This is a genomic window from Vibrio sp., assembly GCF_048266485.1.
In the GTDB taxonomy this organism is placed as follows: Bacteria; Pseudomonadota; Gammaproteobacteria; order Enterobacterales; family Vibrionaceae; genus Vibrio.
Genome location: NZ_JBLWZK010000004.1, coordinates 1 through 115,343, shown reverse-complemented (window position 1 = coordinate 115,343; position 115,343 = coordinate 1). Strand labels below are relative to the sequence as shown.

The following is a 115,343-nucleotide window of genomic DNA, read 5'->3' as shown; positions in this document are numbered from 1 at the left end:
AACGGCCCGGCTTCTTGGCACTTAAGTGTTCCCGCATTTTCTCTCGCATATTACTAACGTCTTGGCGGAGTTTTTCAGCATCTCGCACTTGAGTAAGTACCTTATGTCGAATGCGGCTAAAGCTTTCTGCTAATTGAGAATCGCCATAAATCACTCTAGCTCGCACGAGTGCTTGATGCTCCCACGTCCAAGCTTGTTGTAATTGATACTCCTCAAAAGTTTCTGTTGTACAAGCCAATAAACCGGAAACGCCAGATGGACGTAAGCGAGTATCCATTTCATAGAGAATTCCTGATGGAGTTCTTACAGAGAAAATATGTACAATGCGTTGTGCCAACCTCAGGTAAAATTGGCGACCATCAATTTCTTTTTGTCCTGTGGTATAGACGTTGGTTGGACAATCATGCAAAAACACCACATCAAGATCGGAATTATACCCTAGCTCCCAACCGCCTACTTTGCCATAACCGACCACCGCAAAGCCGCGGCCTTCTCTATCCGCTAAATGACTCGGCTCACCATATTTTTCCGTCAGTTGTAGCCATGCCTGTTGCACCACCGCATCCACAATCGCTTCTGCCAAATACGTTAAGTGATCACTCACTTTCATCACAGGCAGTACACCAGCAATATCGGCAGCCGCAATTCGCAAAATACAAATCTGCTTAAATTGGCGCAGCGCTTCCATTTGCTGCTCCATATCATCTTCTGGAATGCGCGCTAGAAAATCTCGCAACTCAGAACGATATTGATGCAATTCAATCGGGTTATACAATTGCTGAGGATCGATTAACTCATCGAGCAAAATTGGATAACGACCTAACTTTTCAGAAATCATCGGGCTTGCGGTACACAAACGTACTAGCTGCTTTAACGCTCCAGGATGTTCTTCTAGTAACTCTAGATAGGTGGTTCGAGTCACGATTCGATTAAGTAAATGTAATACTCTCGCCAAACCAAACTGAGCATCTTTATGAGCAAAAACCGCCTCGAAGACTTTAGGCATTAAACGAACAAGCACTTCACGCCCGCGTGGACCTAGTGTCTTTTTAGCTAAGTCTTGCTTAAAGGGCACGATCACTTCAGCTAAAGACGTCGCATGTTCCGAGCCAACATCTTGCTGCAAAATGGTTTCTAAGACATCCGCCTCGGTGGCCATATCCCACATTTCAACAAAATGCGGTGCAACCGAATCTTCGGACTCTTCTTCCTCACCAATTAAATCAACAAAAACCTGATGAACATTCTGCATGTGTTGAAAGGTAGTTTGAATTAATGAAGACCAATCAGGCATCGACATCGCAAAGGCTAAACGCTGCTGATCAAGCTCATCATCTGGCAAGGTTTGAGTTTGCTTATCACCTATCGCTTGCAATAAGTTTTCGAGGCGACGTAGAAATAGATAAGATTCACGCAAAGTTTGCACTTCATGTGACTCAAGCAGACCAAGATCATCAATCGCGGTTAAGGTTTCCAGCAAGCCTCGCCCTTGCAAACTCGGCTCTCGTCCACCACGAATTAATTGAAAAACTTGCACGATAAATTCAATTTCACGGATACCGCCTGCGCCCAGTTTGATGTTATTGCTCAAACCGCGGCGACGCACTTCAGCGCTGATCATAGACTTCATTCGGCGCAAAGATTGGATCGCACTAAAATCAATATAACGACGGAATACAAACGGCCTAAGCATCTGACGTAGCTCTTGGTATTGTGGATACATTTCGCATCCCATCACGCGAGCTTTTACCATCGCGTAACGTTCCCAATCACGGCCTTGCTCTTGATAATAATCTTCTAGTGCGGCATAACTCATCACCAAAGGGCCACTTTCGCCAAATGGACGTAACCGCATGTCGACTCGATAACAAAAGCCATCAAAGGTAGTTTGGTCGAGTGCTTTGATCACACGCTGACCTAGGCGAGTAAAGAACTGGGCATTATCTAAGCTTCGACGCTTACCTTGAGTCTCGCCATTTTCTGGATAGGTAAAAATCAAATCAATATCGGAAGAGAAGTTCAGCTCAGCACCACCGAGTTTTCCCATACCAATAATCAGCATAGGTTGGGCTTCTCCTTGCGCGTTGCACGGCGTTCCCCACTCTTCACAACATGCTTTATATTGCCATTGATAAGCTTCAACAATCATCGCCTCTGCCAACATCGACAAATGCTGCAAGCTCGTTTCCAGAGGCCACTGTTGCAAAAAGTCACGCCAAGCAATAACCACCATTTCTTGACGACGGAATAACCGCAACTGATGTAAAAACTCGATTTCATTGCCACATTGCGATAACCGTTGCTGCAACTCCTGACGATAATTCTCAGCACGTTTGTTTACTTTAAGTAGTTGAGGCAACTGTTCGAGTAACGTCTCATCACTCATCAGCGATTCAGTAATAAAATCGCTTAGACCTAAAACCGTTTCGAGTTGCTGCTTTTCGTCTTGTGACCAATCTTCTAAGCTATTTGAATGACGCTCAAGTAATGTAGTGAATGCAGAATCAGAAAGGGCTTGTAGCGCAGCAGGCAAACTCATAGAAACTCCTTGTTTCATTAATAGACCATTATATTGGTCGTGTATCTTGTGCATGATAAAGTGCAGATAGTTTGTTTATCCCCAAGTGACTAGAATATGTGCCCTAGTCACTTAGGGATATTCTACGTTAGAAATTAATTAATAAGGAAACACCATGGCTAAGATGCATAACGGCTCCGATTTTAAACCAATGAGCCTAATGTCATTATTGCTTTCGTTTATCTCCGTCGGCATTGTCATTTATTTGCTCTTGTTTCCAGTCGATCAAGAAACCCGCCATACCTTATTAGGCATAGACACCGCCATCTGTGTTCTCTTTTTACTACAATTGACCGTTGATTGCTGTCGCTCAACGAACAAATTAAACTATTTAAAATCCCATTGGCTAGATATCGTCGCCAGTATTCCTACTATTGAAATTCTTCGTCTTGCTCGAATCTGGCATATTGTCAGAATGCTGTCTCTCTTCCGCCATAGCAACTCTTTTATCAAGCAAGTCAAACAGAACCGTAAAGAAGCAACCTTAGCAACCATCTTCACTTTATTGATTATTTTAGTCTGCAGTGGCTCTATTTTTATGTTGATGTTCGAACGTGATGCAATTGATAGCAACATCCATACTGCTGGAGATGCTTTGTGGTGGAGTTTAGTCACTATATCCACGGTAGGTTATGGGGATCACTATCCTGTCACCGCTGGAGGCAAAGTACTCGCTACCGCAATGATTATCTGTGGTGTGGGAATATTCGGTATGATTTCTGGTTTGATCACATCAATTTTAACTTCACCGGTACAAACCGAAGCAGAAGATAATAATGCGCTGCAACAATTACTTTCCCAGCAACAAATCATGTTCGATAAAATAGAACGCTTAGAGCAACAGCTTCAGCAGAAGGGTCGAGATAATTAGCTTCTCAGACTTCAAATAATCAACCAGCAGAAATAACAAAGGGATCTTTCGATCCCTTTGTTCGTTATTAGGCTTAATCAGTCATGAATTGCATCGATTAATGGTTTCGATGCCAATATGGTGCAGCTTCAATACAATGAGCACGCGTTTGCTCCATGGCATGTAGAATCGACATTTCTTGACGTCTTATCCAACGCTCTAGCTGCTCTTGATCGGATTCTTCAAGCTCAGGCAATAGTTGTTGTAACGGATCTAGTGTCAATAAATCATCGACCCCTTCCAACAAGTCTACCCAAGGCAAGCGAAACTGAGTTCGCAACTCTAAATCAAACAAGTAAGCGAACGCTAATCCAGTCAACAAATTACGTCTCAAGCGAGCCTGTTGGTCGATATAATCTTGGCGAGACAACTCACGCTCGACAGGGAAAACTTCGATTAACTCGGCCCAACTGCGATCCAGTTGCTTTATCGCGAAAGGCTTAACATCTTGCGCCATTTTATCACGCGCTTTATCGTCTAAAAATGGTTGCCAGCCTTTCGATAAAATCCAACGACTTAAATCCAACAACACTGCAGTATAACGTGCAGATTCAAATAACTTTAAAATCAAATCTGAATTAGGTAGGGCTTCTTTTTGTTCATTCAATACCGAAACCAACTGCTTTTGGCAATCCAGCTTACGCAAGGTATAACCTTTATCCTTGGTTAAATCCTCTAAATACTGTGAGGTTTTCAACCAAGATAACTCCTCTTCTAACCATTTGAATTCTTGTCGCAATAAAGCACTAGCACGGCGAGGAACAATCCCACCATAAACCGTAAATAATTGGCGAATAAAGTGAATGGCGTAATCTATTTGCTCTAACGCCTCTATCGTTTGTTGCTCGCAATAGATTTGTTCATGGTAATGCCAGTGCGACAAACCATGTTCGAGTGATTGAACAAAACATTCTTCGACGCTGAATTTAGGGTCAGTTTCAATTAAAGCGAAGTCTAACACCGGATCGGATACGTAGTTTTGTGCTAAACGATAGCCGCGTGCCGCTTTACTTAAATTACCTAAACGCATGCCACCTTGATCAGACAAAATACGCGCTAAAGCAAATAAAGATTCGGTTTGCCCAGATTTCAGTTCTAACTCTACTTCACAAATAGGAGATTGTTGCTCTCCAGCTACCACTACACCTTGATCGAAAGCCACTTCTATTTGGCTTCCATCTGGCATGCTTAATAACCATTGCTCACGCTCAAAGTTAGTCGCGAATAGTGGGACAATTTGCTCTTGTAAGACTGACACTTCTCGACCTGCGGGCCAAATATCATCAGGGTGAAGTAAAAGGTTTGGTTCATTACTGGAATGTTCAGCATTGTATTCTGGGCGCTGATGTAAGCCAGCGACGACTCGGCCTGACGTTTTAACGGTTTGAACATACACGCCATCGCTTTCACGAATCCGCAAACCAATATCATGGTCGCGTAACCAAGAATCAGCGGTATCAAAATAAATATTACCAAGCTCTTTACGGCTATGCTGAAGGATTTTGGTCTCGGCAATTTTTTGCTTTAAAATATCGGAGAAATCAGGTGAAACAAAAAACTTAAGTTCTATCTCGGTTTCCATAATGATACCTATTGTTGATTACCCAGAAAGGATATTGTGGAATTGAGTGGTGAGCAAGAGGGAAATGTATGATCAAATTACTTGGGTATAGTTATAACTCACAATAATATGATCTGCAGATTACATGATCTAAAATAGTATTAATGCTTTTCAGATTAAGTTAACATGCGCGACTTTATAGCACAGTCCAGTATTTGAGCTAAAGTTAGGCCAAATGTCCAATGGGTTATATTTTTTTGTAGGTTGAATAACCATGCCAGTAAATACGATAATGGGGTTATTTGCAAAGTCCCCTATTAAGCCTTTGCAAGAACATGTTGTTTGTGTAAATGAATGCTGTTCCTATTTAATCCCTTTCTTTGAAACTTGCGCCAAAGGCGACTGGGAAGAAGCGAATAACATTCGTGAAAACATCTCTCGCCTAGAGCGTGAAGCTGACGTATTGAAGCGCGAGATCCGTCTCAAACTTCCACGTGGCCTTTTCATGCCGGTAGATCGTACCGACATGCTTGAACTCCTCACTCAACAAGACAAGCTTGCTAACCTTGCTAAAGATATCGCGGGTCGCGTTATTGGACGCCAGTTGGAAATACCAACGCAAATGCAAGAAGCTTTCCTAGCTTATGTCTCTCGCTGCCTTGACGCTGCAGGTCAAGCACAAGAAGTTATTCATGAACTAGATGAACTACTTGAAACAGGTTTTAAAGGTCGTGAAGTAACATTAGTTGCAGAAATGATTAACCAATTAGATGAAATTGAAGATGACACTGACACGATGCAAATTGAGCTTCGTCAACAGTTAATGGCCATTGAATCTAAATACAACCCTATCGATATTGTATTCTTATACAAAATCCTTGAATGGGTTGGTGGTATTGCCGATCAAGCACAACGTGTGGGTGCTCGCTTGGAAGTCATGTTGTCTCGTTCTTAACGTTCGACACAGCTACAATAAACAAAACAGTAAAAAATAACTAATGTGGTAAGTGCTGGGTGTGACTCCCTGCGCCAAACTTACCCGAATTGTTATCTCAAAAACTAGGTATTACGATGGATATCCTCGCAAACTACGGCACTATTTTAATTTTAGTTGCAGCGTTCTTTGGTTTCCTAATGGCTGTTGGTATTGGTGCAAATGATGTTGCCAATGCAATGGGTACTTCTGTTGGCTCAAAAGCACTAACAGTAAAACAAGCAATTGTTATTGCTATGATTTTCGAGTTTGCTGGTGCTTATCTAGCTGGCGGAGAAGTAACTGACACCATCCGTAAAGGGGTAATTGAAACCTCATTCTACGTATCCCAACCTGACGTTTTAGTATACGGTATGATGTCAGCATTACTTGCTGCAGGCACATGGTTGCTTTTAGCTTCATACATGGGTTGGCCGGTATCAACCACTCACTCAATTATCGGTGCAATTATCGGTTTTGCTTGTGTTTCAGTAGGTACCGAAGGTGTCGATTGGCACTCAGTACAAGGCATCGTGGGTAGCTGGATAATCACTCCCTTTATCGCTGGTATATTTGCCTATGGCATATTTGTCAGTGCACAACGGTTGATTTTCGATACTGAAAACCCGGTCCACAATGCTAAGCGTTTTGTACCGGTTTATATGTTTATTACCACGATGGTGATTGCTTTAGTTACCATTAAGAAAGGCTTAAAACATATCGGTCTACATCTAACTCACAGCGAAGCTTGGATGTGTTCAGCACTGATTTCTGCGTTTGTGATGGTATGTGGTTACATCTATATCAGCAAAAAATTTGTCAATCAAAAAGAAGACCATAACTTTGCCGGTGTTGAGAGCATCTTTAGCGTATTAATGGTTATCACTGCGTGTGCGATGGCATTTGCTCATGGTTCAAACGATGTAGCCAATGCAATTGGTCCACTATCCGCGGTTGTATCTACTATTGATCATATGGGCGAATTAACAGAGAAAAGTGCTATTGCATGGTGGATTCTACCATTAGGCGGTATTGGTATTGTGGTGGGCCTAGCGACCATGGGTCACAAAGTAATGGCAACCGTTGGTACCGGTATTACTGAACTGACTCCTAGCCGTGGTTTTGCAGCTCAACTTGCAACCGCAACAACTGTAGTATTGGCATCGGGTACTGGCTTACCTATTTCAACCACACAAACCTTAGTTGGTGCGGTATTAGGTGTAGGTTTTGCTCGTGGTATCGCGGCATTGAACCTGGGTGTAGTACGTAATATCGTGGCATCTTGGATCATTACTCTACCAGCAGGTGCCGTACTTTCTATTGTATTCTTCTACGCAATTCAAGGCGTCTTTGCATAATACAATCCAACTATTGCTGTAAGACATTCTGTCATAGCTATGTCATATTTTTTACGGCAAGGTAAAAAGAGGGAGCGAAAGCTCCCTCTTTTGTTGCACCTCAAGCTGAAACTTCTTACTATTTGACAAGCTCATATCTACCCAATTCTGGAGATACTTAAGGTGTCTGGTTTTATCGGACTATTAAAGCAGCTAATTGCTGTTCATCTCCTTTAGATTTATATAAATTAAAAAGCTTTATTCAACTGAAAGCTTTATACCAAATTAAAAGGGACAAAATGTGAAAAAGCTTCTTTGCTTAGTATTATTGGCATGTTTTTTTACTCCAATAACATACGCACGTGACTTCTACATTTCAGACCAACTTTTTACTTATATGCATTCAGGCCCAAGTAATGACTACCGTATCATTGGTAGTGTTGATGCTGGTGAAGTGATAAAAGTATTAGGTCGCAACAACTCAACTAAATTTACCCAGATCTTAGATACCAAAGGTCGTAAAGGCTGGATTGAGAGCAAGTATGTGACTCAAGATGTCAGTATGGCGGTTCGTATGCCTAAACTTGAAAAAGAATTAGCAACGGTAAAAGAGCAATTAAGTAAAGCTCGTGAAATATCGGATACTGAAAAAGCAGGTCTAGTAAGTTCTCTAGAGATAAGCAAAAAACAAATTACCGATTTAGAAACTAACTATCGTGAAATCAACCAGCAGCTTGCGGACTCTCAAGAAGAAGTTCGCGCGTTGCGCGCAAGAATTGACACTCAAAAAGATGACTTACTACTTCGTTATTTCATGTATGGGGGTGGCGTTGCAGGTCTAGGTCTATTATTTGGTCTAATTCTGCCACACATTATTCCACGCCGTAAGAAAAATCCAGGTGGTTGGGCTTAATCCCATTTAGATATTTAACCTCAGTTACGGTTATTTAAAATATAAAAAAAGTGCGCCTCATTATCATTAGGCGCACTTTTTGTATCTATCGCTTTAATGTTGTATCAGCTCAGATTACTTAACGTCTGAATCGCCTTCCATTTGCGCGTTATCGACAATATGATTTTCGCCAATATCTTTAGGAAGTACTAGGTTAAGAATAATCGCCACAATACCGCATAAGCTGACACCTTGTAGGCTAAACTCACCAATACCGAACGCCATACCACCAATACCAAAGACCAATGTCACCGCCACAATCACTAGGTTACGGGACTTGTGTAAATCAACTTGGTTTTTAATCAAAGTATTCAGACCAACGACAGCAATCGAACCGAATAATAAGATCATAATGCCACCCATCACAGGAACAGGAATGGTTTGTAGTACTGCGCCTAACTTACCAACAAACGCCAATACCAGAGCTGTCACTGCTGCCCATGTCATGATCACAGGATTAAACGCTTTAGTGAGCATTACCGCTCCAGTCACCTCTGAGTAGGTAGTATTGGGTGGTGCACCAAACATAGCTGCTGCCATAGTTGCCACCCCATCACCAGCCATAGTTCGATGTAAGCCAGGTTTTTTCAGGTAATTTTTTCCAGTCACATTAGAAATCGCCAAAATATCACCTACATGCTCAACCGCTGGCGCAATCGCCACTGGGATCATAAATAGTATCGCATTAATATTAAACTCAGGGAAAGTAAAGTTAGGCACTGCAAGCCAAGCCGCCTGTTGAACAGGTGAAAAATCTACTACGCCGAAGAATAAGCTCACGATATAACCAGAAACAATACCACCAAGAATCGGCACTAATTTAAAAAAGCCCTTACCCATTACGCTTAAAATAATGGTCACAATCAAAGAAACAGCAGAAATCCATAATGCAGAATCATTAGCAACAATTTGAATACCACCATCACCACTTTTACCTAGCGCCATATTCACGGCCGCAGGTGCCAACCCCAGACCGATAACCATGATCACTGGGCCAACGACCACCGGTGGTAGTAACTTATGAATGAAGCCACTGCCACGCACTTTAATCACTGCGCCTAATATCACATACACAGCACCCGCAGTCATCAAACCGCCTAAAGTACTAGCAACACCCCATGCCTGGATGCCGTACATTATAGGAGCAATGAAAGCGAAAGAAGAAGCAAGAAAAATGGGAACGCTTCGCTTGGTAATCACTTGAAATATAAGAGTACCGATACCAGCACCGAATAACGCAACGCTAGGATCTAACCCAGTTAAAAGAGGAACTAAAACCAGTGCGCCAAATGCTACGAATAACATTTGAGCACCTTGTAATATCTGGAACATACGCAGCCTTCATCCTTTATAAAAAAACCGATGAATTTTAGCATTAAAAAATGCATGTTTGCTGAAACATTTTAGGTAATTCTTAACAATATCCATTAAGAAACCGTTTACCTTACGATAAAATACACGAAATCCTTATTTAAACTAACTTATGTTAGTTCCTCAATACCTACCCTTGCCATTCATACAGGGCTGGAATTTGCAGTTGTTGATTATCAAACGTCACAATCAAACTACCGGGTAAAATCAGGTCCAACTTAACCAATTTATTAATCACCCACTCCCCTTCATGCACATTATTGCCATTCACTTTAATCCAACGGCTTTGAGGTTTAGAAGAGTACATGTGGGTTTCAAAATTCATTTTTGGTAGGCGACCTCGATACTCACTTTCATGCCCCACCAAATTAATAGTATCTTGTGGCTTAGTAGGCATCGAGGTGATTTTCGTTTGAGGCTTACTTTGAGCAGGATGCTTTTCTAGTGCCGATTGAAAACGTTGAGCAAGCTCTGGTGATAAGCCAGAAAGATCAAGATCATCGACATTCCAATCTTGCTTTGAGGCATGGCTAACATTGACTTGATCCGTTTTAATGCGCTGTCCTTCTGATGGCGCATTATGTCGAGTCACGGTCGTGATCGGTTTAGTTTTTATTGGTAAAGGTTTAGCGACCAATTTGGGTAATACCACTAATCCGGTTAGTTCAGGATAAGGTAACAACTTGGCCAATGGCTCACTTTTCCCACTTGATTTTTTTTGCTCAAGCCTAGTCGCTTGTTTTTGATTTTTTGAAGTACCAGTAGCTTCAAGCTGAGACGATGTGTTCGCTGTCTGATTGAAATGCAAATAAGCCATCACTGCCAATATCACAATAATAGGTAACACAGCAAACACCCCAACCAACCACCAGCGCGTGATTTTTCTGGCATTAACGAGAGCTGGGGAAGATAAATGAGGCTGTGATATTTGCGCTTGATAAGCTTGCTCTGATTGTTGAAGTGCTTTCATTACTTCGGACATTACTTATCCTCCGTGGCTAACGGTAAGATATTATCAACCACACTCGGCGCTTTATTATTAACATAACTATCAAGCAACATCAGTGTTCTTTTGCCTGCGATACCATCAACATTAATGCCTTGCCACATTTGAAAGGCTTCCACTTTATTCTTCACACTTTGATCAAACTGACGACGCTCTTTTAGCGGTTCACCTAATACTTGAGATAATAAATCATTCAATTTAGCAACTTCCGGCCCTTGAGAGTTCAGTTTCAAAGTTTGACCAGCAAACTCACTATGCCACAATAACTGATACTCTCCGCTCCAGTGTTGTTTCAGCCATTGGGTTGGAACTTCAATTCTTTTATTTGCGAGAAGTAATTGCGCCTTGTCATCAGACAATTTATATAAAATGGCAAAATAAGAATGATATTGATCTTGTAGCGTCAGCATGGCTGGGCGATTAATGACCGCCAGATCATTTAAAGTACCAGAATCTTGGTAGCAGTATAAATTCGCACGCTCGGCTTGTTGGCAATTGGCTTCATCATTCGCCACCTTATACCCCCATAAGGCCATCAATGTTTTCATCGCAGCAATGGGGTTATAACTTTGGCGAATCAAGGGCTCAACCAACTCGGCAACATTGTCGTTTTGAGAAATGTTACTTTGATATGATAAATCATTGCTACCTTGAGCATCTAAAGGCTGAGCTAAATTGTCAGCTTGATTCACCTGTGATGAGATTGGCGCGGCAACTGGCTCAAGCTTGGCATTCTCAAATTTTTCGCTTGCCATCCAACTCGGTAACCAAAACCACGCTGCCGCCGCTAACAAACACCCCACTGACAAACTTGCGATATACGTTAACCAAGATTGAGATTGATTGGCTAATTCGGCTCTACCATTTAACGCAGGATTAGAACGGCCAATTGGACGCTGAAAACTCATTACATCTTCACACGCTTTTTCCGCGTTAGACAAAGAAATATGAGCCTCGCCACTATAATAGGCATACAGCATGCACTTATCACACACTAAGTTGATTAAACGAGGCACACCTTGAGTTTGCTTGGCTATCAACTTAACCGCTTTGGCTGTAAAAATGTCATATTGCCCACCCGCGACTTGCAAGCGAAATTGAATATATTGAGAAACTTCATCGGTAGTGAGAGGCAGTAAGTGATAACGTCCAGTTATACGTTGTGCAAGTTGGCGCAGCTCTTCGGTTTGCAGTTTATATTGCAGCTCTGGCTGACCAATCAATAACACTCTAAGTAACTTTTGACTTTCAGTCTCTAAGTTGGTCAATAAGCGTAATTGCTCCAACACATCAGCCGATAAGTGCTGAGCCTCATCAATCAACAGTAGTGTTTTGATGCCCTTACCATGGTTATCCAGTAAGTATTGGTAGATCGCTTGAGTGAGTTGCTTAAGGCTGGCTGATGCTTGATAACCAATAGAAAACTCATCACAAATCGCTTCTAACAAATCAGTACTGGTATAGGTTGGATTCAACAAGAGTCCGGTTTTAACATTCGACTCTAATACTGAAAGTAGCGCTTTAGAAACGGTGGTTTTTCCCGTACCAACTTCACCGGTGAGCAAGGCAAAACCACCGCCACCACCTAAACCCGCTTGTAAGTGATTCATAGCTTCACGGTGACGCGCACTCAGAAAAATATAACGAGAGCTAGGAACAATCGTAAACGGCAGTTCTGATAAACCAAAAAAATCCTTGTACATGTACACTCTCAAACCAGAAAAGAAAAGCTGTCGATAGCTAAAATCAGATACCCTAAAGTACACCAATCAAGGCTAAATTTATACTTACTGACCGCTTCATCGTGGCGAAGTTCTAGTTTATACCCATTCCGATAAATAAGTGGTCTAAATTAGCGTAGGGAAAAAGCTTGATAACAAGGCATAAAATTTCTGTTAGTAGTGGTTCTACATGCAAATTTTATAACGCAGTTAGCGAGTTTTTTAACAAGCTAAGATGATCAGTTATTTGTTGGAGTTGGTATTGTTGCTAAACTGCCGATCAATATGACGGTAAAAAAGGAATTAGGGTGAAAATTTATCTGGTAGGCGGTGCTGTGCGTGACCGACTTCTTGGCATTCCAAGTTACGATAGAGACTGGATGGTGGTTGGTAGCAGCCCGCAAGAAATGTTGGCACAAGGCTTTCGTGCAGTCGGGCAAGATTTCCCGGTATTTCTTCACCCTAAAACACAGGAAGAATACGCACTAGCTCGTACCGAATGTAAATCGGGGCAAGGTTATACTGGTTTTGAATGCCACTACGCGCCCGATGTAACCTTGGAAGAGGACTTAGCTCGCCGTGATCTGACAATCAATGCCATTGCACAAAGCTCAGATGGTACATTACACGATCCTTACCATGGCGAAAAAGATCTACAAGATCGAATACTACGTCATGTCTCCCCGGCTTTTAGCGAAGATCCACTGCGTGTGCTACGTGTCGCAAGGTTTGCTGCTAAATTACAACCCTTTGGCTTTACCATCGCCCCTGAAACTATGCAATTAATGCAGCAAATTGTGGATTCTGGCGAATTAAAATATTTGACGGCTGAGCGCGTATGGCAAGAATGGCAAAAATCATTGAATACCGACTCTCCACACGTGTTTCTAGAAACTTTAAAACAATGCGGTGCACTAGCCGTGATTTTACCGGAAATTGATGCGTTATTTGGCGTTCCGCAACCTGAGTGCTGGCACCCAGAAATTGATACTGGCATCCACACTTTAATGGTAGCCAAACAAGCCGCCCAATTAAGTTCAGATATTGCAGTACGCTTTGCCGCACAAGTGCATGATCTAGGTAAAGCCATCACACCTAAATCAGAATGGCCAAGTCATAAAATGCATTGTCATACTGGTCTAAAACGGATCAAACAACTTTGCCAACGCTTGACCGTTCCCAATGAGTGCCGCGATTTAGCACTATTAGTTTGCCAGCATCATTCTAATATTCACCGCACCATGGAACTCAAAGCTTCAACGGCACTCAAATTGCTTAACCAGCTTGATGCTTGGCGTAAACCACAACGCTTTGAACAAGTTTTATTATGTTGTCAGGCCGATCATCAAGGGCGCTTAGGATTAGAATCTCAACCCTATCCACAAAAAAGGCGTATGTTAAATTATTATCATGCAGCAGTGAGCATTGATGTTCAAGCTATTATCTCCCAAGGCTTTACAGGGCAAGCTATTCGAGAGGAGCTAGATAAGCAAAGAACATCTGCCATTCAGGCGGTAAAACAGCTCAAATAACCCCCTGTATTATCTATGGGAATCATCGTACAATGCGGCCAATTTTTGCACTACCACATTCATAAACGTAGTCCGGTAAGTGATTTTACCAGCAACACACTATCTAATTAGGGATACACACTTCCAATGACCATTTTTGATTCCATTATCCTAGGAATAATCGAAGGTATTACTGAGTTTTTACCTATTTCATCTACTGGACACATGATCGTTGTCGGTGATTGGTTAGGCATTGCCAATACCGATACTAACCAAGCTTTTGAAGTCATCATTCAAGTAGCTGCCATTTTGGCCGTTATCGCTAACTATAAAGAAAAATTCCACCCTAGATTCTTTGATCTTTGGGTGAAAGTCGCGGTGGCTTTCTTGCCTATCGGTATCATTGGCTTTCTAATGAGTGATGTAGTGAAAGCGTTATTTAGTGTCACGGTAGTGGGAGTAATGTTTATCGTCGGCGGGATTATTTTCATCGCGGTTGAAAAGTATTACCAAGAAGAATCCTGCCCCACCACCGATGTTAATGATGTCACGATGAAGCAAGCGATGTGGATTGGTTTCGCGCAGATATTTGCCCTAATTCCGGGTACTAGCCGTGCAGGCTCCACCATTATTGGTGCCATGCTTGTCGGATTGAATCGTAAAACCTGTGCTGAGTTTTCATTCCTACTTGGCTTACCGGTTTTAGCCGCAGCATCAGGTTATGATTTATTAAAGCACTATCAAGACTTCACTAGCGCTGATGTTACTAACCTTGCAGTTGGTTTTGTTACGGCCTTCATTGTGGCCTACTTTGTCATTAAATGGTTTATCAGTTTCTTAGCTAAGTTTACCTTTGTCGGGTTTGGTATCTACCGCATTCTATTTGGCATGTTATTACTTGGCATGGCTTGGGGTTAATCAAACTCAAATATAAGAAAATGGGCGTGATACGGTTAAGTATCACGCCCATTTTGTATCTACGGTCTGGATGAACCGCCAGTATTAACGAAAATCAAACGGAACCGCTTGCAAACTACCTTTTGGCGTAAAACCATCCCATAGCTGGCGAATAGTTCGTCCATCATTTGGTACACTCAAATCTGGGCATAATTCATATAACGGCTGCAAAACAAACTCATAATTAAAAATATCAGCTCTTGGCAAGATCGGCTTAACCGTTGAAACCACGTTTCCATACAACAGAATATCCAAATCTAGAGTTCGGTCTTGGAACTTTTGTGCCTCAACCTCGCGGCCCCACTTCAACTCAATCTCTCTAAGCTTGATTTGCAATTCAGACAAACTTAATAACGTTTCCAGTTCAAACACTAGGTTATAAAAAGCATGACTATCAAAGCCAACGGGCTGACATTGATAAACCGTGGAAGATCTTAATTCACCCAGCAAGCTAAGCTCGTCAAAGGCGGCCTTTACATGCTTTTTAGGTTCGAGATTACTGCCTACTCCAATATAACTGAGCGTCACATTTGGCCTCGTTCAATAATCACGCCTACGCCTTTCGCTTGTGGTACGGCACCAGGCTTAATTAAGTGAATTTTCACCCAAGGCACTGCAAAGGTTGTCATGATAAGTTCTGCCACTTCTTCGGCGACTCGCTCAACTAGTTGAAAGTGACCATTCTCAATATGATTTAATACCGCTTGACTCACTTGAGCGTAATCTAATGCATCATTGACATCATCACTTTTGCCTGCCGGACGGTTGTCATGAGCCATTTCAATATTGAGAACCAATTTTTGTTTAATATCTTGCTCCCAATCGTAAGCGCCAATCGTGGTAATCACTTCTAATTGCTCAATAAATACTTTGTCCAAGGCCATGCTGCTTCCTTTTAATAAATTAGATTCTTTCTTATAAAAATTAATATGATTGAATTTCTAAGATTACGACTCATCGGATACCCAAGTGAGATAAAAACACGTAATATGCGCAAAATATACTACAAACTCCCAACTTCACACTACCGTCTAGGAAGACTATGAGCATTCTGGCACTTATATTGATCATTCTCGCCTATTTACTCGGGTCAATTTCGAGTGCGGTGCTGATCTGTCGAATGTGCAAATTGCCAGACCCACGCCTTCAAGGTTCAAACAACCCTGGTGCAACCAATGTATTGCGGGTCGGGGGAAAATGGGCTGCGTTTGGTGTATTGCTGTGTGATATTTTGAAAGGAATGCTTCCGGTTTGGGGAAGTTACTACCTAGGTATAGAACCACTGATTCTTGGTTTTATTGGGGTTGCCACTTGTTTAGGGCATATCTACCCAATCTTCTTCCATTTTAAAGGTGGCAAAGGCGTAGCGACTGCGGTAGGGACTATGGCACCGATTGGGTTCGATTTAACCGGCATGGTGATGGCAACATGGCTTATTACGTTTTTCTTTAGCCGCTATTCATCGCTTGCTGCCATTGTCACATCACTGCTTGCACCATTTTATACTTGGTTAGTCAAACCGCAATACACCATTCCTGTGGCAATGCTCTCTTGCTTAATCATCTTTAGACACCACCAAAACATTAAACGCTTGATTGATGGTAGTGAGCCTAAGATCAATAAAAAGAAATTACCTTCCAAATAAAAACAGCAACCTAGGCTGCCGTTTATTCATTGTATTGTCATCGAATTTATTCAATCGGCTTTAAATGATCAATAGGCCAACGTGGTTGAGCTTGAACAGAAAGATCGGTCATCTCACCATTACGTAAACGCTGCATCCCCGCATAAGCAATCATCGCGCCATTATCAGTACAAAATTCAGTACGAGGATAATACACCGCGCCACCTACTTTTTGTGCTAGTGCTTCTAGCGAAAGCCTCAGTTGCTTGTTAGCACTTACTCCGCCTGCAATCACGATACGCTTTAGTCCGGTTTGTTCTAGTGCACGACGACACTTAATCACTAAGGTGTCACATACCGCTTCTTGGAAAGCATAAGCAATGTCTGCGCGAGTTTGATCATCGTTATCATTTGCCGCAATGGTATTAGCCGCAAAGGTTTTTAAACCAGAGAAACTAAAATCAAGTCCTGGTCGATCCGTCATTGGACGCGGAAACTTAAAGCGACCTTTAGTGCCATTTTCCGCCAAACGAGATAGCAAAGGCCCTCCCGGGTAATCTAAGCCCATCAACTTAGCAGTTTTATCAAATGCTTCACCCGCGGCGTCATCAATGGATTCGCCTAAAATGTGGTACTCACCAATCGCTTTGACTTCCACCATCATGGTGTGGCCACCAGAGACGAGCAAAGCGACAAACGGGAAATCAGGTGGATTATCTTCTAGCATTGGCGCTAACAGATGCCCTTCCATATGATGAACCGGCACCGCGGGAACATTCCACGCATAAGCAAGGCTGCGACCAATCGTTGCGCCAACTAATAATGCGCCAACCAAGCCCGGGCCAGCAGTATAAGCTACCCCATCAATATCTTTTGACGTTACACCCGCTTCTTTCAGAGCCGCTTTAATCAATGGAATGGTTTTTTTTACATGATCACGAGAGGCCAACTCCGGCACTACACCACCATAATCAGCATGTAATTTCACTTGGCTATATAATTGATGAGATAATAACCCTTGCTCTTCATCATAAATCGCAATGCCGGTTTCATCACATGAGGTTTCAATACCTAAAATTCGCATAGTTATCCCAGTACTTCTTGGTACATCGGTTGATTTTTCTAGAATTGAGCGTAATCTTACCGCCTCGGAAAAAATTTAACCAGATCTTCCCTTTATAATGCTTTACAAATGGGTAGCGATCGGATTAAAATTCCGCACCATTTTTGATCTAGCTGATTAATGTCTGGGCTAACAATTGAACAGACTCAACGATCAGCGTTAACGAATAACCCCTGAGGTGAAAGGCATATGCCAGTAGTTAAAGTACGTGATAACGAACCGTTCGACGTGGCACTACGTCGTTTCAAGCGCTCTTGCGAAAAAGCAGGTGTTCTTTCTGAAGTGCGTCGTCGTGAGCACTATGAGAAACCAACAACTGTACGTAAACGCGCTAAAGCAGCGGCTCAAAAGCGTCACGCTAAAAAGCTAGCTCGCGAAAACGCACGTCGCGTTCGCTTGTACTAATAACTTAACTTCCATAAGGACTTAAGTTATGGCTCTGATTGACCAACTTAAAGAAGAGCAAAAAATAGCGATGAAAGCCAAGGACAAAGCGCGCCTTGGCACAATCCGTTTAGCTCTATCAGCCATTAAGCAACGTGAAGTTGACGAACAGATTACTCTGGGCGACGATGACATTCTTGCGGTGTTGACTAAAATGGTTAAACAGCGTCGCGATTCTGTTACGCAATATGAAGCTGCAAATCGTCAAGATCTTGCAGATGCTGAAAAAGCTGAAATTACCGTTCTAGAGGAATTTATGCCTCAACCGCTTAGCGATGAAGAAGTAGCTGCTTTAATTGATAAAGCAATTACTGACTCTGGTGCCGCGGGCATGCAAGACATGGGGAACGTAATGGGGGTATTAAAACCTCTACTTCAAGGCCGTGCAGACATGGGTAAAGTAAGTGGCTTAGTTCGTTCTAAGTTAGCTTAATTTCTCCAGCTTAAATTAAATCAAGCCGTGCACTTCTTTGGAGTTGCACGGCTTGTTTGTATTTATAAACACGACAATCGAAAGCTCGTGACTCGTATCTCGATAGCTCTATCGAAACCCGAGAAGCGTAGCGCCCTAGACTCGTAAATCGGATTTTATTCTTTATGGCAGGACACATCCCACGTAGTTTCATTGATGACCTTCTTGCTCGAGTTGATATCGTCGATCTTGTTGATCCACGCGTCAAACTCAAGAAACAAGGTAAAAACTACAGTGCATGTTGCCCGTTTCATAATGAAAAAACACCCTCTTTTATTGTCAGCCCTGACCGTCAAACTTATCATTGCTTTGGCTGTGGTGTACACGGCAATGCTATTGATTTCATGATGGAATACGAACGGCTTGAGTTCGTAGAAGCGATTGAAGAATTAGCTGGAATACTGGGCCTTGATGTTCCTCGCGAACAACGCGGCGGTGGCAACTTCCAAAATAATGCCCCACGCGCTAACGCGGAGCAGAAACGCAATTTATACGATTTACTGGGAAGTATTAGTCAATATTATCGGTCTCAGTTAAAAGTTGCCGCCAATAAACCGGCGATTGAATACCTTAAAAATCGCGGCTTATCCGGCGAGATCGTACAAAAGTTTAGCATCGGTTATGTCCCAGATGAATGGGATAATGTGCGTAAAAACTTTGGTCAACAAAAAGCCGTACAGGATATGTTGGTTGAAGGCGGCATGCTGATTGAAAACGATAAAGGCAACCGTTACGACCGTTTTCGTGGTCGTATCATGTTCCCGATTCGAGATCGTCGTGGGCGAGTGATTGGTTTTGGTGGCCGTGTACTCGGTGATGAAAAACCGAAATATTTAAACTCACCAGAAACCCCAGTTTTCCATAAAGGTAAAGAGCTATACGGCTTATACGATGTCCTACAAAGCCATCGTGAACCTACACAAATTTTAGTGGTCGAAGGCTATATGGATGTGGTGGCCTTAGCGCAATACGGTGTGGATTACTCAGTTGCAGCACTAGGGACTTCGACGACTGGCGATCACATGCAAATGCTATTTCGCCAAACAGGTACAGTGGTCTGTTGTTACGATGGTGACCGCGCTGGCCGAGAAGCAGCCTGGCGAGCCATGGAAAACGCTCTACCGTATTTAACTGACGGTCGACAATTAAAATTTATGTTCTTACCCGATGGTGAAGATCCAGATTCTTACATTCGCGAATATGGTAAAGAACAATTTGAGCAACAGGTATTCCATGCAACATCTTTGTCAGAGTTTTTATTCTCAACCTTGATGCAACAAGTAGATACCAGTAGCAATGAAGGTAAGGCAAAATTAACCTCATTGGTAGTACCATTAATAGAAAAAGTGCCAGGTGGTACATTGCGTCTATACTTGAGGGACTTATTAGGTAAAAAGCTCGGGTTATTGGATGAACGTCAATTACAGCAATTAATCGCTAAAGATAGTCAACCTCAAACAACGCCTCAACCACATAAAGAGATAAAACGTACACCTATGCGCGTGGTTATTGCGTTACTTTTGCAAAAACCCAGCTATGCTGAATTAACACCAAACTTAGATACAATTCGCCATATAGACTTACCTGGTTTAAGTTTATTATTAAATGTACTTGATATTTGTCGAGAAAATCCCCATATCAAGTCTGCCCAGTTAATGGAACACTGGCGAGATCAACAAAATGAACCATTATTATCGCGCTTAATGAATTGGGATATCCCCCTCAATGATGATAATGAACAAGATGTATTTTTAGATACATTGGATAAAATACTAGCCCAATGTATTGAAAAACAAATTGAAACTTTGCAAGCGAAAGAAAGAAGCTCCGGCTTATCAGTCGAGGAAAAACGGGAGTTGCAAGATCTTATTCTTCAACGTCCTTAGTTCAGCAACGTCCTAAGAAAATGTTCTTAAGTGGCGAGCAATGATTAAATTTGTTATAATTGGCGGTTTGCATTTCGCATACTAATATTCTTCACTCAGACCTCAAGTTGGATATCGTCGATGGATCAAAATCCGCAGTCACAGCTAAAGTTACTTGTCGCAAAAGGTAAGGAACAAGGCTATCTGACCTACGCCGAAGTAAATGACCACCTACCTGAAGAAATCGTAGATTCAGAACAGGTAGAAGACATCATTCAAATGATTAACGACATGGGTATCCAAGTCGTTGAAACCGCACCTGATGCGGACGATCTTATGTTGAATGAGGCAGTAGCAGATGAAGACGCTGCCGAAGCTGCAGCAGCCGCACTTTCAAGTGTAGAAAGTGAAATTGGCCGAACTACTGACCCAGTGCGCATGTACATGCGTGAAATGGGTACGGTTGAACTTTTAACTCGTGAAGGTGAGATCGACATTGCTAAACGCATTGAAGATGGCATCAACCAAGTACAATGTTCAGTCGCTGAATACCCAGGCACTATTTCTTACATTCTTGAGCAATTTGATAAAGTTCAAGCTGAAGAACTTCGTTTAACTGACATTATTTCAGGTTTCGTTGATCCTGATGATGATGGTAATGCCGCACCAACTGCAACACATGTTGGCTCAGAGCTTGCTGTTACTGATGATGATTTGGATGACGATGATGAAGATTCTGATTCAGATGAGGACGAAGAAGAGGAAGATACAGGCATCGATCCTGAGCTTGCTCTAGAGCGCTTTACTGAGCTTCGTAATACTTATCAGAACCTGCAACTTGCGATCAATGAACACGGTCGTGACAGCAAAGCCATTTCTGATAGTAAACAAGAATTTCTTGATGTTTTCCGTCAATTCCGTCTGATTCCAAAACAGTTTGATTATTTAGTTAATAATCTTAAAAACTCAATGGATCGTGTACGTACTCAAGAACGTTTAATTATTCGTACTTGTGTTGAATACGGGAAAATGCCGAAAAAAGCATTTGTGCAAGCCTTTACGGGTAATGAATCATCAGATGCATGGTTAGATGAAGTTCTAGCATCTGGTAAACCTTATGCAGATAAAATAAAACAAAGCGAAGAAGAGCTGCGCCGTAGTATCTTCAAGCTAAAATCAATCGAAGAAGAAACCTCTTTGAATGTGCAAACGATCAAAGATATCAGCCGTCGCATGTCAATCGGTGAAGCAAAAGCTCGTCGTGCGAAGAAAGAAATGGTTGAAGCAAACTTACGTTTAGTTATTTCGATTGCGAAAAAATACACTAACCGTGGCCTACAATTCTTGGATCTTATTCAAGAAGGTAACATTGGCCTAATGAAAGCGGTTGATAAGTTCGAATACCGTCGTGGTTATAAGTTTTCGACTTATGCAACATGGTGGATTCGTCAGGCGATCACTCGTTCAATTGCTGACCAAGCCCGTACGATTCGTATTCCGGTACACATGATCGAAACCATTAACAAATTGAACCGTATCTCTCGTCAGATGCTTCAAGAAATGGGTCGTGAACCTTTACCAGAAGAATTGGCTGAACGTATGCAAATGCCTGAAGACAAAATTCGCAAAGTACTAAAAATTGCTAAAGAGCCAATTTCAATGGAAACTCCTATTGGTGATGATGAAGATTCTCACCTAGGTGATTTCATTGAAGATACTACGCTTGAGCTACCTTTAGATTCAGCTACCTCGACTAGCTTGAAGTTTGCAACTAAAGATGTGTTAGCGGGTCTAACACCTCGTGAGGCAAAAGTACTTCGTATGCGTTTCGGTATCGATATGAATACTGACCACACATTGGAAGAAGTGGGTAAACAATTCGACGTAACTCGTGAACGTATTCGTCAGATTGAAGCGAAAGCATTACGTAAACTTCGCCACCCGAGCCGCTCAGAAACACTACGTAGTTTCTTGGACGAATAAGCCAAATCGGATACATTTCTGATTAAAAAGGTGAGTTCTATACTCACCTTTTTAATATCTGAAATAAGAAACAGGTTTAAGTGGATAAAAACTAAACACAATCTAGGCTTACACATCTAGACACTAAGAACTCATTCCCCTATAATCGTGCAACAATTTGGCCCCATAGCTCAGTTGGTTAGAGCGCACGACTCATAATCGTTAGGTCCACAGTTCAAGTCTGTGTGGGGCCACCATTTCAAAGAAGACGCTCAAGGGCGTCTTTTTTATTCTCTAAGGTGAGAATAAAGCCCCCTTTGGCTTATACTGAACGGTTTGATCGGTACATGTTCATACGGTAGTCATGCTAAACCCAATGAAAACTCGCATCCACTCAATCCCTCGCTTTGGTATTTCCCGCTACTTGTGGGCAGCATCATTGTAACCGTTTTCTTTTCAGTTTCACTCGCCTGCTGACTACTTGTTCATTCGTATCATGATTTTGATAATACGAGAGAAAGAACAAAGTTTTCTACGAAGTAAATCAATTTGTTATAGCTTTAAATATTTACGGTCGTGAACGAGATTTCGCTTATAAACTCACCTTTGCTGATCAAAAAATTAAGTTAGCCAAATTAGCAAGCTTTAATAAAAATCCGTTTAGAAAGTGAATGATGGATGGGGTCATGTGGTTGGCGATCATGTCTCAGTTAGTATTGCCGATATTTTACGTGAACATTCTCACCCAAAAAGCTTAGTGACACGACTCGGTGGTGAAGAGTTCGCCATCATCTTCTCACCTAATATTAAATTTAGATCAGCAATTAGTCATACTACAAACGAAAATGCGTCAATGATAGGTTGATAACGAGGTAAGTGGCAATATCGTAGATCAGCCAATTCGATAAAATAGTAAAAATTTCGGACATGATGAGATTTACTTTTATTCAATATACACGCCCAATAGCCAGTAAATAAGAAACATTCACAAAAAATGTTTTTATAATCAAACTAAAAAATAGAAATTAGAGGCAATCTTATTACCTCTAAAAAATTAATGACAAAAAACCGAGAAAAACCTTATCAAGAAAAATAATTAAAATTAGTTAGAACTTAAACTATAATAACTATTTTTTTCTGACGATAAAGTACCTTTTTCACAATAAACCATCATTGCTTTACCGTTACTCCTTAATCCCTTCTCTATATTTTCATTATCTTGAATAATTATAGAAACAACATCATTCCTGTTAATTAAATCGACTATTTCATCATGATAAAAAATTATCAACAGATGAATAATAAAACTTATAAAAACAAATAAGGCAAGATTATGTTTTGACTTATCTATAATTCCAACATCAGAACTTTTCGCTAATTTAATGTCATCCTTTGATAAGCTAGTTGCGATTTCAATCTTATACCCAACTTTAGGTAAAGTTTCTATATGCACTATCGCCCTTAACACAGTATTATTTATTTGCTTTCTTAATCTTGATATACATTGGTTAAGACTATTTTCATCAACTAAAACCCCCCTATCCCCCCAAATATTTTTAATTAATAATTTTCTCATGACAAATTCATTTTTATATTCCAAAAGAGTGCATAAAGCCATACATTCATTATAACCTAATGCTATAACCTCACCATCCGACAATGATATTGAAAACTTTTCAGGCAAAAACATACTACCATCTATAAATTCATATCGATGCATACTAAACGATGCTTCATAGGTAGTGCATTTATAAACTTCCATTTTAACCCCTTAATACTCTAATATAATCAATTATAAATCAAAAAATAAAACCACAATGAAATCTATAACTTAACATCCCTTGAAACAAATACTCCCGAAGAAAAATAACTATCAGTTCATATTACTATTTACAACATATTTTTAATATTAACATGTCGTTATTTCATATTTATTTAGATGAAAATTAATGAATTATTCTATTTCATAATTAATTATTCTGTTTCACTTTGTGAAAACATTAAAGATAAGCTCTAATTTGATTTGTTGAGCTTACATTTTAAATACCAAAAATAGAGCTCAATTAAAATGAGAATAAAAATTTAAATAAACAGTTATTCTCATAAATCATAAACAGAACGGAGTTTTAAAAATGAACAAAAACAAAAAGAACATTGCTTTAAAGGCAGGGTTACCTCTTACTGCAATGAGTATTTTTAGTATTTTCCTATCAGCACCTGCAATGTCAGACAACACAACAAATGTTTATTTTAAAGGTGAAATTGTTGAATCAGCATGTGGTTTATCCCCAAATAGCATGGATCAAACTATCCAACTAGGACAACACCCTACTCACATATTTAAAGCGAATGGTGATCGCTCTACTCCCGTTCAATTCAATATAAAACTAACCGATTGTGATACAACGGTATCTCAAACAGCTGATTTTACTTTCTTATCGAATCCAGATTCGAGTGGTAAACTCTTCGGCGTAGAAGGTGGTGCTGCTGGTGTCGGTGTGCGTATTCTGCATAATGGCCAACCAATTGATAATGGCGATGTGGCCGCATCAAATGTTTTGATTGATGGTACAAACATGGCTTCATTTTCTGCAGCTTATGAAGCCAACGTAGATCCAGCAGCAACCCCAGTCACAGCTGGTAATGCTGAATCTTGGGCTTTATTGCGCGTTAGCTATCAATAATAAAAACAAGCCCTAGTTTATCTAGGGCTCTATTTTTATTGCTCAATTTTGGAGTTTAATAATGCGTTTTCATTTATTCAATGCATTTTTGATTTATATATCTCTTATTTCATGCTCAACCAATGCAACTGAATTTAATAGTTACTTTATAAAATCTGAAAATGAAGTTGATCTCAGTAACTTTGAAAAAGGAAACCATATTAAGGATGGAAACTATCTTCTTGATCTGTACTTTAATCAAGATTATCTAGATACTGAAAATTTAACTATTATTTCAAATCAACTTTGTATCGATAAGAAAACATTAAAGTCACTCCCATTAAATGAAAAAGGATTAACAATATACAAAAAAACATTATCAACAATCAATGACAATCAGTGCTTTAGACTGATCAATATAGAATATACTACTATTGATATCAATTTGGGGAAAGGACGCGTTGATATTTCGATGCCTCAAGAGTATTTAGCTGAAAATTATAAAAATGGCTTTGTTGAACCAAAACAATGGAATGATGGAATATCAGGAATCTTTCTTGATTATCATATGAATTACTTCTCAACAAAACAAAATTCAGATGCAAGTTGGGACAATAATTTAACCACCTATGGAATGTTCGGTGCTAATACTGGCCCTGTAAGGTTACGTGCTCAATATCAAAAAACCGATGATACTAGTGGAGAATTTACATCTTATTATGGGTATATTCCAATAAGAAACATCCAATCCAAATTCACTTTTGGTAATACTCAATTCGCCTCAAGTGTATATGATTCTTTTAACATGATAGGTGTGAACTTACAAAATGATGACAAAATGTTGCCATCCTATTTACGCGGATACTCTCCAACGATATCAGGCACGGTAGACAGTAATGCGGTAATTACTATCACTCAACAAGGAAGAGTGCTTAAAGTTGTCAATGTGAATGCAGGCCCTTACATCATTAATAATCTTTCACAAACCAGTCAAGGCGATATTAATGTGGAAGTTAAGCAGGCAAATGGAAAAACTCAAAATTATCAATTAAATGGGGCAGATGTTCAATATCTTACTCGCTCAGGAAAAATACGTTATTCCTTTTCTGCGGGGGTTCCTAATTCAAAAAATTATGAATATACGCCAGGTTTTTTATCAGTAGAATCCGCTTATGGTTTGAATAATACGCTTTCATTATTTTCTGGCACTCTACTTTCAAATAAGTATCAATCCTACACCTTAGGAAGTGGGGTTAATATTAATCAATTTGGTGCCTTATCCTTTGATGTCTCTCTCGCTCAAGCAGAGCTTGAAAGGGAAGGAAAAGTGACGGGGACATCTTATGGCTTTAGTTATAACACAACATTAACTGATTGGGGATTAGGTCTTCGCGTTGCTGGTTATCGATTTTCTGAAAAACAATTCTATGAATTTGATGAATATTTACATACCTATGATGATTATACTATCGCTAATATATATGCCTCAAATAACAATAAGAAAGATGAAAAATATATTACGTTAACTCAAAGCATCAAGGATATTAGTTTATTTTTATCTTATAACTCTAGGAATTATTGGGATAATCGTCGTTACTCAGAACGATATGATATTACAGCATCAAAACCTTTTATTATTAGTGGATTAACCTTTTATGTTAATGCAAATATTTATCATTCCGTCAATTCATATGCCAATTATAATAATGAAAATGGACTCACGTCTTCTTTATCAAATGATAATGAAAATGGTTGGGGAATTGGAATATCAATCCCATTAGGTAATGGGGATACCGTTTCGATGCAAACAAAAGTAAGTGATCATAAATATTCACAAAATATGGCCTATGCAGGAAAGGATGAAAGTCGTAATGCTAATTACCGACTATCATTTGATGAATATGAGGGCCAGTCTATTGGTGCCAGTGGTTCGTATAATCGAGATTTTTCTTATGTTTCCACTTCGGTAGGAGGAAGTTACCAAACAGATGATTATCGACAAGTGAATGCCAGCGCATCTGGAACCTTATTATTGACTAACCATGGTCTTGCTTACAGTAATTTAAATGCAGGAGATACTCGTTTATTAATCGATACTAAAGTTCCTGATGTTGCAATTCAAGGAACGGGAAAACAGTCATCAAATTCATTTGGTCTAGCTGTCGTGAATGGTGTCACTCCTTACCAAAAAAGTTGGAATACTATTGATTACAAATCTTTACCCGACAATGTGGAAGTTTTAGATTCAATAAAAAGTACCGTTCTTACAGAAGGTGCTATTGGTTTTCAAACCATACGAGCACGTCAAGGAGAAAGTTTCTTAGCCCAGCTTAGTAGTTCACAATTGATTCCGTTTGGTGCTTCCATCTTTGATGTCAATACAAATGAAGAAATAGGGATAGTAGGTTCAGATCAAACGGTTTATTTGTCAGGTGTAAATAATACTTCATTTTTGAAAGTTAGCTGGGGTAATAATGATTATTGCCACATCTCGATAAATGAAGAGCAACTCAATAATAACAATATTCGTCAATTAGAATGCATCTAATTAACTTAGAGGTTAAAGGTTATATGAAAACTTTATCAATCATAACTATTATATGGTGCTTTTTTATTCAGAATGCTCAAGCAGCATTAGCATTAGATCGCACAAGAATAATCTTTCCGGAGAAAAGTAAATTAGAAACGATCAGAGTGAAAAACCCTTCGAATTTACCTTATTTATCTCAAGCTTGGATAACGAATGATGAAGGAACTCAAATAATGGAACCATTTATGGTTGTTCCCCCTCTAATTCGTATTGAAAGTCAAGATTATGCACTTTTGAGAATTGAAAAAACAGGCATGACTCAAAGCCTACCTTTGGATCGTGAAAGTTTATTTTACTTCCATGTTCGTGAAGTTCCCCCAAAGGATCAAAATAAAGAACAAACAAACAAAAAGCTAGTCGGTGATACAGGGGGATCGATTCAATTTGCAATAGAATCGGTTATTAAAATGTTTTATAGACCTGACCAATTAAGCAGCATTGCTAATATTGATTTAGCTATATCAAAAGGCACAAAAATAACAAAAAAAGACAATCAAGTTTGGATTGAAAATAATTCACCTTTTTATGCTACTTATTTTTCAATCACAGATAATCATAAAAAAAAGATAAAAGGTCTTGATTCCATGATGCTAAAGCCATATAGCCGAAAAAAAATCTCATTGCTCATTAAAGGAAATTATTATATTACCCATATAAATGATTATGGCGCTTTAATAACTAATCTCTATCAGTGTGATAATGAGATGTGTCAATTTTCCGAAAAGATGAAGCAGGAGTAACTTTTCATGACGCGTTATATCCTATGGATTTTTGCTCTAATTCTGACATTAGGCATCAATACCCAAACCTGGGCTCTGGCTTGTTATAGCACTGATGCTGGTGGGTCATTTGGGGGAAGTGGTCCTGGTGGGGTCAGTCATTTTTATATCGACCCTTCAGCATCTGTACCAGAAAGTGCTCCAAACGACCAAGTTATTTGGAGAGGTACAACCCAAACAGTCACCATTACTTGTTATAAAGACGCTACACATTATCCACGTGAAAGAAAAATGGTTGAACAAGTCTATTTTTGGCCGGGTAAAACGGGAGATACGGGTGTACCTGATATATCTGGTATCAAGGTAGGATTTCGCTATAACGGCATAGATATCTATGGTTCCAAAACACCGGTAGAAAGTTTTATAGTTGACAAATGTGCTACAGGTGAAACGAATTCCGCGTGTGAAGTCAGAACAAAAGTAACTAAAACCATTACTTATCAACCCATTATTGTCACGGGACCAGGTACATTCGAAGGCTATTCATCTCCTTTAAATATATTTCAAGTCGATGGCGTTAAAGGTTATAACGGAAAATATTCGAACTATAATGCAGTTATAGAAAATATGGATGTTTTAAAACCGTCTAAGTGCGAAGTGGAATTAAAACTTCAAAATAACAATGTTGACTTTGGCTTACTTAATGAGAATGATATTAGAAATACAGTGACTCAACCAGTGTCTATTGTTGTAACGAATATTAAATATGGACCAGATTGTCGAGCAGTACAGTTACGTGGTTATTTCAATAATATAAGAGATGCAAATAACAACATTTATATTCCTGCATTTGACCCTAGTGGTAATAAACTAGAAGGCCTTGCTATTAAACTCCACACCGAAAATGGTACTCCTGTAAAATTAAATGAACCTATTGATCCTGGCTATGAAATAGAAAAAGTCGGTTATGATCGTTACAATGCTACTTTATATGCACTTGATTCAGATAATATAGACAAAGGAAAATTTGAAGCCATGGTCATTTATTCAGTATCCTACTTATAGAGATATAATAATGTTAATTAAAACTATCTTTTTAATATTGATATTCATTGGGAATATTTTCATTTTTCAAAATAGTTATGCATCTGAGATATCCACTCCAAGCCCATCATATTTAAATGATCTTTATTTTATAGCTGGGGGGGGGAAAGCAGAGTTTCAGGATTCTGATTTTTCAGAAAATGATAATATAACTCTCCTAAGATATGGGATCGGTTATAATTTCCCATGGTTTAGTACTGAAACAGCTTATCGAGGGTATTCTAATGGAGAAGATTTCACTATCCAAGGATTAGATATCCTTGCGCAAAAAACACTATTTGAATGGAGTGATTTCAAAATATCAGCAGGAATTGGAGCATACATTTATAAAAGCAAACTGGATAATCCTATCTATGACAGCCAAAGCTCCCATAATGATATTAGCCCTTTACTTAGCGTTGGCGGCTATTATCGATTAAATGAATATATTGATATCGGTTTAAACTATGATCATACTTTCAATATTGAATTTACTAGTCCGAAATACGACAGACCAACAAATGATGCTCTAAAACAATTTACATTATCTCTTATCGTAAGACCTTGGGGAGCTAAATCAGATAATGTAACTACCATTGAAATGGAAGAGTCGAATCCAAATATTATAACTATTTTTAATGAACAGTACGACAGTGAAACTTATGCCTATGACTCTTATCAATTAACCCCATCTAATCGAATATCATTGGATAATGCTATTGAACGTACAAGATCATTTGAACATTACGTAATAATAGTAACAGGTAGTGCCGATACTCATGAAAAATATCGTTCTTATAATGAAAAATTAGCCGATAAGCGTGCTAGAACCGCTATCAATTATTTGCAAAAGAATGGAATCCCTTCAGAACGTATCCATTTAAAAACCGATCTTTATCTATTATCACCTGAAGAAAAAGAAAGACCAAAAGCAAGAAAGGTCATTGTCGAAATTAAAAATATAGAATAGATGAAATAGTTTTATCTTTAAATAAAAAACGATGTCATTATTAGGCATCGTTTTTATATTTATTCAACTATTTTAGTGCGCTACGCTTGTTTTTTCATTAACGACTCGCGATATTGAACGATATCATCAATAGTTAATACTGGCATGTTATGTAGTTTGCCGAATGCCACGATCTCTTCTGCGCGCGCCATAGTGCCATCAGGGTTCGTTACTTCACACAATACTCCCGCAGGATTCAAGCCAGCAAGCTGCATCAAATCCGTCGTGCCTTCCGTATGACCTCGACGAGTAAATACCCCGCCAGTACGAGCGCGTAGAGGGAAAACGTGACCAGGGCGAGCTAAATCATCTGGCTTAGCATCGGCAAAAATGGCCGTTTTAATAGTGGTAACACGATCTGCTGCTGATACACCAGTCGTCACACCTTGCTTGGCTTCGATTGAAACCGTAAATGCCGTCTGATTCTGGCTATTGTTATTAATGACCATTGGCGGTAAATCAAGTTGATTAGCTTGTTCATCGGTTAAGCATAAGCACACAATACCGCTACACTCGCGAATCATTAGCGCCATTTGAGCATCGGTTAGTGTTTCAGCAGAATAAATAAGATCGCCTTCATTTTCACGATCCTCATCATCAAGTACGAGTACACCTTGCCCTTGTTGCAAGGCAACTAAAGCGACTTCAACACGCTCAATAGGATTTCCAAACTCGACCAATAACGAAGGTTGGTTCTGATTCATGGTAATATCTCCTGTGGATACCAGAATCAGGGCTCTTTAAGAAGGGGTCAGTAAGACAAATAGCAAAATCTACGCATTACCAACGTCAAAGCCACTAAACCACCTTAGAAATTAAGGTAGTTCAGTGTCATTTATCCTCTCCCATCCAGACTATAACTGTCGGCTCTGGCATCTCACCAGATCTGCTGACCCTACTTCAAAACGATAATGAATAGGCGCTCGCGGGCTGATAACATCAAGTGCTATTTACCGCCGGTGGGGAATTTCGCCCCGCCCTGAGAATAAGTTAAAAATTGTGCCACTTAGTGTGGTGGATACATACTATTACAGCGACAAGATAAAATCTATTTCCTGTTAGAGATAAATTCTAATACTAATCAAATTAATTAGGTGTTCAGAAATTACGCAGGAAAAAATTTTGAGAACAAGGCATAAATTTTTGATAACTAGTTGCTCTACAATCAACTTCTTTATAAACGAAAGGGATAACGTAGTTATCGAGGCTTTGCACAAGTAAGAATGATCAGATAATTAGTGCGATAAATATAAGCAGTAGCCAAGATCAAAAAAGCCTCAGACTAAGCTGAGGCTTTCACGATAACGTTTTTGTTAGGAACGAATTAAGCAGCAGCTTTAATTGACTCAACAGGTGCAGCAACTTTCTTTTCACCGATAGGAAGAATAGTGCGACCAAATTCTAAATTGATGACTGTGGCAACCGCTAGGTAAACCGCACTTGAACCACAGAAAATACCAACGACACCAGCAATATGGCCGATAGTTGCATTACCAGTAAAATCACCTGCCGCAAGCAAGAAAAATAGTAGAGTCAAGCTACCAAATATCACTTGTTTCGCTACTGGGTAACGAGCCAATGTTGCGATAAACATCAAGCCAGTGAAGATACCCCAGATGAGTAGGTAAGAGGCTAGAAAATACGTTGGTGTTACTTCTCCTAGCCCCATGCCAGGCATTAAAATTAGACCGACAAGTGATAACCAAAACATACCGTAAGAAGTGAAAGCTGTGGTACCAAATGTATTACCATTTTTATATTCCATAATACCAGCGATAACTTGTGCAATACCGCCATAAAAAATACCCATAGCAAGAATTACACTAGTTAATGGAAATAAACCTACATTATGTAGATTTAAAAGAATCGTAGTCATACCAAACGCCATTAAGCCTAACGGTGCTGGATTTGCTGGTTTTGTAGTAGTCGCGGTTGACATAGAATTACCTGATTAAAATATGAACGAAATTTTAAAAGCGGCGTATTATTGTCGATGATCGAAATTTTGTAAAACACTTTGTAGTATAAGTCACAAAAAACTCATTTAAAGTCATGAGAAATCTTAATATACCCTAGTGACTTCAAGATGCAGAATTCAGAGCTATCATCCACTCCTTTAAGCAAGGAAGATTGGCGAAAGAATGTAAGCACCTTTCAAACCAATCTGATGTGGCGTTAAATTGAATAGAGATAGAATAACTATGATCATATTCTGACTGAATAAAATAGGAACATAGTTATTATGATTTTACTATTTTTTCAGTAACTTTCGATTCAACAGTACCCGTATTCTGCTCTATTGCTACCTCTACTTCAGAGACATTAGTCTCTTTTGGTTGTGGTTTTTCTTTTAATACAATCACAGGTCGAGTTATAAATAAGCTATTCGGGTACAAAATCGAATCACCATCAAGGCTACGTAACTGAACATTCATAAAGCCCATTTCGGTGATCTCACCTTCCAAAAAATTAGCACCATCAACAACTCTCACCCAGCGCCCCACTCGACAATCATTCTGGGTAAACAAAATTAAAAAGCTGGTTAAGTTACTCAATAATGACCAACCAGCAAAGAGTGCCACCCCCAATAAAGCAAACATGGATGAACCAACGACTAATAAACCTTTTAATTCAATCCCCCATAACATCAATAACAAACAGATTAGAATGATAGAAGTAATAGTATTGAGCAATAGCCTAGCGCGTTGCTTACGGTGAGGACTAATACCACTTTTCATACTACGTAAGAAAATTTTACTCGGAATACGGCGAAGCATTGGATAAAACACTAAAACCAAAACCGTAATAAACCATTTGTAATAGTCTTGAGTAAACACCAACCATTCTTGAGATATTGTAGACATTAATCATTCGCCTCTATTTGCTGTTCACGAGTGATGGCTTTCTTTTGATAGCGATTGGCTAGAACTGCGCAATAAAATATTTGTAATGGGTGATAAATCATTATCGGCAACAATATCATCCCTAATCTAGGATCAGCACTAAAAATCACTTTCGCCATTGGCACGCCAGCTGCCAAGGTTTTTTTGCTACCACAAAACACCGCTGCCACTTCATCAGCATGATCAAAGCCCAGCCAACGAGTGCTTTTAACCATCAAGTTCACGACAAAAAACAATACCAGCCCACAAATTACAACCGACATAATGACATACTCAATAGAAAAACTATGCCAAACCCCCTCTGCTATGGAATCACTAAATGCATTAAAAATAATCAATAAGATAACGAATTTATCTAACTTACCAATAATACTTTTATACTTTTCAAAACTTGCTAGCAAAAAAGGTCTCAATAGTTGACCAAGCACCATAGGCAATAATAGCATCGTCGAAATAGAAGTAACTGAATCCATAACATCAATTTTAGCGCCCTCTAACCCCATAAAGACTTGAACCAAAAGTGGGGTAATTAAGATCCCAAGAATACTAGAAAGTGATGCGTTAAATATCGCTCCCGGCATATTGCCTCGACCAATCGCGGTCATAGCGACCGATGAAGATATCGTGCTCGGTAATACAAATAGAAAGCAAAAACCAAATGCCAATGCGCTAGGCATCACAGCCAATAATCCTTGACCAAACACTAGCCAAAGTAAAGGATAGAGAATAAACGTCGCCGATTGAATAAATAGATGCAGCCTCCAATTACTCATCCCCGCTTTTAACGATTGTGGAGAAAGGCCAATACCATGCAAAAAGAAAACGATCGCAATACCGAAAGCGGTCACCTGATCTAAATGCAAACTACCTTGGCTACGCCCAACATCAGGAATAATCGTAGCGAGTAACATGCAGATGACCATCGCGATTAAAAACCATTCTTTTTTTAATACTGCGACTAGATTTAAACGCATATGATTAATATCTCTTAATAAATAAAATTGGATAAAAACTTTGGAACTTCATTAGTATCGTATAAACTAACATGACGTACACACCATATATTATGAGATGCAGCCCAAAGAATACAAAGCGTTGTATTTTAAGCAAAGCCTTGTTTGACATAGAATATTAACTAATATTAATAAAATCACGATATTTTTATTAATAACTGTCATCGCATTATATTGAGCGAGCAGATAAAGGAAAAATAATGACATTAGATCATCTAGCTCTGGGCATACTTATTTTCGTCGTACTGGTGCTGTTTTACGGCATCATTGTTATTCACGATATCCCCTATGAAATTGCCAAAAAGCGCAATCATCCCCATCAAGATGCCATTCATGTTTCTGGCTGGGTAAGTCTATTTACTTTACATGTACTTTGGCCATTCTTGTGGATCTGGGCGACCTTATGGCGTGAAGATCGAGGTTGGGGCTTTAATAAACTACAAGCCGAACAAGATGATATGCACCATAAAGTGGATGAATTGAATAAGCAAATCTCTCAACTACAAAAACAAATGGCTGAATTATCACCTCAAGCAAAACCAACTGAGCACACACAAGAAAGCGCCAAAGGAGAATCAAACTAATGGAAACAATATTGATTCTAACCTATACCGCTTTTTGTATTGCGATATTTAAAATCTTCCGTATCCCACTCAATAAGTGGACGGTTCCAACTGCGGTTTTAGGTGGCGTAGTTTTACTTGGCTCTATCTTCTTAGCGATGAACTACTTCCAGCCATTCACTCAGTTGGGTGGCCAAATCTATAGCACGACACCAATGGTTTCTAATGTCCGCGCCCGTGTGGTTTCCGTCGACGTTGTACCAAACAAACTCGTAAAACAAGGCGATGTATTAGTCCGTTTGGACGATACCCCATTTAAAGCTGCGGTTGTACAAAAAAAAGCAGCACTGGCTGCCGCGAAACAAAATGTATTAGTTCTAGAAGCTGATTACAAACAAGCTGCCGCCACTAGTGTGCAAGCCTTGGCAGAAAGAGATCGCTCACAACGTGAAGCAGCGCGTTACCAAAAAGGTTACAAACGTGGCGCATTTACTTTGCAACAAGTGGATGACAAAAAACAAATCGCGAAAGGCGCAGAAGCCGCTTACCAAGCAGCCCTTTCTAATGAAAATGCCGCTAAAGCCGCGTTCGAATCACAAATTGATGGGGTTAATACCTCAGTTGCAGAAGCACAAGCAGCATTAGATAAAGCTCAATTTAATCTAGACCAAACAATCATTCGTGCACCAACGGATGGTTATGTTTCTCAACTAGCATTAAAGCCTGGTGTTATGGCAGTTCCACTCCCATTTAAACCAATTTTAACTTTCGTGAGTACTCAAGATCATTACTTCGTGGGTGCCTTCCGCCAAAACTCAACACTAAATATTAAAGCTGGTGATGAAGCAGATATGATATTTAGAGCGCTCCCTGGTAAGTCTTTCAAAGCAGAAGTGGAAGAAGTACTTCCTGCAATTGCTGAGAGTCAATTCCAAGCTGGTGGTGAACTATTAGGAACCAATGCTCTGCAAACTCAAGGCCGTATCATGGTAAAACTGAAACTGATTGATGATGTCGACCAGTATAACTTACCTATGGGAGCCAATGTTGAAATTGCAGTCTACTCAGGCAAGTTAGAACACGTTGCTATTATTCGTAAAATCCTAATTCGAATGAAAAGCTGGCAAAACTACGTGTACTTCGACCACTAATATCGATGCACTCACAGTAATACTTCAGGTACACAAAGCCCCAAATTGAACTGAGCCCCAATCGTTGGACAACCAACATTTGGGGCTTTTTGTTATCTAACATAAGACTTTCTATTCAATATCATGCTATTTAAGAATAACCTCAGCCACTGGACCAGAAAGACCAGCACCAATAATCACAACCGATGTTTTTTGTATTGTGTTCATTCTCAATCTCTATCTAAATTCAATTTTAATCAGCTTTAAGATGTATGACGCAGCCTCATAACGCTGTGCATCCCAAAATAGTTCAATAATATACAGATCGATTGAAGGCCTCATCGCAGCACGAACGCAGCGCAAAATACTGAGAATTTCCATCGGTGAGCAGCAATCTAGAAATTAACTCATCCACCACACATCAGCACCTTCTGGCAAGGCTTGTTGCTTATCGATCATATTGTCTGGGAAGAAATCAAACAGAGTTACCAAACCGTAATGGTTGCCGGTGGTGGTAAAGAGCGATGCCCTACTGAGTCAGCCGTTTTTGATACCCTTTTTGCAACCAGTTTAAAAAACGACTCTCCGAAAACCACTCCTCGCCCTTATGATAAAGACAGAGATGGCCTAGTCATTGGTGAAGACGCTGGTACTTTAGTGCTTGAAGACGATGAGCATGCCGTTGCTCGTGGCGATTTAGATTCTATTCGTGGAGACGGCCGTGAAATGGATTGCCAATACATCATGAGTAACGATTTCACATTTGGTGATATTAATACTTTAATTATTTTTAAAAAATACGCTTAAATAAAAGCGGCGCTTGTCAGATAAACCAGCGCCGCTTTCTCTTCATTTAGCAATAACTAGAACTTATAACCAATGCCAACCATGTAAACCCAAGGGTCGATATCAACATCGACGTTTAACTTGCCAACACCATTAAGCTCAACATTAGCTTCGGTATCAATATCGATATATCGAACCTGAGCATTCAAGGTGATATTATCGGTAATAAAATAATCCATCCCTACTTGGCCAGCCCAGCCCCAAGAGTTATCTAAATCTAAGTTACTGAACCCTTTATCTTTAGCGCTATCATCAACCGATTCATCAAAAAATATTGTATAGTTTACACCAACCCCGACATAAGGTTGAAATTTCGATTGAGTATCCATCGGGTAATACAATACGCTTAAAGTTGGTGGTAAGTGTTTCACATTGCCCAATCCACCGTTCAAAGAGTCAAGCCCTGCCGGTGAACCGCCTAATGTAACATCATGGCTAAATGGGGTTGCAGCCAACAACTCAAGTGCCCAGTGATCTCTCATCATATAAGCAAAATTCAATCCAAGCTGAGTATTATTATCCACTGAAACGTCACCACCTAAATTGGTTCCTCCAGCTTTAATACCTGAATTACTTTCATCCGGTGCGACTAATACCGCGCCAGCCCGGACTAAAAAGTCACCTTGTTGTAGAGCAGCATGAGCAGACACTGAAGTAAAACCTGCCGTAATAAGAGCTAAAACTATCAAAGACTTTTTCATTATTTCACCTATATTGTTTTTATTATGATTCCTCAATATTCAACAATAAAAACAAATGGAAGTACCACTTTTGAGTTACATCAATTTTACTTATGATTTCCCCGTATAAATTGACAGGACGTGATCACACCATCATTTTACCTAGTGAAATAACCGTAGGTAAAAATGGAACCTATGTTTAGACTATAAGATTTACACTGATATCAGCAGAAAGTAGGAATAAGCAATGTACAAAATCGGAGAACTGGCTAAATTATGCAGTATCAATAACGACACACTACGCTTTTATGAAAAATCAGGCTTATTAAGCCCATCTGCTCGCTCTGAATCTGGCTACCGCCTATATAACGAGCAAGATAAGCAAGCACTACAATTTATTATTAGAGCTAAAAAGGTAGGATTTAACCTTGCAGATATTAAAGAGTTACTTGAAATCGAAGTCGATAAAGCCAGTAACTCTTGCTTTGATGTCAAACAAGTGGTTGATGCTAAACTTGCGGATGTGGAGCAAAAATTGGCGGAACTACAACATTTTCAACGCTCATTAAAAACCTTATCGTCCGCTTGCTGTGGCGGAAAAGGTAGCGCAGAGGAATGTACCATCTTACAAGCCTTGGAAACCAATACGGAGAAAGTGAAAGTCGAAAAACATCACCACTCCGAAAGCTGTCAGAAACATTAACTGGCAATATTAATAGTGAGCTGTAATTTCAATGGCAAAGAAGACAAGCGAGTTTCAATGCCATGTCTGGCTTGTTCAATATCATCACGTGAGATCAGTTCACTAGAATCATCAACATGAAGATCCACATCGACCCACAATTCATGGCCAACCTTCACTACACCCGCTAATTCAATTTCTTGTTGAGAATCTTCATTCGTCACTATAATGCTTTGATCAACGGTTTGGTAAATCTCTTTACTTGGTGCCATCAAAAAGATTTCTCTTAATGCAGATCGCAACATCTCAAACGGTACTTTAATAAAATAAAATGACATCAGTAGCATCATCATTGGGTCTGCATATACCGCGTATTTTGCCAACGGTGTTAACGTCATCAACCAAGCCACCACAAACCCCGCGGTGACAGCAACACTCAATAATGTATCCATTTGCCATTGCTTCACTTCAGCATCAATCAAACCAGAGAAATGCTTGTTTCGTAATGAGATCATGCACCACCAAGCCAGACCACAACCAATAACATTGATAACACCAAAGGCGGTTGCAATCGAAACATCAACAGCACGGCCTCCAGTAAACATGGCGCCAATCGCTGAATATAATGAATAACTGACGATTAATAAGATCACTGCTCCTTTGACCGCGATAACCGCAGGTTCGAATAGCGCGCGACCAAAAGGAAATTGAGCATCGGATGGTTTTTTAATATAACGAGCGGCAACGAGCGACAATAATGTTAACAGTAGGCTAACAAGGGAATACACCCCATCAAACATGATGACTAATGAGCCAACAAGTAAGCCAACAATCAAGCCTCCCCCTGCAAACATAGATGCAAAAACAGCCGAGAAAGCTAAAACACGATTTTCGTTAAACCTTGAATGAACAGACATATTAATACCTTTAGATAACTAAAGATATTTTGGCGAAATGGAGGAGCTTTACAATAAAGATTTATAAAAACTAAAAATGGAAATGTATCAATAAAAATTAACTTAATATTATTCAATAACTAACCTCTAAAATTAACTGTCAAATTAAATGACACTGGCTGACCTAGCAAAGTAAAGAAGACTAAAAATACTTTAGAAGTCGAATAGATAATCACTCACTTTATCGACTAACCAATCAATGGCAGGACTATCAGCGCCTTCAGCAACACTGAACATACAAAAATCTTCTTGGGTTAACCCATAAGTGTGGCGAATCACCGAAAGGCGCTGTTCACGCAAGTGATGACGAATCAATGGCTCAGGAAGTACTCCCCATGCTGATTCAGTCAATATGGTATTAAGCATGTATTCAAAACTAGAGAAACCAATATAGCGACGAGAAAAAGGCTCTAAACTGGCATTATCTTGCTCATTCAAGTAAGCCATGACTGCTTGCATAGACTTACGTAATTCTTCATCTGTCACTCGTTGAATTTTGCTTAATGGGTGGGTTGAGCTGCACACCGACATCATGCGAATTTTACCCAGAGGCTGACGAACAATACGAGCATCATCGATATGTTCGTAATCCACTCCAAATGCAAAATCCACTTGTTGTGTGGCGACTAAATTGGCCAAGTCGCCACTAGAAGCCAGAATGATATTAAACGAAGTACTAGGAAACTGCTTACTAAGCGAATGGGCAAACTCCTGCCATAACATATCCGGCAAGGCGTCATCACGAGCTATCCATATTTCAGCGGCAAACTCTTTAGAAACTTGAGAACAAATGCGACGAACACGTGAAGTGGTAATAAGAATACTTTCAAAATCCTTATAAACCGCCTTACCAATCTCAGACAAGGTTAAGTTATTGCCAGTGCGGATAAACAACTTAACATTTAGATCCGTTTCAAGTGCTTTAATTGCCATACTAAGTTTGGTGCGATTGCATTCTAGCTGTCGGGCCGCTTCAGAAACGGAACCGGTATTAGCAACGGTGCAGAATGCTTCTATTTGTGACAAGTTCATAGCTGACTCACCTAATGAAAGTCTCAGAATAATAAACAATTTTTGAAAGATTGCCTAATATAGGTGATATAAAAATGGCTGTGTCCAAACCGGAACACAGCCATTTAGTCACAACCAATATTTAATTGCTAGAATCGTATGTAAACCATTAATTTAAAATGAAATTACTCAACCGTCACTGCCTTGGCTAGGTTCCTAGGCTGATCGACATCGGTGCCTTTAATCAAAGCAACATGATAAGAAAGCAACTGCATTGGAATGGTGTAGTAGATTGGCGCGGTGATCTCGCTGACATGTGGAAGATTAATGATCTTCATGCTTTCGTCTGCTTCAAACCCTGCACCTGCATCCGCAAACACATACAGTAAACCACCACGAGCACGGACCTCTTCGATGTTTGATTTAAGCTTTTCAAGTAGATCATTATTTGGCGCAACAACTACCACTGGCATATCGGCATCAATTAACGCTAGAGGACCATGTTTTAGCTCGCCCGCAGCATAAGCTTCTGCATGAATATAAGAGATTTCCTTAAGCTTTAAAGAAGCTTCTAGTGCAATGGGATAATACTCACCACGGCCTAAGAATAGCGTGTGATGTTTATCGGCAAAACCTTCGGCTAAGGCTTCAATCTCTTTATCGTAAGCGAGTGCTTTCTCAATTTGAGAAGGCAGTAGATGCAAAGCTTCCACAATTTCCGCTTCTTTTGCACTATCGATACGTTGCTGCTGTTTACCCATTGCAGTAACTAGCATTAATAACGCTGCTAGCTGAGTAGTAAAAGCTTTAGTTGAAGCTACGCCAATTTCAGTACCAGCACGTGTCATAAAAGCAAAGTCCGACTCGCGAACAAGAGATGAGCCGGCGACATTACAAATGGTCATCGCTGACATGTAGCCTTTTTCTTTAGCTAAGCGTAATGCGGCTAAGGTGTCTGCTGTCTCGCCCGATTGAGATAGGGTAATCAACAGGCTATTTGGACGAGTAACAAATTTTCGGTAGCGGAATTCTGATGCAATTTCCACATCACAACTGACGCCAGCCAAAGACTCAAACCAATAACGTGCTGTCATACCAGCATTATAAGACGTACCACAAGCGATGATTTGCACATGTTCAACTTTAGATAGGATCTCGGCAGCATTCACACCGATGCTTTCCGTCACCACAGTATCTTTGGTGAGTCGAGCTTCCATAGTGTTAATTAATGCGGTTGGCTGCTCAAAGATTTCTTTCTGCATAAAGTGGCGATATTGACCTTTATCACCTGCATCATGCTCTGCGCTTGATTCAGAAACCGTACGCTCTACTCGTTCACCATTCTCAGAAAAAACGGTCACATCCCGACGAGTCACTTCAGCAACATCCCCCTCTTCAAGGTACATAAAACGACGAGTGACATTTAATAGAGCCAATTGATCCGAAGCGATAAAGTTTTCACCCAATCCTAAGCCAATCACAATCGGGCTACCTGAACGTGCAACAACTACACGGCTTGGATCTTTACGATCAAATACGACCGTACCGTAAGCACCATCAAGCTGCTTAACCGCTTTTTGCAATGCTTCGATTAATGTTTCAGAAGTACGACGTTCCCATTCAACTAAATGAGCGATCACTTCAGTATCCGTTTGAGACTCAAACACATAACCACGTTCACGCAAGGTTTCACGCAATGCTTGATGATTTTCAATAATGCCGTTGTGTACCACCGAAATATCATTAGAAACGTGTGGATGAGCATTAATTTCCGAAGGTTCACCATGAGTTGCCCAACGAGTATGAGCAATACCAGTACCACCAAACACATCGGCAGCTTCAATTGCATCGGCTAATTCTTGTACTTTGCCTAAGCGGCGCACGCGCGTCATGTTTGAATCAGCATTGACCACTGCGACGCCCGCTGAATCATAGCCGCGATATTCCAAACGACGTAAACCTTCAACAAGAATTTCAGCTATATCACGCTGCGCAACAGCACCAACGATTCCACACATATTGTTATCCTTTTTTATTCCTTTACCAACAGCAAGCAAAAGGTGGTAAAGCGTAATTTAATAAATTGATTAATTTTAAGTGTTAAGTTTTTTGATATTAGGCAATCAGCACTTGCACGTTATATTTCTGTATTTGTGCTTGTTGTTCGTCAGTGATGCCATTATCAGTTACCAACACATCGACTTTGTCCCATGCCAGTTCTAAATTTGGAATTTTTCTACCAATCTTGTCAGATTCCACCATCACTACCACACGGCGTGCTACTTCGGACATCACCTGACTTAAACCTAAAAGTTCATTAAATGTGGTGGTTCCTCGATCTAAGTCGATGCCATCTGCACCAATAAATAACTGATCAAAATCATAAGAGCGAAGCACTTGTTCTGCGACTTGACCTTGGAATGATTCCGAATGGGTATCCCAAGTTCCACCTGTCATTAGTAATGTGGGTTCACTTTCTAGTGCATTTAATGCATTAGCAACATTCAGTGAGTTGGTCATCACAACTAAACCACGCTTGTAATTAAGTTGTTCAATCAAAGCACCAGTAGTGCTACCGCTATCAATAATGATTCTATGGTGATCTTTAATAAGCGATGCTGCGGCTTTCGCCAACTCAACCTTTCGCTTCGAAACTTCTTCCGAAAATGCTTCATTGATAATTTCTTTAGGTAAAGAGATTGCCCCTCCGTAACGGCGCAATAGCAAACCACTAGCTTCTAATGCTGACAAGTCTTTTCTTATAGTGACTTCAGAGATATTGAATTGCTTATTCAATGCTTCAACACTAACCTCACCCAATTCATTTACTTGTTGAACAATAAGATGACGTCGCTGTTGAGTATTTCGTTTTGACATAAAATAAAACCAACAAAGTTTCGAAACGAAACACATTAAACACAATCGAAACTTAATTGTCTATTTTTTTCACTATAAAAAATAAATGTTTTTCGAAGAAACCTTGCTCTAAGACAAGTAAGTATCGTGATCTTCCCCACAAAGACTGGTAAAATTATTACCCTTATTTAAGAAACAAAATTACAACGCAGCCCCTCGCAGACTGCAAAATGAAATGGTGGCTGCAACGAAAATGAAGTGTGGCCATGCGAGAATGGGAATAATGACTACAATGTAGCTCATGCAATAAAAACTCAGCAAAGAATTTCTGTTTTAATGCACTCAACCAATCAAGTTGCTTGCGATTAAAACGTGTAAAAATTGAAAAATGTAATATTACTTACCGGAGAGTATCTACTCATGAAAAAGACCAAAATCGTATGTACGATTGGCCCGAAAACTGAATCTATTGAGAAACTAACTGAGCTAGCAAACGCTGGCATGAACGTAATGCGTTTGAACTTTTCACACGGTGATTTCGAAGAGCACGGCAACCGTATTGCTAACCTTCGCCAAGTAATGAAGAACACAGGTAAGCAACTTGCGATCCTTTTAGATACTAAAGGTCCTGAAATCCGCACTATCAAGCTAGAAAACGGCAACGATGTTACTCTAGTTGCTGGTCAAGATTTCACATTCACAACCGATACTTCTGTTGTGGGTAACAAAAACACTGTAGCGGTAACTTACCCTGGTTTCGCTCAAGACCTTAACGCTGGTGATACTATCCTAGTAGACGATGGTCTTATTGAAATGGAAGTTGTTTCAACGACTGATACAGAAGTGAAATGTAAAGTGTTAAACAACGGTGACCTAGGCGAAAACAAGGGTGTTAACCTTCCCGGTGTTTCAGTAAAACTTCCAGCACTAGCTGAAAAAGATAAATCTGACCTTAAATTTGGTTGTGAACAAGGCGTTGATTTCGTTGCTGCTTCTTTCATCCGTAAAGCAGACGATGTAAAAGAAATCCGTGAATTGCTATGTGCAAACGGCGGCGAAAACATCCAAATCATCTCTAAAATCGAAAACCAAGAAGGTGTGGATAACTTCGATGAGATTTTAGAAGCGTCTGACGGCATCATGGTGGCTCGTGGTGACCTAGGTGTTGAGATCCCAGTTGAAGAAGTAATCTTCGCTCAGAAAATGATGATCGAGAAATGTAACCGTGCACGTAAAGTGGTTATTACTGCAACTCAAATGCTTGATTCTATGATCAAAAACCCACGTCCAACTCGTGCAGAAGCGGGTGATGTGGCAAACGCAATCATGGATGGCACTGATGCAGTAATGCTTTCTGGTGAGTCTGCGAAAGGTAAATACCCTGTTGAAGCGGTAACTATCATGGCGCAAATCTGTGCTCGTACTGATAAAGCTCTAAAAGCAGAACTCGGTTCTCGTTTAGACAGCCCTCGCCTACGTATCACAGAAGCAGTATGTAAATCAGCAGTAGAAACTGCCGAGAAACTTGCCGCTCCAGTTATCGTTGTGGCAACTGAAGCTGGCAAATCTGCTCGTTCAGTTCGCAAATACTTCCCGACAGCGAAAATCATTGCCGTTACAACTAACACTAAGACTGCAGCACAGCTTTGCTTGTCTAAAGGTGTAACGCCAATCGTTGTTGAGTCTATCAATAATACTGAAGACTTCTATCGTCAAGGTATAGCTCTAGCGCTAGAAACAGGCTATGGCAAGAAAGGCGATGTAACCGTTATGGTTTCTGGTGCTCTAGTACCATCTGGTACAACTAACACATCTTCTGTTCACGTTCTTTAATTAAAACGAACGGATAGAAATACCAAAAGGAGGCCAATTGGCCTCCTTTTTTATACTTTCCTTACACCAACAAAACACAATCCACTTTTAGTTGTACAACTCACTGCACTATCTTCCCTATCACCTTCTTCCCTATATTAGATACTACCTTTACTGCACCATTACCAACCAAAAAATTCCTGATGATGAGTGTTCAGCAACACCACCAACAATAAGAAATATAAAGCACTAATATTGATAGCAAGTACTAACAAACTAGCAATTGTTATTCTAACAACCACGACATTAGACATAAGCTACTCACCGAAATTGGTAAATATTCATTCAATAAGTTTAGTGAAGTTTTACCGATTTATTAGACTAACGTCTTAGATCTTTTCTTCATATACCCAAGTAACTTCAAGCTGCGAGTTTCAGCAAGAATAAAACAAGCTTTAGGCAAGGCAAATTGAGTATAAAAAATTGGAGCATAAAAAAACGCAACCTGTCGGCTGCGTTATCTGTTATTACGTTATGATCTATAAAGTAACTGATGTTATGCTTTTAAAGCACGCTCTCCCCGAGCAATACCCACCACCCCACTACGCGCAACTTCAATGACATCGGTCATTTCAGATACCGCTTTGATGAAGGCATCTAATTTCGCACTATCGCCAGCTAATTGAATGGTAAACAACGACGCTGTGACATCGACAATCTGCCCACGGAATACATCAGATAAACGATGCACTTCAGCGCGAGAAAAACCACTGGCTTTCACTTTAACTAACATTAACTCACGCTCAACATAGTCATACTCTGTAACCTCTTGTACTTTCAACACATCGACAAGTTTATGTAAGTTTTTTTCAATTTGCTCAAGCTGCAGCGCATCGGTAGCGGTGGTGATATTAATACGTGATAAAGTTTCATCATCCGTCGGAGAAACGGTTAATGACTCAATGTTATAACCTCGCTGTGAAAACAAGCCAACAACACGTGATAAAGAACCCGGTTGGTTTTCTAATAATAATGAAATGATATGTCTCATATTAGGTTCTCTCCGTCTTGCTTAACCACATTTTATCCATCGCTTCACCTTTAATTTGCATTGGATAAACATGCTCAGTTTCATCAACATTAATATCAACAAACACGAGACGATCTTTCATATCCAAGGCTTTTTGTAGGCCAGCTTCTAGCTCTTCAGGTTTATTAATACGAATTCCAACGTGACCATAAGCTTCAGCAATGGCTGCAAAATCAGGCACAGAATCCATATAAGAATGAGAATGGCGACCTTGATAAATCATATCTTGCCACTGCTTCACCATGCCTAAGAAACGGTTATTCAAGTTAATGATCTTAACTGGGATAGCATATTGCATACAGGTCGATAGTTCTTGGATATTCATCTGAATACTACCATCACCAGTAATACACACCACTTCCTCTTTTGGCATAGCAAACTTAACGCCCATTGCCGCTGGTAAACCAAAGCCCATGGTGCCTAAACCGCCAGAGTTAATCCAACGACGTGGTTTATCAAATGGATAATATAATGCAGCAAACATTTGGTGCTGCCCTACATCAGAAGCGACATAAGCCTCACCTTTAGTGAGCTTGTAAAGCGTTTCAACTACCTGCTGAGGTTTAATGCGATCCGAATTATGATCAAACGCTAAACACTTACGATTACGCCAACTTTGTAGTTCTTGCCACCAAGTTTCAAGCGCTTCGCTATCTTGCTCTACACCTTGATCTTCAAGCAGCTTTAACATGCTATTTAACACTTCATCGGCAGAACCAACGATAGGTAAATCCGCTTGAATAGTCTTAGAAATCGAAGATGGATCGATATCAATATGCATGATCTTGGCATTAGGGCAGTATTTTTCGACATTGTTGGTAGTACGATCATCAAAACGTACCCCGACACCAAAAATAAGATCAGCATTATGCATAGCCATATTGGCTTCATAAGTGCCGTGCATGCCTAACATACCAAGGGAATTATGATGAGTTGCAGGGAAAGCACCAAGACCCATTAATGTGCTGACTACTGGCAAGTTAAGCGCTTCAACCAGCTTAATTAATTGCTCGCTAGCTTCTGCAATAATCGCTCCACCACCGACATAAAGCACTGGTTTCTTCGCTGCCAATAAGGCTTTCAATCCTTTCTTAATTTGCCCTTTATGACCCGAAGTTGTCGGATTATAAGTACGCATTTTAATTTCATCAGGGTAGTGATAAGGAAATTTTTCTAATGGATTTAATACGTTTTTCGGCAGATCAACGACCACAGGACCAGGGCGGCCAGTAGACGCAAGGTAAAACGCTTTTTTAATAGTTTCAGGAATATCTTCTGCTTTGGTGACTAGAAAGCTATGTTTAACCACAGGGCGGGAGATCCCCACCATATCACATTCTTGGAAAGCATCATTACCAATTAGACTACTTGGTACCTGACCCGATAGAACAACCATTGGTGCAGAGTCCATATAGGCAGTTGCAATACCAGTAATCGCGTTGGTAGCGCCAGGGCCTGAAGTCACGAGAACAACACCAACTTTACCAGTTCCACGTGCATAGCCATCAGCCATGTGAACCGCGGCTTGTTCATGGCGAACCAGCACGTGTTCAATATCACTCTTTTCATGTAGAGCGTCGTAAATATCCAGAACTGAACCGCCTGGATAACCGAAGATGTGCTCTACACCTTCATCTATTAGGGAGCGGACGATCATATCCGCACCAGATAACATTTCCATGTTGCCTCCTGTTAACTGAATCTCACTATCCTTAATTAAAGCGTGATGATTCAGTGCTACATAGTTAGGGCTTATTTTTAGCCTAAGAAACTTCAGGCTGCTTATACTTTAGATTTCAATAAAAGTACTACAACCTTGCTATGTACCTATTTGCATTGTCATAACAAGCAACTAGGGTGCATAAGTTCTAAATTACATTCGAACTTGATCACTTTACCGCCATTAACAGAAACTTGTCTATTACTCTAAAATTATTTAAATCATAAAAACTAACAAACAACCTACATAATTAGTGATAAAGACTGCATATATAATATCAATCAAAATATACCAACCAATAACCCGATAAAATTCAGTAGATAATAAATCTAACAATGAGAGGTTAATCTCATTTTGGGTTCTTAAGTGGCAGGGATAGACATAAAAAAACGCAGCCTCTAATCAAATAAAGACTGCGCTTTCTAGAAGAGTTTATCGCAACAAGCTTGCAGCAAGTGTTTCGCCACAAATTAACATCAGTTGATCTCTCATCCAGATGTGACCTTTATCTTTCTCACTCGATTCATGCCAACTTAAGTAACCCGCCACTTTATTATCGGCGTATGGGTAAGCCATGACTTTATAGTTTGCGCGGTTAGGCATTGAATCAACCAACCAACGAGGAACGACTGTTACTAATTCAGATTGACCAACTACGTACAAGATATTACTTAAACTTGTACCATGATAAGACGCTTGGAATGCAAAATCACCAGTATAAACTCGCTCATAGAAACTACGCACACCGTTTACTTTCGATAGCGTTGCATGTTTTTCTGTCATGAACTCGGCTTGGCTAATTTGAGAGCCAATACGTGGGTGATTTGCAGCAGTCACCACGACTAACTCGTCACTAAAGATTTCAGTACTTGAGTAACCCGGCTGCTCAAAACGCGCATAATCAATCACGAAATCCACTTCTTGGTAACGAAGCTTTTCAGGTAAGTGACGATCAAAATCAGCATCAAGACTTAATTGAATGCTTGGCGATTTTTCAGCAATACCACGCATGATTCTTGGTGCAAAACGTAAATCTAAAGGGCTACAAACCGCTAATTTAAATACTTGTTCTGATGTTTCAGGAACAAAAATAGAGTTCGGCAATTCATTACGTATTAATTGTAATGCTTGACGAAGCGGGCCAAACAATTGACGAGCGCGTTGAGTCGGTTGAATACCACGACCATGACGTATGAACAATTCATCATTAAACATTACTTTCAAACGAGCAACCGCATTACTTACTGCAGGTTGTGACATACCTAAATACTGCGCCGCACGAGTAATATTTTGCTCTTGCATTACTGCATCAAAAACGGTCAATAAATTAAGATCTATGCCACGTAAAGTGGCTTCTGTTCTAAAGTTAAGGGCAATATTTTTTGGTTCAGTAGAAAGCGTCATGTTGTGTTGCACCTCTTTTAGTTGTAGGTCAATCACACATAACGACCGTGATTATCAACTACAAAAAGATATCGAATAATGATTGTATTTGCCCCGCCAATATGTCGGGTTGCATTTACTATTCACCAAGCCAATATCAGAAGCAACTGTATTGATATTAAATTATTTTTATTTACAAAAAATCACTGAAAACACCAATATTTCAAAAGGTTAAACAAAATATATAAATTAATCTAAAAACCATTTAGCGACTAAATTGATGATGTAAAAGTTGTTTACTCATTAATCAAAGCATAATGCGGAAAATCGACTTGATCCCATAAGTGACTCCACAAGGGGGCGATATTTTCCCATTCACCTTGCACGACCCAACCGGCAATTGATTCAGCAACATTGGGATAAATTACTCGCTCCGCTGGCTCCTCATCCAACCAAGTTCTCACGATACTAGGATCAAGCCATTGCATTGAACTGGCTAAACCTAAAGATTCAAGTGTCGCCACATTACTCATTTGTTCAAATTGCCCATCTAATGGTTTTAACAATAGCTTTTTACCCAGCGTTAACGCTTCTGAAGGCAACTCAAAACCGCCATTGGCAATTACGCCATGACAAGCATGTAAATCTCTTTGGAAGTTTTGGTATGACAAAGGCATAAAGGTCAGGTGATCTTGTTGGCTCACTTCTTTAACTTCTGGGTGATAACAGATGAAATGGCGATTGGAGAAGCGCAGCAAAAGGTCACTAATAGCGGGTAGAGCCTCGAAAGGTAAATAAACCAGAATGAAGTCATGCTTCTGGTTATCAATTTGCGTTGATGTATGAACTATCGGCGGCAAAATAGGTTGCTGAAAATGATACCAATGCAAACCTAAATGATGTTGAGTTGGAGCAAAATGTTGTATCAAGGTTTGATCAAGCCAACTCGCGCCCTTCTTTGGCACCGAATAGCGAAAGGCATTTTGATGACTAATCCCAATACTCGGCACATTTTGCTTTTTGGCCGCCCACGCAGTAATCGGTTCAAAATCATTGAGCACCACATCATAACCCTCCAAGTCCATATCGGAGACTTCTTTCCATAACTGACTAGGGTTGGTATTCAAAGCGGTTTTCATATGGCTGACTTTTCCCTTTTCAGTAGTAAATGTCAGTCCTCGTCGAGTTTGATACCCCCCAAAATCTTCCATCGAGAAATAGCCTTTGTCATCTCGCCCTGAAAATAAGAAATCAACCGAAACATCCGATTGTTTAGATAAAGCTGACGCCATTGCCCGTGCTCGAGCGATATGACCATTTCCGGTACCTTGCACACCATATAAGATCTTCATTGTTTTTATCCACCAGCCAACATATTAATTGCCGCAAGAGCACAACTGATTCCCAAAGCCGCGCCTAATACAATATCCGTCAAAAAATGCACCCCTAACAAAATGCGAGAAAATCCTATCAAACCAGCCCAAATAAAAGGCAACAAACCAAATTCTGGATAGTAGTTTTGTAATAGTACTGCCATTAAGAAAGCGGCAGCCGTGTGACCGGAAGGCAAGCTGTATTGATCTGACGGAGTAATAAAAGACGTTAACAAATCAGATATTTGTGCTGGCCTGCGACGTTTAAAACCATTTTTTGCTAACCAATAGATCGGCAGTTCTAATAAAAATGCTAATAATCCTGCCAGTAAAAAGTATTGACCCGATCTTGGTTCAAACCACCAAGTTAATAGCCCCATGACTGCATATAAATGCCCATCACCAGTATGAGAGATTGCTTTGCTAATACGAGCAACTGGCAAATTAAAACGGTGTTGTAAGCAAAATAAAGAAAATGCTAAATCAAAGCGTGCTATCGGCTGTATAGTTTTCATCATATGCTCCTTGTTCAATGCTTAATCAGCACTACACCGTCTAAGTTAAGGGAGATAAATGACAAAAAAGTGACGATATTTTGTTCTTATGATGAAAACGTATTGCGGCATATAAATTGGCAAATGAGAGACCATTAAGTTATTTGGATATTTTTTCATCCAAAAGGTTGACGTATCCCCCTTGAGTGCGGTACTAATTGAATCAGTTTTTACGTGGTCGCAGACATTGCTAAGGTAACAAGCATGACTCAACAATTTTCAACTCTACTGAACCTCCTCCTCATCGTGACTCAATCGCGCGGGTAGGCAGTGGACGAAAAACCACATACGATTTCAAACAAGCCCGCATCCAGATGCGGGCTTTTTTATTCACAAATACTCAACGAATAAACCGCATTGGATAGCAAAGCATTAATCACAAGGAAGGTAACATGAACGATCAAGTCATTATATTCGACACCACACTACGCGATGGCGAACAAGCACTTTCAGCGAGCCTAACCGTAAAAGAGAAACTACAGATCGCTTATGCCCTAGAACGTTTAGGCGTTGATGTTATCGAAGCTGGCTTTCCAGTCTCTTCACCCGGTGATTTTGAATCCGTTCAAACCATCGCGAAACAAATCAAAAACAGCCGTATTTGTGCTCTATCCCGCGCCGTAGAAAAAGACATTGATGTTGCCGCAGAAGCATTAAAAGTAGCGGAAGCCTTCCGTATTCATACCTTTATCTCCACTTCCACTATCCACGTACAAGATAAACTTCGCCGCAGTTATGATGACGTCGTAGAAATGGGCGTTAATGCCGTTAAACGTGCACGTAAATATACCGATGATGTGGAATTTTCTTGTGAAGATGCTGGCCGTACACCAATTGATAACCTATGCCGCATTGTTGAAGCAGCTATCGATGCAGGTGCAACTACCGTCAATATTCCAGACACCGTTGGTTATACCCTACCGAGTGAGTTTGGTGGCATCATCGAAACGCTATTTAATCGCGTACCAAACATTGATAAAGCGGTCATTTCAGTACACTGCCATGATGACCTAGGTATGTCGGTTGCCACTTCCATGGCCGCAGTACAAGCTGGTGCTCGCCAAGTAGAGGGCACGATTAATGGTATTGGTGAACGAGCTGGTAACTGTGCATTAGAAGAAATCGCCATGATCATCCGCACTCGCGCGGAATTGCTAGGTGTTCATACTGGTCTTAAATACGACGAAATTCACCGCACCAGTAAACTTGTCAGCCAATTGTGTAACATGCCTATTCAATCGAACAAAGCGATTGTTGGTACTAACGCGTTTAGTCACTCATCGGGTATTCACCAAGACGGCATGTTGAAGAATAAGAATACCTACGAAATCATGACACCAGAGACTATTGGCCTTAAAAATCAAGCCTTAAATCTAACCAGCCGATCAGGTCGCGCAGCGGTTAAGAGTCATATGGAAACCATGGGTTACAGTGATGATGACTACAACCTAAACACTTTATATGAAGACTTTTTGAAGCTAGCTGACCGAAAAGGCCAAGTATTTGATTATGATTTAGAGTCATTAATGCACTTTGCTAACTTGCGTGAAGAAGATGATTTCTTTAAGTTAAATTACCTAAGCGTGCAATCAGGTAGCGTAATGGCAACCACCAGTATTAAATTGCAATGTGGCGAAGAAGAAAAATGCGAAGCGGCGGTCGGTAATGGCCCAGTAGATGCGCTTTATCAATGCATCTACAAACTAACTGGTTATGAAATCGTATTAGATAAATTCGACCTGACCGCCAAAGGTGAAGGTGAAGATGGCCTAGGTCAAGCAGATATCATCGCCAATTACAAAGGACGTAAATATCACGGCACCGGGCTTGCAACTGATATCGTTGAGGCTTCAGGCCAAGCGCTATTACATGTTATTAATAGCATTCAGCGTGCTGACAAAATTGCAGAGATCAAGCAATCAAAAAGAATTGAAACGGTTTAACAAAATATAAGTTTAATCAGACGAGAAACCAGATAAGTCGCTGGGTAATACATTATTCAGCGAACAATAAAATTAAGTATTACATATTTAAAGGAAAAGAGAACCATGGCAGGTACATATAAAATTGCTGTTTTACCCGGAGATGGCATTGGTCCAGAGGTCATGCAACAAGCGCAAAAAGTGCTAGATGCAATTGAAAAAAAGCATGATATTTCATTTGAGCGCCAAGAATTTGATGTCGGCGGGATTGCGATTGATAACCATGGCACGCCTCTACCAAAAGCAACCATCAAAGGCTGTGAAGATGCCGATGCCGTATTATTTGGCTCGGTAGGTGGCCCTAAATGGGAACATCTTCCACCAAATGAACAACCTGAACGTGGTGCTTTACTTCCGCTACGTAAGCACTTCCAACTTTTCTGTAACCTGCGCCCTGCGCAAATTCATACTGGTTTAGAAAACTTCTCACCATTGCGTGCTGATATTTCAGATCGCGGATTTGATATCGTGGTGGTTCGAGAATTAACAGGTGGTATTTACTTCGGTCAACCGAAAGGTCGTGAAGGTGAAGGTCCACAAGAAAAAGCCTTTGATACTGAGGTTTATCATCGTTATGAAATTGAGCGCATTGCCAAAATTGCTTTTGAATCAGCACGTCTACGTGACAAAAAAGTCTGCTCAGTAGATAAAGCAAACGTCCTACAAAGCTCAATTTTATGGCGTGAAGTGGTTGAGGAAACCGCTAAAGGCTACCCTGATGTCGAGCTATCGCACATCTACATCGATAACGCCACTATGCAGTTGATCAAAGATCCATCTCAGTTTGACGTGATGCTTTGCTCAAATATTTTCGGCGATATTATTTCTGATGAATGCGCCATGATCACTGGCTCAATGGGCATGTTGCCATCCGCTAGCTTAAATGAAAGCAAGTTTGGTCTGTATGAACCTGCCGGTGGTAGTGCGCCAGATATTGCGGGTAAGAATATCGCTAACCCAGTAGCACAAATTCTATCAGCAGCACTAATGCTTCGTTACAGTTTAAATGAAGAGCAAGCAGCCCAAGATATCGAACAAGCAGTATCAAAAGCACTAGCAGCCGGAGAGCTGACTGCCGATCTTGCTGATAAAAACCCCGCCCTTTCGACTTCAGAAATGGGTGACAAGATTGCGCAATACATTCAGTCATTATAATTAATTTGAGCAGGTAGCTAGCAATGTCAAACTCAACATCAAAAACATTATATGAAAAAGTCTATGATGCTCACGTAGTCGTAGCCGCTCAAGGTGAAAACCCGATTTTATATATCGACCGTCATTTGGTACACGAAGTGACTTCACCTCAAGCGTTTGATGGCTTACGCGAAAAAGGCCGCAAGGTACGCCAAGTCAGCAAAACCTTTGCCACGATGGATCACAACGTTTCAACTACCACCAAAGATATTAATGCCTCTGGTGAAATGGCGCGCATTCAAATGCAAACCTTGATGAAAAACTGCTTAGATTTCGGCGTCACGCTGTACGATCTAAACCATAAATATCAAGGTATCGTGCATGTAATGGGGCCTGAGCTTGGCATTACATTGCCGGGCATGACGATTGTTTGTGGTGATTCCCATACTGCCACTCATGGCGCATTTGGTTCATTAGCTTTCGGTATTGGTACTTCCGAAGTGGAACACGTACTTGCGACTCAAACGCTAAAACAAGCCAAAGCTAAGACCATGAAAATCGAAGTCAAAGGCAAAGTTGCCGAAGGCATTACCGCCAAAGACATCGTATTAGCAATCATCGGAAAAACAACCGCTGCTGGTGGAACCGGTTACGTCGTAGAATTTTGTGGTGAAGCCATTACCGACCTTTCAATGGAAGGCCGAATGACGGTTTGTAACATGGCAATTGAACTAGGCGCAAAAGCAGGTCTAATTGCACCAGATCAAACGACCTTCGATTACATCAAAGAGAAAAAGTTTGCTCCGAAAGGCGCCGATTTTGATGCAGCAGTAGAGTACTGGAAGACTCTAAAATCAGATGATGATGCTCAATTTGATGCAGTGGTCACTCTAGAAGCTTCAGAAATCAAACCACAAGTCACTTGGGGGACCAACCCAGGTCAAGTCATGTCAGTTGATGGTATTATTCCTAACCCTCAAGATTTCACGGATCCAGTCGAAAAAGCATCGGCGCAAAAAGCTCTGGCTTACATGGGGTTAGAAGCGGGTAAAAAACTGTCTGACTACACGGTAGACAAAGTGTTTGTTGGTTCTTGTACTAACTCACGTATTGAAGATATGCGCGCTGCGGCAGCCGTTGCTAAAGGCCGTAAAGTAGCCGCCAATGTTCAAGCGCTGATCGTTCCAGGTTCAGAGCAAGTTAAAGCTCAAGCAGAACAAGAAGGCTTAGATAAGATCTTTATTGAAGCAGGTTTTGAATGGCGTTTACCGGGCTGCTCGATGTGTCTTGCAATGAATAATGATCGCCTAGGTCCACAAGAGCGCTGCGCGTCTACCAGTAACCGTAATTTTGAAGGTCGCCAAGGACGAGATGGTCGTACCCATCTCGTTAGCCCAGCAATGGCAGCAGCGGCAGCGATTGCCGGTCACTTTGTCGATATCCGTTCACTAGAACAAGCATAAGGAGCACGCTATGTCTCAAGCCTCTAAACAGACAGGTTTTCAACAACATACTGGCCTAGTCGTGCCACTTGATATTGCTAATATTGATACTGATGCAATTATTCCTAAACAGTTTCTACAAAAAGTCACTCGTTTAGGCTTTGGTCAGCATTTATTCCATGACTGGCGCTTTTTAGATGATGCAGGCAAACAGCCTAATCCTGAGTTTGTAATGAACGCACCTCGCTATCAAGGTGCAAGTATTTTACTGGCCCGTGAAAACTTTGGCTGTGGTTCATCTCGTGAACATGCTCCTTGGGCACTTGCCGACTACGGCATTCAAGTGATGATCGCACCTAGTTTTGCTGATATTTTCTACGGCAACTCCATCAACAACCAAATGGTTCCGGTACGTTTAACTGAGAGTGAAGTCGATGAGTTATTCGAATTTGTTCATAACCACGAAGGCGCACAAATCACGGTAGATCTAGAAGCGATGACAGTGTCGGCTAACGGTAAGCAATATAGTTTTGAGATTGATAAATTCCGTCGCCATTGTTTACTTAATGGCTTAGATAATATCGGCTTAACGCTACAACATGCTGATAAAATCACTGAATTTGAAAATAGCATTCCTAACTTTTTAAAGTAGTCAGTTTTTGCCTAGTCTTCCTTTGAACTAGATAAAAACGCAAGCAAACTAGCCCAAATACTCAATAAGTATTTGGGCTTAATTATATTAAAACCTAATGTGAAATTTCCGAGTATCTCTACAGGTCTCTTTCTTTATTGATAATAATGACGAGATTGAAAAATGAATATTAAATACGTTTGGTTAATACTGCTAGCCAGTTTGAGTTTCTTTTCCCATGCAGCTCCCAAAGCCGAACTTTGGCCTTATTGGAATAAAAGCAATGCAGCTAGCTCACAAGTCATTAATCATAATGAATGGCAACGGGTATTAGATAATAATCTTATTCAACAAGGATCGAATACTTTGTTTGACTACGAACATATTAACTTAACCGATCGCCAAGCTTTGCTTCATTACCTCAATATGCTAACCAAGCTCGATCCGCGCCAATTTAATAAAAATGAGCAATTTGCTTATTGGATTAACTTATACAATGCAGCAACCGTTCAGCTTGTTTTAGACAACTACCCAATCGCTTCGATAACTAAACTCGGCGGCTTATTTTCGTTTGGCCCGTGGGATCAAGATATCCTCACCATTAATGGTCAAAAGTTAAGTTTAAATGATATCGAGCATCGAATCTTACGCCCAGTTTGGCAAGATAAACGCATCCACTACGCGGTCAATTGCGCCAGTTTAGGTTGCCCTAATTTATCAGCTAAAGCCTTCACTGCAGACAATACTCAGAGCTTACTCAAACAAGCTGAGTTAAACTTCATCAGCAGCTCGAAGGGTGTCAACATAACGGATGGTAAGCTTGAACTTTCTTCTATTTATGATTGGTATGCTGTAGATTTTGGCGGTGAGCAAGGCGTGTTGAAGTACTTATCTCGTTTTAAGCCAGAAATACAACAGACCAACAAAAAGCCCAGCTATCAATATAACTGGGCTCTCAATAAAAAGTAAGATTGGAACTGGACTGTATTAAAAGCCTTTATTCTTCTTGACTAAATCATAGGCAGATTGAATTTCTTGTGCTTTTTGTTTAGCTACTTCCATCATCTCTGGTGGTAAGCCTTTAGCAACTAACTTATCAGGGTGGTGCTCATTCATTAATTTACGGTGAGCACGCTTGATTGTCTTAGCATCAGCAGATTTATCTACCCCTAATAACTCATAGGCATCATCCAATTGCGAGGCGGTTGGTCCTTGTTGCCACTGGCCACCTGATTGCTGACCTTGATGTTGATAACCACCAAAGCCGCCACCTTGTTGAAAACGAAATGCGGCTTCTTGCATACGTAAACGCTGTTGCAAATATTGCGCGGTAAAGCCAAGTTCTGATGCCACAATTTGTAGGACATTTATCTCACTTGGATGCAGAGAGCCATCAGCAAAGGCGGCAGATATTTGTAATTCTAAAAAGAACTGTAACAAATCACGTCGACGTCCCGCAGAAAAGCGCACTTTACGTAATGTCTCTTCCAATGGAAAGTTCGATTCTTTTCCTTGGCGGAATGCTTCTTGGGCAATTTTTTTCTGCTCGCCAGTAAGGTTCATGCGATCCATCATCACAGAAGCTAATTGAATTTCTTCTTTGGTCACTTGACCTTTGGCTTTCGCGACATGCCCCATGACGGCATAAGCAGCTTGGAAAAATTCAGTTTGTCTTTCCGCTTGAGAAGGGCCAGATCCAAACGCTGATTGGAATCCTTGTTGGCGACGACGTGCCTTATCAAATTGATGACCAATTAAGCAACCAATGATTGCACCAGGAATATTCCCGATCATTGAGCCAAACAAAATACCTAGTAATTTACCTAACATATGTTGATTCCAAATCCCAAACTATGAATTTTTATTGTTAACTATTGTCTGTATAGTGTCGATTCTTGCAAGATTCTTATATGATATACCCAAGTAACTTCAAGATGCGAGTTTCGGCAAGAATAAAACAAGCTTTAGGCAAGGCAAATTGAATATGATCATAGTCATTCTATCTCTGTTCTATTTAACGCAGTATAAAGCTTGTTTTAACTTGCCCTTCGGGAGCTTCATCCAAGACTTTATGCAGTGTCAGATTGATTTGAAAGGTGTTTACATTCCTTCACCAATCTTTCTTGCCTAAAGGCTTGGATGATAGATCTGAATTCTGCATATTGAAGTCACTTGGGTATATAAAAATCTGTGTATATTTCGTCTTATTTCTGTAAATAACCTTTGTGTATACATGAGTATTATCAAAAACGACATTCACAACTAAATTTCACAGGACAACTTTATTTCATGCTACCAATTTCTCGCACTTTTCTTACCACTCTCATAAGTGCAGCCTTCCTACCAACTGCTTTCGCTGATGAAAGTAGTAGTGACAGTTTGCCCGAAACCGTTCCAGTAGATCAATGTATCGCACCAGAAGAAAACTCTGCAGATCCAGCTCAAGAAACTGTCAATATCGAAGCCGATAGTATTTATGCTGAAGGAAAAAATAAAGCAGTATATCAAGGCGATGTTATTGTTACCCAAGGCCATAAAAAAATCACTGCTGATAAAGTGACACTCAATCAAAGCGAAAGTTCTGTTGTTGCTGATGGTCATGTGACGATGAATGATGGGCAAATTAAATCTACATCCCATAAAGCCAAATCTGATTTTAAAGGCGAACGCATTGAGCTGCATGACACCAAGTATCAATTACTTTGCCAACCAGCTCGTGGTGAAGCCACCTACATATTAAAAGATGGCCAAAGTATCTACACCATGAAAGATGGCTCATTAACGACTTGTCCTGAAGGTAATAAATCATGGCGTGTTAAAGCCAGCAATATTGATATCGATAACGAAGAAGAAGAAGCCACCTTTTACAATACTCGCTTTGAGATCTTAGATTTCCCTGTCTTTTACTGGCCATACATTACCGTACCAATTGGTGACACACGTAAAACCGGTTTCCTTTATCCGTCGGGTGGTTATGATTCAAAAAATGGCTTAGAAATTAATGTTCCAATCTACTTCAACATTGCCCCACAATATGATTTGACCACTACCGTCAATTACATGCAAAAACGTGGGGTGCAGTTTGATAATGAATTTAGATACCTAACAGATGGGTTTGGTGCCGGTTCAATCGATTTTGAATATTTACACCATGATGATTTATACAGTGATAAAGGCTCTCGTTGGGGGCTAAACTTCTCTCACAATGGTATTTACAATCGTCATTGGAAGTTTTCCGTTGATTACTCTCGCGTGAGTGATAATGATTACTTTTCCGACCTTGATTCCAATATTGGTAACCGTGAAGATGGTCAATTATTGCAAGCTGGCGAAGTGTCATACCGTACCGACTATTCAGATACCACATTAAAAGTGCGTGACTTCCAAGTACTATCAAGCTCACAACCTTATCGCTTAATGCCACAACTACAATATGAGTACCATCGACCAGATGTACTGCCACATATTGATCTGGAGTGGAATAGCCATATTAGTCGCTTTGAGACCGATGACGATGACTTACCAGATGCCACTCGTATCCATTTAGAACCTGGCGTAGTGGTACCTTTCTATGCACCGTGGGGGAAATTAACTTCTGAAGCGAAATTGATGTATACCTATTATGATCAGGATTTAAAAAATGGAAGTTCCGCTAGTTCTGACTTAAAAGAAAACGCCAGTCGTACCGTGCCTGAATACCGCATGACAGGCACGCTATTTTTAGATAACAGTCAAAAATGGCTTGGGGGCTACACGCAAACACTTGAACCTCGATTGCAGTATTTGTACATACCTGAAGTTGATCAAGACGATATCTATCAAGGTTATGATACAACTCTTATGCAATTGGATTATTACGGTTTATTCCGTGATATGAAATACAGCAGTGTCGATTACATCGCCCCAGCCAACCAGCTTAGTTATGGTGCAACTTCTCGTTTCTACGATGAAAATTATAAAGAACGCTTCAATATCTCTTTAGGGCAAATCTATTACATCAATCCTGAAAATGGTGAAGCCAATTTATCTGCTTGGGCATTAGAAAATGAATGGAACATCAACGATAAATGGTTATTTAAAGGTGGTGTTCAGTACGATGGCGATGTATCTGAGTTACAACTGGCGAACAGCACTCTTGAGTACAAACTGCCATTTGGTGGCCACACTCAACTAAGTTATCGCTACATTGCTAAAAGTTATATTGAAGACAACGCTGGAAGTATTGGTAGTCAAAATAATATCGGAAAATACACTCGTGATGGCATCTCGCAAGCGGGCATTGTTAATAGCTTTACCGTCGCGAAACGTTGGAGCGTGCAGGCTAACTACTACCATGATCTAACTGAAGACTACATGTTAGAGAGTTTAGTCGGCGTCACTTATAACGATGATTGCTGGTTCTTAGGTTTGACATACTCTCGTCACCAAATGTCACCAGGAAATGTTTACCTTGATACGGTGTATCCTGAGCCTGGACCTGAATACGAATCAAAAGTTAGCTTAAACATTGGCATTAAAGGCTTAGGCCAAAGTGCTGGGGTAACCTACAGCGACGGTGGCAACTCACTTGGTTATGGTCGACCATTTAGCCTTGCTGACTAATGAACCGATAAGCCTGTCATGATAGTATGACAAGCTTACTCATTTACTGTACTTAATTTGTTGTACTTATTGGATATCAAAAATGAAGACATGGATTCCCACATTACTTGGAATAATGAGTCTGTTTACGGCCTCAACAGTACTGTCTGCCCCTCAACCTCTCAACCATGTGGTGGCAATAGTTAACAATGGTGTTATTTTACAAACGGATGTAGACACTGCGATAAAAACAGTACGAGCCAACGCACAAGATAAAAGCCAATCACTTCCTGATAGTGACACTCTACATGAACAGGTCCTTGAAAAATTAGTTTTAGATGAAATTCAATTACAAGAAGCTAAACGTATGGGCATTCAAATTGATGACCAACGTCTAGATCAAGCGATTGAGGGTATTGCTAAAGATAACAATCAGAGCTTGGAACAATTAAGAGCTTCGCTACAACAACAAGGCATCACTTACCCAGTATTTCGTGAGCAAATTCGTAAAGAAATAGCCATCAGTGAAGCTCGTAATGCTCAAGTTCGTCGTCGAGTGAATATTTCACCCTCTGAAGTTGATACTCTGGCATCGATGATGGCTGAACAAACCACACAACGTGTTGAATATAAAGTTTCTCAAATTCAGCTGCGCTTTGGTGATGATAAAGAAGCAACAGAACAACAAGCTAATGAATTAATTGAACGATTAAATCAAGGTGAAGACTTTTCGACTCTCGCCTATACCTATTCGAAAGGCCCAAAAGCTCTACAAGGTGGTGATTGGGGATGGATGCGTAAAGAAGAAATGCCGACCATCTTTGCCGATGAAATTACGACTCAAGGTAAAGGCGCAATCATTGGCCCATTCCGCAGTGGTGTTGGCTTTCACATTATGAAAATTGACGATGTAAAAGGCTTAAAAACGGTAGCAGTTACTGAAGTTAATGCTCAGCACATATTGATTAAACCCTCAATTATTTTAAGCGATGAAGGTGCAAAAAAAGAACTTAACCACCTGATTGATGAAATCCAATCTGGCAAGAGTACTTTTGGCGAATTGGCTCAACAATATAGCCAAGATACGGGTTCCGCGGTAGCTGATGGCATTTTAGGTTACCAAACACCAGATACTTACGTGCCTGAGTTTAAACATCAAGTCGAGACTTTACCAGTCAATCAGATCAGTGAGCCATTCAAAACGGTTCATGGTTGGCATATCGTAAAAGTACTTGACCGTCGCACTGTCGATCGCACGGAGTCAGCAATGAAAAACCGCGCTTATCAAATTTTATTCAAACGTAAATTCAATGAAGAAGCTGGCGCATGGCTACAAGAAATTCGCGCCAGCGCTTATGTTGAAATATTAGATCAACAAGATGGACAAGATAACCAATGATCATTCAACAAATGATAAATATTCGTCGTCTTGTGATCACTGCTGGTGAGCCAGCGGGTATTGGTCCCGATCTGGTCTTAGCATTATCTCAATATGATTGGCCACATCAATTAGTGATTTGCGCAGACAAACAAATGCTCATTGAGCGTGCCGAACAACTTGGCGTTGAAGTAGAACTCCTCGATTACGACTCTACACTACCCGCTCAAGTGCAAAAAAAAGGCCAATTATACGTTGAACATATTGCGGTTTCTCAACCGGTTGTATCAGGTCAACTCAATGAAGCTAATGGTCACTATGTCCTACAAACGTTAGAGCGTGCTTGCCAAGGTAGTATGACGGGTGAGTTTGATGCCATTGTAACCGGCCCCGTTCATAAAGGTGTAATCAATCGTGCTGGCGTTGCATTTAGCGGCCATACCGAATTCTTTGCCGAACGCTCTAACACACCATTAGTAGTGATGATGTTGGCGACCGAAGGATTACGAGTGGCGCTTGTAACTACCCATATTCCCTTAGCTTATGTTAGCCAGGAGGTGACCTCTGAACGCCTTGAAAGTATCATTCGAATTTTACATACCGATTTAGTCAATAAATTTGGTATTGAACAACCAAGCATCTATGTATGTGGACTTAATCCTCATGCAGGTGAAGATGGTTGTTTAGGGCATGAAGAAATTGAAACCATTACGCCTACATTAGAAAAAATGCGCCTACAAGATGGAATGAATTTAGTTGGCCCACTACCAGCAGATACCATCTTCAATCAAAAATATTTAGAAAAAGCCGATACTGTATTGGCAATGTACCATGATCAAGGATTACCCGTGCTAAAATACAAAGGCTTCGGTAATTCAGTCAATATTACATTGGGGTTACCTTTTATTCGTACCTCGGTTGATCATGGTACTGCACTGGATCTAGCTGGCACAGGGAATGCCGATATAGGCAGTTTTTTAACTGCAATCACCCATGCTTTACAACTGGTAGAAAGCTCAAAACAGCCAGAATCAAAGCAACAAGAGAGTAATCAATGAGTAATGATGTCCATCTAGGTCATAAAGCCCGTAAACGCTTTGGCCAAAACTTTTTAAATGATCCCTATATTATTGATGGTATTGTTTCTGCAATAAACCCACTGCCAGGACAAAACCTGGTTGAAATCGGCCCTGGCTTAGGTGCAATCACTGAACCGGTTGGTCGTGAAGTTGATAAATTAACGGTTATCGAACTTGACCGAGATCTGGCTGAGCGCTTAAGAAATCATCCAGAGTTATCTAGCAAATTAACCATTCATGAAGGCGATGCCATGCGCTTTGACTTCAATGAATTAGTGAAGCCAAATAATAAGCTGCGTATTTTCGGTAACTTGCCTTACAACATCTCAACCCCATTGATGTTCCACTTGTTTGAATTTCATAAAGACATTCAAGACATGCACTTTATGTTGCAAAAAGAAGTGGTTAACCGTCTGGCGGCAGGTCCAGGTTCAAAAGCTTACGGTCGTTTAACCGTGATGGCTCAGTACTTTTGTAAAGTCATGCCGGTGCTTGAAGTCCCACCAACTGCATTTATACCGCCACCGAAAGTGGATTCAGCGGTCGTACGATTGATGCCTTATGAAGTATTACCTCACCCAGCCACTAGCTTGAAATGGTTAGATCGCGTATGTCGCGAAGGTTTTAATCAACGCCGTAAAACAGTTAGAAACTGCTTTAAGAACTTAGTGTCAGCGGAAGAGTTAGAGCAACTTGATATAAACCCAAGTGTGCGTCCTGAGAACTTGACTTTAGTGCAGTTTGTTTCTCTAGCAAACCACCTTGATGCCAAAGATAAGTAACTGACTATACCCAAATGACCTGAGTATAAGCTTCAATTTTCACTAAATAATAAGAGCACAATAAAGTGCTCTTATTATTTAAAGCTCTAAGGATAGGAGACATTTGTGATTCAACAACAATCACCAAGCATTACTTGCCAAGTTCATACTCGTTATGTAGAAGAACAGTCTCAACCTGAAAAAAATCGCTATATCTTTGCTTATACCATTACCATTCGTAATCTCAGCCAGAAGCCTGTTCAACTAATCAGCCGGCGTTGGTTAATTACCGATGCTAACGGCAAACAGTTAACCATTGAAGGCGATGGTGTGGTCGGTGAGCAACCCGTGATTGAGCCGATGCAAGAGTATACTTATACCAGTGGTACCGCTTTAGAAACCCCACTCGGCGTAATGCAAGGGCATTATGTAATGCTCGATGAACAAAGTGAGCAATTTCTTGCTGAAGTCTCGCCATTTCGCATGGCTATTCCAAATATTTTAAATTAAGCGAGGTTTTGTGGCGACTTACATAGTTGGTGATATCCAAGGCTGCTTTGATGAATTACAAGCTCTATTAGAACAAGTCAATTTCAACTCACAAGTCGATCAACTATGGTTGGCTGGTGACTTAGTCGCTCGCGGTCCCAAGTCACTAGAAACATTACGCTTTGTCAAAAGCTTAGGCGATTCCGCAAAGTGCATCCTCGGCAACCATGACCTGCACCTACTGGCAGTGCATTTAGGTTACTTCAATGCTAAGCCTAAAGATAAAACATTCCCAATACTGCAAGCAACCGATCGCCAAGAATTAATCGACTGGCTACGCCAACAACCGTTAATGGCAGAACATGAAGACTTTGTCATGTGTCATGCAGGAGTAGCGCCTAGTTGGGATCTCGCAACGGCTAGACAATCGAGCCAAGAAATCAGTGACATTTTACAAAGCGATGATTGGGCTTGGTTAATCAAAAACATGTACGCCAATCAACCGACTCAATGGGATGATAATCTACAAGACATTGAGCGATATCGTTTTATTATCAATGCTTTCACTCGAATGCGCTTTTGCAATCCGCAAGGACAATTAGAGATGGAGTGCAAACTTCCTCCGGCGAAAGTCGACAATAGTAGTCTAGTACCTTGGTTTAAAGTCAGCGAACGTATTCCATTAAATAAAACCGTCATTTTTGGCCATTGGGCAGCGCTAATGGGCTGTCATGATGATGAAGCAAATGTGATAGGACTAGATACTGGTTGCGTGTGGGGAGAACATTTGTCTATGTTGCGCTGGGAAGATAAACAAATGTTTACTCAAGCCAGTCTACAATAATGCCCCCATTTATCGCGACTTACTGATCAAATTTAGCGCCAGAGCAATCAGTTTATGTAGATGTGGGATTTCTTCCATTAACTGAATACTCAACCACTCATCACCACGAAGGCCAGAGCATAGCCGACGAGCTTTTCATCCGATCATCAAATCTTTTCTAAACACTCAAAGCGCATGTTGTAGGCATTCTTATCATCTTTAAGATATTCTTCTTGTTCAACAATTTTCCAATTATCTCCCCAATCTGGAAATTGAGTATCACCATCAATATCCGCATCGATAAAGGTTAAGTAAAGACAATCGGCTTGAGGCAAACAGAAAGCATAGATAGTGCCGCCACCGATAATCATCAATTCATCAGCATCACCAGCGACTTGTTTGGCTTGCTCAACACTAGTTACAGTAGTAACACCTTCAATAAAGAGCGAAGCATCTCTTGAAATCACAATATTTAAACGTCCCGGCAGTGGTCGTCCAATCGATTCATAGGTCTTACGCCCCATTACGATTGGCTTTCCCATCGTGCAGCGTTTAAACCAAGCAAAGTCGGCGGGTAAGTGCCATGGCATTTGATTATCTTTACCGATAATACGATTATTTGCCATCGCAACAATCATGCTAATCTTCACATTTCGTCCTTTTTAAACAATGGATCGTCTTCGATAAAATAACAAACCTGGCATTGCAAGGCCAATTGCTAATCCAGCAATGATAAACATGGCTTGTAAAAAGTTATCGATCAAAATACTAAATAATTGTACATCATAGCCATTTTGGTTTATTTCAACTAGAGCGATCATCGCTTTAAATGCATAAACTCCCGGTACCATCGGAATCATAGCGGCAACAGTAAAGACTTTTGGGTGCGCTAAAAAACGATGTGACCAATGAACTCCAACCATACTTACTATCGTTGCTGCAAAAAATGTTGCCCATTCAATAGGTATATTATACGTCATCAGTACAAATCGAATTCCATGCCCAATCGCTCCTCCCAAAGCACAATATTTTAGAGCTCTAACCGGAACATTAAATACCAAAGCAAACCCCACGGCAGGAATCGCGGCAAGAGACATATCAGTAAGTAAAGCAATCAAAAAATCCATTATCTCACCCATACCCATGTCCCCGTTACTGTCATTGCAGCCACGATTCCTAAGCAGGTAGCAAAGGTCAATAAACTTGCCATGAAAAATCGAGCAATTCCCATGTTGATATAACCTTTCAACATATCCGCCACGGAATTAATCAAAGGAAAACCAGGCACTAGCATCAGAACTGAAGATGCCATGGCAGTAAATGGAGCATTACCTAATTGATGGATAACTGCTTGAGAAGAAATGACTGTGGTCACAAATGCCGTCACTGCAAAATTAACGAGTGGATTAAAATTACGATGACCCACTTCTTGCCGAACAAACATTCCACAACAGGATGCGATAAAGGTAATCGCACATATCATTACATCCCCACCCGCTAAACGAGCGAATGCAGCACAAGATAAGCCAATCATAAGTAGGACCAGCCAACGGTTATACCTAACGGGCTTAATTTGTTCGAGTTTATGGAGCGCTAATCGGTAATCAATAATTTTACGCTCTAGCATAATACAGATTTGCTGAACTTCTGTAACCACCTTCATATTGATGCCACGATCAGGACAACGGCGAGCAGTAGTAATACAATGTTCATTCATAACAGTGGTTACTACTAATGAACTTGCTGACATTGACACCTCAACATCCGTCATTCCACTTGCAAGGCCTAACCTACGAGTTAAGTCTCCGACTAAAGTGCTTTCAGCGCCATGTGCAAGCAGCATTTGGCCTGCTTGAATAATCATCCGAGTAATTATTCGTTGTTTTTCATCCATCATTATATTCTCATCAATCCATTGATAATTAGCCTGTGCTGAAAATAAGAATTTTCAGCTTATCTACATGCTTAAATTGTGCACTAAAACGCTCCTCAATAGCATGATTTAGGATAAAAAAAAGCTGTGATCCTTAAAGAATCACAGCTTATATATCTATCGATTATACAAATTAGTCACGAACGTAGATAACATGGCCATCATCTTCGTCATCATCCCAATCATCGTCATCCCACTCTTCGGTAATGACATCTTTACCGCTCATGGCATCTTTATGGTAATCATCCCACTTAAAGTCGACTTTCTCTTCTTCTTCAACCACTTGTTCTTCTTTAGGCAGTGTTTCCATAAACTCAGCTAATTGAAAAGCGAGTTCTTTGGTACCTAATTGATTAGAAGCAGAGATCTTAGCGTAATGGCCATCCCAACCCAATGCATCGATGATTTGTTGGATCTTTTCATCCACTTCCTCTTCTGGCAGAAGATCGACTTTGTTAAAGATCAACCAACGAGGTTTAGCTGCAACCTTTTCACTGTATTGCTCAAGCTCATCAATGATCGTCAGTGCATTTTCAATTGGATCTGAACCATCAATCGGCAGTAGATCAATCATATGCAATAGCACACGACAGCGCTCTAAGTGTTTTAGGAATCGAACACCAAGACCGGCACCATCCGCGGCACCTTCAATTAAACCAGGAATATCAGCAATCACAAAGCTACGTTCAGAGCCTGCTCTAACCACACCTAAACTCGGAATCAAGGTCGTAAATGGATAATCCGCCACTTTAGGCTTCGCCGCAGACACAGCACGAATGAAGGTGGATTTACCCGCATTTGGCAAACCCAGCATACCAACATCAGCAAGCAACAATAGCTCTAGACGCAACTCACGCACTTCACCTTTAGTGCCCATGGTCTTTTGACGCGGTGCACGGTTAACCGAAGATTTAAAACGTTGGTTACCTAAACCATGCCAACCGCCTTTCGCGATCATGATTTTTTGGCCATGTTCGGTTACTTCTGCTACCACTTCATTGGTATGGATATCAATTGCGCGAGTTCCAACTGGTACTTTGATAGTTTTATCTGCACCACGTTTACCCGTACAGTTACCACCACTACCATTTTTACCGCGTTCCGCTTTATGGAAACGTTCAAAACGGTAATCAACTAGTGTATTGAGGTTTTCGTCGGCTTGCATGTAAACATCACCGCCATCACCACCATCACCGCCGTCAGGACCGCCTTTTTCAACAAATTTTTCACGCCAGAAACTAACAACGCCATTACCGCCATCGCCAGCTTCTACTTTTATGGTTGATTCATCAACGAACTTCATTTGCTACTCCACCTGCATTATTGGCAAGTTATTATGAGTGTAGACCACAGACTGTAAATCCCAACTCTAGGGTCTAGGGTCTAGGGTCTAGGGTCTATGGTCTAGGGTCTAGGGTCTAGGGTCTAGGGTCTATTATATAACTTTGCTATAAATAAAAAACCCCGCCATAAAGGCAGGGCTTTGAATTCAATAGTAAACAGAAACTTATGCAGTTTCGATGCTTACAAACTTACGGTTCTTAGGACCTTTAACTTCAAATTTAACTTTACCTTCAGATAAAGCAAATAGAGTATGGTCTTTACCGATACCAACATTCGTTCCAGCGTGGAATTTAGTACCACGTTGACGAACAATGATGTTACCAGCTAGAACAGATTCACCACCAAAACGCTTAACACCTAGGCGTTTGCTTTCTGAGTCGCGACCGTTATTAGTAGAACCACCAGCTTTTTTATGTGCCATGTTAGCTTCTCCTTAGTTAAATTAAGCGCTGATGCCAGTAATTTTGACTTCAGTGAACCACTGACGGTGGCCCATTTGCTTACGAGAATGCTTACGACGACGGAACTTAACGATTTTTACTTTATCGCCACGACCGTGCTTAACTACTTCCGCAGTTACTTTACCGCCAGCAACCAGAGGTGCACCAATAGTGATTTCTTCACCATTAGCAACCATAAGAACTGAATCAAACTCAACGTTTGCGCCAGTTTCTACGTCCAATTTTTCTAAACGAAGAGTTTGACCTTCGCTTACACGGTGTTGTTTACCACCAGATTGGAAAACAGCGTACATATTTTACTCCGCTTTTTCCGCACAGCATCATGTTAGTTATTTTAAACATATCAGGTGTGCGCTTAAACTTGTCATCAATAGGGCGCAGATTCTACTTGAGAGCTTGGCCTTTGACAAGATAAATATTAAAAAAAATGGCGAAAAGATCATCGCCTGATTAAAGTGCGCTAATGATGCCGTTTACACTCGTGTTTATCAATGTTTTTTAGTGTAGAATCCATGATTATTTTTTAAATTTAGGCCTAGCACGCCCTATTCTCAGCTGGAAGAACAATGGATTTTAAAGCTATCCAGGCACTCACTGCCGACGACATGATAAAAGTGAATGAAACCATTCATGCACAATTGAATTCAGAAGTTAGCCTTATTAATCAACTCGGTTTCTACATTGTTAGTGGTGGAGGCAAACGCCTGCGCCCTCTTTTAGCGTTACTATCAGCCAAGGCTTTAGGTTATCAAGGGCAAGAACATATCACTGCTGCTGCGTTTGTAGAATTTATCCACACCGCCACATTACTACATGATGATGTAGTCGATGAATCGGATATGCGTCGTGGTAAAGAAACCGCTAATGCTGCCTTTGGTAATGCCGCTAGCGTTCTGGTCGGTGACTACATTTATACTCGCTCTTTCCAAATGATGACTAGCCTAGGATCTTTAAAGATCCTCAAGTTAATGAGTGATGCGGTAAACGTGATTGCCGAGGGTGAAGTTCAACAATTAATGAATTGCAACGATCCGAACACTACCGAAGAAAGCTACATGCAAGTGATCTATTCGAAAACAGCACGTCTATTTGAAGCCGCAACTCAAATTGGGGCTTTGTTAGTTGATGCGCCACAAGAAACCGAAGTCGCATTACAAAATTACGGTAAGTTCTTAGGCACCGCTTTCCAGTTAATTGATGATGTGATGGATTACACATCTGATGGTAAAGAAATGGGTAAAAACGTTGGCGATGATCTTGCAGAAGGCAAGCCTACCTTACCTCTACTGTATGCAATGCAAAACGGTACACCAGAACAAGCTTCTATGATCCGCGATGCAATTGAACGCTCGAATGGCATGGAAAAACTAGACGCTATTATGGCAGCTATGCATGAAACGGGTTCACTCGAATACACAACACAACGTGCAGAAGAAGAAGCCGATAAAGCCATTGCAGAACTGGCGATTATTCCAGAGTCAGACTACAAACAAGCTCTTGTTACTCTTGCGCACATGGCGGTTAGAAGGACAAAATAGATTTCCGAAGCTCGAACGCAAAGCTTCTCGTTCGCTTCGCTACTCGTTTATCGAAAATAAAAAAAGCTCGTCTCTTTTTCAAGAAACGAGCTTTCGAGAAAGGAGATTCGCCTACTTACTTCGCGAACTCTTCACCTAGAGCAATATCTGATTTCAATGTATCTAGCATGCTATCAAACGCTTGTTGTTCAAATGCACTTAGCTCACCAAAGCTTAGAATTTCTTCTACACCTTCTTTACCTAAACGAATAGGTTGCGCGAAGAAACGTGCATGCTCACCATCACCTTCGACGTAAGCACATTCTACAATGCCTTGCTCGCCGTTCAGTGCTTTCACTAAAGACACACCAAAACGGTAAGCTGCTTGTCCCATAGAAAGCGTTGCAGAACCACCGCCCGCTTTAGCTTCTACGACTTCTGTACCTGCGTTTTGAATACGCTTAGTTAAAGAAGCTAGCTCATCATCAGAGAATTTCACACCTTTTACTTGAGAAAGTAGAGGTAGGATCGTCACACCAGAATGACCACCGATAACCGGAACTTCTAAACCATCAAGTGAAACACCTTTCAATTCAGAAACAAAAGTTTCAGAACGAATCACATCGAGTGTAGTAATACCAAATAAGCGGTTCTTATTGTAAACACCCGCTTTTTTCAATACTTCAGCGGCAATTGGCACTGTTGTATTAACTGGGTTAGTAATAATACCAACACACGCAGTTGGGCAAGTATTAGCAATTTTTTCAGCGAGAGATTTAATAATCCCAGCATTGACATTGAAAAGATCCGAGCGATCCATACCTGGTTTACGAGCAACACCAGCAGAAATTAGTACCACGTCGGCACCTTCTAATGCTGGTGTTGGATCTTCACCAGCATAACCTTTGATCGAAACAGGTGTTGGGATGTGACTTAAATCAGCTGCAACCCCTGGTGTCACCGGAGCGATATCGTATAAAGCAAGATCTGATCCTGCAGGAAGTCCGTTTTTCAGCAATAAAGCAAGTGCTTGACCAATACCACCAGCAGCACCAATTACAGCTACTTTCATGAGCCTTTCTCCTTCGAAAATTTGATTATTTTTTACATTATTTAGGTCTGAGTTTAAGGAGTTGGAACGACACTCCCTAGAAATTTATAGGGCCTAATCTTAATACCTTCGAAAGTACAATAACTCGATTATAATTACAATTATTCAACATCAGCTTTGCGATATTGAACTCATCCCTTATAAAATCATATATAAATTCAATAACTAAAATTAAAAGCTAAAGCTCAATCCACCTAATTTTAACAATCCTGACGAGTAAAAAGTTAACATAATGGTCACAACCTTTTTTTAGCGAAAATTTGACCTAATCGTTTGGTGATCATTGACCATCTATGCGAAAATATTGAAATTATATGTACCACTAAAAGAACCCATTATGCGAAATAGTGACAAACAAGATAACTTAGTCCGCTCTTTTAAAGCTCTACTAAAAGAAGAATGTTTTGGCTCCCAAGGCGAAATTGTTGATGCACTGCGAGAAGAAGGCTTTGTCAATATCAACCAGTCAAAAGTCTCTCGAATGCTAACTAAGTTTGGTGCAGTAAGAACGCGTAATGCGAAAATGGAAATGGTGTATTGCTTACCGGCAGAGTTAGGGGTTCCTACCGCTTCAAGCTCTTTACGTGAACTCGTGCTTGATGTTGGTCATAACGATGCGTTGGTAGTGATTCATACCGGTCCGGGAGCGGCTCAGTTAATAGCTCGTTTGCTTGACTCTCTTGGCAAATCAGAAGGAATTCTTGGTGTTGTTGCAGGTGATGATACAATTTTCATTACGCCAACCTTAAACATTAGCACTAAGCAATTATTTGATTCTGTGTGCGAATTATTTGAATATGCAGGTTAAAATATAAAACCGTCCTCTCCCCCTAGGCGTTCTTTTGACTCTTTTCCCCACATGTCGTGAACGCCTTCTCATTTTTTATATAATCTTCAATAATTATCTATCTTTATAACCCCCACTCCCAGTATTTTTATTAACAATAAATCAACCTCTCACCTATTGTTGATATACAATGGCAAGGATCGCCATTTCTCATTTTATTGGCATAAAGGAATAAGCCATGACAACCTCCGCATCATACTTTCATTATTTTTTGTCTCGTGAGATCTATAAGATCTTACTGGTTTTCCTCTTGGTTGTTTCAACCACAACGGTAAAAGCAGAAAATAATAAAAGCTATATCACAATTGCTACTGGCGCGGTAACAGGAGTTTATTACCCTGCAGGTAGTTCTATCTGCAAGTTAATCAACAAAGGTCGTTTACAGCATAATATTCGCTGTTCAATCGAACCTTCCGCCGGCTCTGTCGATAATATTGATCAAGTGAGATTAGGTAAAAATGATTTAGGAATCACTCAATCAGATTGGCAGTACTTTGCTTACCAAGGTAGTAACGAATTTACCCCTAAAGCACCTTATTCCAACATGCGTGCCCTTTTCTCTTTACACAATGAACCTTTTAATCTCATCGTTCGCAAAGATTCAAACATTCAAAATGTCGCGGATTTAGCAAGTAAACGAGTCAATATAGGTAATAAAGGATCTGGCGATCGAGCGACTATGGATAGAATTATGCAACAATTTGGTTGGTCACCGAAAAGCTTCTCGCGGGCAACAGAATTTACCGGAGCGAGCCGAGCTCAAGCATTATGCGATAACCAAATTGATGCTTTTGTTTCAATTTTAGGTAATCCTAATGCCTCGATAAAAGAAGCGACTACTTCCTGTCAAGCCAAGCTCATTCCCGTAACAGGCCCTAAAATTGATAAATTAGTCGATGATGTACCTTATTACGCAGAGACTAGCATTCCTGCAAATCTCTATCCGAACAATGACAAAGACATCAAAACTTTCGGCACTCTATCCGTTGTGTTTACCGATAAACGCATGTCTGATGAACTTGCTTATAACATCACCAAGGCAGTATTTGAGAACCTTAATACTTTTAAGCGTTTGCACCCGGCTTTTGCAATGTTAAAGAAAGAAAATATGATTAAAGATGGAATCTCCGCGCCACTGCATCCGGGCGCGATTCGTTATTATAAAGAAGTCGGATTACTACCTTAGCGAATAAGCTAAATCGTTAGCAGACTCGATTCTGCTCAACACCTTGTTGGTATTTTTCAATATTGTCCATCAAGATATTACACAGCGCTTGAATAGAAGAATGACTCCCCCACGCAACATGTGGAGTGAGGAGTAAGTTTGGTAAGTCCATATTGGCGATTAGAGGGTTCGACTCATCAGCAGGCTCTTGAGTAAACACATCACACCCAGCACCGGCAATTTGTTTCGTTTTTAATGCTTCCACCAAATCTGACTCATTCACTAGTCCACCGCGACTAGCATTAATTAAAATTGCGCTCGGTTTCATCGCCGTTAGTTCTGGCATCGCAATTAAGTTTTGCGTGTCATCAGTAAGTGGGCAATGCAAAGTCAACACATCCGCCGTTTCAATCACTTTTTCAAACGCCATATAGCCGGGACGAGCAGGTTTCACCCCTTTACGTTCCGCAAACACCACCTTCATACCAATCGCTTTGGCTAACACGCCAACGGCTTGCCCTAAACTACCACTGCCAATAATCCCGATAGTTGAATCGGCCACATCAGTAATAGGATGAGTAAAGAAACAAAACTGCTTTTGTTTTTGCCATTCGCCAGCCGCGATATCTTGGTGATAACCGATTAAATTACGCTTTAGCGCAAACATCATCGCCACCACATGCTCTGGCACAGAGCGCGTTCCATATCCCTGAACATTGGTAACCACAATCTTATGTTCACGACAGTAATCTACATCAACGTTATTCGTTCCTGTCGCTGCGACCGCAATTAACTTGAGTTTCGGGGCTTGAGCCAAAATTTCTGCAGTTAATTGTACTTTATTGGTAATCACAATATCGGCAGGTTGAATTCTCTCAACCACCTTCTCCGCTGGCGTTAAGTCAAACTGTTGCCATTGATGTTCAAAAGTCAGGTTAGGCACTGAAATGTGTTCTGGAATGGTCGCATGATCTAAAAAAACAACCGTTGGTTTACTAGGTAAATGAGTGAGAGGGATAGGCATGTAACATCCTTTTCGATTAGTTCACGTTCACTATGACGATACCAAAGTTTTATAATCTGGCAACTCAGCTTCAGCGCTAAAGTGTTGCAAAATTTGCGCTTTTACATCGGGATAAAAATCACATTCAACAAACGCCGTTGCTAGTTGATTATCTTTCGGATGATAAAAACTTAACTCAGTAGAATGCAAGTGCAACCGCTCGGAGTACTCTAACGCCTCTGGAGTCGCATAGAATTCATCACCAACAATCGGATGACCAAGCGCCATCATATGCACTCGTAGTTGGTGTGAACGTCCTGTGATCGGTAGTAAACGAACGATGGTCGTCTGCTCTTCTCGCACCACTACTTGATAACGCGTTACAGAAGGTTTGCCATCTTGGTGACACACTTTCTGTCGAGGACGATTTGGCCAATCACAAATCAACGGTAAATCGATTTCACCTTGGTCGAGCTCAACACTTCCCCATACTCGCGCATAATAAATTTTATGGGTGAGGCGATATTGGAATTGCTTCTTAATATGACGTTCTGCTTCTTTAGTTAAAGCAAATAGCATCAACCCAGAGGTCGCCATATCCAGACGATGCACCACTTCAATATTTGGATACATCTCACGTAAACGACTCCAAATACTATCGTAATGCTCAGCCAAGCGCCCCGGCACCGATAACAACCCCGCAGGCTTATTAGCCACCAAAATATGTTCATCTTGGTAGACGATATCCGTCCAAGGATCGGTAGGTGGAAGATATTCAAGTAGGGCCATAGAAAAACAAGTTCCTAGTTTAGAGTTCCTAGTCCCTAGGTTAGGTTCCACAAACTAGGGTTAGACAAGGAGTTAAATAAACATTTCTCGGCAGCTCGTTGCTCGTAACTCGAAAAGATAACATCGAGCTACGAGAAACGAATTTTCCGAGTGACGTATTACTGATGAGCAACGACGATCAAACGCAAAGAATCAAGCTGTAACTGCGCGGTTTCGATGTAACCAGACAGTGTTTCGATTTGCGTTTCAATGGTGCTAATTTCTTCATCACGTATGTTTGGATTGACGGCTTTAAGCGCCAATAAACGTTCTAATTCAGAGTTAAGCTTTTGCTGCATCTCAGATTTCGCGGTTTGGCGTACGTCATCCAGTTTTGGTAATACCGCTTGCTCCGCATTTTCAATTAACGAGTGAATCTGATCTTGCACTGAACTCGCCACTTTACTCGCCATATGACGGTTAATCGGACTAAGTTGGCGGTTAAATGTGTCAAACGGTACTTGTTCTGAAAGTTCGTTACCTTTGGCATCCATCAATAAACGAATTGGGGTTTTGGGTAAGAATTGGTTAATGCCACTACGCTTTGGTGCTTGAGCATCCACTAAATACACTAGCTCCAAGAACATAGTGCCGACGGGTAATGCTTTGTTTTTCAAAAGAGAAACCGCATTAGTACCCACATTTTCGCTAAGCAAGAGATCAATACCACCTTGGATCATTGGATGCTCCCAACTCATAAAGTGCATATCTTCACGAGAAAGCGCAGTATCGCGATCAAAAGTAATGGTCGCACCTTCATAAGGTAACCCAGGGTAGCTTGGCACCATCATGTGTTCTGATGGTGTCACCACGAGGGCATTTTCACCTTTGTCATCTTGGTTTAAACCTATGGTATCAAACAGGCCAAGCGCAAAGGTCACAAGGTTAGTATCATTATCACCAGATTTAATAGTTTTAGTAATTTGTTGCGCTTTTTCACCACCGTTCGAGTGAATTTCTAGCAAACGGTCACGACCTTGCTCTAATTTCGATTTCAGTTGTTTATTGAGCGCTGCCGATTGCTCGACTAAATGCTCTAACTCACTCATATCGCCCGAAGCTAGCATGGCAATTAAATTGGCAGAATATTCATCATACACTGCGCGACCTGTCGGACAGGTTTCTGCAAATGCATTCAAACCTTGGTGATACCAATGAGCCAAAATTGATTGCGCTGAATTTTCTAAATGAGGAACGAAAATTTCGATATCACGAGTTTGACCAATACGATCTAAACGGCCGATACGTTGTTCTAATAGGTCAGGGTTGAATGGCAAGTCGAACATCACCAACTGGTTGGCAAACTGGAAATTACGTCCTTCAGAACCAATTTCAGAACAGATCAGTACCTGCGCTCCACCTTCTTCTTGAGCAAAGTAAGCGGCGGCTTTATCACGCTCCAGAATCGACATACCTTCATGGAATACCGTCGCTCGGATACCTTCACGCTCACGCAAAGCTTGCTCTAGTTGCAAGGCAGTAGAAGATCGTGATGCGATCACTAAGATCTTTTCAGAGCGTTTTTCTAATACTTTATCGATAAGCCAAGTCACGCGAGGATCGAACGTCCACCATGAGGTTTTATCGCCTTCAAGATCTTGTAAAATCTCTTCTGGGTACAAGTTTTTCAACGCTTGAGTTTGTTCAGGAAGTTCGCCATCCATCATATTGGAAACACGCATTGCTCGAGTGTATTGCTCAGGCATTGGCATTGCTAACATGTGTACGTGGCGCTCAGGAAAACCTTGGATCGCGGCACGAGTATTACGGAACAAGATGCGCCCAGTACCATGACGATCCATTAAGTTATCAATCAATTCTTGGCGAGCTAAGGTTTTCTGATCAATATCAAATTCAGCTTGTGAGCCACAACCATCTAAAATTCTAAATAGCGGCTCAGCATCTTGCTCTGATAACAACTCAGTGATGCTATTTTTTTGATCGTTAGTCAGCGGCTGACCAGATTCTAAACTGGCGACTGCTTCGGCTACCGGTGCGTATTGCTGCTCTTCTTTCACAAAAGTTGGGTAGTCAAAAAAGCGGTCTGAATCAAGCAAGCGCAGTCGAGCAAAGTGGCTTTCATGACCTAGTTGCTCAGGAGTTGCAGTAAGCAGAAGAACGCCTGCGATTTTTGCTGCTAAGCCTTCGACCATTTGATATTCACGGCTTGGTGCGTCAACACTCCACTCTAGGTGATGCGCTTCATCGACGACTAATAAATCCCAATCAGCGGCTAAGGCTTGATTGAAACGTTTTTCATTCTTTTTCAAGAAATCGAGTGAACATAGAACATATTGTTGAGTATCAAATGGATTCAAAGCATCGGCTTGCGACTCTAGGCAACGTTCTTCATCGAATACCGAAAAATGCAGATTAAAGCGACGCATCATTTCGACTAACCATTGATGCTGTAGCGTTTCCGGCACCACAATCAAAATTCGCTCAGAACGACCAGTTAATACTTGCTGGTGAATGATCATGCCCGCTTCAATGGTTTTACCTAGGCCAACTTCATCGGCCAGTAGGACGCGAGGCGCATGACGACGGCCCACTTCATGAGCAATATAAAGCTGATGCGGAATAAGGCCAGCGCGCATGCCACAAAGGCCACGCATTGGACTTTTATACTGCTGATATTGATTGGTTAATGCGTTGTAGCGTAGGACAAAGTTATCCATACGATCTATTTGTCCTGCAAACAATTTATCTTGCGGCTTATTAAAGCGAATTTGGTGGTTTAAGAAAATCTCACGTAATACAACATCGCTTTCTTGGTTATCTTGGCGAGTACCGATATAGCTGATCACATCATCTTGTACTTCGATATGCTCAACTTTTAAAGTCCACCCTTCTTGGCTTTCAATAACATCACCGACATTAAACACCACTCGAGTGATCGGCGCATCATTACGGGCATACAAACGGTTTTCTTCTGATGCAGCAAACATCAAGGTTACAGTACGAGCATCAAGCCCAACCACTGTCCCTAATCCTAAATCGCTTTCTGTATCACTAATCCAACGCTGACCTAACGCAAATGCCATGTAATCGACTACCTTATGAATCTAACTTTATTGAAATCTATTTTATACCCAAGTCACTTGCGTATCATGTTTTTTGACGAAATATTCTTCCCTCAAATCCCATTTAAATACGCTTTCCCGACAAGGAAAAAGCCGCACATCTTACTTGATGAGACTAGATATATCATCCTGATTTGAAGTTAATTTTCGCCTTGACATAAAAGTGTCAATATTTGAGAGGTAAATTAGAGCTGAAAGTAAAAATCTTTCATATACTCAACATAAGTATTCAGATAGTTTTGTATTAAAAAGCTATCGTTGCTTATACCAATCAAATTAATTAGATGATCAGAGATGACGCAGGAAAAAGCCTTGAGAACAAGGCATAAATTTTCGATAAGTAGTTGCTCTACAATCAAAATTGGTAACGCAGTTATCGAGGCTTTTCACAAGTAAGAATGATTAGATAATTAATGAGATTGGTATTATTAATGAAAAGGGTTTGATCGTTATGTAGCTGCACGCTACCGACACTCTCGATAGCGAAAATAGAAACAAGATGTTATCTATATACTGTAGCTGCCTCTAGCAATCAAACATTGCTAGCCTTCCGCACCGCGGAACAAGGAGACGCTATGGGCTCGACCGACAGAACGCTAACTAGCGCAATATCATCAACACACGATAAATCATCACGCAAAATCTTTGTCCTTGATACCAATATCCTACTCCATGAACCTCACGCCATATACTCATTCCAAGAACATGATGTCGTCATTCCAATGACGGTGTTAGAAGAACTTGATCGCATCAAAGACAGCAAACGTGATGTTGCCCGAGATGCCCGAGTCGCCATTCGAGCCTTAGAAGCCATTTTTCACGATGCGACACCCGATGAAATATCCCAAGGCATTCCTTTTGCTAAAGATAATCAAGCTACTGGCACCATTTCGATTCTAGCTGATTTCGACATACAAGATAGTGATAAAGCCTTTGCTGATAAAGCAGGCGATAACCGAATTTTAAATGGCGTGATTGCCCTGCAAAACCGTCGCGCACCACGAGAAGTCGTATTAATCACCAAAGATATCAATATGCGCTTACGAGCTAAAGGGGCGGGTGTTCTGTATGTTGAAGATTACCGAACTGACCAATTAATTGATGATGTGCAGTTCCTAACCAAGGGTTTTAATGAATACCAAGGCAGCTTTTGGGATAACTTTAAACAAGTAGAAAGCCACAACGTCGGTAACAAAACTTTTCATACCGTTGATCGAGAAGGCTTAGAGCCCACCTTTATTAATCAATATATCATCGATGAAGATACCGATTTTGCTGGTCGTGTTGAAGAACTGTATCCGACAAATGCCAAAATTAAAGATCTTAGCCGAGAACGTTTGATGCACCGACACGCTTGGGATATTTATCCAAAAAATGTCTATCAAGGGATGGCAATGGATGCCTTACTTGATCCTGAAATTGATTTGGTGATTTTAACGGGCGCAGCAGGTAGTGGTAAGACTATGCTAGCCATGGCCGCAGCGTTAGAAATGACCATTGAAAAGAAAATGTTCGATAAAATCATCGTCACTCGTAATACGCCAGATATCGGTGAAGCCATTGGTTTCTTACCCGGTACAGAAGAAGAAAAAATGATGCCTTGGCTGGCGGCGATCACCGATACGCTTGAAGCTCTGCATAAAAACGATCACTGCACTGAAGGCTCATTAAAATACATTTGTGATAAAGCCAATATTCAATTCAAATCCATCAACTTTATGCGTGGCCGATCAATTCAAAATGCTTTTGTATTGCTTGATGAGTGTCAAAATCTGACTGCTTCGCAAATCAAAACCATCATTACTCGTTGTGGTGAAGGCACCAAAATTGTTTGTTCGGGTAACTTGGCGCAAATCGACTCTACTTACCTAACGCCTGTAACTTCAGGATTAACTTACATGGTTGAACGCTTTAAAAACTTCGAAGGTAGTGCCAACATTCACTTAAATGGTGTGGTTCGTAGCCGTTTAGCGGAATTCGCCGAAGAAAACTTATAATTATTCCCATCATCCTAGCTTGAATATGAAAAATCCCTACTTAGATTTAACCATTGTTTAAGTAGGGATTATTTTTGGTTTTTTAGGTTGAATAAATGAGTGGTAAAAATAATAGAAAAGTAAATAAAACGTTATAGAATACCCAACCTCTTTGCCTTGTCCGATACTTGAATGGAATCTTATACAATCGCTGTAAGGCTAAATTCTTTTATACTTTGAGGTTTTTTATGTCTAATGATATCCATAATATACTAAAAGGGTTTGGGCAATTTCTATTACTCGCTTTGCTTGTTACTTTACCTGTTGTCACTCTTAGCTATGACCTGATTTATCTCAAGCAAGGGATAGGTGAAACCTCACTCACTGAGTACTTTCAAGAGTTAATCTTACTACTTAGTGCATTATCTTTTGCTTATACCGCTTATCAAGAGCCTTCTATTCGGCATTTTTGTACTTTAGTGGCTGGTTTTTTCGGTTGTATGTTTATCCGTGAATTAGATGGCTTATTGGATTTAGTATTTCATGGCTTTTGGATAATACCTGTGCTTATCCTCACGGCTGCCTGTGTGATATACGCTTCAAGAAATATCAAACAAACCATACACACTTTCTCCCATTTCACCCAAAGCAGCCATTTCTTCTCATTATGTATAGGAATGGCATTGCTACTGGTATTTTCGCGCTTATTTGGTATGGGTCATTTTTGGCTAGGTATTCTTGGGCCTGAATATGATCGAACAATCAAACGTGTCGTAGAAGAAGGAATAGAAGTGCTAGGTTATACTATCATTTTTTATTCATCATTAGGCTACCTACAAAGTTTTTTAACCTGGCGAAAATATAGTCTCAAAGATGAAAACTATTCCGAATTTATCAATAAACGAAATCAATTTTTACTGAACGACTAACTAACATTACTTGCGGATAGTAAAAAACTTTAACCTTATTTTTCATATAAATATACAGCCTTTGATACTGACAATATCAAGGGCTGTTTTAATTTCCACTCGCTTTGAGAAACGCCCTTAAATGAGCGTTCGTACTTTCTTGGGTTAAATGTGATATTCGGTCGCATACGGTCACCTTGCCTTGCTCCATAAAGGCAAAATGACTGCCTATCGATTTAGCATCTGACAAATGATGTGTCACCATCAATACAGTGATATTGCGATCTTTGGCTAGGTTTGACACCAACGACAACATTTCTTGACGTAAAATCGGGTCTAACGCTGAAAAAGGTTCGTCCAACAACCAAATAGAATGAGGTTGTACAAAACACCTTGCCAGTGCGACGCGTTGCCGCTGTCCGCCCGATAACTGCTCTGGCAAGCGATCTAATAGTTCAACAATACCAACTTGCTGGGCGGCTTCACCGACTTGTTGTTTTTGTTGGTTCGTTAATTTCAAACCGGGATGTAAACCAAGACCAATATTTTGTCTTACCGTTAAATGGCTAAATAAATTATGCTCTTGAAACAGCATTGCCAATGGTCTTTGGTGAGGCTGCAAACCAATCACAGATAACCCATCGACGTTAATCTTCCCTTGTTTAGGCTCAATAAAACCGGCGATTAAACTGAGTAATGTGGATTTGCCAGAGCCACTAGGTCCCATCAAAGCCATAGTCGAACCACGCTCTACCTGTAAGTCAAAATGAAAGGTTTCACTTTGATAATCATAAATGACTTGCTGGATATCAATGGCACAATCAGACATGGTCATTCTTCTTCATAATTAACGACTACTCCGTTTAAAAATGACATCAATCAAGCTAAAACAAATGACACTAAACACCAATAAGCACAGCGAGACCATCGCCGCTGCAGGCATTTGATAACTTCCTAATAATTGAAATAAATACAAAGGCAACGTAATGAAAGATTGATTACCAAATAGTGCCACGGCGCTTAAATCGCCCATAGAAAACATAAAGCTAATCGAAAAGGCATGAGCAATGGGTTTATTTAGCGCTTTCCACTCAACCATTTTGAAACGATTCCAACCTGTCATACCTAAGCTTTGACATAAAAATTGATATTGTTGCGAAATTTGTAACATCGGTTGCGACAACGTTTTGATGATATACGGTAATGCCATTAGCCCATTCACTAAAATCACCATCACAAAAGCGAGGCTGAATACGTCAACTTGTTTACGCAGCAATAAAAATAGCCCGGTGCTAATCACTATTCCCGGCGTCACCAAAATAATCGTGCCCATTAACTCTAAACGGCTAGCCCATTGACCATGCCCTTTCAAGTGCCAAGCACGACTGGTAAATAAAATGGTCATCCCCATGACTAAAGCAAGTGAACTGGCCAATGTTGCAACTTTAAGAGAAGCCATTAAAGCCTGCCAAAACTTAGCATCTTGCAGCACAATTAATGATTGAGGATTCAAGCCTTGCCATATCACCATCAATAAAGGCGGTAGCACAAGCAGCATTGCCGCTAGGATCCAAATGCTATCCCAAACTTTCGCTAAACGAGAATCGGGCCACACTAGTAACACTTGTTGGCTAGACTGAGTCGAAGCTGGCAAGGTCTTAACTAAACGCAATAATAGTAAACTTAACCCACCACATAACATCATTTGCCATAACGCGAGAATCGCGCCAGCTTGTAGGTCAAAATCAAACTTAATTGCTTGATAGATAGCCAGTTCAATCGTGGTCGACTTAGGCCCACCACCTAATACCATAACCGTCGAAAAGCTAGTAAAGCACAGCATAAACACTAAGCCAGCGACATGTGGAAGTTGCTGCCTCATACGGGGCCATTCGACTTGGCAAAACTTCTGCCATCCATTCATTCCCAAGTGAGCGCACAATTTATGTTGCTCATTAGGTATCGATTCTAAAGCATGTAATAACAAGCGGCAGGCATAAGGTAAGTTAAAAAAGACATGGGCGACTAAAATACCACTTAAGCCGTAAATCGAAAAAGGTAAGCGGGCATCAAAAGCTTTTAATATGCTAGCGACCAAGCCACTGTTACCTAAAATCGCTAAAATACCGAATACGCCAACCAACACTGGCAATACCAATGTCGAAGCAAACAGTTTCAATAACAGCGACTTGCCTATAAATTCTCGTCGAGATAACGCATGAGCAACCGGAATCGCTAAGCCAACACTCAACAAAGTCGAAAAGAATGCCTGATAGAAACTAAAGAAGGTGATATGTCGATAATAAGGATCGGATAAAATCCAACTAATATTTAACGTTGGGGCATGCAGAACCAACGCTCCTATTGTTGCGCAGACAAACGCAGCTATCGCCAACGCAACCGCAATACCTAACTTAGGAACCGAAACATTAATCACGCTGGCGTCCTATTAGAGCCTTAAAAACGAAAAGAGTTGTCATTGCTTTATTGCGACAAAGCCATCTGCCACTCACGAGTCCAACCTTTCAACTGCTTAGCAACGGTTTCGGGCTCTAACGACAACATTTTGCTTGGCACCGTTAATTGCTCATAACCTTTTGGCAACTTAACATCGGTCACTGGGTACATCCAATTACCGGTTGCCATCACGGATTGGAAATCATCGGTTAAGATAAAATGCATAAACTCATCGGCTAATTTAGAGTGCTTGGTACTCGCCACCTTGGCTGCCAATTCTATTTGTGTATATTGGCCTTCAGTAAAATTAGCCGCAGCGTATTGGTCATCATTTTCAGCAATGATGTGATAAGCCGGAGAGGTACTATAAGACAACACCATATCGCTCTCCCCTTTTAAGAACATAGGGTAAGAGTCTGACCACCCCTTACTCACCGTAACCGTTTTATCGGCAATTTTTTTCCATGCTTGCACCGCATCATCACCATAAACCGCTTTCACCCACAGCAATAAACCTTGGCCAGTAATCGATGTGCGTGGATCTTGATAAATAATATTAAAATCATCACGCTCGACTAATTCTTTTAAGCTTTTGGGTGGGTTGGTCATTTTCGTTTTGTTGTACACAAAGGCAAAGTAGCCGTAATCAAAAGGCACAAAATAAGAATTATTCCAACCACCGGGAATAGTGACTTGAGAAGTATCAACATCATGCTTGGCAAGTAGTCCCGTTTGCTGGGCCTGCGCCATAATGTTGTTATTTAATCCTAGAACCACATCTGCTTTGGTATTGTTACCTTCTAAACGAATACGACTTAACACTGAACCGCCATCATCCAAAGCAACAAAATTCAATTTACAGCCACATTGGCTTTCAAAAGCTTGTTTGATTTTCGGACCAGGCCCCCAATCGGAAGTAAAAGAATCGTAAGTATAAACGGTTAAGGTAGGCTTTTGCTCCGCTAGCGCTGAAGTAGAAAAGGTTGCAGCACAAGAGAAAGCAAGAAAAGTAAGCGCTTTAGGTGTGAAGTTCACTAGATTAATCCTTATTTAGTGAGCGGCACAGGGAAAAGAAGGAAAAACCCACTCAATTCCTACGCCAGCATTATCTGGTTCAGGTCACGGGTGTTATCTCAGCTAAATCACATGATTCAGCACCCCGATGAGTTGTATAAATTGTAAGATCTTACGTAACGGTAAACGAGTCGTTATATTAGCTTAATATCAACACTGTTAGCTAGAGCGTTGATCGTAGCCCCAACGAGGTACTAAACCTTGTTCAACACCTAAATGATCGAGAATTCTCGCCACCATAAAATCAATTAAATCTTCAATCGTTTTAGGTTGATGATAAAAGCCTGGGGCCGCGGGCATTATGGTGACGCCCATTTGCGATAGCTTGTGCATATTCTCTAAATGCAACGTCGAAAATGGTGTTTCTCGTACCACCAGCAATAACTGGCCGCGTTCTTTCATTACCACATCAGCAGCACGTTCAATTAAATTATCCGACATTCCGTGAGCAATCGAAGCCACACTACCAGCAGAACATGGACACACTACCATTTTTTTCGGCGCAGCCGATCCTGAAGCGACGGGTGAAAACCAATCTTCTTTACCACATACAATTAACTTATCACTGCGACATTTAAGGTGTTCAATCAAAGCTTTTTGCGCCGCTTCTGGGCCACTTGGTAACTTTAAATCATGCTCGGTTGCCATCACGACACGGGCCGCTGATGAGATCAACAAATAAACGGTATAGTCCGCCGCCAGCAAACACTCTAATAGACGCAGTCCATAAGGCGCACCAGAGGCACCAGTGAAAGCAAGAGTGATTTTCTTTTCCATCAATTGAGACATGTTCACTTCCTCAACAGAGAATGAGTTTGGTGAGCAAAAGGATTATAGTGATCTTTTTATCACCAATGATCTTTTTACTTACTATGATCGTTTTACTATTTTTGCTGTAAAGCTTGTAATAACTTGGCGTGGATCCCTTCAAAGCCACCGTTACTCATCACTAAGATCTGATCGCCAGTCTGCGCTTGAGCCACAATATGTTCCACAAAGCTGTCAATATTGTCATCAACGTAACTTGGTTGAGAACACTGTTGCGCCACTTCTTCTACTGACCATTGAATGTTGCTTGGCTGATATAAGCAAACTTGATCGGCATGCTTAAAAGCGGCGGCTAAAGTTTGTTTATGTACGCCCATTTTCATCGTGCTAGAACGAGGCTCAAACACCGCGATAATTTTACTATCACCGACTTTATTACGTAAACCTTCTAACGTAAGCTCAATCGCAGTTGGGTGATGAGCAAAATCGTCATAGACCTTAATGCCCTTTACTTCACCTTTTAACTCTAAACGACGCTTAGTATTGATGAATTTACCCAATGCTTCACAAGCTAGATCTGGCGTAACTCCCACATGACGCGCCGCGGCAATCGCCATCAACGCATTATTCACATTATGGTCACCGACTAAATCCCACACCACATCACCATGATGTTGGCCATCTAAATACACTTGGAAATGGCTGCCATCTTTTTTCACTTTTTCAGCTTTCCAATGGCCATCGTCGCCGATGTATTCTAGTTCACTCCAGCAACCACGCTTAATCACCTCTTTCAAACCATCATCATTGCTTGGCGTTAGAATACGACCATTGCCCGGCACGGTGCGAACTAAATGGTGAAATTGACGCTTAATCGCTTCCAAATCGTCAAAGATGTCTGCATGATCGAACTCTAAATTGTTCATCACTAATGTACGTGGGTGGTAATGCACAAACTTTGAACGCTTATCGAAAAAAGCACTGTCATATTCGTCGGCTTCGACCACAAAAAACATACTTTCGCCTAAACGTGCCGACACACCGAAGTTACCCAATACGCCTCCGACTAAGAAGCCCGGTGCATAACCGCAATCTTCTAAAATCCAAGACAACATACTCGATGTGGTGGTTTTTCCATGAGTACCAGAAACAGCAAGAACCCAACGATCATGTAATAAAAATTCTTGTAACCATTGTGGACCTGAGGTGTATTTCAAATTGTTATTTAACACATATTCAACACAAGGATTACCACGGCTCATTGCATTACCTATCACAACCAGATCCGGCGCGGGCTCAAGCTGAGAAGGGTCAAAGCCTTCTATAATATCAATGCCTTGAGATTCGAGTAATGTGCTCATCGGTGGATAAACATTAGCATCACAACCTGTCACTTTATGTCCGAGTTGGCGCGCTAAAACTGCCGCTCCCCCCATAAATGTGCCACAAATACCGAGAATATGAATATGCATAACAATGGTTCCAATCCAACTATTAGGATCTAAAAAAATGAATGTACAATAATTCTGAATAGTACCGTAAACACACAGAAAAGTATGGTTAGAATTGAAAGGATATAAACTGAAATAAGAATTAAACATTTTCTGCTGTTGGCATAGTTACTTCATTACCATAAAAAAGTTTATCCTTTTACAATGAGTTAGCCCCGAACACACCCGTAGCTTAACGACACAAAAGGATTAAACATGTCGACCATGCGTACACTTGGTGAATTTATTGTCGAAAACCAACACCACTTCCCTCATGCCAGTGGAGACTTATCTTCTCTACTCGGTTCTATTAAATTGGCAGCTAAAATAGTCAATAGGGAAATCAATAAAGCCGGACTAGTTGATATTACTGGCTCGGTGGGCGCAGAGAATGTTCAAGGAGAAGAACAACAAAAACTTGATTTGTACGCTAATGACAAATTTAAAGCGGCATTAGAAGCTCGCGATCAAGTCTGTGGCGTAGCCAGTGAAGAAGAAGATGAGGCAGTTGCCTTTAATAAAGATCTTAATAAAAATGCCAAATACGTAGTGTTAATGGATCCACTTGATGGTTCATCTAACATTGATGTGAATGTTTCAGTTGGCACCATCTTCTCAATTTATCGCCGCGTTTCTCCAATTGGCACTCCACCAACCGAAGAAGATTTCCTACAACCGGGTCATAAGCAAGTGGCGGCTGGTTATATTATTTACGGCTCTTCTACTATGTTGGTTTACACGACTGGCAATGGCGTGCATGGCTTCACTTACGACCCATCACTTGGCGTATTTTGCCTATCTCACGAACAGATGACGATCCCACAATCTGGCACCATCTATTCAATTAATGAAGGTAACTACATTCGTTTCCCAACTGGCATCAAAAAATACATCAAGTATTGCCAAGAAAATGTGCCAGAAGATAATCGTCCTTATACTTCTCGTTACATTGGCTCTTTAGTCGCTGACTTTCACCGCAACTTATTAAAAGGTGGGGTCTACCTCTACCCAAGTACTGAAAGCCATCCAAATGGTAAGTTACGATTATTGTACGAGTGCAACCCGATTGCTTTTCTAATGGAGCAAGCTGGCGGAAAAGCAACCGATGGTAAAAACCGTATCATGGATTTAAAGCCAACTGAGCTACATCAACGAGTTCCTTTTGTCGTTGGCTCACCATTAATGGTCGATAAAGTAGAAAGCTTTTTAGAGCAATATCCTGAATAGCTCATTGCCTCGACTAACAATAAAGATAGGAGGAGCTTATTCCTCCTATCTTTTTCTCTTGTTATTAATCTTTTCTCTTACTGCTTCTTGTTGCTTCTCTTTTTTATTGTCGCTTCGTTAGAATTTCCTTCGCATATTTCACGTAAGCCCTTTACAACCCCTTAACAAGTCACGTTATAATCAAAGCCGTTAATTTCAAATCTAATTGATGCAAAATAAAGAAAGGAAGCCCAATGAGCTTGAATAATGTACCTGCTGGTAAATCACTACCAGACGACTTATATGTAGTGATCGAAATCCCTGCTAATGCAGACCCAATTAAATATGAAGTCGATAAAGACAGTGGCGCAGTATTTGTTGACCGCTTTATGTCGGCACCGATGTTCTACCCATGTAACTATGGTTATGTGAATAACACCCTCTCTTTAGATGGCGATCCCGTTGATGTTTTAGTTCCAACGCCATTTCCATTAATGCCAGGTTCCGTAATTCGTTGCCGTCCGGTTGGCGTATTAAAAATGACAGATGAGTCTGGTGAAGATGCCAAAGTGATTGCGGTACCTCACAGCAAACTATCTAAAGAATACGAGCACATTCAAGACATCAACGATGTTCCTGAGTTGCTTAAATCTCAAATTACCCATTTCTTTGAGCGCTACAAAGATCTTGAAGAAGGCAAATGGGTAAAAGTTGATGGCTGGGAAGATGTCGCAGCAGCACGTAAAGAAATTCTAGAATCTTACGAGCGCGCTCAGAAATAATGACTCTCGCTTCAAACCTAACACAATGAAAAAAGAGCCATTATCGGCTCTTTTTTATTCCAATTATTTAAAGATTACGCTCAAGACTAAAACGACTCTCGAAATTGACACCAATCTCCAGACGGTATGCCTTTCGTCAATAAGCGTTTGTTTTGATATAAATATATCCACGCTTGCCCATGTGGCGTAGTGACTAGCTCTCGGTCATATTCATTAGGGTAGTCTTCCAATATATCCAGTCGCTTCATGGTATCATCATCAACTAAATACACTTCAGCCACTAAAGCCTGCTCACCTTTTATCGCCGCAGGATAAGGCCCTAAATCAAACAGCTGAAACTGCGCTTCCGTTACTACATTGCCTAAAAATTGGCTATTTGTTAATAAGTGATGATTCGACTCTCCTTGGCGTAACGTGCCATAAACTAAAACACAGTGTGACATGATTTTTCCTTTTTATTCATCACTATAAAATCTATTCACCATCAATTTACACTAAACTGATAGAGGAAATCGACGGCACTATCGACTCCCGTCACCGCTTCAACATAGAAATCGGTAAGCAATTCATAACGCACGGTAAACTCACCTAATGCATTAAATATTCCGACGCCATACTTCACCTGTAGACCTGGTGCAATATAACCACTTACCGTAACCTGAGAATCATCCCCCGAGCCCGTGGTTCCCAGTTGTAAGTCTTGCACTCCAAAGGCTTCACCAAGCTCACCAACTAACTGACCACTTTTAGCCAAACTTAAACCGATTAATGCAGTCGTCATGGTACTGCCACTTGAACCATCTTCTATTCCTTGGCCGCGTAATAAATATGATAAAGCATTAGTTCGCGACATCGCTGGCTCAGAAAATACTTTAACTTCTGGCGCATCAGCAGGGCCATTCACTTTAATCCCGGCAATCACATCATCTTGAGTATTGTCTGGATTTCGGATCGCTTTAATTGCCACATAAGGTTGATCCGCCGGACCATTCATTAAAATTTTCCCCTCTTTAATGATCAAGTCTTGGCCAAAGGATTGGTAATAACCTTCTTCAATTCTTACTTCACCTAAAATAAATGGGCCTTTATCTTTCTGAGAAACTTTCAAACTTCCTACTAAATAACCTTTTAAACCAAATGCCGACAAACTGACATCATCACCAATATTGATAGTAATATCGCTCTCTATCGCCATTGATAGGCCATTATTCTCTTCTACCGGATTCAGATCTTCATCCAAAATGATTTCATCTTTCGATAAACCTACCGCACTTTCTGGTAGTTCTTCGACTAAAATTCTCCCCCAAGGAATATCAATATTACCGGTGATTTTTGCTAGTGTAGGCGTAATCGCAATGGTGAGGTCTGGTTTTACTTTTAAAGATACCATAGGTGGAGCTTCAACTTTCAGTTCATCACCAAAGGCGCGTAAATTGGCATACCAGTTATTACGCTGCGCCCAATTGGCATGTCCTTGTAGCTGTAAATCACCATCATCGGTTTCTAATGCACTATTTAAGGTCGCCGAATAACCATTAAATTGAGTTTTGACTTCTCCTTGATGAATATCAACCGGGAACAATGGGCCTTCTACTTGAAAATCGTCAATACCAAAATTGCCCAACACTTTAGGATTGAGAATAGGGCCATTAAAATCGAGCTTGGAATTCACATTAGCATTAAGCCGATTTTGCTCACCGAGAAAAGGACGTAAAAAACCAAGATGAATCCCCTCGATAGTATTATCACCATCAATCGACATTTGTTGATCTTGAACATTGGGAATAGTGGCTTGACCTTTGACTTGGCCATTATTAGTTAACGCCAATAACCAACTCATATCGAGCTTATTTTGTTGTAAATTAGCAGATAATTGAATCTTATCCCAAGGAATCGTAAGTGGGGTATCCAATTTCTGAACGACATTACCTTGAGGAATATCAACATCTAACTTCGCCTGCGGTGCTTTATTGTTTGCCCATTTCAGCCAAGCGTTAACATTTAACTCACCATTAATCTCTGTATCTTCAGGAAGGAAAACGGCCAACTCATCAAAAGAAAATTGTTGAATTGACAACGTCACCTCGCCATCGTTACCGACAGAAAGGTCTTTATCTAAACAAATTTTCGAAGGTAGATGTTGCCAACAATGCGCTTGCACACTCACACGTTGAGATGACAATTGATAGCTGATCTCAACGGGATGATCAATCTGCCAGATGGGGTTGGTTTGTTGGTTGGTTTTTGATTCCATTAAGGTAATTTGTGCCGACGCTAATTGCCCTTGCCATGCTTCACTTGGCTTAGTTTGTTGTGGCTTATTTTTTATTCCTCCCTTAACCGCGAGGCTGGTTGAAAATAAATCCGTCATCATATCAAGATCGAGTTGATGCTCTTGCTCATTACCTTTAAAAGCTAAAGTCAGATCTTTGAGTTGATGTTCTTGATATAAACCACCTTGAGCATTCAAGCGAATATCCCCACTTGGTGATGGCAAAGGTGAAACTTGCCCTTTAACTAGCAGCGATTTTAATGTGGCTTCACCTTGCTTCCAATCGATATCGCTGATCGATAAGTCGGTCAAGATTTGCGGCGACTTTTGTTCGCCACGCAACTGAATATTGCCCATCGCTTGGCCTTTTAGCTCTGGAATGGTAGTTTCCAGTTTGGGCATATGAAGCGCTATATTCATATCCCACTGCTGCTCAACCCTACCTTTAATTCTGACACTATTTTTTGCGTGAGAAAGTTTTAATCCGCGAGTTCTAACAATGTATAGGCCTTTGCCATTAAGATCACTGGCATTTAACTGACCTTTTAAAGACAGTGGATAACCACGTAACTTGCCATCTATCGCCAAGCTTGGAAACTGTACTTTCCAACCTCCTTGTGTCGTTAAGTTTCCGGTATTAATTAAGCTGCCGTTGAGGATACCTTCCGCTTGTGGCCATTGCATTCCGGGCTGAATATCACTCAAACCTAAGGTTGCTTTCCAATTTAATGGCGCTTGCCAATTAACCATCGCCTGACCGGTAACATTGCCACCAAGCGTCGCAATATTTAGTTTATGTAATTCAATCTGATCAAGATCGCCCTTTGCATCAAATTCGATATCTGAGGCCGGAATATCCTTACCTGAAACTTGCGAGTTTAAGTCAAATTGATAGCCCTCTAATGAACCACTACCATCTAAATGTTCAATATTAACGTTATAATCAGCTTGTCCTTTAACTGGCCACTGTGCTTTCGCATCTTTAATAGATAAGCTAAATGGTAACGTGGCTTTCAGCGGTTTAAAGTGAGCCTTGATTTTCGCTTCCACTCCCCCCGAAAGTTCACTCGATACATTAAGATTCGCGACACTCCCTTTGGCATCTAAGGTGATCGTCTGGCCTGAATACTCCGCCATTTTGACTAGACCTTTCGCTTGCAGCGTTAACGGGTAATCTCCAGACATGGTTAGCTTGGCATTTGAATCTAAATCGGCCTGTGGCATATCAAGCTTAAGATCTCGGATATCAAGTTGGCTCCCCGTCAGTGAGCCTTTGAAACCTAGATGATTCACTTTAATCGGTGAATCTTGTAGAAAAATAAAGTCATCAACATTAAATTGTTCGACTTGCAAATTGATAGGCAATGCAACTTTAGGTAGAAGAATATCGGGCCGCTGTGCTAATGGGGTTTTATCGACCGACTCAGGCGTTTTGTCAGCCTCATCGGGTGCTAAAATTAAACGAATGGTTTTCCAATTAGTTGGACGCAATCTCAGTGTACGCCCTTGCATATAAAGCCCGGTAGAAAAGTGCTTCCAAGAGGCTTTATAGCCCAAAATATTCAAATCAATATCATTAAGAGTGAGGTGCGTTAGTGACACTGGAATAGGGATGAAAATGGCTGGCATTAATGAGCTACTATCCTCTGGCTCAGTACTTTCAGAAGCAGGCGCATCCGACATTGAAAACTTCAGGCCATCGACCGCGATAGTATCAATACACACTGAGTGCTCAAATAAACAATCAATTGAGGTGGAGAAATCAAAGCGCTTTAATTCCGTCGCAACGCCTAACGTTTCATCGTTATATTGAACATCGTGCAAAGTGAAAGTAGGTAATAAGCTACCTTCGGTGGAGCCCACCTTTAGCTCTGGCACTAATTTTTGCGCTACCCACAAACCACTGTTTAAACCAACATTGGTAAACAACAATAGCGCAACTAATAGCAAAGCAACCAAAACCGTCGTTGGGATCAATAAAATAATGCCAAGTAGCCATTTAAGTAATCGCTTCATTACAACTCAGGACCTAAGGTAAAGTGGATACGGAATTCATCACCATCATCGGCATCTAACCCATAAGCAAAATCTAGACGTACTGGCCCCACAGGAGAAGCCCAGCGCACTCCAAGGCCAACACCTCGTTTCCATTCTGGGGTATCGGTCCAAGCATCACCAACATCTAAAAATGCCGCGCCCCACCAATTGCCGGTTACTCGATATTGATATTCCAAACTAGACGTTGCCATATAAGCACCACCTTCTAGCTCATTGCTACTATTTCTTGGTGAGACTTCTTCATAACCATAGCCACGCAGTGAGTTCACCCCACCGACAAAAAAGCGTAATGATGGTGGTACTTCCGACCAGTTATCAGCAAAAGCGCCTCCTGCGCCTAAGCTAGTCAGAAAGCGATGATTACGACCAATCCCGCGAATCCATCCTGTATGACCTACCACGCGGATAATTCTCGTATCGGATAGTAGTGACGGATCGCCATATTCAAAACTAATACTTTGTTTATCGCCCCACATTGGCATAGTATGACCACGCGTTCTTACTCTGGAGAAGGAAACGCCTGGTAACACAAATAAAGAGTGGCCAAATTCGGATGCTTGCACATAATCTTCATATAATAAACGTAAATAAATGGTTCGATGCCAACCATTATCGTAGAGCCAATGGCGTTCAAACGATAGGTTTTGTTCTTGGCTATTGGTGTCATTATCATCCTCATCTTTAAAGCCGTACTGTACGAGATAATAATCAAGTAGCACATCTTCCAGTGGAATCTTATAGTTAGCAGTAAAGGTTTTTTCAGGTCCCGATAACATCACACTAGCACCGACACTATGACCATATTTATTGAGCCAAGGTTTTTTCCATGAAAGCTTGCCACGTGGACCAACATCGGTGGAATAACCTAAACCAGTTTCTATTTGGTTACGTGTTTGCGGTGAGACTCGAACCTTCATTGGTAATGATTTACCTTCATTTACGCTTTCAATATCTGGCTCCACCGAAATGTTAGCAAACCACTCAGAACTCGATAAGTTTTGGTTAAGCTCACCGACTAAAACCGATTGATATGGTTGACCATTGTCATACGGTACTAACGATTGAACTCGCTTTTTTTCGATTTGACTGCCAGTAATAATGGTTTGGCCAAACACGTAACGTTGACCACTTTGATAACGAAGGTGCACAAAAGCTTGATTTCGACTTGGTGAGACTTGTAAGCGAGTATCAATAAATTGGCCATCAAAATAGCCTTTTTGTAATGCGAGATTACGCAAAGCACTTTTTAACCCTTCATAATTACCGTGATTCAGTACTTGTCCTAAATTTAATTTTGATCGGTCTATTAAACGCATAAAGTCCATATCGGTGGCTGCATCGCCTTCAATTACAATATCACTTTCATAAATGATGGTAGGAATACCCGCATCAACTATCACGATTAATTCGTTATCCGCGTCAGGATCATCCGTATCACTTTCAATTTGAAATTGAATCGTGGGATTGTAATAACCGAGAGCTTTAAGGGCATCGATAATATTTTGCTTAACTCGCGACTGAAAACGCAATGAGGTGGAATACTCACTTTCTTTAATCGCTGATAAATATGAAGAGACATTATCTTTTAACTCACCATCTAAACCGTCAATGGTGAGTTCAGTTTCCGCATAACTCGGTGCTGATGAAAAAATCAGCAAACAGGTCAACAATGAAGCGAGGTGACTATTTTTCATAAGTGAATATTTGTACTCATTGTCAAAACTGCTGTAGTTTGTCATTTCAAAATATTCATAGATTTGAAATGACTACAGAGATTTATCGGTCTATGGTTTGGGACTTATTATAGTATGCAGCTTAAACTACCAGACTTTCCCTGTTCTCAAAAGCCAGATAAGGATTATATATGTCGAATAAAGATAAATTAGTGACTCAAGAAACGGCATTAGCTGGCCGTGATGAAAAAATGCTCATCACAGAGTTACATTATATTAATCAAACAGATTTAACTGCCGACAAACCAACAGGCAGTAAAGAAATATTATTAGGACTCGGATGCTTCTGGGGAGCAGAGCGTGTTTTCTGGCAGCTTGATGGCGTGATCAGCACATCGGTTGGTTATAGTGGTGGTTATACCCCGAACCCCACTTATCAAGAAGTATGTAGCGGAGAAACCGGACATGCAGAGGTAGTACGAGTGATTTTCGATCCTAATCAATTGACTCTACAAGAGTTACTGAGGATCTTTTGGGAGAAACATGACCCAACCCAAGGTATGCGTCAAGGTAATGATATTGGCACTCAATATCGCTCAGCGATTTATACCGAAGACCAAAACGATCTCGCGATGGCAGAACAAAGTAAAGCGACTTACCAACAAGCAATTGGTGAATCTTTAAGTAAAAATATCACCACTGAATTGGCGGTAATGAGTGACTACTACCTCGCGGAGACTTACCACCAACAATATTTAGCAAAAAATCCACAAGGCTACTGTGGCATCGGTGGCACTGGAGTGTGCTTCCCATCGAATCTAGCTTAAACACTTCGCGTAAGAGAGACTGCATAAACAGGCTTAACGTTCTAAGCCTGTTTTCTTATATCCCGATTTAAGACTCCATCGATAATTGATGAATCGCCAAGTTGACCTCTTTCATAATCTTCAGTTGTTTCTTATTCGACACATCCGGCAAGAGCACTTTACCTTGGTCGAAATAAAATTCCCCCACCCCTTTGATTCCAAAGTGTCCTTTAAATACCACTTTTACAAAACGAGCAATTTGAAGTGGGCGATAACGATTAAAAATTGGCTGCATGTTCATTAGTCTATCCAGATTATTGTTATTTGCGATAACGTCTTAACAGGCTCAGAGAGCATTTCAATAGCGCTGAAGTGCCACATATTGATGTGCTATTACTATTTATAATTGTTCATAAATATATAGTGCCTAAAACTCAATAAGGCCACATTGATACAGTAAAATTGCTGCAAATTCGTGACAAAGAGCAAATGCAAATTTTGCAGTATTTGCTTATAGTCAAAAAAGTGATGCAAAATTAGAGCCAGACAACATTTCACACTTTTCAAGTCTATTTATGCGCTATTATATGAGGACTTCCTCACTTTTTAAGTATCTAACTAGGTAGACAACTATGATAAGAAAACTATCCATTGCCCTCTTTTTGAGCATGCTTTCACTTACTGCAAGTGCAAATAATATTCAAATTGGTCGCAGTGTACCGGCAGTAGCAGTAGAAAAAGGCGGTGAGATTTTCATGCAAAATGATGATTTCAACTACTTACCCTGGAATACTGAATTACTACTCGGCAAGGTTCGTGTTATTCAAGCGATAGCAGGAAGAAGTGGGGCGAAAGCCATGAATGCACCTCTAATGGAAGCAATTACACATGCAAAGTTTCCAGAAGATAAGTACCAAACCACCACGATTATTAACCAAGATGATGCAATTTGGGGCACTGGATCATTTGTAAAATCATCAGCAGAAGATGGCAAGAAAGATTTTTCTTGGTCTTCAATGGTATTAGATCAAGAAGGGGTAGTGGCAAAACAATGGCAACTAACGCCAGAGTCTTCAACTATTATTGTTCAAGACAAAACTGGTCGAGTTCTTTTCAATCAAGATGGCGAACTGACTGAGCAACAAATTAACCAAGTTCTACAACTTATCAAGCAAAACCTATAAGTGATACATATTGTAATAATATAACATTCTCTTGCCAGATACATAATTGTTATAGTATAACAGTTATCTATCTGGTGAGAATGTGAGCCATAACGCTTACTCTCACACTCCATATTTATTCAGTGAGATCTCGACAATGCATAAAAATATTCTTATTCCTTCTATCTTATCTGCAAGTCTATTCGGCCTATCTAGTGCTGCTGTCGCGGACTCTCAACATGAATTTAGTCAACATCAAGCCCATGTTCATGGAATTGTCACCTTCAACATGGTGCAAGATGACAATGATTTTCTAATCGAAATTGAATCTCCAGGGCAAGACATCTTAGGTTTTGAGCATGCGCCAAGCAGCCAAGCAGAAAAGCAAGCCTATCAACAAGCGGTTGCCTTACTTAAACAACCTAACCAGTTATTCACTTTAGCTGCTGCGGCTAATTGCCAGCCTGTTGATTTCTTAGTCAAAGACAACATAGGTCAAGATGAACACGATCATGATAACCATGCAGAGCATCATGATGAGCATGATCACGACCACGACCACGACCACGACCACGACCACGACCACAAGCATGGCGCATTTACCCTGCAATACCAGTACCAATGTGAAAATATTCCTCAGTTATCTCAAATTGATACTCAATGGTTTAGTCACTTCCCAGCAAGCCAAACCATTGAAGTTAATCTATTAACTGACAGTGCTCAAAAACACATTGAACTCAAGCAACCACAGCAAACCATTACATGGTAAAATAGTGGCTCAAAAAATTAACGTTGCGCGATTAGTCTCAGGATTAATCGCGTTGTTATTTGATTAAAAGACAAGCTGAAAAGAGACCAAGATGACGATACCTCTTGCGATAGAACTTAAACAGGTCAGCTTTACTTGGCCGAAACAATCCACACCTACCCTAGTGATAGATCAATTGGCAATTAAGCCTCAGCAACATGTATTTATTCAAGGGCCCAGCGGTTGTGGAAAATCGACCTTGTTAAGCTTATTAACCGGAATAATGACTCCGCAATCAGGTCAAGTTCGTATTCTCGATAAGCAACTCAATCTGTTATCGCAAGCAGAACGAGACAAATTTCGCGCTCGACATATTGGCTACATCTTTCAGCAATTTAATCTACTGCCTTACCTATCAGTACTAGAAAATGTCTTACTGCCTTGCCGCTTTTCTCGCGATCGTAAAGCCAAAGCTGAACAACAAAGTTCCTCTTTAGAGCAACAAGCAAAGCAATTACTCTCTCGGTTACATTTACCTGTATCGTGTTTTGAACAACCGATCAATGAACTGAGTATTGGCCAACAACAACGAGTCGCCGCCGCCCGAGCATTAATCGGTCAACCCGAAATCATCATTGCCGATGAACCAACTTCTGCTCTAGATCAAGATAATCGCCAAGCTTTTATTGAGCTATTAATTGAAGAGGCTAATCAATCAGGTGCCACGGTGATTTTTGTTAGCCATGATTCTAGTTTGCGTCGTTACTTTGAGGTCTATGTTGACTTACCAACCATTAACCAAATCAGCCTAGTGAACCCACAACAAGAGGCAAACGAATGAGTGCGATTATCTCTCTTGCTTGGAAGAGCTTACTCAACCGTAAAACTACCGCCATACTCACCATCATTACGGTAGCTATTTCAGTAGTATTGTTACTAGGTGTAGAAAAAATCCGTACCCAAGCGAAAAGCAGCTTTGCTAACACCATATCAAGTACCGATCTCATTGTTGGGGCTCGCTCAGGTGAAGTAAATTTATTGCTTTATTCAGTATTTCGCATTGGTAATGCTACCAATAATATCGGCTGGCAAAGCTATCAAGATATCGCAACTCTGCCACAAGTTAAGTGGGCAATTCCGATTTCTCTGGGGGATTCACACCGCGGCTTTCGCGTAATGGGGACCAATCAGGACTACTTTAAATTCTACCGATACGGAAGTAAGCAACCACTCACTTTCTCTCAAGGGGAAGTTTTTCATAGCTTATTTGAAACCGTAATTGGCTCGGATGTAGCCAAGAAACTCAACTACCAAATCGGTGATGACATTATTATAGCGCATGGCATCAGTGATAAGTCTTTTACTCGCCACAAAAACTTACCTTTCACCATTACTGGTATTTTAGCACCAACTGGAACTCCCGTAGATAAAACCGTACATGTTTCATTAAGTGCGATTGAAGCCATTCATGTTGGTTGGGAGTCCGGTGCACATCTTGGCCAAACACCAAATAAAAAAGTATTAGAACAGCAAACCTTTGAGCCTAAAGAGATCACTGCCTTCATGCTAGGCCTGAACTCGAAAATTCAAACCTTTATGCTGCAAAGACAAATCAATAATTACAACAAAGAACCTTTAAGTGCCATTTTACCCGGTATCGCATTAAGTGAATTATGGGGCATGATGTCGGTAGCAGAGCAAGCCTTAATAGTAATCTCTGGGTTTGTGGTCATTGCCGGGCTACTAGGTATGTTGACGAGTTTACTGACCGGACTACAAGAACGTCGCCGCGAAATGGCGATTTTACGTGCTATGGGAGCGCAACCTAAGCATATCTTCTTCTTACTGATGAGTGAAGCAAGTTTATTAACCTTATTTGGTATCACGGTTGGAACAGGAATACTCTACCTTGTGTTAGCCGCTTGCGCCCCCATCATAGAGCATCAATATGGCGTCAAAATTGCGTTAACCGCTTTATCCCAACATGACCTTATGTTACTACTACTGGTACAAATTTCAGGAGTCGTGATCGGACTATTCCCATCACTTAAGGCATATCGTCATTCGGTCGCAGATGGAATGACCATAAAGGTATAAAAATGCAAACTATCGCCATTCAACCTTTTCAATCAAACCATCTCATCAATAGATTCTTATGGCTAAGTATACTATTGGTGTGTCTTTTCGTGCCTCTCACAGCTCATGCAACACAAAAACAAGAACCATTGAAACTTGACTGGATAGACTTAGTTCCAGTCAATGAACAAAAGAACTTTGATAAACTCGGCATGCCAGATCCCAGCAATCATACTGGCGGTAAGGCAAAACAAAACCCAATTGGTAATACTCGCCCTGAACTCAATAACAGTTATGTCAAAATTCCTGGCTTTGTTATCCCGCTAGAAGGCGATGAAAATACTATTACCGAGTTTTTATTAGTGCCATATTTTGGGGCTTGTATCCACGTACCACCACCACCGCCAAACCAGATTATTTATGTCAAATTTCCAAAAGGTGCACCAGTTCAACAATTATGGGATGTGGTGTACGTAGTAGGTAAATTAGAAACTCAAGTGCTGGATCATGAACTGGCTCAGACAGGTTATACCTTACAAGGTGATGCCATCGAAGAATATGACGATATGTAGCCAGCCCAAATAACTAAGTAAATAACGACAAGGAAGCTCAACGGCTCCCTTTTTGCTTCTACTATCGGTTAACTCGGTTAACTCGGTTAAGCAATTATCGCTCTATCTCGTAACTGATGTAGACAAATCTCCACCAGCTCATCTAACGGTTTATCGCCTGCTGGCAAATCAATTTCAGGATGTTGTGGTGCTTGATACTCAGAATCAATACCAGTGAAATTTGGGATCTCACCAGCTCTCGCTTTCTTGTATAAACCTTTCGGATCGCGCTTTTCACACACGTCTAAAGGCGCATTAACGAACACCTCAATAAACTCACCATCGGGAAGTAAATTACGCACCATTTGGCGTTCAGAGCGATGTGGAGAAATAAATGCCGACAGTACAATCAAACCGGCATCAGCCATCAATTTGGCTAACTCACCAATACGACGAATATTTTCTCGACGATCTTGAGATGAAAACCCTAAATCACTGCATAAACCATGACGCACATTATCACCATCCAACAAATAGGTGTGATATCCCAAGCTAGCCAGTTGAGACTCTAATGCCCCAGCGACCGTCGATTTTCCCGCACCCGATAAACCAGTAAACCAAAGCACCACTGGCTTTTGATTTTTTAATTCAGAGCGCGTTTGCTTGGTCACCTGATGCTGGTGCCAAATGACATTTTCGTCTTTATTCAAAATGGTCATTAATAGATTCCATGTTACTTAGCCTAGCCTTACGATCATATCGAAGAGTTAGCGTTAAAAAGGAAAAAAATAAGGAATTAGCGTCAATGTCACGATCGAATAAACAATCGATATTGGCACTCCTATCTTAATAAAATCGTTAATATGGTAATTACCGACACTGTAAACTAGTAGGTTAGTTTGGTAACCATAAGGCGAAATAAAGCTGGCGCTCGCCCCAAACAACACCGCCATGATGAATGGCATAGGATCGACGCCATAACCTATTGCCATGCTATAACCAATAGGAAAAGCTAACGCGGCTGCGGCATTATTAGTAATCAACTCTGTTAAAATAAGCGTCAATAAATAAGTGGCAATAACCGCGCCCATTGGCCCTCCGCCATTAAACAAATAAATGAACAAATCACCCATTTGTTTAGACAGGCCTGAAGACATCATTAACTGCGCCAAACACAACGCAGCCCCCACGATCACCACAATATCGATAGGAAAACGACGCCTGAGTTCACTAATGCCTACTACCCCGAGTACTAACATCACTACAATGTAACCAGCTAATCCTTTGATAATAGGAATCGCTCCTACCAGTGATAACCCTATAACCGCAGCAAAACCAAATAAAGCAATCGCTGATTTAGTTCGATCTAGCTTAGCACTCGAATCAAGATCGTTAATCAACACAAACTCTTTGCCATGATCTTGACGTGCAGAGTGAAAGCCTTTTCCTGGAACCAAGACTAAAGTATCGCCAGCGGCCAGTTTTACATTGCCTAAGCCACCTTCTAAACGCTCGTGACCGCGACGAATCGCCACGACTACTGCATCAAAACGATCACGGAATTGGCTCGACTTTAAAGTCTTATTGCAAATCGAAGCCGACTGGCTCACCACGACTTCAATGAAGCTTTGTCCATTCAGGTGGTGCTGGCCAAATAAGGTAATGCCGGGGATCTCTTGTAATGTGGCAACGCTTTCAACATCACCACAAAACAACAGACGATCATTTTCAAGCAATACCAGATCTGGTGTCACCGATGCGATAGTCACCCCATCGCGGATCACTTCAGCTAAAAATAACTTACGTAACGCTCTCAAGTGATTTTGGGCAATGCTTTTACCAATTAAAGGCGATCCGGTTTCCACTCGAGCTTCTAAAAAGTAAGGAAGATCATCTTGCTCATACACATCGCTATGTGGCAATAAATAACTCAATGGAATCAGTACTAAAACCCCAATCATTAAAATTGCTAAACCAATGCAGGTTGGAGCAAAAAAGCTAAGGCTCGGCAATCCTGCATCCACAACAAAGCTATTAATAATTAAATTCGTTGAAGTACCAATTAAAGTTAAAGTACCACCAAGAATAGCGGCGTAAGATAATGGAATTAATAATCGTGATGGGGCGTGAGAGTTATTGCGCTTAATCGCACCAATCAAGGACACCACTACCGCAGTATTATTGGTAAAAGAAGAAAGAAAAGCGGTCGAAAAGCCAAGTTTCGCCACTACACTGCCCAATCGACCTGATGAAATATGGAGACTAATCCAACTGATCAAACGGGTTTTCTCTAAAGCACATGACGCTAAGATCAACAGTACTAACGTCAATAAGGATGAATTCGTAAAGTTCTTTACGATGCCATCCAAATCTACCGCGCCTGTCATAAAGGCGACTAACGCGGCAGTAGCGAAAATAAAGCTCGGCTTAATCTTGGTGAAGATTAAACTACCAATAATGGCAATTAACAGCAGTAACACCAACCATTTATCCCATATGGTAAACTCCACCATAATCTTGCCTTACTTCTTTTGATCGTTAAGAGAAGACGAATCAAAAAGCTGACCAATATCTTTCGCTCCCCAATGAGGGAAATGCTTGCGGATCAGTGCATTGAGCTCAACTTCAAAACTTGATGAAGTAGGCGTCGTGATTTGCTGTTCAATTAAACACTCACGTACCATACCTGCACCGACAGTAACGTTGGTTAAGCGATCGATAATGATAAAACCACCGGTATCCGCACACTCCGTGTATTTATCTAAAGCGACGGTTTCAGTTAATGAAATCTCACATAAACCAATACCATTTAATGGTAATTCCGTCGCATCAAACTCTTCCAATTTATTGATATCGTACTGATGCTTAATCGATTCCAGTTGCCCTACCGTTTGTTTACCAGCCACTTTAATATCGTATTGACGACCCGCAGCGAAAGGCTGATCAGTCATCCATACCACATCGGCTAAAAACTGATTAGTGGCTTTGATAGTCGCCCCTGTTGGCACTAATAAGTCACCGCGGCTAATATCAATTTCATCTTCTAAAGTAACGGTTACCGCTTGGCCTGCTCGAGCAGAGTCTAAATCACCATCAAAGGTGACAATGCGAGCAACTTTAGAACTTTTACCAGAAGGTAAAGCGGTCACACTATCGCCAACAGTAATTGTTCCATTGGCAATGGTGCCAGCAAAACCACGGAAATCGAGATTAGGGCGATTAACATATTGCACCGGTAAGCGGAACTCACCTTGAGTATGCTCTTGGCTTAAATCAATATCTTCTAAGATTTTCAGTAGTGGTTGACCTTGATACCAAGCAAGGTTCTGGGTCTGGTCGACAACGTTATCGCCTTCCAATGCTGAAATCGGGATCAGTTTAATATTGATATCTGGATTGAGATTTTTAGAGAACTCTAAGTATTCTTCACGAATATCGTTAAAACGTTGTTCAGAGTATTCCACCAAATCCATTTTATTCACCGCAACAACAAAGTGGCGAATCCCTAATAAACTAGAAATAAATGAATGGCGACGAGTTTGATCTAATACCCCTTTACGGGCATCAATCAAGATCACGGCAACATCACAAGTCGAAGCACCAGTGGCCATATTACGGGTGTATTGCTCATGCCCCGGAGTATCGGCAATGATGAATTTACGTTTCTTGGTTGAGAAATAACGGTACGCGACATCAATAGTAATGCCTTGTTCACGTTCGGCTTGCAACCCATCGACCAATAATGCTAAGTCAGGTCTCTCACCGGTGGTACCAACACGTTGGCTATCGCTATTCACTGCGGCTAATTGATCTTCATAAATCTGCTTTGAATCGTGGAGAAGGCGACCAATTAAAGTACTTTTGCCATCATCAACAGAGCCACAGGTTAAAAAACGCATCAATGATTTATATTGATGCTGGGTGAGATAACCTTCGATGCCCAATTCAGCCAGTTCGGCTTCAACAACTGCGTTCATAATAAAATCCTTTTGATAACTTAATGGGCTTAGAAGTAGCCTTGGCGTTTTTTTAGCTCCATCGATCCTGACTGATCATGGTCGATCGCGCGCCCCTGACGTTCACTGGATGTCGCCACCAACATTTCTTGAATGATCTCTGGCAAAGTTGCCGCCTCCGATTCGATCGCGCCAGTTAATGGGTAGCAACCTAAAGTACGGAAACGCACACTCTTATGCTCAACCTTTTCACCTTCTTCGAATTGAAAACGCTCATCATCGACCATAATCAGCATACCGTCACGATTAACTACAGGTCTTACGGCTGAAAGGTACAGAGGAACAATCTCAATATTTTCTAAGTAGATGTATTGCCAAATATCCAATTCCGTCCAATTTGAAAGTGGGAAAACACGAATACTTTCGCCTTTATTCACCTGGCCGTTATAAGTATGCCAAAGCTCTGGGCGCTGGTTTTTCGGGTCCCAAGTATGGTGTTTATCGCGGAATGAGTAGACACGCTCTTTAGCACGAGACTTTTCTTCATCACGACGAGCACCGCCAAATGCTGCATCAAAGCCATATTTATTTAGTGCTTGCTTCAAGCCTTGAGTTTTCATGATATCGGTATGTTTCGATGAACCGTGAACAAAGGGATTACACCCCATCGATAACCCTTCAGGATTCTTATGTACCAATAAATCAAAGCCATATTTCTTAGCAGTGCGATCACGAAATTCAATCATTTCTTTGAATTTCCAATCCGTATCCACATGCAAAAGAGGGAAAGGGATTTTGCCTGGATAAAAAGCTTTACGTGCTAGATGCAGCATAACCGCTGAATCTTTACCGATTGAATACATCATTACAGGATTATCAAACTCGGCAGCCACTTCACGGATAATATGAATACTCTCCGCTTCAAGTTGCTGTAAATGGGTTAAACGTTCTTGTTCCATGATTCATGTCCTTGCGCTAAATGCGTTTAATATTCAACGATGTGGCTCCTAACTAGAGCTAAATCGCAATCGGCTGAGTTGAATTTTGTTGTTTATCTTGAGAGGAAAACCAAGAGAGCTTTGATGACAGACTCACCACTTCACCAATCACAATTAAAGATGGTGACTGGGCATGTTCAGCGAGGCTCGCTAACTCGGATAAGGTTCCAATAAGCACTTTTTGTTTAGCTTGAGTACCACGTTCAATGATGGCAATTGGGGTATTGATTTCTCGACCATGTTCAATTAATTGCTGCTGGATATGAGAAGACTTCATCAATCCCATATAGATCACGAGAGTTTGACGGCCACGAGCAAGCGTTGACCATTCAATCTGATCATCTTCAGATTTTAAATGACCAGTGATAAACATGGCAGATTGGGCGTAGTCACGATGTGTCAACGGGATCCCAGCATAAGCAGTCGCACCAGCCGCTGCGGTAATACCAGGAATAACTTCAAAACCAATACCTTCATCAGCTAACACTTCCAATTCCTCACCACCACGACCAAATATGAATGGATCGCCACCTTTAATGCGAGCAACCTTGTAGCCTTGTTGAGCAAAGTCAACCAATAGCTGATTGGTTTTATGCTGAGGCACACTGTGGTGTCCCGCTTTCTTACCGACACAAACTAAAATGGTATCATTAGGAATAAGAGCCATAATCTCATCGGAAACCAAGTAGTCATACAGCACCACATCTGCTTGTTGCAGGTAAGATAAAGCTTTCAAAGTTAAAAGTTCAGCATCACCAGGTCCTGCACCAATAAGCACAACTTGACCAGACTTCAATTGACTGTGACTAAAACTTAGCAAGCTCTTTGCTTGGCTAGCTTGGTTTGCTGCTGCACTGCTTCCCTTCCTATTTGGGAATAAAGTAATCGTATCCATACTACTAGCTCTTCTCGACTGAATGCTTATTAGGCAATCATTATGACGATCAGATGTTATTACCTGAAATGCTAAAATTTCATTTTTTATTCGAATAACTGCTAAGGGAATATAAAAGCTACTTATAAATGAAAACAAATAGACGACCAAGACAGGTGGGATATAGCTTGACTGGACGATTAAGTCGATTATCTTAGTTTGTCTTACTGACCAACTAAGCCAAAGAGAAGTGTTTTTATGCAATGGATTTGTAAATCTTTCGACCAACTTACCACTCACGAACTCTACCAATTACTAAAACTGCGTGTGGATGTGTTTGTGGTTGAACAAACATGCCCTTATCCAGAGCTCGATGGCAAAGATCAGCTTAAAGGTGTTTATCAACTATTAGGCTATCAAGATAATCAATTAATTGCTTGCGCTCGTTTGCTTAAAAAAGGCATAAGCTTTGATAACGCAAGTATTGGAAGAGTAGCGACTGACATAAACCACAGAGGTAACGGTTTAGGACATCAACTGATTCAAACCGCAATTGAGTATAGTGTTCAACTATGGGGAAATATTGATATTACCATTGGCGCACAAGCTCATCTTGAGCACTATTATGCTAAACATGGATTCAAGAAGGTTTCAGAGGAATATCTAGAAGATGATATTCCTCATATTGATATGACAAGAAGCGCATAGTAATACTGAAATTATTCCATACTGCGTGCAAAGCCACCACTGGATAAGCGGAAAAACATCACTGAGCCATCTTCTTTTTCTATTCTAAGAATATCTAAATCGCCACGATTTGTGAGTTTAAAGCGAACTAATTGGCCATATTGAATATGGCTCAACGGTTGGTCCTTACCTTGAATTTCAACCAGCTGATTCAAATCTGATAGTGGTAAATCATTGTTGCGGAAGATCTGCGAAAGTGTATCTCCTTTCTGTACGATATAGTCATTCCAAGGCTCAGGCCCAGCATTATTACTCACCTTACGCTCAGTCTGATCTTCTTCATCCGCTTCAGGCCCACTTAATTGTACACGCTTTTCGCTTTTCTCAACTTTTGGCTTAGGTTTAGTTGCTGCCGTTTCTTCACCGTTAATCACCAAAGGCACCGTCATACGTAACGGCTTATCTGGTTTGACGCTAACCTCATCAGTTTGAAGTTCTGAAGATTTTTCACTAGGAAGTAGCAGCAAGACAATGACGAGTGGAATAAGTACCATCAAAATACGCTGATGCAATTTAGGCAAAGAATGCCAAGCATCAATAACTCTAATCACAAGCTCTGATTGGATAAACTTATCCCTTATGACTTGTGTACGACTTTGGTTATTTTTTTTACGTTGGTTCACGTGGCATCATCCTAATATTATTTGCGTCAAGGATATTCAATAAACTAATCGTTTTGTCAGTATATTACAAAATTTTCTACAGCTGTAACTGTTAAGCTCATATTACTAACAAAGTTTCATCTATTGATCAGAACTGATATTCTTAGTGCTTCATTTAAGCAAACAAGAGATTCGCATGTCTGACGTTAAACTAGAAACTATTGAACAAAAAGCAAGTTACGGTATTGGTCTTCAAATGGGTCAACAACTTGCAGGAAGTGGCCTAGAAGGTCTAAATGTTGCCGCTATCGCTAAAGGTATCGCAACATCATTAACAGGTGACATGCCTGAAATCGAAGTTGATGATATTAACAATGCACTTCGTGAGCTTCATACCCGCGCAGAAGCTTTACGTGCTGAAGCAGCAAAAGCGGCAGCAGCAGATGGCGAAGTATTCTTAAAAGATAATGCTCTACGTCCTGAAGTAACGGTTCTAGAGTCTGGTCTTCAATACGAAGTGATCACTGAAGGTACTGGTGAAATCCCAACATCAGACAAGCAAGTACGCGTACACTACCACGGTCAATTAACTGACGGTACAGTATTTGATAGCTCGGTATCTCGCGGTCAACCTGCTGAATTCCCAGTAACTGGCGTTATCGCTGGTTGGGTTGAAGCACTACAGCTTATGCCTGTTGGTTCAAAATGGAAACTGTACATCCCACAAGATCTTGCTTACGGTGAGCGTGGCGCAGGTGCAGCAATTCCTCCTTTTGCGGCTCTAGTATTTGAAGTTGAGCTTCTTGCTATCCTATAACAATCGTTTATAGGTTGTTAATAAGTATAAAAGCAGCGATCGCTGCTTTTTTTATACATAAAAAACAGTTATAACTATGTCCTACATTAATATATGGAATTCAGTTATGAAAAAACTCACCCTTACCCTTATCTCTGCCAGCCTTGTCATCTCATCACCAAGCTATGCATTATTTGGACTAAGCGAAGAAAATACAGATGTTGTGACTAAACTTGCTTCTCAAGCTCAAAGTAGTAGCGAATTAGTTAACTCACTAAAAAATCAATTAGGAGTATCTACCGAGCAAGCTGCCGGCGGAGCGGGAGCTCTATTAGCAATGGCTTCAAATGAATTATCTGGCAGCACTGGAGAAGAGTTCTCAGGATTATCATCTAATCTTAGTGGTATTTTAGATAGTGCTAAATCAGCGAGTAACACATTAGATAGTATGGCCGCGGTTAAAAGTGTTTTTGAAAAATTAGGCCTAGATAGCTCAATGGTAGAACAATATGTCCCAATCGTACTGAATTATTTAGGTGACGAAGGCGCAAGCAGTGGATTATTAAGCTCATTAACTAGCCTTTGGAAATAACTGCTTTTATATAGATTAAAACTTTAATTGTTCACTCTATATTTTAGACATAAAAAAACGCCGAGTAATAATACTCGGCGTTTTTTATTTATTTAACTGTGCTTATTCAGCAGCTTCTTCAGCTGCTGCTTCTGGACGGTCAACAAGCTCAATGTATGCCATTGGCGCTTTATCACCGCTACGGAAGCCAGCTTTTAGGATACGAGTGTAACCGCCTTGACGGGCAGCAAAACGTGGACCTAATTCATTAAATAATTTTGCTACAACTTCGTTATCACGAGTGCGAGCAAATGCTAGACGACGGTTAGCAACGCTGTCAGTCTTAGCTAGTGTAATCAAAGGCTCAACTACGCGGCGAAGCTCTTTTGCCTTAGGCAAAGTTGTCTTGATAACTTCATGACGAACTAGAGAGCTAGCCATGTTGCTAAACATCGCTTTACGATGGCTGCTGTTGCGGTTGAGTTGACGACCACTCTTACGATGGCGCATGACCTAATCCTTCTAACTAATATCAATTAATCTTCAGCAATCGACGCTGGTGGCCAGTTTTCTAAGCGCATACCTAGAGACAGACCGCGCGACGCTAGAACATCTTTAATCTCTGTTAAAGACTTCTTACCAAGGTTTGGCGTTTTAAGAAGCTCAACCTCGGTACGCTGTACAAGATCACCGATGTAGTGAATCGCTTCTGCTTTCAAGCAGTTAGCAGAGCGAACTGTTAGTTCAAGATCGTCTACAGGACGCAGTAGAATAGGATCGAACTCCGGCTTCTCTTCTTTCTCTTCTGGAACACGTACATCACGAAGATCTACGAATGCATCCAATTGTTCAGCTAAAATAGTAGCTGCACGACGGATAGCTTCCTCAGGTTCTAAAGTGCCATTTGTTTCCATATCGATAACAAGCTTGTCTAAATCAGTACGTTGTTCTACACGTGCTGCTTCTACAACGTAGGCGATTTTATCAACCGGGCTATATGTAGCATCAACAAGTAAACGACCGATTGGACGCTCATCTTCTTCAGTATGGATACGAGCTGAAGACGGAACATAACCACGACCACGTTGAACTTTAATACGCATAGCGATTTCAGATTTGTCATCCGTTAGGTGACAAATAACGTGTTCTGGGTTAGCGATCTCTACATCACCATCATGGATGATGTCACCTGCAACAACAGGGCCCGAGCCTGATTTTTTTAGTGTAATAAACACTTCATCTTTGCCTTCGGCAACGCTCACAGCAAGACCTTTCAGGTTAAGAAGGATCTCAAGGATATCTTCTTGAACGCCTTCTTTGGTGCTGTACTCGTGTAGAACGCCTTCAATCTCAACTTCTGTTACAGCACAACCTGGCATAGAAGATAAAAGAATACGGCGAAGTGCATTACCTAAAGTGTGGCCAAAACCACGCTCTAAAGGCTCAAGAGTTACTTTTGCATGTGTCGTGCTGATTTGTTCGATGTCAACAAGACGTGGCTTAAGAAATTCTGTTACAGAACCCTGCATTGTGTCCTCTCTTTTGTTTAAACCTTACTTAGAGTAAAGTTCGACGATCAAGTGTTCGTTGATGTCAGCAGATAGATCAGAACGCTCTGGGATACGTTTGAAAGTACCTTCCATCTTGCTAGCATCTACTTCAATCCAAGTTGGTTTTTCGCGTTGTTCAGCAACTTCTAGAGCAGCTTTAATACGTGATTGCTGTTTAGCTTTCTCACGAATAGAAACAACGTCGTTAGCCGTAACTTTGAATGAAGGAACGTTAACTACTTTGCCGTTTACTAGGATAGCTTTATGGCTAACTAGCTGACGTGATTCAGCGCGAGTAGCACCGAAACCCATGCGGTATACGACATTATCTAAACGACCTTCAAGAAGTTGAAGCAGGTTTTCACCTGTATTGCCTTTAAGGCGTGCAGCTTCTTTGTAGTAGTTGCGGAATTGTTTTTCTAGAACGCCATACATACGACGAACTTTTTGCTTCTCACGAAGCTGAACGCCAAACTCAGATAAACGACCGCGACGAGCGCCGTGTACACCTGGTGCGTTATCAATTTTACACTTGGTATCGATCGCGCGGACACCTGACTTAAGGAATAAGTCAGTACCTTCACGACGACTAAGCTTCAGCTTAGGGCCCAAATATCTTGCCATGATCTTTCTCCAATATTCCTAGAAACGAATTAAACGCGACGTTTCTTAGGTGGACGACAACCGTTATGAGGGATCGGAGTTGCATCAACGATGTTAGTGATGCGGTAACCCAATGCGTTTAAAGCACGGATAGTAGACTCACGACCAGGACCTGGGCCCTTAACCATAACTTCCAAGTTCTTTAGGCCATATTCTTTGGCCATTTCACCTGCGCGTTCAGCAGCAACCTGTGCAGCAAACGGCGTAGATTTACGAGAACCACGGAAACCTGAACCACCTGCAGTAGCCCAAGAAAGAGCATTACCTTGACGGTCAGTGATGGTCACGATTGTGTTGTTAAAAGAAGCATGGATGTGCGCTACGCCATCTGCTACTTGCTTGCGAACGCGTTTACGCGTGCGTGTTGGTTGTTTTGCCATTGTACTCTCTACCTTATCCGATTATTTTTTGATCGGCTTGCGCGGACCCTTACGAGTGCGTGCGTTGGTTTTAGTACGCTGTCCACGTAGTGGTAGACTGCGACGATGACGAAGACCGCGGTAACAGCCAAGGTCCATAAGACGCTTGATGTTCATCGATACTTCACGACGTAGATCACCTTCTACAGTGTATTTAGCTACACCATCACGCAGTTGATCAATCTGCTCTTCAGTTAGTTCACTGATCTTAACATCTTCAGCAATACTCAGTTCAGCTAAAATAGCTTGAGAACGAGTTTTACCGATGCCGTAGATCGCAGTTAATGCGATAACAGCGTGTTTATGATCAGGAATGTTAATGCCTGCTATACGGGCCACTATTCACTCCTAGTACTTATATAAAGAATTATCCGCTGCAAAGCCCGTCGAGGATACGCAGCGGCATACTACTTCTTTTGCACGCAAAAGGTAGGCCGAGGAATATACTCGGCCTGCCCTCATATTTCAAGTAAAAATTTCTGCTAATTAGCCTTGGCGTTGTTTATGCTTTGGCTCACTGCAAATTACACGCACAACACCGTTGCGCTTGATAACTTTACAGTTACGGCAGATTTTTTTAACGGAAGCACGAACTTTCATTGCTAAACTCCGTAATGAAATCTGAACTATACCTACTGTTATTAGCGGTTATAGTTTTTCAGATTCGCTTTTTTCAACACAGAATCATACTGCTGAGACATCAGATGAGTCTGTACCTGTGCCATAAAGTCCATGATTACTACCACTACGATAAGTAGTGAAGTACCACCGAAATAGAACTTAACGTTCCATGCGGTCATCATAAACTGTGGGACTAGACAAATAAAGGTAATATATAAAGCACCAACTAATGTTAAACGAGTCATTACTTTATCTATATATCTTGCTGTCTGCTCACCTGGGCGGATGCCGGGTACGAATGCACCGGACTTCTTCAAATTATCTGCTGTTTCACGAGGGTTAAATACCATCGCTGTATAAAAGAAACAAAAGAAAATAATTGCTGTCGCATAAAGTATTATATACAACGGTTGACCTGGACTTAGTGCCAAAGACACATCCGTTAACCAACCAAATGTTTTACTTTCACCATTTTGGCCAAGCCATTGAGCTAGAGTACCTGGAAACAGGATAATACTTGAAGCAAATATAGCAGGGATTACACCCGCCATGTTTATCTTCAATGGTAAATGCGTACTTTGTGCTGCAAACACTTTACGACCTTGTTGACGCTTCGCATAGTTAACGACAATACGACGTTGACCACGTTCCATGAAAACAACGAAATAAATAACAGCGAACGCAACCACAGCGATTAACAATAGAAGAAGCACGTTCAATTCACCTTGACGCGCTTGCTCAATTGTATGTCCGATTGCAGCTGGCAACCCAGCAACAATACCCGTGAAAATAATCAACGAAATACCGTTACCAATTCCACGCTCAGTAATTTGTTCACCTAACCACATTAAGAACATGGTGCCGGTTACTAAACTGATGGTAGCAATGATTGTGAACATGGTTTGATCGATAACGACCAGATTTTGGACCATATTCGGCAGACCAGTTGCAATACCAATTGCTTGGAAAGTTGCTAGTACAAGCGTGCCATAGCGTGTGTATCGGCTTATCTTACGACGGCCTGCTTCACCCTCTTTCTTGAGTTCCGCTAACGCTGGATGAACTACAGTTAGCAATTGGACAACAATCGAGGCCGAAATATACGGCATGATGCCCAATGCTAATATAGATGCACGCGAAAGAGCACCACCAGAGAACATGTTAAACATTTCAATGATGGTACCTTTTTGCTGTTCGAACAAATCGGCAAGTACAGCCGCATCAATACCAGGAATCGGCACAAAAGAGCCAGCTCGGAATACCAAAAGCGCGAGGATTACGAATAATAAACGCGATTTTAATTCACCAGTACCCTGTTTAGCAGTACTGAAATCTTGTCCTGGTTTTTTAGCCATCTGTACCTATCCTTCGAAGATTAAGCTTCGATTTTACCGCCAGCAGCTTCGATAGCAGCTACAGCACCTTTAGTCACACGTAGACCTTTAACAGTTACTGGCTTGCTGATTTCACCAGAAAGAACAACTTTAACAAACTCGATGTTCTTAGTGATTACGTTAGCAGCTTTTAAGCTGTCAAGATCAATAACGTCAGCCGTTACTTTCGCTAGCTCAGCTAGACGAACTTCAGCAGTCACTAGGCTCTTACGAGAAGTGAAACCGAATTTTGGTAGACGTTGTTTCAAAGGCATTTGACCACCTTCAAAACCTGGACGAACACTGCCGCCAGAACGTGATTTTTGACCTTTGTGACCGCGGCCACCAGTTTTACCTAGTCCAGAACCGATACCACGACCTAAACGCTTCTTAGAAGGTTTAGAACCCGCAGCCGGTGATAGAGTATTCAAACGCATTCTGATTACTCCCCAACTTTAACCATGTATTGAACTTTGTTGATCATGCCGCGTACGCAAGCAGTATCTTCAAGTTCAACAGTGTGGTTGATTCGACGAAGGCCTAGTCCACGCAAAGTAGCTTTGTGCTTTGGTAGGCGACCAATTGAGCTTTTAGTTTGAGTTACTTTAATAGTTGCCATGTGTTCTTACTCCGAAATAGATTCAACAGTTAGACCACGTTTAGCAGCAACCATTTCTGGTGACTTCATGCCGCTCAAACCATCGATCGTTGCACGAACGATGTTGATAGGGTTCGTAGAACCGTACGCTTTCGCAAGTACGTTATGAACACCTACAACTTCAAGTACTGCACGCATTGCACCACCGGCAATGATACCTGTACCTTCAGAAGCTGGTTGCATGTAAACTTTAGAGCCTGTGTGGCGACCTTTCACCGAATGGTGAAGAGTGCCTTCGTTAAGAGCGATAGTAACCATGTTACGACGCGCTTTTTCCATTGCTTTTTGAATCGCAGCTGGTACTTCACGAGCTTTGCCGTAACCGAAACCAACGCGACCATTACCATCACCAACGACAGTTAGTGCAGTAAAGCTAAAGATTCGACCACCTTTAACCGTTTTAGCAACACGGTTAACAGCGATTAGCTTTTCATTCAAATCTGAAGCTTGTTGTTCTTGTTTAGCCATCTTCCAACCCTACCTTAGAATTTCAGACCAGCTTCACGTGCAGAATCTGCAAGTGCCGCCACTCGACCGTGGTATTGGAAACCAGAACGATCGAAAGCCACATCTGAGATGCCTTTTTCGATAGCGCGCTCAGCAATAGCTTTACCTACAGCTTTAGCAGCGTCAACGTTACCAGTATTCTTAACTTGCTCACGGATCGCCTTTTCTACAGTAGAAGCAGAAGCGATAACCACAGAGCCGTTTGGTGCGATAACCTGAGCGTACACATGACGTGGAGTACGGTGTACTACTAGGCGGTTTGCACCTAGCTCAGCAATCTTACGACGTGCACGTGTAGCACGACGGATGCGAGATGCTTTCTTATCCATAGTGTTACCTTACTTCTTCTTAGCTTCTTTAGTACGCACATTTTCATCTGCGTAACGAACACCTTTGCCTTTATAA

General features: G+C 40.9%; 108 protein-coding genes, 1 tRNA gene, 3 pseudogenes and 2 riboswitches (1 of these 114 running past the window's edge). Of the genes and pseudogenes, 50 read left to right on the top strand and 62 right to left on the bottom strand.

The window, feature by feature from the left end:
* Window positions 1-2,539: the 5' portion of a bifunctional [glutamate--ammonia ligase]-adenylyl-L-tyrosine phosphorylase/[glutamate--ammonia-ligase] adenylyltransferase gene (glnE, locus tag ACN0T8_RS07690; protein WP_417880044.1), read on the bottom strand. 320 nt of this gene lie to the left of the window's left edge; the window shows 2,539 of its 2,859 coding nt (coding positions 1-2,539); it begins with the start codon at window positions 2,537-2,539; its stop codon lies off the left edge, out of view.
* Window positions 2,540-2,693: 154 nt separating this feature from the next.
* Between glnE and ACN0T8_RS07685 the strand changes: the two genes are divergently transcribed.
* Entirely contained in the window at window positions 2,694-3,449 is a 756-nt protein-coding gene (locus tag ACN0T8_RS07685) for an ion transporter (RefSeq protein WP_417880043.1), read from the top strand.
* Between the two features lie 97 nt (window positions 3,450-3,546).
* Here ACN0T8_RS07685 and ACN0T8_RS07680 read toward each other — a convergent pair whose 3' ends face one another.
* A complete protein-coding gene (locus ACN0T8_RS07680; RefSeq protein ID WP_417880042.1) occupies window positions 3,547-5,070 on the bottom strand; it encodes a CYTH domain-containing protein in 1,524 nt (507 codons plus the stop codon).
* 253 nt (window positions 5,071-5,323) lie between these two features.
* On the opposite strand from ACN0T8_RS07680, the gene ACN0T8_RS07675 reads away from it, so the two are divergent.
* The 3 genes from ACN0T8_RS07675 to ACN0T8_RS07665 all read left to right on the top strand — a co-directional run bounded on the left by ACN0T8_RS07675 (window position 5,324) and on the right by ACN0T8_RS07665 (window position 8,272).
* Window positions 5,324-6,004: a TIGR00153 family protein gene (locus ACN0T8_RS07675; RefSeq protein ID WP_417880041.1), complete on the top strand. Its 681-nt coding sequence runs from the start codon at window positions 5,324-5,326 to the stop codon at window positions 6,002-6,004.
* A 116-nt stretch (window positions 6,005-6,120) separates the two neighbouring features.
* The gene (locus ACN0T8_RS07670) at window positions 6,121-7,380 is read left to right on the top strand and encodes an inorganic phosphate transporter (RefSeq protein WP_417880040.1); all 1,260 of its coding nucleotides are present in this window, start codon (window positions 6,121-6,123) and stop codon (window positions 7,378-7,380) included.
* Between the two features lie 280 nt (window positions 7,381-7,660).
* Window positions 7,661-8,272, top strand: coding sequence for a TIGR04211 family SH3 domain-containing protein (locus ACN0T8_RS07665; protein ID WP_417880039.1), 612 nt, complete (start codon window positions 7,661-7,663; stop codon window positions 8,270-8,272).
* 114 nt (window positions 8,273-8,386) lie between these two features.
* Here the strand turns inward: ACN0T8_RS07665 and ACN0T8_RS07660 are convergent, their stop codons facing one another.
* The 3 genes from ACN0T8_RS07660 to ACN0T8_RS07650 all read right to left on the bottom strand — a co-directional run bounded on the left by ACN0T8_RS07660 (window position 8,387) and on the right by ACN0T8_RS07650 (window position 12,391).
* Window positions 8,387-9,643 carry a uracil-xanthine permease family protein gene (locus ACN0T8_RS07660; protein ID WP_417880038.1) on the bottom strand — a complete coding sequence of 419 codons (1,257 nt, stop codon included), beginning with the start codon at window positions 9,641-9,643 and terminating at the stop codon, window positions 8,387-8,389.
* Window positions 9,644-9,812: 169 nt separating this feature from the next.
* On the bottom strand, window positions 9,813-10,664 hold the full coding sequence (locus ACN0T8_RS07655) for a general secretion pathway protein GspB (RefSeq protein WP_417880037.1): 852 nt from the start codon (window positions 10,662-10,664) through the stop codon (window positions 9,813-9,815).
* The gene (locus ACN0T8_RS07650) at window positions 10,664-12,391 is read right to left on the bottom strand and encodes an AAA family ATPase (protein WP_417880036.1); all 1,728 of its coding nucleotides are present in this window, start codon (window positions 12,389-12,391) and stop codon (window positions 10,664-10,666) included. Before ACN0T8_RS07650 ends, ACN0T8_RS07655 begins: the two co-directional genes overlap by 1 nt.
* Window positions 12,392-12,717: 326 nt before the next feature.
* Between ACN0T8_RS07650 and ACN0T8_RS07645 the strand changes: the two genes are divergently transcribed.
* Entirely contained in the window at window positions 12,718-13,941 is a 1,224-nt protein-coding gene (locus ACN0T8_RS07645; RefSeq protein WP_417880035.1) for a multifunctional CCA addition/repair protein, read from the top strand.
* Window positions 13,942-14,067: 126 nt separating this feature from the next.
* Window positions 14,068-14,838, top strand: coding sequence for an undecaprenyl-diphosphate phosphatase (locus ACN0T8_RS07640; RefSeq protein ID WP_417880034.1), 771 nt, complete (start codon window positions 14,068-14,070; stop codon window positions 14,836-14,838).
* A gap of 84 nt (window positions 14,839-14,922) precedes the next feature.
* Here the strand turns inward: ACN0T8_RS07640 and folK are convergent, their stop codons facing one another.
* Window positions 14,923-15,405 carry a 2-amino-4-hydroxy-6-hydroxymethyldihydropteridine diphosphokinase gene (gene folK / locus ACN0T8_RS07635; protein WP_417880033.1) on the bottom strand — a complete coding sequence of 161 codons (483 nt, stop codon included), beginning with the start codon at window positions 15,403-15,405 and terminating at the stop codon, window positions 14,923-14,925.
* Window positions 15,402-15,761 carry a dihydroneopterin aldolase gene (gene folB, locus ACN0T8_RS07630; protein WP_027697810.1) on the bottom strand — a complete coding sequence of 120 codons (360 nt, stop codon included), beginning with the start codon at window positions 15,759-15,761 and terminating at the stop codon, window positions 15,402-15,404. The genes folK and folB overlap by 4 nt, the downstream gene beginning before the upstream one ends.
* A gap of 158 nt (window positions 15,762-15,919) precedes the next feature.
* On the opposite strand from folB, the gene plsY reads away from it, so the two are divergent.
* A complete protein-coding gene (plsY, locus tag ACN0T8_RS07625) occupies window positions 15,920-16,522 on the top strand; it encodes a glycerol-3-phosphate 1-O-acyltransferase PlsY (protein WP_417880032.1) in 603 nt (200 codons plus the stop codon).
* Window positions 16,523-16,568: 46 nt separating this feature from the next.
* Here the strand turns inward: plsY and tsaD are convergent, their stop codons facing one another.
* Window positions 16,569-17,585 carry a tRNA (adenosine(37)-N6)-threonylcarbamoyltransferase complex transferase subunit TsaD gene (gene tsaD / locus ACN0T8_RS07620; protein ID WP_417880031.1) on the bottom strand — a complete coding sequence of 339 codons (1,017 nt, stop codon included), beginning with the start codon at window positions 17,583-17,585 and terminating at the stop codon, window positions 16,569-16,571.
* Window positions 17,586-17,813: 228 nt separating this feature from the next.
* Between tsaD and rpsU the strand changes: the two genes are divergently transcribed.
* From rpsU to ACN0T8_RS07590, 6 genes are all read left to right on the top strand, one after another.
* On the top strand, window positions 17,814-18,029 hold the full coding sequence (rpsU, locus tag ACN0T8_RS07615) for a 30S ribosomal protein S21 (RefSeq protein WP_017024921.1): 216 nt from the start codon (window positions 17,814-17,816) through the stop codon (window positions 18,027-18,029).
* 28 nt (window positions 18,030-18,057) lie between these two features.
* Window positions 18,058-18,501: a GatB/YqeY domain-containing protein gene (locus ACN0T8_RS07610; RefSeq protein ID WP_417880030.1), complete on the top strand. Its 444-nt coding sequence runs from the start codon at window positions 18,058-18,060 to the stop codon at window positions 18,499-18,501.
* Between the two features lie 164 nt (window positions 18,502-18,665).
* A complete protein-coding gene (dnaG, locus tag ACN0T8_RS07605; RefSeq protein ID WP_417880029.1) occupies window positions 18,666-20,426 on the top strand; it encodes a DNA primase in 1,761 nt (586 codons plus the stop codon).
* A gap of 120 nt (window positions 20,427-20,546) precedes the next feature.
* A complete protein-coding gene (gene rpoD, locus ACN0T8_RS07600) occupies window positions 20,547-22,388 on the top strand; it encodes an RNA polymerase sigma factor RpoD (RefSeq protein ID WP_417880028.1) in 1,842 nt (613 codons plus the stop codon).
* Between the two features lie 159 nt (window positions 22,389-22,547).
* Window positions 22,548-22,624, top strand: a tRNA-Ile gene (locus ACN0T8_RS07595).
* Between the two features lie 410 nt (window positions 22,625-23,034).
* Complete coding sequence (locus tag ACN0T8_RS07590) at window positions 23,035-23,232, top strand: diguanylate cyclase (RefSeq protein WP_417880026.1); 198 nt, start codon at window positions 23,035-23,037, stop codon at window positions 23,230-23,232.
* Window positions 23,233-23,469: 237 nt separating this feature from the next.
* On the opposite strand, the gene ACN0T8_RS07585 is transcribed toward ACN0T8_RS07590, so the two are convergent.
* The gene (locus tag ACN0T8_RS07585; protein ID WP_417880025.1) at window positions 23,470-24,129 is read right to left on the bottom strand and encodes a winged helix-turn-helix domain-containing protein; all 660 of its coding nucleotides are present in this window, start codon (window positions 24,127-24,129) and stop codon (window positions 23,470-23,472) included.
* A gap of 424 nt (window positions 24,130-24,553) precedes the next feature.
* On the opposite strand from ACN0T8_RS07585, the gene ACN0T8_RS07580 reads away from it, so the two are divergent.
* The 5 genes from ACN0T8_RS07580 to ACN0T8_RS07560 all read left to right on the top strand — a co-directional run bounded on the left by ACN0T8_RS07580 (window position 24,554) and on the right by ACN0T8_RS07560 (window position 30,392).
* On the top strand, window positions 24,554-25,051 hold the full coding sequence (locus ACN0T8_RS07580; protein ID WP_417880135.1) for a fimbrial protein: 498 nt from the start codon (window positions 24,554-24,556) through the stop codon (window positions 25,049-25,051).
* Between the two features lie 61 nt (window positions 25,052-25,112).
* Window positions 25,113-27,578 carry a fimbria/pilus outer membrane usher protein gene (locus ACN0T8_RS07575; RefSeq protein ID WP_417880024.1) on the top strand — a complete coding sequence of 822 codons (2,466 nt, stop codon included), beginning with the start codon at window positions 25,113-25,115 and terminating at the stop codon, window positions 27,576-27,578.
* A 23-nt stretch (window positions 27,579-27,601) separates the two neighbouring features.
* Window positions 27,602-28,360: a molecular chaperone gene (locus tag ACN0T8_RS07570; RefSeq protein WP_417880023.1), complete on the top strand. Its 759-nt coding sequence runs from the start codon at window positions 27,602-27,604 to the stop codon at window positions 28,358-28,360.
* A 6-nt stretch (window positions 28,361-28,366) separates the two neighbouring features.
* The gene (locus tag ACN0T8_RS07565; protein ID WP_417880022.1) at window positions 28,367-29,404 is read left to right on the top strand and encodes a fimbrial protein; all 1,038 of its coding nucleotides are present in this window, start codon (window positions 28,367-28,369) and stop codon (window positions 29,402-29,404) included.
* A 10-nt stretch (window positions 29,405-29,414) separates the two neighbouring features.
* Window positions 29,415-30,392, top strand: a complete 978-nt coding sequence (locus ACN0T8_RS07560; RefSeq protein ID WP_417880021.1) for an OmpA family protein — start codon at window positions 29,415-29,417, stop codon at window positions 30,390-30,392.
* A gap of 80 nt (window positions 30,393-30,472) precedes the next feature.
* Here ACN0T8_RS07560 and ribB read toward each other — a convergent pair whose 3' ends face one another.
* From ribB to ACN0T8_RS07540, 4 genes are all read right to left on the bottom strand, one after another.
* Window positions 30,473-31,135: a 3,4-dihydroxy-2-butanone-4-phosphate synthase gene (gene ribB, locus ACN0T8_RS07555; RefSeq protein WP_417880020.1), complete on the bottom strand. Its 663-nt coding sequence runs from the start codon at window positions 31,133-31,135 to the stop codon at window positions 30,473-30,475.
* A gap of 129 nt (window positions 31,136-31,264) precedes the next feature.
* Window positions 31,265-31,422, bottom strand: a riboswitch (FMN riboswitch).
* A gap of 333 nt (window positions 31,423-31,755) precedes the next feature.
* Complete coding sequence (locus ACN0T8_RS07550; protein ID WP_417880019.1) at window positions 31,756-32,370, bottom strand: acetate uptake transporter; 615 nt, start codon at window positions 32,368-32,370, stop codon at window positions 31,756-31,758.
* 301 nt (window positions 32,371-32,671) lie between these two features.
* On the bottom strand, window positions 32,672-33,295 hold the full coding sequence (locus tag ACN0T8_RS07545) for a mechanosensitive ion channel domain-containing protein (protein WP_417880018.1): 624 nt from the start codon (window positions 33,293-33,295) through the stop codon (window positions 32,672-32,674).
* Window positions 33,295-34,257, bottom strand: coding sequence for a bile acid:sodium symporter family protein (locus ACN0T8_RS07540; RefSeq protein WP_417880134.1), 963 nt, complete (start codon window positions 34,255-34,257; stop codon window positions 33,295-33,297). The genes ACN0T8_RS07545 and ACN0T8_RS07540 overlap by 1 nt, the downstream gene beginning before the upstream one ends.
* Before the next feature lie 290 nt (window positions 34,258-34,547).
* On the opposite strand from ACN0T8_RS07540, the gene ACN0T8_RS07535 reads away from it, so the two are divergent.
* Window positions 34,548-34,931, top strand: coding sequence for a DUF3302 domain-containing protein (locus tag ACN0T8_RS07535; RefSeq protein ID WP_417880017.1), 384 nt, complete (start codon window positions 34,548-34,550; stop codon window positions 34,929-34,931).
* On the top strand, window positions 34,931-36,061 hold the full coding sequence (locus ACN0T8_RS07530) for an HlyD family secretion protein (protein ID WP_417880016.1): 1,131 nt from the start codon (window positions 34,931-34,933) through the stop codon (window positions 36,059-36,061). The genes ACN0T8_RS07535 and ACN0T8_RS07530 overlap by 1 nt, the downstream gene beginning before the upstream one ends.
* Window positions 36,062-36,283: 222 nt before the next feature.
* Here ACN0T8_RS07530 and ACN0T8_RS07525 read toward each other — a convergent pair.
* A pseudogene (locus ACN0T8_RS07525) lies at window positions 36,284-36,511 on the bottom strand (SAM-dependent methyltransferase); the annotation flags it as partial.
* Between ACN0T8_RS07525 and ACN0T8_RS07520 the strand changes: the two are divergent.
* Window positions 36,506-36,847, top strand: a pseudogene (locus ACN0T8_RS07520) (beta-ketoacyl synthase N-terminal-like domain-containing protein); the annotation flags it as partial. The pseudogenes ACN0T8_RS07525 and ACN0T8_RS07520 sit on opposite strands and share 6 nt — an antisense overlap.
* Window positions 36,848-36,903: 56 nt before the next feature.
* On the opposite strand, the gene ACN0T8_RS07515 reads toward ACN0T8_RS07520, so the two are convergent.
* Window positions 36,904-37,587, bottom strand: a complete 684-nt coding sequence (locus ACN0T8_RS07515) for an OmpW/AlkL family protein (protein ID WP_417880015.1) — start codon at window positions 37,585-37,587, stop codon at window positions 36,904-36,906.
* Window positions 37,588-37,813: 226 nt separating this feature from the next.
* Here ACN0T8_RS07515 and zntR point away from each other — a divergent pair, with 226 nt between their 5' ends.
* Window positions 37,814-38,269, top strand: a complete 456-nt coding sequence (gene zntR, locus ACN0T8_RS07510; RefSeq protein ID WP_417880014.1) for a Zn(2+)-responsive transcriptional regulator — start codon at window positions 37,814-37,816, stop codon at window positions 38,267-38,269.
* Here zntR and ACN0T8_RS07505 read toward each other — a convergent pair.
* The 4 genes from ACN0T8_RS07505 to ACN0T8_RS07490 all read right to left on the bottom strand — a co-directional run bounded on the left by ACN0T8_RS07505 (window position 38,266) and on the right by ACN0T8_RS07490 (window position 43,092).
* Window positions 38,266-39,165 (bottom strand): cation diffusion facilitator family transporter, encoded by a 900-nt coding sequence (locus tag ACN0T8_RS07505; protein WP_417880013.1) that lies wholly within the window; start codon window positions 39,163-39,165, stop codon window positions 38,266-38,268. The two genes, zntR and ACN0T8_RS07505, sit on opposite strands and share 4 nt — an antisense overlap.
* Before the next feature lie 192 nt (window positions 39,166-39,357).
* A complete protein-coding gene (locus ACN0T8_RS07500; RefSeq protein ID WP_417880012.1) occupies window positions 39,358-40,236 on the bottom strand; it encodes a LysR family transcriptional regulator in 879 nt (292 codons plus the stop codon).
* 164 nt (window positions 40,237-40,400) lie between these two features.
* On the bottom strand, window positions 40,401-42,233 hold the full coding sequence (gene glmS, locus ACN0T8_RS07495) for a glutamine--fructose-6-phosphate transaminase (isomerizing) (RefSeq protein WP_417880011.1): 1,833 nt from the start codon (window positions 42,231-42,233) through the stop codon (window positions 40,401-40,403).
* Window positions 42,234-42,330: 97 nt separating this feature from the next.
* The gene (locus ACN0T8_RS07490; RefSeq protein ID WP_417880010.1) at window positions 42,331-43,092 is read right to left on the bottom strand and encodes a DeoR/GlpR family DNA-binding transcription regulator; all 762 of its coding nucleotides are present in this window, start codon (window positions 43,090-43,092) and stop codon (window positions 42,331-42,333) included.
* 399 nt (window positions 43,093-43,491) lie between these two features.
* On the opposite strand from ACN0T8_RS07490, the gene pykF reads away from it, so the two are divergent.
* Entirely contained in the window at window positions 43,492-44,904 is a 1,413-nt protein-coding gene (pykF, locus tag ACN0T8_RS07485) for a pyruvate kinase PykF (RefSeq protein WP_417880009.1), read from the top strand.
* Window positions 44,905-45,439: 535 nt separating this feature from the next.
* Here pykF and ilvN read toward each other — a convergent pair.
* From ilvN to ACN0T8_RS07460, 5 genes are all read right to left on the bottom strand, one after another.
* The gene (ilvN, locus tag ACN0T8_RS07480) at window positions 45,440-45,934 is read right to left on the bottom strand and encodes an acetolactate synthase small subunit (RefSeq protein WP_089122190.1); all 495 of its coding nucleotides are present in this window, start codon (window positions 45,932-45,934) and stop codon (window positions 45,440-45,442) included.
* 1 nt (window position 45,935) lies between these two features.
* Complete coding sequence (locus ACN0T8_RS07475; protein WP_417880008.1) at window positions 45,936-47,654, bottom strand: acetolactate synthase 3 large subunit; 1,719 nt, start codon at window positions 47,652-47,654, stop codon at window positions 45,936-45,938.
* A gap of 471 nt (window positions 47,655-48,125) precedes the next feature.
* Window positions 48,126-49,097, bottom strand: a complete 972-nt coding sequence (leuO, locus tag ACN0T8_RS07470) for a transcriptional regulator LeuO (RefSeq protein WP_417880007.1) — start codon at window positions 49,095-49,097, stop codon at window positions 48,126-48,128.
* A gap of 275 nt (window positions 49,098-49,372) precedes the next feature.
* Complete coding sequence (locus tag ACN0T8_RS07465; RefSeq protein WP_417880006.1) at window positions 49,373-50,428, bottom strand: MJ1255/VC2487 family glycosyltransferase; 1,056 nt, start codon at window positions 50,426-50,428, stop codon at window positions 49,373-49,375.
* 5 nt (window positions 50,429-50,433) lie between these two features.
* Window positions 50,434-50,964 carry a phosphatase PAP2 family protein gene (locus ACN0T8_RS07460; RefSeq protein ID WP_417880005.1) on the bottom strand — a complete coding sequence of 177 codons (531 nt, stop codon included), beginning with the start codon at window positions 50,962-50,964 and terminating at the stop codon, window positions 50,434-50,436.
* A gap of 431 nt (window positions 50,965-51,395) precedes the next feature.
* Here ACN0T8_RS07460 and leuA point away from each other — a divergent pair, with 431 nt between their 5' ends.
* The 5 genes from leuA (at window position 51,396) to ACN0T8_RS07435 (ending at window position 57,161) form a co-directional block, all read left to right on the top strand.
* The gene (gene leuA, locus ACN0T8_RS07455; RefSeq protein ID WP_417880004.1) at window positions 51,396-52,946 is read left to right on the top strand and encodes a 2-isopropylmalate synthase; all 1,551 of its coding nucleotides are present in this window, start codon (window positions 51,396-51,398) and stop codon (window positions 52,944-52,946) included.
* A 105-nt stretch (window positions 52,947-53,051) separates the two neighbouring features.
* A complete protein-coding gene (gene leuB / locus ACN0T8_RS07450) occupies window positions 53,052-54,140 on the top strand; it encodes a 3-isopropylmalate dehydrogenase (protein WP_417880003.1) in 1,089 nt (362 codons plus the stop codon).
* A 23-nt stretch (window positions 54,141-54,163) separates the two neighbouring features.
* The gene (leuC, locus tag ACN0T8_RS07445; protein WP_417880002.1) at window positions 54,164-55,582 is read left to right on the top strand and encodes a 3-isopropylmalate dehydratase large subunit; all 1,419 of its coding nucleotides are present in this window, start codon (window positions 54,164-54,166) and stop codon (window positions 55,580-55,582) included.
* 10 nt (window positions 55,583-55,592) lie between these two features.
* Window positions 55,593-56,213: a 3-isopropylmalate dehydratase small subunit gene (gene leuD, locus ACN0T8_RS07440; protein WP_417880001.1), complete on the top strand. Its 621-nt coding sequence runs from the start codon at window positions 55,593-55,595 to the stop codon at window positions 56,211-56,213.
* 168 nt (window positions 56,214-56,381) lie between these two features.
* Window positions 56,382-57,161: a DUF547 domain-containing protein gene (locus tag ACN0T8_RS07435; protein ID WP_417880133.1), complete on the top strand. Its 780-nt coding sequence runs from the start codon at window positions 56,382-56,384 to the stop codon at window positions 57,159-57,161.
* Between the two features lie 18 nt (window positions 57,162-57,179).
* On the opposite strand, the gene djlA is transcribed toward ACN0T8_RS07435, so the two are convergent.
* A complete protein-coding gene (djlA, locus tag ACN0T8_RS07430; protein WP_417880000.1) occupies window positions 57,180-58,022 on the bottom strand; it encodes a co-chaperone DjlA in 843 nt (280 codons plus the stop codon).
* Between the two features lie 459 nt (window positions 58,023-58,481).
* Here djlA and lptD point away from each other — a divergent pair, with 459 nt between their 5' ends.
* The 6 genes from lptD to ACN0T8_RS07400 all read left to right on the top strand — a co-directional run bounded on the left by lptD (window position 58,482) and on the right by ACN0T8_RS07400 (window position 65,324).
* Window positions 58,482-60,794: an LPS assembly protein LptD gene (lptD, locus tag ACN0T8_RS07425; protein WP_417879999.1), complete on the top strand. Its 2,313-nt coding sequence runs from the start codon at window positions 58,482-58,484 to the stop codon at window positions 60,792-60,794.
* 82 nt (window positions 60,795-60,876) lie between these two features.
* Window positions 60,877-62,172, top strand: a complete 1,296-nt coding sequence (surA, locus tag ACN0T8_RS07420) for a peptidylprolyl isomerase SurA (protein ID WP_417879998.1) — start codon at window positions 60,877-60,879, stop codon at window positions 62,170-62,172.
* 14 nt (window positions 62,173-62,186) lie between these two features.
* Entirely contained in the window at window positions 62,187-63,209 is a 1,023-nt protein-coding gene (gene pdxA / locus ACN0T8_RS07415; RefSeq protein WP_417880132.1) for a 4-hydroxythreonine-4-phosphate dehydrogenase PdxA, read from the top strand.
* Window positions 63,206-64,012 (top strand): 16S rRNA (adenine(1518)-N(6)/adenine(1519)-N(6))-dimethyltransferase RsmA, encoded by an 807-nt coding sequence (rsmA, locus tag ACN0T8_RS07410; protein WP_417879997.1) that lies wholly within the window; start codon window positions 63,206-63,208, stop codon window positions 64,010-64,012. The genes pdxA and rsmA overlap by 4 nt, the downstream gene beginning before the upstream one ends.
* A 108-nt stretch (window positions 64,013-64,120) precedes the next feature.
* Window positions 64,121-64,501: a Co2+/Mg2+ efflux protein ApaG gene (gene apaG, locus ACN0T8_RS07405; RefSeq protein ID WP_417880131.1), complete on the top strand. Its 381-nt coding sequence runs from the start codon at window positions 64,121-64,123 to the stop codon at window positions 64,499-64,501.
* Window positions 64,502-64,511: 10 nt separating this feature from the next.
* The gene (locus ACN0T8_RS07400; protein WP_417879996.1) at window positions 64,512-65,324 is read left to right on the top strand and encodes a symmetrical bis(5'-nucleosyl)-tetraphosphatase; all 813 of its coding nucleotides are present in this window, start codon (window positions 64,512-64,514) and stop codon (window positions 65,322-65,324) included.
* Window positions 65,325-65,470: 146 nt separating this feature from the next.
* On the opposite strand, the gene folA is transcribed toward ACN0T8_RS07400, so the two are convergent.
* The 6 genes from folA to rplU form a co-directional block, all read right to left on the bottom strand.
* Entirely contained in the window at window positions 65,471-65,953 is a 483-nt protein-coding gene (gene folA, locus ACN0T8_RS07395) for a type 3 dihydrofolate reductase (protein ID WP_417879995.1), read from the bottom strand.
* 12 nt (window positions 65,954-65,965) lie between these two features.
* The gene (locus tag ACN0T8_RS07390) at window positions 65,966-66,448 is read right to left on the bottom strand and encodes a threonine/serine exporter family protein (RefSeq protein WP_417879994.1); all 483 of its coding nucleotides are present in this window, start codon (window positions 66,446-66,448) and stop codon (window positions 65,966-65,968) included.
* Complete coding sequence (locus ACN0T8_RS07385; RefSeq protein WP_417880130.1) at window positions 66,430-67,197, bottom strand: threonine/serine ThrE exporter family protein; 768 nt, start codon at window positions 67,195-67,197, stop codon at window positions 66,430-66,432. The genes ACN0T8_RS07390 and ACN0T8_RS07385 overlap by 19 nt, the downstream gene beginning before the upstream one ends.
* Window positions 67,198-67,369: 172 nt before the next feature.
* The gene (gene cgtA, locus ACN0T8_RS07380) at window positions 67,370-68,539 is read right to left on the bottom strand and encodes an Obg family GTPase CgtA (RefSeq protein ID WP_417879993.1); all 1,170 of its coding nucleotides are present in this window, start codon (window positions 68,537-68,539) and stop codon (window positions 67,370-67,372) included.
* Window positions 68,540-68,743: 204 nt separating this feature from the next.
* On the bottom strand, window positions 68,744-69,001 hold the full coding sequence (gene rpmA, locus ACN0T8_RS07375; protein ID WP_017026335.1) for a 50S ribosomal protein L27: 258 nt from the start codon (window positions 68,999-69,001) through the stop codon (window positions 68,744-68,746).
* A 21-nt stretch (window positions 69,002-69,022) separates the two neighbouring features.
* Entirely contained in the window at window positions 69,023-69,334 is a 312-nt protein-coding gene (gene rplU / locus ACN0T8_RS07370; protein WP_089122172.1) for a 50S ribosomal protein L21, read from the bottom strand.
* Window positions 69,335-69,607: 273 nt separating this feature from the next.
* Between rplU and ispB the strand changes: the two genes are divergently transcribed.
* Window positions 69,608-70,579, top strand: coding sequence for an octaprenyl diphosphate synthase (gene ispB / locus ACN0T8_RS07365; protein ID WP_417879992.1), 972 nt, complete (start codon window positions 69,608-69,610; stop codon window positions 70,577-70,579).
* 115 nt (window positions 70,580-70,694) lie between these two features.
* Here ispB and mdh read toward each other — a convergent pair whose 3' ends face one another.
* Entirely contained in the window at window positions 70,695-71,630 is a 936-nt protein-coding gene (mdh, locus tag ACN0T8_RS07360; RefSeq protein WP_417879991.1) for a malate dehydrogenase, read from the bottom strand.
* Between the two features lie 376 nt (window positions 71,631-72,006).
* On the opposite strand from mdh, the gene argR reads away from it, so the two are divergent.
* Both argR and ACN0T8_RS07350 read left to right on the top strand, forming a co-directional pair.
* The gene (gene argR / locus ACN0T8_RS07355; RefSeq protein WP_144387537.1) at window positions 72,007-72,477 is read left to right on the top strand and encodes a transcriptional regulator ArgR; all 471 of its coding nucleotides are present in this window, start codon (window positions 72,007-72,009) and stop codon (window positions 72,475-72,477) included.
* 217 nt (window positions 72,478-72,694) lie between these two features.
* Entirely contained in the window at window positions 72,695-73,702 is a 1,008-nt protein-coding gene (locus ACN0T8_RS07350; RefSeq protein ID WP_417879990.1) for a TAXI family TRAP transporter solute-binding subunit, read from the top strand.
* 16 nt (window positions 73,703-73,718) lie between these two features.
* On the opposite strand, the gene ACN0T8_RS07345 is transcribed toward ACN0T8_RS07350, so the two are convergent.
* The 3 genes from ACN0T8_RS07345 to rapA form a co-directional block, all read right to left on the bottom strand.
* Window positions 73,719-74,705 (bottom strand): D-2-hydroxyacid dehydrogenase, encoded by a 987-nt coding sequence (locus tag ACN0T8_RS07345; RefSeq protein WP_417879989.1) that lies wholly within the window; start codon window positions 74,703-74,705, stop codon window positions 73,719-73,721.
* 30 nt (window positions 74,706-74,735) lie between these two features.
* Complete coding sequence (gene rluA, locus ACN0T8_RS07340) at window positions 74,736-75,473, bottom strand: bifunctional tRNA pseudouridine(32) synthase/23S rRNA pseudouridine(746) synthase RluA (RefSeq protein ID WP_417879988.1); 738 nt, start codon at window positions 75,471-75,473, stop codon at window positions 74,736-74,738.
* A gap of 158 nt (window positions 75,474-75,631) precedes the next feature.
* The gene (gene rapA / locus ACN0T8_RS07335) at window positions 75,632-78,556 is read right to left on the bottom strand and encodes an RNA polymerase-associated protein RapA (protein ID WP_417879987.1); all 2,925 of its coding nucleotides are present in this window, start codon (window positions 78,554-78,556) and stop codon (window positions 75,632-75,634) included.
* A gap of 614 nt (window positions 78,557-79,170) precedes the next feature.
* Here rapA and ACN0T8_RS07330 point away from each other — a divergent pair.
* Both ACN0T8_RS07330 and ACN0T8_RS07325 read left to right on the top strand, forming a co-directional pair.
* Window positions 79,171-80,592 (top strand): PhoH family protein, encoded by a 1,422-nt coding sequence (locus tag ACN0T8_RS07330; RefSeq protein WP_417879986.1) that lies wholly within the window; start codon window positions 79,171-79,173, stop codon window positions 80,590-80,592.
* Window positions 80,593-80,819: 227 nt separating this feature from the next.
* Entirely contained in the window at window positions 80,820-81,500 is a 681-nt protein-coding gene (locus ACN0T8_RS07325) for a hypothetical protein (protein ID WP_417879985.1), read from the top strand.
* A gap of 88 nt (window positions 81,501-81,588) precedes the next feature.
* Here ACN0T8_RS07325 and thiQ read toward each other — a convergent pair whose 3' ends face one another.
* The 5 genes from thiQ to mpl all read right to left on the bottom strand — a co-directional run bounded on the left by thiQ (window position 81,589) and on the right by mpl (window position 87,250).
* Window positions 81,589-82,314, bottom strand: a complete 726-nt coding sequence (gene thiQ / locus ACN0T8_RS07320; protein WP_417879984.1) for a thiamine ABC transporter ATP-binding protein — start codon at window positions 82,312-82,314, stop codon at window positions 81,589-81,591.
* A 12-nt stretch (window positions 82,315-82,326) separates the two neighbouring features.
* The gene (gene thiP, locus ACN0T8_RS07315; RefSeq protein WP_417879983.1) at window positions 82,327-83,916 is read right to left on the bottom strand and encodes a thiamine/thiamine pyrophosphate ABC transporter permease ThiP; all 1,590 of its coding nucleotides are present in this window, start codon (window positions 83,914-83,916) and stop codon (window positions 82,327-82,329) included.
* Between the two features lie 47 nt (window positions 83,917-83,963).
* Window positions 83,964-84,971, bottom strand: a complete 1,008-nt coding sequence (thiB, locus tag ACN0T8_RS07310) for a thiamine ABC transporter substrate binding subunit (RefSeq protein WP_417879982.1) — start codon at window positions 84,969-84,971, stop codon at window positions 83,964-83,966.
* Window positions 84,972-85,010: 39 nt separating this feature from the next.
* Window positions 85,011-85,108, bottom strand: a riboswitch (TPP riboswitch).
* A gap of 61 nt (window positions 85,109-85,169) precedes the next feature.
* Window positions 85,170-85,799, bottom strand: a complete 630-nt coding sequence (locus tag ACN0T8_RS07305) for a flavin prenyltransferase UbiX (RefSeq protein WP_417879981.1) — start codon at window positions 85,797-85,799, stop codon at window positions 85,170-85,172.
* Between the two features lie 95 nt (window positions 85,800-85,894).
* Window positions 85,895-87,250 carry a UDP-N-acetylmuramate:L-alanyl-gamma-D-glutamyl-meso-diaminopimelate ligase gene (gene mpl / locus ACN0T8_RS07300; RefSeq protein WP_417879980.1) on the bottom strand — a complete coding sequence of 452 codons (1,356 nt, stop codon included), beginning with the start codon at window positions 87,248-87,250 and terminating at the stop codon, window positions 85,895-85,897.
* A gap of 234 nt (window positions 87,251-87,484) precedes the next feature.
* On the opposite strand from mpl, the gene fbp reads away from it, so the two are divergent.
* Window positions 87,485-88,495, top strand: coding sequence for a class 1 fructose-bisphosphatase (gene fbp, locus ACN0T8_RS07295; RefSeq protein WP_417879979.1), 1,011 nt, complete (start codon window positions 87,485-87,487; stop codon window positions 88,493-88,495).
* A 233-nt stretch (window positions 88,496-88,728) separates the two neighbouring features.
* Window positions 88,729-89,256 carry an inorganic diphosphatase gene (gene ppa / locus ACN0T8_RS07290; RefSeq protein WP_417879978.1) on the top strand — a complete coding sequence of 176 codons (528 nt, stop codon included), beginning with the start codon at window positions 88,729-88,731 and terminating at the stop codon, window positions 89,254-89,256.
* 86 nt (window positions 89,257-89,342) lie between these two features.
* On the opposite strand, the gene ACN0T8_RS07285 is transcribed toward ppa, so the two are convergent.
* From ACN0T8_RS07285 to ACN0T8_RS07275, 3 genes are read right to left on the bottom strand one after another with little or no spacing between them, the layout of a single operon-like run.
* Window positions 89,343-89,699, bottom strand: coding sequence for a gamma-glutamylcyclotransferase family protein (locus ACN0T8_RS07285; RefSeq protein WP_417879977.1), 357 nt, complete (start codon window positions 89,697-89,699; stop codon window positions 89,343-89,345).
* A gap of 41 nt (window positions 89,700-89,740) precedes the next feature.
* Window positions 89,741-93,544: a translocation/assembly module TamB domain-containing protein gene (locus tag ACN0T8_RS07280; RefSeq protein WP_417879976.1), complete on the bottom strand. Its 3,804-nt coding sequence runs from the start codon at window positions 93,542-93,544 to the stop codon at window positions 89,741-89,743.
* Window positions 93,544-95,280, bottom strand: coding sequence for an autotransporter assembly complex protein TamA (locus ACN0T8_RS07275; RefSeq protein WP_417879975.1), 1,737 nt, complete (start codon window positions 95,278-95,280; stop codon window positions 93,544-93,546). The genes ACN0T8_RS07280 and ACN0T8_RS07275 overlap by 1 nt, the downstream gene beginning before the upstream one ends.
* 170 nt (window positions 95,281-95,450) lie before the next feature.
* Between ACN0T8_RS07275 and msrA the strand changes: the two genes are divergently transcribed.
* Window positions 95,451-96,086, top strand: a complete 636-nt coding sequence (msrA, locus tag ACN0T8_RS07270; protein WP_417879974.1) for a peptide-methionine (S)-S-oxide reductase MsrA — start codon at window positions 95,451-95,453, stop codon at window positions 96,084-96,086.
* A 67-nt stretch (window positions 96,087-96,153) separates the two neighbouring features.
* Here the strand turns inward: msrA and ACN0T8_RS07265 are convergent, their stop codons facing one another.
* Entirely contained in the window at window positions 96,154-96,366 is a 213-nt protein-coding gene (locus ACN0T8_RS07265; RefSeq protein WP_156888759.1) for a DUF1107 family protein, read from the bottom strand.
* Between the two features lie 331 nt (window positions 96,367-96,697).
* Here ACN0T8_RS07265 and ACN0T8_RS07260 point away from each other — a divergent pair, with 331 nt between their 5' ends.
* The 5 genes from ACN0T8_RS07260 (at window position 96,698) to ACN0T8_RS07240 (ending at window position 100,624) form a co-directional block, all read left to right on the top strand.
* Window positions 96,698-97,249, top strand: a complete 552-nt coding sequence (locus tag ACN0T8_RS07260; protein WP_417879973.1) for a YtfJ family protein — start codon at window positions 96,698-96,700, stop codon at window positions 97,247-97,249.
* A gap of 82 nt (window positions 97,250-97,331) precedes the next feature.
* Complete coding sequence (gene zrgA / locus ACN0T8_RS07255; RefSeq protein ID WP_417879972.1) at window positions 97,332-97,997, top strand: zinc uptake protein ZrgA; 666 nt, start codon at window positions 97,332-97,334, stop codon at window positions 97,995-97,997.
* Between the two features lie 91 nt (window positions 97,998-98,088).
* A complete protein-coding gene (locus ACN0T8_RS07250; RefSeq protein ID WP_417879971.1) occupies window positions 98,089-98,817 on the top strand; it encodes an ABC transporter ATP-binding protein in 729 nt (242 codons plus the stop codon).
* Window positions 98,814-100,073, top strand: a complete 1,260-nt coding sequence (locus ACN0T8_RS07245; RefSeq protein ID WP_417879970.1) for an ABC transporter permease — start codon at window positions 98,814-98,816, stop codon at window positions 100,071-100,073. The genes ACN0T8_RS07250 and ACN0T8_RS07245 overlap by 4 nt, the downstream gene beginning before the upstream one ends.
* Window positions 100,074-100,075: 2 nt before the next feature.
* Window positions 100,076-100,624, top strand: a complete 549-nt coding sequence (locus tag ACN0T8_RS07240) for a DUF3299 domain-containing protein (RefSeq protein ID WP_417879969.1) — start codon at window positions 100,076-100,078, stop codon at window positions 100,622-100,624.
* A gap of 86 nt (window positions 100,625-100,710) precedes the next feature.
* Here ACN0T8_RS07240 and cysC read toward each other — a convergent pair whose 3' ends face one another.
* The 5 genes from cysC to cobA are packed head-to-tail and all read right to left on the bottom strand — an operon-like array spanning window position 100,711 to window position 106,452.
* Window positions 100,711-101,322 carry an adenylyl-sulfate kinase gene (gene cysC, locus ACN0T8_RS07235; protein WP_417879968.1) on the bottom strand — a complete coding sequence of 204 codons (612 nt, stop codon included), beginning with the start codon at window positions 101,320-101,322 and terminating at the stop codon, window positions 100,711-100,713.
* A 54-nt stretch (window positions 101,323-101,376) separates the two neighbouring features.
* Window positions 101,377-103,116 carry an SLC13 family permease gene (locus ACN0T8_RS07230; RefSeq protein ID WP_417879967.1) on the bottom strand — a complete coding sequence of 580 codons (1,740 nt, stop codon included), beginning with the start codon at window positions 103,114-103,116 and terminating at the stop codon, window positions 101,377-101,379.
* A 9-nt stretch (window positions 103,117-103,125) separates the two neighbouring features.
* Window positions 103,126-104,580, bottom strand: a complete 1,455-nt coding sequence (gene cysN, locus ACN0T8_RS07225) for a sulfate adenylyltransferase subunit CysN (RefSeq protein ID WP_417879966.1) — start codon at window positions 104,578-104,580, stop codon at window positions 103,126-103,128.
* Window positions 104,581-104,609: 29 nt separating this feature from the next.
* Window positions 104,610-105,518 carry a sulfate adenylyltransferase subunit CysD gene (gene cysD, locus ACN0T8_RS07220; RefSeq protein WP_417879965.1) on the bottom strand — a complete coding sequence of 303 codons (909 nt, stop codon included), beginning with the start codon at window positions 105,516-105,518 and terminating at the stop codon, window positions 104,610-104,612.
* A gap of 58 nt (window positions 105,519-105,576) precedes the next feature.
* On the bottom strand, window positions 105,577-106,452 hold the full coding sequence (gene cobA / locus ACN0T8_RS07215) for a uroporphyrinogen-III C-methyltransferase (RefSeq protein ID WP_417879964.1): 876 nt from the start codon (window positions 106,450-106,452) through the stop codon (window positions 105,577-105,579).
* A gap of 237 nt (window positions 106,453-106,689) precedes the next feature.
* Here cobA and ACN0T8_RS07210 point away from each other — a divergent pair, with 237 nt between their 5' ends.
* Window positions 106,690-107,139: a GNAT family N-acetyltransferase gene (locus ACN0T8_RS07210; RefSeq protein ID WP_417879963.1), complete on the top strand. Its 450-nt coding sequence runs from the start codon at window positions 106,690-106,692 to the stop codon at window positions 107,137-107,139.
* Between the two features lie 11 nt (window positions 107,140-107,150).
* On the opposite strand, the gene ACN0T8_RS07205 is transcribed toward ACN0T8_RS07210, so the two are convergent.
* Window positions 107,151-107,801 carry a LysM-like peptidoglycan-binding domain-containing protein gene (locus tag ACN0T8_RS07205; protein WP_417879962.1) on the bottom strand — a complete coding sequence of 217 codons (651 nt, stop codon included), beginning with the start codon at window positions 107,799-107,801 and terminating at the stop codon, window positions 107,151-107,153.
* A 175-nt stretch (window positions 107,802-107,976) separates the two neighbouring features.
* Here ACN0T8_RS07205 and ACN0T8_RS07200 point away from each other — a divergent pair, with 175 nt between their 5' ends.
* Together ACN0T8_RS07200 and ACN0T8_RS07195 are read left to right on the top strand one after the other, a co-directional pair.
* Entirely contained in the window at window positions 107,977-108,597 is a 621-nt protein-coding gene (locus ACN0T8_RS07200) for an FKBP-type peptidyl-prolyl cis-trans isomerase (RefSeq protein WP_417879961.1), read from the top strand.
* 106 nt (window positions 108,598-108,703) lie between these two features.
* On the top strand, window positions 108,704-109,168 hold the full coding sequence (locus ACN0T8_RS07195; RefSeq protein ID WP_417879960.1) for a DUF2780 domain-containing protein: 465 nt from the start codon (window positions 108,704-108,706) through the stop codon (window positions 109,166-109,168).
* Window positions 109,169-109,270: 102 nt separating this feature from the next.
* On the opposite strand, the gene rplQ is transcribed toward ACN0T8_RS07195, so the two are convergent.
* The 12 genes and pseudogenes from rplQ to ACN0T8_RS07135 all read right to left on the bottom strand — a co-directional run.
* Entirely contained in the window at window positions 109,271-109,657 is a 387-nt protein-coding gene (gene rplQ / locus ACN0T8_RS07190) for a 50S ribosomal protein L17 (protein WP_417879959.1), read from the bottom strand.
* Between the two features lie 26 nt (window positions 109,658-109,683).
* Window positions 109,684-110,676, bottom strand: a complete 993-nt coding sequence (locus ACN0T8_RS07185; protein WP_417879958.1) for a DNA-directed RNA polymerase subunit alpha — start codon at window positions 110,674-110,676, stop codon at window positions 109,684-109,686.
* A 24-nt stretch (window positions 110,677-110,700) separates the two neighbouring features.
* Window positions 110,701-111,321, bottom strand: coding sequence for a 30S ribosomal protein S4 (gene rpsD / locus ACN0T8_RS07180; protein ID WP_027697909.1), 621 nt, complete (start codon window positions 111,319-111,321; stop codon window positions 110,701-110,703).
* A gap of 29 nt (window positions 111,322-111,350) precedes the next feature.
* Window positions 111,351-111,740: a 30S ribosomal protein S11 gene (rpsK, locus tag ACN0T8_RS07175; protein WP_027697910.1), complete on the bottom strand. Its 390-nt coding sequence runs from the start codon at window positions 111,738-111,740 to the stop codon at window positions 111,351-111,353.
* A gap of 21 nt (window positions 111,741-111,761) precedes the next feature.
* Window positions 111,762-112,118 carry a 30S ribosomal protein S13 gene (gene rpsM, locus ACN0T8_RS07170; RefSeq protein ID WP_027697911.1) on the bottom strand — a complete coding sequence of 119 codons (357 nt, stop codon included), beginning with the start codon at window positions 112,116-112,118 and terminating at the stop codon, window positions 111,762-111,764.
* Window positions 112,119-112,265: 147 nt separating this feature from the next.
* On the bottom strand, window positions 112,266-112,379 hold the full coding sequence (gene rpmJ, locus ACN0T8_RS07165) for a 50S ribosomal protein L36 (RefSeq protein ID WP_000868186.1): 114 nt from the start codon (window positions 112,377-112,379) through the stop codon (window positions 112,266-112,268).
* Between the two features lie 41 nt (window positions 112,380-112,420).
* Window positions 112,421-113,755, bottom strand: coding sequence for a preprotein translocase subunit SecY (gene secY / locus ACN0T8_RS07160; RefSeq protein ID WP_417879957.1), 1,335 nt, complete (start codon window positions 113,753-113,755; stop codon window positions 112,421-112,423).
* Window positions 113,756-113,775: 20 nt separating this feature from the next.
* Entirely contained in the window at window positions 113,776-114,210 is a 435-nt protein-coding gene (rplO, locus tag ACN0T8_RS07155) for a 50S ribosomal protein L15 (protein ID WP_027697913.1), read from the bottom strand.
* A 5-nt stretch (window positions 114,211-114,215) separates the two neighbouring features.
* On the bottom strand, window positions 114,216-114,392 hold the full coding sequence (gene rpmD, locus ACN0T8_RS07150) for a 50S ribosomal protein L30 (RefSeq protein ID WP_417879956.1): 177 nt from the start codon (window positions 114,390-114,392) through the stop codon (window positions 114,216-114,218).
* Between the two features lie 6 nt (window positions 114,393-114,398).
* On the bottom strand, window positions 114,399-114,899 hold the full coding sequence (gene rpsE / locus ACN0T8_RS07145) for a 30S ribosomal protein S5 (RefSeq protein WP_027697915.1): 501 nt from the start codon (window positions 114,897-114,899) through the stop codon (window positions 114,399-114,401).
* 14 nt (window positions 114,900-114,913) lie between these two features.
* Complete coding sequence (gene rplR, locus ACN0T8_RS07140) at window positions 114,914-115,267, bottom strand: 50S ribosomal protein L18 (RefSeq protein WP_027697916.1); 354 nt, start codon at window positions 115,265-115,267, stop codon at window positions 114,914-114,916.
* 9 nt (window positions 115,268-115,276) lie between these two features.
* Window positions 115,277-115,343 (bottom strand): annotated as a pseudogene (locus ACN0T8_RS07135) (50S ribosomal protein L6); the annotation flags it as partial.

Coding starts and splice junctions, on each gene's coding strand:
- ACN0T8_RS07685 (WP_417880043.1), top strand. CDS start 2,694: ATGGCTAAGATGCATAACGGCTCCGATTTTAAACCAATGAGCCTAATG.
- ACN0T8_RS07680 (WP_417880042.1), bottom strand. CDS start 5,070: ATGGAAACCGAGATAGAACTTAAGTTTTTTGTTTCACCTGATTTCTCC.
- ACN0T8_RS07675 (WP_417880041.1), top strand. CDS start 5,324: ATGCCAGTAAATACGATAATGGGGTTATTTGCAAAGTCCCCTATTAAG.
- ACN0T8_RS07670 (WP_417880040.1), top strand. CDS start 6,121: ATGGATATCCTCGCAAACTACGGCACTATTTTAATTTTAGTTGCAGCG.
- ACN0T8_RS07660 (WP_417880038.1), bottom strand. CDS start 9,643: ATGTTCCAGATATTACAAGGTGCTCAAATGTTATTCGTAGCATTTGGC.
- ACN0T8_RS07655 (WP_417880037.1), bottom strand. CDS start 10,664: ATGTCCGAAGTAATGAAAGCACTTCAACAATCAGAGCAAGCTTATCAA.
- ACN0T8_RS07650 (WP_417880036.1), bottom strand. CDS start 12,391: ATGTACAAGGATTTTTTTGGTTTATCAGAACTGCCGTTTACGATTGTT.
- ACN0T8_RS07640 (WP_417880034.1), top strand. CDS start 14,068: ATGACCATTTTTGATTCCATTATCCTAGGAATAATCGAAGGTATTACT.
- folB (WP_027697810.1), bottom strand. CDS start 15,761: ATGGCCTTGGACAAAGTATTTATTGAGCAATTAGAAGTGATTACCACG.
- plsY (WP_417880032.1), top strand. CDS start 15,920: ATGAGCATTCTGGCACTTATATTGATCATTCTCGCCTATTTACTCGGG.
- tsaD (WP_417880031.1), bottom strand. CDS start 17,585: ATGCGAATTTTAGGTATTGAAACCTCATGTGATGAAACCGGCATTGCG.
- rpsU (WP_017024921.1), top strand. CDS start 17,814: ATGCCAGTAGTTAAAGTACGTGATAACGAACCGTTCGACGTGGCACTA.
- ACN0T8_RS07610 (WP_417880030.1), top strand. CDS start 18,058: ATGGCTCTGATTGACCAACTTAAAGAAGAGCAAAAAATAGCGATGAAA.
- dnaG (WP_417880029.1), top strand. CDS start 18,666: ATGGCAGGACACATCCCACGTAGTTTCATTGATGACCTTCTTGCTCGA.
- rpoD (WP_417880028.1), top strand. CDS start 20,547: ATGGATCAAAATCCGCAGTCACAGCTAAAGTTACTTGTCGCAAAAGGT.
- ACN0T8_RS07585 (WP_417880025.1), bottom strand. CDS start 24,129: ATGGAAGTTTATAAATGCACTACCTATGAAGCATCGTTTAGTATGCAT.
- ACN0T8_RS07580 (WP_417880135.1), top strand. CDS start 24,554: ATGAGTATTTTTAGTATTTTCCTATCAGCACCTGCAATGTCAGACAAC.
- ACN0T8_RS07575 (WP_417880024.1), top strand. CDS start 25,113: ATGCGTTTTCATTTATTCAATGCATTTTTGATTTATATATCTCTTATT.
- ACN0T8_RS07570 (WP_417880023.1), top strand. CDS start 27,602: ATGAAAACTTTATCAATCATAACTATTATATGGTGCTTTTTTATTCAG.
- ACN0T8_RS07565 (WP_417880022.1), top strand. CDS start 28,367: ATGACGCGTTATATCCTATGGATTTTTGCTCTAATTCTGACATTAGGC.
- ACN0T8_RS07560 (WP_417880021.1), top strand. CDS start 29,415: ATGTTAATTAAAACTATCTTTTTAATATTGATATTCATTGGGAATATT.
- ribB (WP_417880020.1), bottom strand. CDS start 31,135: ATGAATCAGAACCAACCTTCGTTATTGGTCGAGTTTGGAAATCCTATT.
- ACN0T8_RS07550 (WP_417880019.1), bottom strand. CDS start 32,370: ATGTCAACCGCGACTACTACAAAACCAGCAAATCCAGCACCGTTAGGC.
- ACN0T8_RS07545 (WP_417880018.1), bottom strand. CDS start 33,295: ATGTCTACAATATCTCAAGAATGGTTGGTGTTTACTCAAGACTATTAC.
- ACN0T8_RS07540 (WP_417880134.1), bottom strand. CDS start 34,257: ATGGTCATCTGCATGTTACTCGCTACGATTATTCCTGATGTTGGGCGT.
- ACN0T8_RS07535 (WP_417880017.1), top strand. CDS start 34,548: ATGACATTAGATCATCTAGCTCTGGGCATACTTATTTTCGTCGTACTG.
- ACN0T8_RS07530 (WP_417880016.1), top strand. CDS start 34,931: ATGGAAACAATATTGATTCTAACCTATACCGCTTTTTGTATTGCGATA.
- ACN0T8_RS07515 (WP_417880015.1), bottom strand. CDS start 37,587: ATGAAAAAGTCTTTGATAGTTTTAGCTCTTATTACGGCAGGTTTTACT.
- zntR (WP_417880014.1), top strand. CDS start 37,814: ATGTACAAAATCGGAGAACTGGCTAAATTATGCAGTATCAATAACGAC.
- ACN0T8_RS07505 (WP_417880013.1), bottom strand. CDS start 39,165: ATGTCTGTTCATTCAAGGTTTAACGAAAATCGTGTTTTAGCTTTCTCG.
- ACN0T8_RS07500 (WP_417880012.1), bottom strand. CDS start 40,236: ATGAACTTGTCACAAATAGAAGCATTCTGCACCGTTGCTAATACCGGT.
- glmS (WP_417880011.1), bottom strand. CDS start 42,233: ATGTGTGGAATCGTTGGTGCTGTTGCGCAGCGTGATATAGCTGAAATT.
- ACN0T8_RS07490 (WP_417880010.1), bottom strand. CDS start 43,092: ATGTCAAAACGAAATACTCAACAGCGACGTCATCTTATTGTTCAACAA.
- pykF (WP_417880009.1), top strand. CDS start 43,492: ATGAAAAAGACCAAAATCGTATGTACGATTGGCCCGAAAACTGAATCT.
- ilvN (WP_089122190.1), bottom strand. CDS start 45,934: ATGAGACATATCATTTCATTATTATTAGAAAACCAACCGGGTTCTTTA.
- ACN0T8_RS07475 (WP_417880008.1), bottom strand. CDS start 47,654: ATGGAAATGTTATCTGGTGCGGATATGATCGTCCGCTCCCTAATAGAT.
- leuO (WP_417880007.1), bottom strand. CDS start 49,097: ATGACGCTTTCTACTGAACCAAAAAATATTGCCCTTAACTTTAGAACA.
- ACN0T8_RS07465 (WP_417880006.1), bottom strand. CDS start 50,428: ATGAAGATCTTATATGGTGTGCAAGGTACCGGAAATGGTCATATCGCT.
- ACN0T8_RS07460 (WP_417880005.1), bottom strand. CDS start 50,964: ATGAAAACTATACAGCCGATAGCACGCTTTGATTTAGCATTTTCTTTA.
- leuA (WP_417880004.1), top strand. CDS start 51,396: ATGAACGATCAAGTCATTATATTCGACACCACACTACGCGATGGCGAA.
- leuB (WP_417880003.1), top strand. CDS start 53,052: ATGGCAGGTACATATAAAATTGCTGTTTTACCCGGAGATGGCATTGGT.
- leuC (WP_417880002.1), top strand. CDS start 54,164: ATGTCAAACTCAACATCAAAAACATTATATGAAAAAGTCTATGATGCT.
- leuD (WP_417880001.1), top strand. CDS start 55,593: ATGTCTCAAGCCTCTAAACAGACAGGTTTTCAACAACATACTGGCCTA.
- djlA (WP_417880000.1), bottom strand. CDS start 58,022: ATGTTAGGTAAATTACTAGGTATTTTGTTTGGCTCAATGATCGGGAAT.
- lptD (WP_417879999.1), top strand. CDS start 58,482: ATGCTACCAATTTCTCGCACTTTTCTTACCACTCTCATAAGTGCAGCC.
- surA (WP_417879998.1), top strand. CDS start 60,877: ATGAAGACATGGATTCCCACATTACTTGGAATAATGAGTCTGTTTACG.
- rsmA (WP_417879997.1), top strand. CDS start 63,206: ATGAGTAATGATGTCCATCTAGGTCATAAAGCCCGTAAACGCTTTGGC.
- ACN0T8_RS07390 (WP_417879994.1), bottom strand. CDS start 66,448: ATGGGTATGGGTGAGATAATGGATTTTTTGATTGCTTTACTTACTGAT.
- ACN0T8_RS07385 (WP_417880130.1), bottom strand. CDS start 67,197: ATGGATGAAAAACAACGAATAATTACTCGGATGATTATTCAAGCAGGC.
- cgtA (WP_417879993.1), bottom strand. CDS start 68,539: ATGAAGTTCGTTGATGAATCAACCATAAAAGTAGAAGCTGGCGATGGC.
- rpmA (WP_017026335.1), bottom strand. CDS start 69,001: ATGGCACATAAAAAAGCTGGTGGTTCTACTAATAACGGTCGCGACTCA.
- rplU (WP_089122172.1), bottom strand. CDS start 69,334: ATGTACGCTGTTTTCCAATCTGGTGGTAAACAACACCGTGTAAGCGAA.
- ispB (WP_417879992.1), top strand. CDS start 69,608: ATGGATTTTAAAGCTATCCAGGCACTCACTGCCGACGACATGATAAAA.
- mdh (WP_417879991.1), bottom strand. CDS start 71,630: ATGAAAGTAGCTGTAATTGGTGCTGCTGGTGGTATTGGTCAAGCACTT.
- argR (WP_144387537.1), top strand. CDS start 72,007: ATGCGAAATAGTGACAAACAAGATAACTTAGTCCGCTCTTTTAAAGCT.
- ACN0T8_RS07350 (WP_417879990.1), top strand. CDS start 72,695: ATGACAACCTCCGCATCATACTTTCATTATTTTTTGTCTCGTGAGATC.
- ACN0T8_RS07345 (WP_417879989.1), bottom strand. CDS start 74,705: ATGCCTATCCCTCTCACTCATTTACCTAGTAAACCAACGGTTGTTTTT.
- rluA (WP_417879988.1), bottom strand. CDS start 75,473: ATGGCCCTACTTGAATATCTTCCACCTACCGATCCTTGGACGGATATC.
- rapA (WP_417879987.1), bottom strand. CDS start 78,556: ATGGCATTTGCGTTAGGTCAGCGTTGGATTAGTGATACAGAAAGCGAT.
- ACN0T8_RS07330 (WP_417879986.1), top strand. CDS start 79,171: ATGGGCTCGACCGACAGAACGCTAACTAGCGCAATATCATCAACACAC.
- ACN0T8_RS07325 (WP_417879985.1), top strand. CDS start 80,820: ATGTCTAATGATATCCATAATATACTAAAAGGGTTTGGGCAATTTCTA.
- thiQ (WP_417879984.1), bottom strand. CDS start 82,314: ATGACCATGTCTGATTGTGCCATTGATATCCAGCAAGTCATTTATGAT.
- ACN0T8_RS07305 (WP_417879981.1), bottom strand. CDS start 85,799: ATGTCTCAATTGATGGAAAAGAAAATCACTCTTGCTTTCACTGGTGCC.
- mpl (WP_417879980.1), bottom strand. CDS start 87,250: ATGCATATTCATATTCTCGGTATTTGTGGCACATTTATGGGGGGAGCG.
- fbp (WP_417879979.1), top strand. CDS start 87,485: ATGTCGACCATGCGTACACTTGGTGAATTTATTGTCGAAAACCAACAC.
- ppa (WP_417879978.1), top strand. CDS start 88,729: ATGAGCTTGAATAATGTACCTGCTGGTAAATCACTACCAGACGACTTA.
- ACN0T8_RS07285 (WP_417879977.1), bottom strand. CDS start 89,699: ATGTCACACTGTGTTTTAGTTTATGGCACGTTACGCCAAGGAGAGTCG.
- ACN0T8_RS07280 (WP_417879976.1), bottom strand. CDS start 93,544: ATGAAGCGATTACTTAAATGGCTACTTGGCATTATTTTATTGATCCCA.
- ACN0T8_RS07275 (WP_417879975.1), bottom strand. CDS start 95,280: ATGAAAAATAGTCACCTCGCTTCATTGTTGACCTGTTTGCTGATTTTT.
- msrA (WP_417879974.1), top strand. CDS start 95,451: ATGTCGAATAAAGATAAATTAGTGACTCAAGAAACGGCATTAGCTGGC.
- ACN0T8_RS07265 (WP_156888759.1), bottom strand. CDS start 96,366: ATGAACATGCAGCCAATTTTTAATCGTTATCGCCCACTTCAAATTGCT.
- ACN0T8_RS07260 (WP_417879973.1), top strand. CDS start 96,698: ATGATAAGAAAACTATCCATTGCCCTCTTTTTGAGCATGCTTTCACTT.
- ACN0T8_RS07250 (WP_417879971.1), top strand. CDS start 98,089: ATGACGATACCTCTTGCGATAGAACTTAAACAGGTCAGCTTTACTTGG.
- ACN0T8_RS07245 (WP_417879970.1), top strand. CDS start 98,814: ATGAGTGCGATTATCTCTCTTGCTTGGAAGAGCTTACTCAACCGTAAA.
- ACN0T8_RS07240 (WP_417879969.1), top strand. CDS start 100,076: ATGCAAACTATCGCCATTCAACCTTTTCAATCAAACCATCTCATCAAT.
- cysC (WP_417879968.1), bottom strand. CDS start 101,322: ATGACCATTTTGAATAAAGACGAAAATGTCATTTGGCACCAGCATCAG.
- ACN0T8_RS07230 (WP_417879967.1), bottom strand. CDS start 103,116: ATGGTGGAGTTTACCATATGGGATAAATGGTTGGTGTTACTGCTGTTA.
- cysN (WP_417879966.1), bottom strand. CDS start 104,580: ATGAACGCAGTTGTTGAAGCCGAACTGGCTGAATTGGGCATCGAAGGT.
- cysD (WP_417879965.1), bottom strand. CDS start 105,518: ATGGAACAAGAACGTTTAACCCATTTACAGCAACTTGAAGCGGAGAGT.
- cobA (WP_417879964.1), bottom strand. CDS start 106,452: ATGGATACGATTACTTTATTCCCAAATAGGAAGGGAAGCAGTGCAGCA.
- ACN0T8_RS07210 (WP_417879963.1), top strand. CDS start 106,690: ATGCAATGGATTTGTAAATCTTTCGACCAACTTACCACTCACGAACTC.
- ACN0T8_RS07200 (WP_417879961.1), top strand. CDS start 107,977: ATGTCTGACGTTAAACTAGAAACTATTGAACAAAAAGCAAGTTACGGT.
- ACN0T8_RS07195 (WP_417879960.1), top strand. CDS start 108,704: ATGAAAAAACTCACCCTTACCCTTATCTCTGCCAGCCTTGTCATCTCA.
- rplQ (WP_417879959.1), bottom strand. CDS start 109,657: ATGCGCCATCGTAAGAGTGGTCGTCAACTCAACCGCAACAGCAGCCAT.
- ACN0T8_RS07185 (WP_417879958.1), bottom strand. CDS start 110,676: ATGCAGGGTTCTGTAACAGAATTTCTTAAGCCACGTCTTGTTGACATC.
- rpsD (WP_027697909.1), bottom strand. CDS start 111,321: ATGGCAAGATATTTGGGCCCTAAGCTGAAGCTTAGTCGTCGTGAAGGT.
- rpsK (WP_027697910.1), bottom strand. CDS start 111,740: ATGGCAAAACAACCAACACGCACGCGTAAACGCGTTCGCAAGCAAGTA.
- rpmJ (WP_000868186.1), bottom strand. CDS start 112,379: ATGAAAGTTCGTGCTTCCGTTAAAAAAATCTGCCGTAACTGTAAAGTT.
- secY (WP_417879957.1), bottom strand. CDS start 113,755: ATGGCTAAAAAACCAGGACAAGATTTCAGTACTGCTAAACAGGGTACT.
- rplO (WP_027697913.1), bottom strand. CDS start 114,210: ATGCGTTTGAATACTCTATCACCGGCTGCGGGTTCTAAACCTTCTAAG.
- rpmD (WP_417879956.1), bottom strand. CDS start 114,392: ATGGCAACTATTAAAGTAACTCAAACTAAAAGCTCAATTGGTCGCCTA.
- rpsE (WP_027697915.1), bottom strand. CDS start 114,899: ATGGCTAAACAAGAACAACAAGCTTCAGATTTGAATGAAAAGCTAATC.
- rplR (WP_027697916.1), bottom strand. CDS start 115,267: ATGGATAAGAAAGCATCTCGCATCCGTCGTGCTACACGTGCACGTCGT.